This window comes from Erythrobacter sp. S259 (assembly GCF_057364965.1).
On record NZ_CP200286.1, the window covers coordinates 3281039 to 3373002 of the forward strand.

General features: G+C 58.3%; 93 protein-coding genes, 2 tRNA genes and 3 pseudogenes (1 of these 98 cut by a window edge). 35 read left to right on the forward strand and 63 right to left on the reverse strand.

Annotated elements, in window-relative coordinates:
* Window positions 1-2266, reverse strand: the 5' portion of a protein-coding gene (locus tag AC0V60_RS15480; RefSeq protein WP_486179317.1) for a strawberry notch-like NTP hydrolase domain-containing protein. 1982 nt of this gene lie to the left of the window's left edge; 2266 of the gene's 4248 nt are visible here — the first part of the coding sequence; its start codon is at window positions 2264-2266; the stop codon falls past the left edge of the window.
* 75 nt (window positions 2267-2341) lie between these two features.
* A complete protein-coding gene (locus tag AC0V60_RS15485) occupies window positions 2342-3256 on the reverse strand; it encodes a DUF7146 domain-containing protein (RefSeq protein WP_486179318.1) in 915 nt (304 codons plus the stop codon).
* Between the two features lie 138 nt (window positions 3257-3394).
* Here AC0V60_RS15485 and AC0V60_RS15490 point away from each other — a divergent pair, with 138 nt between their 5' ends.
* The 3 genes from AC0V60_RS15490 (at window position 3395) to AC0V60_RS15500 (ending at window position 4723) form a co-directional block, all read left to right on the forward strand.
* Window positions 3395-3985 (forward strand): lytic transglycosylase domain-containing protein, encoded by a 591-nt coding sequence (locus tag AC0V60_RS15490; protein WP_486179517.1) that lies wholly within the window; start codon window positions 3395-3397, stop codon window positions 3983-3985.
* A gap of 187 nt (window positions 3986-4172) precedes the next feature.
* Window positions 4173-4601 (forward strand): thermonuclease family protein, encoded by a 429-nt coding sequence (locus AC0V60_RS15495; RefSeq protein WP_486179518.1) that lies wholly within the window; start codon window positions 4173-4175, stop codon window positions 4599-4601.
* A complete protein-coding gene (locus AC0V60_RS15500; protein ID WP_486179319.1) occupies window positions 4592-4723 on the forward strand; it encodes a DUF6961 family protein in 132 nt (43 codons plus the stop codon). The genes AC0V60_RS15495 and AC0V60_RS15500 overlap by 10 nt, the downstream gene beginning before the upstream one ends.
* A gap of 536 nt (window positions 4724-5259) precedes the next feature.
* On the opposite strand, the gene AC0V60_RS15505 is transcribed toward AC0V60_RS15500, so the two are convergent.
* Together AC0V60_RS15505 and AC0V60_RS15510 are read right to left on the reverse strand one after the other, a co-directional pair.
* Window positions 5260-5335, reverse strand: a tRNA-Lys gene (locus tag AC0V60_RS15505).
* Window positions 5336-5487: 152 nt separating this feature from the next.
* On the reverse strand, window positions 5488-7038 hold the full coding sequence (locus AC0V60_RS15510) for a tetratricopeptide repeat protein (RefSeq protein ID WP_486179320.1): 1551 nt from the start codon (window positions 7036-7038) through the stop codon (window positions 5488-5490).
* Between the two features lie 232 nt (window positions 7039-7270).
* On the opposite strand from AC0V60_RS15510, the gene AC0V60_RS15515 reads away from it, so the two are divergent.
* Complete coding sequence (locus tag AC0V60_RS15515) at window positions 7271-7792, forward strand: PEP-CTERM sorting domain-containing protein (RefSeq protein ID WP_486179321.1); 522 nt, start codon at window positions 7271-7273, stop codon at window positions 7790-7792.
* Between the two features lie 93 nt (window positions 7793-7885).
* Here AC0V60_RS15515 and folK read toward each other — a convergent pair whose 3' ends face one another.
* Genes folK through AC0V60_RS15530 form a run of 3 tightly spaced genes read right to left on the reverse strand, consistent with a single transcriptional unit; the run spans window position 7886 to window position 10110 of the window.
* Window positions 7886-8350, reverse strand: a complete 465-nt coding sequence (folK, locus tag AC0V60_RS15520) for a 2-amino-4-hydroxy-6-hydroxymethyldihydropteridine diphosphokinase (RefSeq protein WP_486179322.1) — start codon at window positions 8348-8350, stop codon at window positions 7886-7888.
* A 9-nt stretch (window positions 8351-8359) separates the two neighbouring features.
* Window positions 8360-9226 carry an N-carbamoylputrescine amidase gene (gene aguB / locus AC0V60_RS15525; RefSeq protein ID WP_486179323.1) on the reverse strand — a complete coding sequence of 289 codons (867 nt, stop codon included), beginning with the start codon at window positions 9224-9226 and terminating at the stop codon, window positions 8360-8362.
* A gap of 17 nt (window positions 9227-9243) precedes the next feature.
* Window positions 9244-10110, reverse strand: coding sequence for a class I SAM-dependent methyltransferase (locus tag AC0V60_RS15530; RefSeq protein WP_486179324.1), 867 nt, complete (start codon window positions 10108-10110; stop codon window positions 9244-9246).
* A 134-nt stretch (window positions 10111-10244) separates the two neighbouring features.
* Here AC0V60_RS15530 and msrA point away from each other — a divergent pair, with 134 nt between their 5' ends.
* On the forward strand, window positions 10245-10790 hold the full coding sequence (gene msrA, locus AC0V60_RS15535; protein WP_486179325.1) for a peptide-methionine (S)-S-oxide reductase MsrA: 546 nt from the start codon (window positions 10245-10247) through the stop codon (window positions 10788-10790).
* 14 nt (window positions 10791-10804) lie between these two features.
* Complete coding sequence (locus AC0V60_RS15540; RefSeq protein ID WP_486179326.1) at window positions 10805-11635, forward strand: hypothetical protein; 831 nt, start codon at window positions 10805-10807, stop codon at window positions 11633-11635.
* Here AC0V60_RS15540 and AC0V60_RS15545 read toward each other — a convergent pair.
* The gene (locus tag AC0V60_RS15545; RefSeq protein WP_486179327.1) at window positions 11619-12860 is read right to left on the reverse strand and encodes an RsmB/NOP family class I SAM-dependent RNA methyltransferase; all 1242 of its coding nucleotides are present in this window, start codon (window positions 12858-12860) and stop codon (window positions 11619-11621) included. The genes AC0V60_RS15540 and AC0V60_RS15545 overlap by 17 nt on opposite strands.
* Before the next feature lie 58 nt (window positions 12861-12918).
* Here AC0V60_RS15545 and AC0V60_RS15550 point away from each other — a divergent pair, with 58 nt between their 5' ends.
* Window positions 12919-13089: a DUF1674 domain-containing protein gene (locus tag AC0V60_RS15550; RefSeq protein ID WP_486179328.1), complete on the forward strand. Its 171-nt coding sequence runs from the start codon at window positions 12919-12921 to the stop codon at window positions 13087-13089.
* A gap of 119 nt (window positions 13090-13208) precedes the next feature.
* On the opposite strand, the gene AC0V60_RS15555 is transcribed toward AC0V60_RS15550, so the two are convergent.
* From AC0V60_RS15555 to AC0V60_RS15570, 4 genes are all read right to left on the reverse strand, one after another.
* The gene (locus tag AC0V60_RS15555; protein ID WP_486179329.1) at window positions 13209-14618 is read right to left on the reverse strand and encodes a cytochrome P450; all 1410 of its coding nucleotides are present in this window, start codon (window positions 14616-14618) and stop codon (window positions 13209-13211) included.
* 163 nt (window positions 14619-14781) lie between these two features.
* Window positions 14782-15816 carry a ferrochelatase gene (gene hemH / locus AC0V60_RS15560; protein ID WP_486179330.1) on the reverse strand — a complete coding sequence of 345 codons (1035 nt, stop codon included), beginning with the start codon at window positions 15814-15816 and terminating at the stop codon, window positions 14782-14784.
* A 101-nt stretch (window positions 15817-15917) separates the two neighbouring features.
* Window positions 15918-18194 carry a molybdopterin cofactor-binding domain-containing protein gene (locus tag AC0V60_RS15565; RefSeq protein WP_486179331.1) on the reverse strand — a complete coding sequence of 759 codons (2277 nt, stop codon included), beginning with the start codon at window positions 18192-18194 and terminating at the stop codon, window positions 15918-15920.
* A gap of 3 nt (window positions 18195-18197) precedes the next feature.
* Window positions 18198-19211: an Mrp/NBP35 family ATP-binding protein gene (locus tag AC0V60_RS15570; protein WP_486179332.1), complete on the reverse strand. Its 1014-nt coding sequence runs from the start codon at window positions 19209-19211 to the stop codon at window positions 18198-18200.
* A gap of 75 nt (window positions 19212-19286) precedes the next feature.
* Here AC0V60_RS15570 and hflK point away from each other — a divergent pair, with 75 nt between their 5' ends.
* The 3 genes from hflK to AC0V60_RS15585 all read left to right on the forward strand — a co-directional run bounded on the left by hflK (window position 19287) and on the right by AC0V60_RS15585 (window position 22998).
* Window positions 19287-20447: a protease modulator HflK gene (gene hflK / locus AC0V60_RS15575; RefSeq protein WP_486179333.1), complete on the forward strand. Its 1161-nt coding sequence runs from the start codon at window positions 19287-19289 to the stop codon at window positions 20445-20447.
* 1 nt (window position 20448) lies between these two features.
* Window positions 20449-21291 (forward strand): protease modulator HflC, encoded by an 843-nt coding sequence (gene hflC, locus AC0V60_RS15580; protein WP_486179334.1) that lies wholly within the window; start codon window positions 20449-20451, stop codon window positions 21289-21291.
* Between the two features lie 174 nt (window positions 21292-21465).
* Entirely contained in the window at window positions 21466-22998 is a 1533-nt protein-coding gene (locus AC0V60_RS15585) for a Do family serine endopeptidase (RefSeq protein ID WP_486179335.1), read from the forward strand.
* 67 nt (window positions 22999-23065) lie between these two features.
* Here the strand turns inward: AC0V60_RS15585 and AC0V60_RS15590 are convergent, their stop codons facing one another.
* The 4 genes from AC0V60_RS15590 to AC0V60_RS15605 form a co-directional block, all read right to left on the reverse strand.
* Complete coding sequence (locus AC0V60_RS15590; RefSeq protein WP_486179336.1) at window positions 23066-25294, reverse strand: transglycosylase domain-containing protein; 2229 nt, start codon at window positions 25292-25294, stop codon at window positions 23066-23068.
* A gap of 143 nt (window positions 25295-25437) precedes the next feature.
* On the reverse strand, window positions 25438-25842 hold the full coding sequence (gene msrB, locus AC0V60_RS15595; protein ID WP_486179337.1) for a peptide-methionine (R)-S-oxide reductase MsrB: 405 nt from the start codon (window positions 25840-25842) through the stop codon (window positions 25438-25440).
* A gap of 15 nt (window positions 25843-25857) precedes the next feature.
* Window positions 25858-26529 (reverse strand): glutathione S-transferase family protein, encoded by a 672-nt coding sequence (locus tag AC0V60_RS15600; protein ID WP_486179338.1) that lies wholly within the window; start codon window positions 26527-26529, stop codon window positions 25858-25860.
* A 66-nt stretch (window positions 26530-26595) separates the two neighbouring features.
* On the reverse strand, window positions 26596-27000 hold the full coding sequence (locus AC0V60_RS15605) for a hypothetical protein (RefSeq protein WP_486179339.1): 405 nt from the start codon (window positions 26998-27000) through the stop codon (window positions 26596-26598).
* Window positions 27001-27116: 116 nt separating this feature from the next.
* Between AC0V60_RS15605 and AC0V60_RS15610 the strand changes: the two genes are divergently transcribed.
* Window positions 27117-27509 carry a VOC family protein gene (locus AC0V60_RS15610; protein ID WP_486179340.1) on the forward strand — a complete coding sequence of 131 codons (393 nt, stop codon included), beginning with the start codon at window positions 27117-27119 and terminating at the stop codon, window positions 27507-27509.
* A 3-nt stretch (window positions 27510-27512) separates the two neighbouring features.
* On the opposite strand, the gene metW is transcribed toward AC0V60_RS15610, so the two are convergent.
* Window positions 27513-28112 carry a methionine biosynthesis protein MetW gene (metW, locus tag AC0V60_RS15615; protein WP_486179341.1) on the reverse strand — a complete coding sequence of 200 codons (600 nt, stop codon included), beginning with the start codon at window positions 28110-28112 and terminating at the stop codon, window positions 27513-27515.
* Entirely contained in the window at window positions 28109-29206 is a 1098-nt protein-coding gene (gene metX / locus AC0V60_RS15620) for a homoserine O-acetyltransferase MetX (protein WP_486179342.1), read from the reverse strand. Before metX ends, metW begins: the two co-directional genes overlap by 4 nt.
* Window positions 29207-29302: 96 nt before the next feature.
* Between metX and hisC the strand changes: the two genes are divergently transcribed.
* Window positions 29303-30415 carry a histidinol-phosphate transaminase gene (gene hisC, locus AC0V60_RS15625; RefSeq protein WP_486179343.1) on the forward strand — a complete coding sequence of 371 codons (1113 nt, stop codon included), beginning with the start codon at window positions 29303-29305 and terminating at the stop codon, window positions 30413-30415.
* The gene (locus AC0V60_RS15630) at window positions 30412-31332 is read left to right on the forward strand and encodes a prephenate/arogenate dehydrogenase family protein (protein ID WP_486179344.1); all 921 of its coding nucleotides are present in this window, start codon (window positions 30412-30414) and stop codon (window positions 31330-31332) included. Before hisC ends, AC0V60_RS15630 begins: the two co-directional genes overlap by 4 nt.
* Here the strand turns inward: AC0V60_RS15630 and AC0V60_RS15635 are convergent.
* From AC0V60_RS15635 to ftsE, 4 genes are all read right to left on the reverse strand, one after another.
* Window positions 31329-31988, reverse strand: coding sequence for a lysophospholipid acyltransferase family protein (locus AC0V60_RS15635; RefSeq protein ID WP_486179345.1), 660 nt, complete (start codon window positions 31986-31988; stop codon window positions 31329-31331). The two genes, AC0V60_RS15630 and AC0V60_RS15635, sit on opposite strands and share 4 nt — an antisense overlap.
* Window positions 31989-32059: 71 nt before the next feature.
* Entirely contained in the window at window positions 32060-32596 is a 537-nt protein-coding gene (locus AC0V60_RS15640) for a YdcF family protein (protein ID WP_486179346.1), read from the reverse strand.
* Between the two features lie 7 nt (window positions 32597-32603).
* Window positions 32604-33434, reverse strand: a complete 831-nt coding sequence (locus AC0V60_RS15645) for a cell division protein FtsX (RefSeq protein WP_486179347.1) — start codon at window positions 33432-33434, stop codon at window positions 32604-32606.
* Window positions 33435-33549: 115 nt separating this feature from the next.
* Window positions 33550-34302: a cell division ATP-binding protein FtsE gene (gene ftsE, locus AC0V60_RS15650; protein ID WP_486179348.1), complete on the reverse strand. Its 753-nt coding sequence runs from the start codon at window positions 34300-34302 to the stop codon at window positions 33550-33552.
* 165 nt (window positions 34303-34467) lie between these two features.
* Here ftsE and AC0V60_RS15655 point away from each other — a divergent pair, with 165 nt between their 5' ends.
* Entirely contained in the window at window positions 34468-35487 is a 1020-nt protein-coding gene (locus tag AC0V60_RS15655; RefSeq protein ID WP_486179349.1) for a zinc-ribbon domain-containing protein, read from the forward strand.
* On the opposite strand, the gene AC0V60_RS15660 is transcribed toward AC0V60_RS15655, so the two are convergent.
* A complete protein-coding gene (locus AC0V60_RS15660) occupies window positions 35480-35734 on the reverse strand; it encodes a hypothetical protein (RefSeq protein ID WP_486179350.1) in 255 nt (84 codons plus the stop codon). The two genes, AC0V60_RS15655 and AC0V60_RS15660, sit on opposite strands and share 8 nt — an antisense overlap.
* Window positions 35735-35941: 207 nt before the next feature.
* On the opposite strand from AC0V60_RS15660, the gene AC0V60_RS15665 reads away from it, so the two are divergent.
* From AC0V60_RS15665 to AC0V60_RS15675, 3 genes and pseudogenes are all read left to right on the forward strand, one after another.
* Window positions 35942-36028 (forward strand) — tRNA-Leu (locus AC0V60_RS15665).
* A gap of 130 nt (window positions 36029-36158) precedes the next feature.
* Window positions 36159-36338: pseudogene (locus AC0V60_RS15670) on the forward strand (DUF6538 domain-containing protein); the annotation flags it as partial.
* 93 nt (window positions 36339-36431) lie between these two features.
* Window positions 36432-36644: pseudogene (locus AC0V60_RS15675) on the forward strand (integrase core domain-containing protein); the annotation flags it as partial.
* A gap of 150 nt (window positions 36645-36794) precedes the next feature.
* On the opposite strand, the gene AC0V60_RS15680 reads toward AC0V60_RS15675, so the two are convergent.
* The gene (locus AC0V60_RS15680; protein ID WP_486179351.1) at window positions 36795-37214 is read right to left on the reverse strand and encodes a VOC family protein; all 420 of its coding nucleotides are present in this window, start codon (window positions 37212-37214) and stop codon (window positions 36795-36797) included.
* A gap of 114 nt (window positions 37215-37328) precedes the next feature.
* On the opposite strand from AC0V60_RS15680, the gene AC0V60_RS15685 reads away from it, so the two are divergent.
* The gene (locus AC0V60_RS15685; RefSeq protein ID WP_486179352.1) at window positions 37329-37985 is read left to right on the forward strand and encodes a glutathione S-transferase family protein; all 657 of its coding nucleotides are present in this window, start codon (window positions 37329-37331) and stop codon (window positions 37983-37985) included.
* 4 nt (window positions 37986-37989) lie between these two features.
* Here the strand turns inward: AC0V60_RS15685 and AC0V60_RS15690 are convergent, their stop codons facing one another.
* A complete protein-coding gene (locus AC0V60_RS15690) occupies window positions 37990-38457 on the reverse strand; it encodes a cupin domain-containing protein (protein WP_486179353.1) in 468 nt (155 codons plus the stop codon).
* 29 nt (window positions 38458-38486) lie between these two features.
* Between AC0V60_RS15690 and dapE the strand changes: the two genes are divergently transcribed.
* Genes dapE through AC0V60_RS15705 form a run of 3 tightly spaced genes read left to right on the forward strand, consistent with a single transcriptional unit; the run spans window position 38487 to window position 41332 of the window.
* The gene (gene dapE / locus AC0V60_RS15695) at window positions 38487-39644 is read left to right on the forward strand and encodes a succinyl-diaminopimelate desuccinylase (RefSeq protein ID WP_486179354.1); all 1158 of its coding nucleotides are present in this window, start codon (window positions 38487-38489) and stop codon (window positions 39642-39644) included.
* A 6-nt stretch (window positions 39645-39650) separates the two neighbouring features.
* Window positions 39651-40886 (forward strand): dicarboxylate/amino acid:cation symporter, encoded by a 1236-nt coding sequence (locus AC0V60_RS15700; protein WP_486179355.1) that lies wholly within the window; start codon window positions 39651-39653, stop codon window positions 40884-40886.
* Between the two features lie 17 nt (window positions 40887-40903).
* Window positions 40904-41332: a GNAT family N-acetyltransferase gene (locus tag AC0V60_RS15705; RefSeq protein WP_486179356.1), complete on the forward strand. Its 429-nt coding sequence runs from the start codon at window positions 40904-40906 to the stop codon at window positions 41330-41332.
* Here AC0V60_RS15705 and AC0V60_RS15710 read toward each other — a convergent pair.
* The 5 genes from AC0V60_RS15710 to dapB form a co-directional block, all read right to left on the reverse strand.
* A complete protein-coding gene (locus AC0V60_RS15710) occupies window positions 41321-41737 on the reverse strand; it encodes a hypothetical protein (RefSeq protein WP_486179357.1) in 417 nt (138 codons plus the stop codon). The genes AC0V60_RS15705 and AC0V60_RS15710 overlap by 12 nt on opposite strands.
* A 66-nt stretch (window positions 41738-41803) precedes the next feature.
* Entirely contained in the window at window positions 41804-42292 is a 489-nt protein-coding gene (locus AC0V60_RS15715) for a GNAT family N-acetyltransferase (protein WP_486179358.1), read from the reverse strand.
* Between the two features lie 133 nt (window positions 42293-42425).
* The gene (nth, locus tag AC0V60_RS15720) at window positions 42426-43079 is read right to left on the reverse strand and encodes an endonuclease III (protein ID WP_486179359.1); all 654 of its coding nucleotides are present in this window, start codon (window positions 43077-43079) and stop codon (window positions 42426-42428) included.
* Window positions 43080-43089: 10 nt separating this feature from the next.
* Window positions 43090-43953, reverse strand: coding sequence for an ion transporter (locus AC0V60_RS15725; RefSeq protein ID WP_486179360.1), 864 nt, complete (start codon window positions 43951-43953; stop codon window positions 43090-43092).
* Between the two features lie 58 nt (window positions 43954-44011).
* On the reverse strand, window positions 44012-44740 hold the full coding sequence (gene dapB / locus AC0V60_RS15730; protein ID WP_486179361.1) for a 4-hydroxy-tetrahydrodipicolinate reductase: 729 nt from the start codon (window positions 44738-44740) through the stop codon (window positions 44012-44014).
* 35 nt (window positions 44741-44775) lie between these two features.
* Between dapB and AC0V60_RS15735 the strand changes: the two genes are divergently transcribed.
* A complete protein-coding gene (locus tag AC0V60_RS15735; RefSeq protein ID WP_486179362.1) occupies window positions 44776-45477 on the forward strand; it encodes an NAD-dependent deacylase in 702 nt (233 codons plus the stop codon).
* Between the two features lie 7 nt (window positions 45478-45484).
* Here the strand turns inward: AC0V60_RS15735 and AC0V60_RS15740 are convergent, their stop codons facing one another.
* The 6 genes from AC0V60_RS15740 to mutM all read right to left on the reverse strand — a co-directional run bounded on the left by AC0V60_RS15740 (window position 45485) and on the right by mutM (window position 51114).
* Window positions 45485-45883, reverse strand: coding sequence for a YidH family protein (locus tag AC0V60_RS15740; protein WP_486179363.1), 399 nt, complete (start codon window positions 45881-45883; stop codon window positions 45485-45487).
* A gap of 4 nt (window positions 45884-45887) precedes the next feature.
* Window positions 45888-46676 (reverse strand): peroxide stress protein YaaA, encoded by a 789-nt coding sequence (yaaA, locus tag AC0V60_RS15745; RefSeq protein WP_486179364.1) that lies wholly within the window; start codon window positions 46674-46676, stop codon window positions 45888-45890.
* A 320-nt stretch (window positions 46677-46996) separates the two neighbouring features.
* Window positions 46997-47770: a HesA/MoeB/ThiF family protein gene (locus AC0V60_RS15750; RefSeq protein ID WP_486179365.1), complete on the reverse strand. Its 774-nt coding sequence runs from the start codon at window positions 47768-47770 to the stop codon at window positions 46997-46999.
* A 177-nt stretch (window positions 47771-47947) separates the two neighbouring features.
* Complete coding sequence (gene dnaA / locus AC0V60_RS15755) at window positions 47948-49408, reverse strand: chromosomal replication initiator protein DnaA (protein WP_486179366.1); 1461 nt, start codon at window positions 49406-49408, stop codon at window positions 47948-47950.
* Between the two features lie 455 nt (window positions 49409-49863).
* Window positions 49864-50124 carry a 30S ribosomal protein S20 gene (gene rpsT / locus AC0V60_RS15760; RefSeq protein WP_486156902.1) on the reverse strand — a complete coding sequence of 87 codons (261 nt, stop codon included), beginning with the start codon at window positions 50122-50124 and terminating at the stop codon, window positions 49864-49866.
* A 174-nt stretch (window positions 50125-50298) separates the two neighbouring features.
* On the reverse strand, window positions 50299-51114 hold the full coding sequence (gene mutM / locus AC0V60_RS15765) for a bifunctional DNA-formamidopyrimidine glycosylase/DNA-(apurinic or apyrimidinic site) lyase (protein ID WP_486179367.1): 816 nt from the start codon (window positions 51112-51114) through the stop codon (window positions 50299-50301).
* Window positions 51115-51168: 54 nt separating this feature from the next.
* Here mutM and AC0V60_RS15770 point away from each other — a divergent pair, with 54 nt between their 5' ends.
* Window positions 51169-51924, forward strand: a complete 756-nt coding sequence (locus AC0V60_RS15770; RefSeq protein WP_486179368.1) for a class I SAM-dependent methyltransferase — start codon at window positions 51169-51171, stop codon at window positions 51922-51924.
* Window positions 51925-52047: 123 nt separating this feature from the next.
* Window positions 52048-53628, forward strand: coding sequence for a 2-polyprenylphenol 6-hydroxylase (gene ubiB, locus AC0V60_RS15775; RefSeq protein ID WP_486179369.1), 1581 nt, complete (start codon window positions 52048-52050; stop codon window positions 53626-53628).
* A gap of 2 nt (window positions 53629-53630) precedes the next feature.
* Here ubiB and AC0V60_RS15780 read toward each other — a convergent pair whose 3' ends face one another.
* Window positions 53631-54020 (reverse strand): hypothetical protein, encoded by a 390-nt coding sequence (locus AC0V60_RS15780; protein WP_486179370.1) that lies wholly within the window; start codon window positions 54018-54020, stop codon window positions 53631-53633.
* A gap of 123 nt (window positions 54021-54143) precedes the next feature.
* On the opposite strand from AC0V60_RS15780, the gene AC0V60_RS15785 reads away from it, so the two are divergent.
* Both AC0V60_RS15785 and dut read left to right on the forward strand, forming a co-directional pair.
* On the forward strand, window positions 54144-55928 hold the full coding sequence (locus tag AC0V60_RS15785; RefSeq protein WP_486179371.1) for a bifunctional phosphopantothenoylcysteine decarboxylase/phosphopantothenate synthase: 1785 nt from the start codon (window positions 54144-54146) through the stop codon (window positions 55926-55928).
* A 14-nt stretch (window positions 55929-55942) separates the two neighbouring features.
* Complete coding sequence (gene dut / locus AC0V60_RS15790; RefSeq protein WP_486179372.1) at window positions 55943-56401, forward strand: dUTP diphosphatase; 459 nt, start codon at window positions 55943-55945, stop codon at window positions 56399-56401.
* A gap of 4 nt (window positions 56402-56405) precedes the next feature.
* Here dut and AC0V60_RS15795 read toward each other — a convergent pair whose 3' ends face one another.
* The 5 genes from AC0V60_RS15795 to secB form a co-directional block, all read right to left on the reverse strand.
* Window positions 56406-57392: a TonB family protein gene (locus tag AC0V60_RS15795; RefSeq protein WP_486179373.1), complete on the reverse strand. Its 987-nt coding sequence runs from the start codon at window positions 57390-57392 to the stop codon at window positions 56406-56408.
* Window positions 57393-57517: 125 nt separating this feature from the next.
* On the reverse strand, window positions 57518-58240 hold the full coding sequence (locus AC0V60_RS15800; RefSeq protein WP_486179374.1) for a DUF4136 domain-containing protein: 723 nt from the start codon (window positions 58238-58240) through the stop codon (window positions 57518-57520).
* Window positions 58241-58470: 230 nt separating this feature from the next.
* Window positions 58471-59487 carry a tryptophan--tRNA ligase gene (trpS, locus tag AC0V60_RS15805; protein ID WP_486179375.1) on the reverse strand — a complete coding sequence of 339 codons (1017 nt, stop codon included), beginning with the start codon at window positions 59485-59487 and terminating at the stop codon, window positions 58471-58473.
* Between the two features lie 175 nt (window positions 59488-59662).
* Complete coding sequence (gene murJ / locus AC0V60_RS15810; protein WP_486179376.1) at window positions 59663-61240, reverse strand: murein biosynthesis integral membrane protein MurJ; 1578 nt, start codon at window positions 61238-61240, stop codon at window positions 59663-59665.
* Window positions 61241-61286: 46 nt separating this feature from the next.
* Window positions 61287-61817 carry a protein-export chaperone SecB gene (secB, locus tag AC0V60_RS15815; RefSeq protein WP_486179377.1) on the reverse strand — a complete coding sequence of 177 codons (531 nt, stop codon included), beginning with the start codon at window positions 61815-61817 and terminating at the stop codon, window positions 61287-61289.
* A gap of 389 nt (window positions 61818-62206) precedes the next feature.
* Between secB and AC0V60_RS15820 the strand changes: the two are divergent.
* From AC0V60_RS15820 to AC0V60_RS15830, 3 genes and pseudogenes are all read left to right on the forward strand, one after another.
* Window positions 62207-62876 (forward strand): annotated as a pseudogene (locus AC0V60_RS15820) (Tim44/TimA family putative adaptor protein).
* Window positions 62877-63018: 142 nt separating this feature from the next.
* The gene (mltA, locus tag AC0V60_RS15825; RefSeq protein WP_486179519.1) at window positions 63019-64188 is read left to right on the forward strand and encodes a murein transglycosylase A; all 1170 of its coding nucleotides are present in this window, start codon (window positions 63019-63021) and stop codon (window positions 64186-64188) included.
* Window positions 64189-64212: 24 nt separating this feature from the next.
* Complete coding sequence (locus AC0V60_RS15830) at window positions 64213-64785, forward strand: Smr/MutS family protein (protein WP_486179378.1); 573 nt, start codon at window positions 64213-64215, stop codon at window positions 64783-64785.
* 10 nt (window positions 64786-64795) lie between these two features.
* Here the strand turns inward: AC0V60_RS15830 and AC0V60_RS15835 are convergent, their stop codons facing one another.
* Window positions 64796-65347, reverse strand: coding sequence for a DUF2306 domain-containing protein (locus tag AC0V60_RS15835; RefSeq protein ID WP_486179379.1), 552 nt, complete (start codon window positions 65345-65347; stop codon window positions 64796-64798).
* Between the two features lie 177 nt (window positions 65348-65524).
* On the opposite strand from AC0V60_RS15835, the gene AC0V60_RS15840 reads away from it, so the two are divergent.
* Entirely contained in the window at window positions 65525-66400 is an 876-nt protein-coding gene (locus AC0V60_RS15840) for a LytTR family DNA-binding domain-containing protein (RefSeq protein ID WP_486179380.1), read from the forward strand.
* On the opposite strand, the gene AC0V60_RS15845 is transcribed toward AC0V60_RS15840, so the two are convergent.
* From AC0V60_RS15845 to aroC, 6 genes are all read right to left on the reverse strand, one after another.
* A complete protein-coding gene (locus tag AC0V60_RS15845; RefSeq protein ID WP_486179381.1) occupies window positions 66377-67027 on the reverse strand; it encodes a Pr6Pr family membrane protein in 651 nt (216 codons plus the stop codon). The two genes, AC0V60_RS15840 and AC0V60_RS15845, sit on opposite strands and share 24 nt — an antisense overlap.
* A gap of 121 nt (window positions 67028-67148) precedes the next feature.
* Entirely contained in the window at window positions 67149-69323 is a 2175-nt protein-coding gene (gene katG / locus AC0V60_RS15850; RefSeq protein ID WP_486179382.1) for a catalase/peroxidase HPI, read from the reverse strand.
* A 546-nt stretch (window positions 69324-69869) separates the two neighbouring features.
* On the reverse strand, window positions 69870-70760 hold the full coding sequence (locus AC0V60_RS15855) for an NAD-dependent epimerase/dehydratase family protein (RefSeq protein ID WP_486179383.1): 891 nt from the start codon (window positions 70758-70760) through the stop codon (window positions 69870-69872).
* Between the two features lie 27 nt (window positions 70761-70787).
* Window positions 70788-71825 (reverse strand): fatty acid desaturase, encoded by a 1038-nt coding sequence (locus AC0V60_RS15860; RefSeq protein WP_486179384.1) that lies wholly within the window; start codon window positions 71823-71825, stop codon window positions 70788-70790.
* Between the two features lie 56 nt (window positions 71826-71881).
* Complete coding sequence (locus AC0V60_RS15865; protein WP_486179385.1) at window positions 71882-72457, reverse strand: hypothetical protein; 576 nt, start codon at window positions 72455-72457, stop codon at window positions 71882-71884.
* A gap of 176 nt (window positions 72458-72633) precedes the next feature.
* The gene (gene aroC / locus AC0V60_RS15870) at window positions 72634-73731 is read right to left on the reverse strand and encodes a chorismate synthase (RefSeq protein WP_486179386.1); all 1098 of its coding nucleotides are present in this window, start codon (window positions 73729-73731) and stop codon (window positions 72634-72636) included.
* 219 nt (window positions 73732-73950) lie between these two features.
* On the opposite strand from aroC, the gene ruvA reads away from it, so the two are divergent.
* On the forward strand, window positions 73951-74559 hold the full coding sequence (ruvA, locus tag AC0V60_RS15875; protein WP_486179520.1) for a Holliday junction branch migration protein RuvA: 609 nt from the start codon (window positions 73951-73953) through the stop codon (window positions 74557-74559).
* 38 nt (window positions 74560-74597) lie between these two features.
* Here ruvA and AC0V60_RS15880 read toward each other — a convergent pair whose 3' ends face one another.
* The gene (locus AC0V60_RS15880) at window positions 74598-74876 is read right to left on the reverse strand and encodes a GIY-YIG nuclease family protein (protein WP_486179521.1); all 279 of its coding nucleotides are present in this window, start codon (window positions 74874-74876) and stop codon (window positions 74598-74600) included.
* 178 nt (window positions 74877-75054) lie between these two features.
* Between AC0V60_RS15880 and AC0V60_RS15885 the strand changes: the two genes are divergently transcribed.
* Window positions 75055-75258: a hypothetical protein gene (locus tag AC0V60_RS15885; RefSeq protein ID WP_486179387.1), complete on the forward strand. Its 204-nt coding sequence runs from the start codon at window positions 75055-75057 to the stop codon at window positions 75256-75258.
* 68 nt (window positions 75259-75326) lie between these two features.
* Here the strand turns inward: AC0V60_RS15885 and AC0V60_RS15890 are convergent, their stop codons facing one another.
* Complete coding sequence (locus AC0V60_RS15890) at window positions 75327-75662, reverse strand: GIY-YIG nuclease family protein (protein WP_486179388.1); 336 nt, start codon at window positions 75660-75662, stop codon at window positions 75327-75329.
* Between the two features lie 62 nt (window positions 75663-75724).
* Here AC0V60_RS15890 and ruvB point away from each other — a divergent pair, with 62 nt between their 5' ends.
* A complete protein-coding gene (gene ruvB, locus AC0V60_RS15895; RefSeq protein WP_486179389.1) occupies window positions 75725-76771 on the forward strand; it encodes a Holliday junction branch migration DNA helicase RuvB in 1047 nt (348 codons plus the stop codon).
* Window positions 76772-77413: 642 nt separating this feature from the next.
* On the opposite strand, the gene AC0V60_RS15900 is transcribed toward ruvB, so the two are convergent.
* The 6 genes from AC0V60_RS15900 to AC0V60_RS15925 all read right to left on the reverse strand — a co-directional run bounded on the left by AC0V60_RS15900 (window position 77414) and on the right by AC0V60_RS15925 (window position 84121).
* Window positions 77414-79114 (reverse strand): hypothetical protein, encoded by a 1701-nt coding sequence (locus AC0V60_RS15900; RefSeq protein ID WP_486179390.1) that lies wholly within the window; start codon window positions 79112-79114, stop codon window positions 77414-77416.
* A 150-nt stretch (window positions 79115-79264) separates the two neighbouring features.
* Complete coding sequence (locus AC0V60_RS15905) at window positions 79265-79576, reverse strand: hypothetical protein (RefSeq protein WP_486179391.1); 312 nt, start codon at window positions 79574-79576, stop codon at window positions 79265-79267.
* A 155-nt stretch (window positions 79577-79731) separates the two neighbouring features.
* Window positions 79732-80034: a hypothetical protein gene (locus tag AC0V60_RS15910; protein WP_486179392.1), complete on the reverse strand. Its 303-nt coding sequence runs from the start codon at window positions 80032-80034 to the stop codon at window positions 79732-79734.
* 279 nt (window positions 80035-80313) lie between these two features.
* Complete coding sequence (locus tag AC0V60_RS15915; protein ID WP_486179393.1) at window positions 80314-80466, reverse strand: hypothetical protein; 153 nt, start codon at window positions 80464-80466, stop codon at window positions 80314-80316.
* Window positions 80467-80484: 18 nt separating this feature from the next.
* Complete coding sequence (gene acnA, locus AC0V60_RS15920; RefSeq protein WP_486179394.1) at window positions 80485-83157, reverse strand: aconitate hydratase AcnA; 2673 nt, start codon at window positions 83155-83157, stop codon at window positions 80485-80487.
* Between the two features lie 55 nt (window positions 83158-83212).
* Window positions 83213-84121 carry a DMT family transporter gene (locus AC0V60_RS15925; protein ID WP_486179395.1) on the reverse strand — a complete coding sequence of 303 codons (909 nt, stop codon included), beginning with the start codon at window positions 84119-84121 and terminating at the stop codon, window positions 83213-83215.
* Window positions 84122-84273: 152 nt separating this feature from the next.
* Between AC0V60_RS15925 and AC0V60_RS15930 the strand changes: the two genes are divergently transcribed.
* On the forward strand, window positions 84274-85716 hold the full coding sequence (locus AC0V60_RS15930; RefSeq protein WP_486179396.1) for a L,D-transpeptidase family protein: 1443 nt from the start codon (window positions 84274-84276) through the stop codon (window positions 85714-85716).
* A gap of 9 nt (window positions 85717-85725) precedes the next feature.
* Here the strand turns inward: AC0V60_RS15930 and AC0V60_RS15935 are convergent, their stop codons facing one another.
* Complete coding sequence (locus AC0V60_RS15935) at window positions 85726-86487, reverse strand: murein L,D-transpeptidase catalytic domain-containing protein (RefSeq protein ID WP_486179397.1); 762 nt, start codon at window positions 86485-86487, stop codon at window positions 85726-85728.
* Between the two features lie 57 nt (window positions 86488-86544).
* Window positions 86545-87993, reverse strand: a complete 1449-nt coding sequence (locus AC0V60_RS15940; protein WP_486179398.1) for an NAD(P)-binding protein — start codon at window positions 87991-87993, stop codon at window positions 86545-86547.
* A gap of 67 nt (window positions 87994-88060) precedes the next feature.
* Between AC0V60_RS15940 and AC0V60_RS15945 the strand changes: the two genes are divergently transcribed.
* On the forward strand, window positions 88061-88717 hold the full coding sequence (locus AC0V60_RS15945) for a hypothetical protein (protein ID WP_486179399.1): 657 nt from the start codon (window positions 88061-88063) through the stop codon (window positions 88715-88717).
* 6 nt (window positions 88718-88723) lie between these two features.
* Here the strand turns inward: AC0V60_RS15945 and AC0V60_RS15950 are convergent, their stop codons facing one another.
* From AC0V60_RS15950 to ispG, 4 genes are read right to left on the reverse strand one after another with little or no spacing between them, the layout of a single operon-like run.
* Window positions 88724-89251 carry a retropepsin-like aspartic protease family protein gene (locus AC0V60_RS15950; protein WP_486179400.1) on the reverse strand — a complete coding sequence of 176 codons (528 nt, stop codon included), beginning with the start codon at window positions 89249-89251 and terminating at the stop codon, window positions 88724-88726.
* 25 nt (window positions 89252-89276) lie between these two features.
* Complete coding sequence (locus tag AC0V60_RS15955) at window positions 89277-90158, reverse strand: histone deacetylase family protein (protein ID WP_486179401.1); 882 nt, start codon at window positions 90156-90158, stop codon at window positions 89277-89279.
* A 33-nt stretch (window positions 90159-90191) separates the two neighbouring features.
* A complete protein-coding gene (locus tag AC0V60_RS15960; RefSeq protein WP_486179402.1) occupies window positions 90192-90698 on the reverse strand; it encodes a thioredoxin family protein in 507 nt (168 codons plus the stop codon).
* Window positions 90695-91837 (reverse strand): flavodoxin-dependent (E)-4-hydroxy-3-methylbut-2-enyl-diphosphate synthase, encoded by a 1143-nt coding sequence (ispG, locus tag AC0V60_RS15965; protein WP_486179522.1) that lies wholly within the window; start codon window positions 91835-91837, stop codon window positions 90695-90697. Before ispG ends, AC0V60_RS15960 begins: the two co-directional genes overlap by 4 nt.
* Between the last annotated feature and the right edge of the window lie 127 nt (window positions 91838-91964).

Consider the following 91964-nt stretch of genomic DNA (forward strand, 5'->3'; position numbering starts at 1 on the left):
AGATCGAGAGCGCTGCAGCCTTGGCGTTCCGATTGAGCGTATCGCCGCTGTCCTCGTCGACCACGCGGGTTGCTTCGAGCGCTGCTTCGAGGTTGCGGTGAATGATCGCCCAGGCATCGGCATAAGCGTCATAGATTTTCACCTGCGCTTCGGTCAGGTTGTGTTCGAGAATCTCGTACTCGACCCCGGCGAAGGACAGCGCACGGGCAAGGTAAAGTCCCCGGGCCTTGAGGTCGCGGGCAACGAGCTCCATCGCCGCGACGCCGCCAGCGCGGATCTCGGTCATGAACGCCTCGTGGGTCGGAAATGCGGTCTCGGGTCCCCAGAGACCAAGCCGAGAGGTGTAACCAAGGTTGGCGATATCCGAAGCGCCAGTGGCGGACGCGTAGAGCACGCGAGCGCGCGGGAGATGGTTCTGCAGCCTGAGGCCCGCCATCCCTTGCTCGGAGCCCTTGATCTTGCCGCGGGTTGAGGAGCCCCCGAGCGCATTGGCCATGGCATGGGCTTCGTCGAAAGCGATCACGCCATCGAAATCCTCGCCCGCCCAGGCAAGGATCTGGTCAAGCCGCGTATCCTCGGCGCGCCCCGAGCGCAGCGTCGGGTAGGTGACGAAGAGGATGCCTTCGGACATCGTTGCAGGGTGGCCGAGTTTCCATCGTGAGAGTGGCTGGATGTCGAGCGGCAGCCCGCCGAGCGCTTCCCAGTCGCGGCGTGCATCTTCGAGCAGGGCCTCGTTTTTGGTGATCCAGACATGACGCCGCTCGCCTGCGAGCCAGCGGTCCATGATGACCGCTGCGATCTGCCGTCCCTTGCCGGCTCCGGTTCCGTCGCCGAGGAAGAAGCCTTGCCGGTAGAAGTGACCATCTTCCGCCAGTTCCAGCGAGGTGCCTTCCTGGCTGACCTTGAAGCACCCCGGGAGATCACGGGCGAATGCCTGAGCCGCGTAGACCAGTGTCTCACATTGCGCTTCTGACAGAAGGCCATCGGCCTGCCAACCTGCAGGAAGGCGTGGGCGAACATCCGGCTGTGGCGCTGCGACCGAGCCCATCGCGACCGATTCCACGAGCGGCGTGGGATGAACCGGCGCATCTTCGAAGGGGATGCGACTAGGCCGGTAAGGCAGGTAAATGCCTGTCTGTTCAGGCACCGGAGCGGGGTCGGCGAGGACCGAATAGGCAAGATCGATCGCATTCGCTTTGGGTGCTGGTGTCGCGGCGAACGGTGCCAACGGCCGGACCGGCATACGTTGGGTCGAAATCTTGCCAACGAGGCGGACTGGCTTTCCGACTGGCAGGCGATGGAAGCTGGCGGGTGTTTGCGCGCGGCGCGGAAGCGCGGTGACAAGCTCGTGAAGCTCGACCAGGTCGCAGGTGTCTCCGGTGATCGCGGGCGAAGACGCAGTCTGCGTCTTGTCGATCACGACCAGGCGAACGGCAATCCCGGTCCCTGTCCGGCGAAACATCTGCTGCAGGCGGACATCGAGCATTAGCGACGCTTCATCCAGTGCCTTGGCGAAGGTGCAAGCATCGAAGCCTTCGGGCATGATTGCGACGATCCTCGATCCAGCAGCAGCGGCCCGGATCGCGCTGCGCAGGTGGCGCTGCGCCGTCTCGCCGTCCTTGCCGCGTTCCTGGCTGCGGGCGAATGGTGGGTTCATCAAAACGACCGACGGAACAGGACCGCGGAGCAGGTCGGCGATCAGTTCCCCGTCATGCGAAGTGATCCTGGCTGCGGGGAAGATGTGGCCGAGGGCGTCTCGTCTTCCCGGATCGATCTCATTGAGGACCAATGAGGCCTTCCGGATGCTGCCCCATAGGGCAAGCGCACCATTGCCGGCGGATGGTTCGAGGAGTGTGTCTTGCGCGCAGACAGCTGCGGCCTTTGCCATCAGCCAAGTCAGCATTAACGGGGTCGAGAACTGCTGGAGCTCGACCTGTGATTCGCTGCGTACATGCCTGGGCGCCAAGGCTGCTTCGAGCCAGTCGAACCGCGCGTCGGCTTCGTGCACGCTTGTTGCCAGATCGATGCATGAGGACCCCCGAAGCCAGAGCAGTGCGCCGATCTCGACCGCGTTGTTGTAATCGTCGATCGTCCAGGCGCCTCCCCAGTCCAGAACGCCGGTCTTGTCGGCGAACAGCCCGGAAATGTCGGCACGGGTAAGATGGCGTCCCGAAGCGAGTAGTTCGGCAACTAGGGTGCCGATAGCGTAGGCCAAAGGCATGGACGGCGACTGCTCGCCGGCGGGAAACAGGTCTGATTGAAACATAGCAATTCGTCCTCCTGATGAAGGCATCGGGACACGCCCTCTGCCGGATCAGGAATTCGAGAAGCCCTCTCTCCTCTATGTCGCCGCCTTGCGGCGCAGCCATGTCGTGAGTTCGTCGTTCCAGTCTGTGTCGCGTGATGACGGTTTGCGGACCTGGATCGTCCGTCCATCGCGGGCATAAGCTGCTTCGCCACGCGACGCAGCCAGCACACCGCCAGCATCGTGATCGACGAAAAGGTGAAGCTCGGTCACGCTATCGGGGATGCTTACGAGACCGAAACGCTCATTGCCCAGGGTCGCCCAGGCGGGGACACCGGTGAGAGCATAGGCCGACATTGCGCTTTCAATGCCTTCAGCAAGGCCGAGCTTGCCGGAAACCGGAGCAAAGAGACGAACAGCAGCTTCACCGAGCGAGCCAAGCGCACGCTTTGGCTTGTCGAAGGTGGCCTTGGTTGAAGCCTCGGTGGACAAAAACGTTCGGTGGATCGCAATCGGCCCCTCGTCGAGGCTGACCGCCGCAATCATAGCGGGAAGAAAGCGGGCCTGTCCTTTCGGCCCGAGCGGCGTCTGCGGATGAAAGCGAAGAGCTGAAGATGCGGCCAGGATGCCGCGGTTCTCAAGGTAGGCCTTCGCCGGACTGCCACCCAATGGTTCCGCTTTGCGCCAGATCCTCAACGCTGCTGCCGAGGGTTTGCGCACCCCGGTTGGCTCAAGCTGATCCTCGGCCGAAGAACCCGAGAAAAACCTAGCCGCCTCGAAACCTTCGCGGGCCAGAGCGGAAAGCACGCTCTGCTGATCGCAGCCCGCAAAACAATGGAAGAGGATCGCCTTCCGGCCGAGCGTCACGCCAAGTGAAGGTGTGCGGTCTTCATGTGCGGGGCAGCAAGCCATCCCCTTTGTGCCTGACCATTTGCCGCCCCTGGATTCGCAAATGCGGCGAGCAGTTTCGGCAAGGGACGGGTTGGGAAGAGTGTTGGCAGACAGGGACATGCGAGCTCCTCAGCTTGCGAAGTGGCCCCCTCGACAGGCTTCCTCTCCTCTCCCGAAGGCCAGCAAATGCCGCTTTCCTACAGGCGCATGTTCTATTTATGTTCTTTTTCGATTCGAAGCAATGGAGCAAAGAACGAGATGACCGGCCCCAATCGTTTTGTGAGAACAACGTTCGCCTTTGCGGGCTTGATCGTGGCTTCGTTTCACCCTGTCAGTGCCCAGGAGTTCACCCTCTTCGAACACGCGGTCCACCAACCGGAAATCGAGAGCCAGGCTGAGACCGTCAGGCCGTACCTTCCGGCGGTCCATACCCGAGGGAAGACGAGTATTTCCTACAGGGAAGGACTGTATATGGAGGCGATCGCCAAGGCTGAGCGCCGGTATGGCCTTCCACCAAACTTGCTTCGCGCCCTGATCTGGGCCGAGTCCCGCTTCAATCCAATGGCGGTAAGTCCGGCCGGCGCCGCCGGACTTACCCAACTGATGCCAGCCACCGCGCGCGAACTGGGAGTTCGAAACCGGCATGATCCTATCGCCTCGATCGACGGCGGCGCGCGCTACCTGCGCGATATGTTGAAACGCTTCGAAGCGGTCCATCTCGCATTGGCTGCCTATAATGCTGGTCCTGGTGCGGTATCCCGCGCCCGCGGCATCCCAAGAAATGGGGAGACACCGCAATACGTCCGGACGGTGTTATCCAGATGGTCTGCAATCGAGGCACATCATTGACGAAATCGTACGATTTCTGACTATTATCTGCTGGTGCATACCGTAATGAAATCGGACTCCGCCAATGCGTGATGGAGCGAGGGACCCGCTCGACTTTCACAAAGCGTTGAAGGCAAGGAAACGCAGGAAGCTGGGTAAGGAGATAATGTTGGGCTTAGGGGCATTCTCGATAGTGGTTGCGGCCGGGATGCTGGCGCTCAACTGGCCGGCAGGGGACGCGAGACCCGCAAGCGTTGGACAGCAGCCCCAAGGTCTGTTCCAACAAGCGAGCTCCCCGCAGTTCGCTATATGTGGCAGAGTCAGAAGGACATGTGTCGTCGATGGGGATACTTTCTGGCTTGATGGAACCAAGATCCGTATCGCTGATATCGACACTCCAGAAATTGGCCAGCTTCGGTGCGACTACGAGTACGAGCTTGGAATGCGGGCGACACGCCGATTGGTCGATTTACTCAATGCCGGCCCTTTTGAGCTTCTAACCATCGGAAATCGGGATGAGGACCAATACGGTCGCAAATTGCGTGTCGTGACCCGCAACGGTCGGTCACTTAGCGATCAGCTGGTTCGCGAAGGGCTGGCCCGAACCTGGACCGGGAGACGTGAACCATGGTGCTGAACCGCGATCAGGAATTGTGGGCGGTCGCGCTTTGGGTCGAAAAGAACCATGGCGAAGAGGGAACAGCGTATATCGCGCAGCAAGTCCAGCGGCTATCCAACGAAGGGGCGAGGCAGGCATAGCAACGTGGAAGACTGTTGCTGAGCGCCTTGATCAGCTTAGCGGCCAAAGCTCTACGAACTGAGGCTCGGCATGATGCGGAATTGGCTTAAAGCCTGGGGCATCAGAATTGATTTCGCCTTGCTCGCGTCAGCGTCTCTGCTCAGTCTAATTCTGAGCCTTCAATCCTATTTGGGGTGACGGTCGATGAGATTGGTAGCTTAGATTGCAAGATGAGTTCGGTCCAGATCTCTGCCTCATCGGCAGCGAAGTGCTGGCCGAAGACATTGTAAATGGCTTCGATGGGCTAAAAGCAGATTGGATCGGCTCGGCATCCGACTAGCCCAGCTCAGCCGCACTAGGTGTTCCACCGATCAAGCGGTGGAACATTCCGTCAGCCATAACATTCATGTCGGAAGGTGACCCGCTCCCAAATTTGAGGGTTCATGGGCCGAAATGCGGGCCTCAAGCAACGATACGATGAATCCTCTGTGAATCCTTTAAGGATGAAATACTGCATGAGTGGGCTGTTATCAATCAATAACTCATTGATAAATAGTGGTGAGCCCTGCTGGGTTCGAACCAGCGACCTACTGATTAAAAGTCAGTTGCTCTACCGACTGAGCTAAGGGCCCCCAAAATCGAGGAAACTCGGTAAAGCGAGAATCTTCGTCTCGCTTGCAGAAGCGCCCCACTAGGCAGGCAAAGGCCCTCGGTCAAGCCACCTATCGCATGGTTGCGTGCGATTGTTGCGGTTTCCGTTGCACCGCACAGTTTACTGCGCCGCTTATTCGGCGTTCACAATCGCCCAGTGCTCAGCAATCTCGCGGTTGCCGGGAGCGCCTTCTCGCGCCTTCTGGAGGAGCTTTCGCGCTTCAGATTTGTCGCCTTTGCCCTGCCATAAAGCCCAGCCCAGAGTATCGTGTATTTCGGGACTTGTAGGTGCCGCCGCCAAAGCTCGCCGTGCAAGGGCGACCGCTTCCTCATGCTTGCCAAGTTTCGTCTTCACCGCTGCTGCATTGTTCAAAAGCGCAGGGTCCGATTTACCCTGACCTTGGAGAAGCGGCGCGTAGATGGCCTCAGCGGTTTCCCAATCGCTTGACCGTATTGCTGCTGCTGCCTCGCGCATTTCCGCCTCAATCGAAGGGGCGTTCTTGCGCGCTTCTATCTTTGCGCGGATGGAAGAGGGATCGCCGCTCCCAGTTTTTTCGGCGAGAGCCAAAGCGATAACCAAAGCCTTTTCATCGGCCTGAGGGTGATCAATGACCGGAGCAATCGCTGCCCAAGCCTCAGGGAACTTGCCTTCTTCCGCAAGGCTGCTTGCAAGCACCTGGCGAGCAAACGGGTCGCCGCCTGTTGCTTTAACATAATCGCCAAGCGCAAGCGCTGCCATCGCATTTTGTCCGCGCCCTGCATCAATCATCCCGCGAAGACGAGCGAATTCCGGTTCGTTGACAAAGGACGAGGGAGCCCTTTCGATGAGTTCGAAAGCCCTGATCATATCGCCTGCATCATAAGCCATCTGAGCTGCGAAAAGCAGGCCTACCGGGTGGGCAGGACCTGCATCATTGGCCTTGTTGATCCAATTGCCTGCTTCTTGAATGTCGCCGGCATCACGCGCAATGGCTGCCATAGCGAGCATAGCGGTTTGGTGCATTGGGCGAACGCTCAGCACGTTTTGAAAATGCTGCTCCGCTTGTTTTGCATCGCGCATGCCCAGCCGCAATTGTCCTGCGAACAAATGGGCCTGACTAACCGCTGGCTTTACGGCGAGCACGGGTGCGAGGCGCTTGAGGGTGGCGTCAGCTTTGCCTTGAGCCCAAAGCCGTTCTGCATCAGTCGTAACGAGGCGGGGGTCCTTCGGAAACTTGGCCAGTCCGGCATCAAGGGAATCATAGCCCTCGAGCGTTTCACCGCGCGCCAAATGGAAGGCGATCGTCGCGGTATAGGAAAGCGGGTTGTCCATTGTGAGACTTTCAACCGTCTCGCCTGCGGCCTCGAGATAATTTCCCATGACCTGCGCTTCGGCCAATTTGGCCCGGGCAAGAGAATATTCTGCTGCTTCTTCAGGGACGCGCTGGAATTCGGCGATTGCCCTGTCGGGATTATCCAATGCCATCGCCGCATCACCTGCGAGCATCCGCACAGCAGGGTTATCGGGCTGAGCATCAATTGCCTTTCCGATAAGATCAAGCGCAGTTCGCGGTTGCCCAGAGGCAAACGCTTCTTGCGCTGCGGCAAACGGATCTGATGGACCGGTTTCGCATCCTCCAAGCATAGGGGTGAAGGCAAGGGCGGCTGCACCGCCAAGATGAAGAAGGTTGAAGCGTAGACTCATAATGAGTGCTTTAGACGATAGGTGTTAACGGCTTCTTGTGACGTCACACGGCGTCGGAAAAATTGACAAAGCCCGCTTGGGACGATTCCCTGTTAACCAAAGGAATGGCAGAAAACCGGGCTTGCAGCGGGTTTGGCACGCTGATTGCTTGGTAAGCGCTAACCAATGAATACGCGTTGGTCGAGGCGGTGATTGCCTCACTTCCATCGACCCCACATCCGAGGGATTAAGTATGAAAACTGCAATTAAAACTGCCGCAATCGCGATGGCTGCTACAGCTACAGTCGCTGCTGCTCCTGCAACTGCTGCGATCTTCGAATATGAAATGAGCGACGGTGACATCCTCACAGTCGATACAGACGCTGGAACCGGCACCTGGATCGGCGACGACATCAACGTTTCATTCGAAGGCGACGAACTCAAGTCATTCCAAGGCGGCGATAACCCAAGCTTTGCGTTCACGCTTACCAACATGACTGGCACACGCACGATCAACGGCACCGACTTCACGCCAACCCGTGAGAACGGCAATCGCTTCCACCCATGGATGCTCAAGAGCGCATCTGGCGGCCGCATCAACCTGTGGTCATGGTGGGGTAACCCAGTTGTTGCAGGCGACTATGTGCGCGGCATTTCGGACTTCCGCATCGTGGATGTTCCTGCACCAGGCGTTCTTGGTCTCTTTGGTCTCGCTCTTGTAGCACTTGGCCTTGGTCGCCGCCGCCGCCGTGTAAAGGCTGCTGTTGCTGCCTAAAACTTAGAAAATGGCATCGCAGAAATTGGTCCTTCTGCAATTCAAAGGGCGTTTCGCCGGGAAACCGGCGGGGCGCCCTTACTTATGGGGCGTTCAAACCCGCGCAAACAAATGACGAATGGTAAGTCCGGTCACGGGGTCGCGCCAATCAGCGGCAATGTGGCGGGCAGGGCCAAGCACAAAATCGCGGGTTCGAAACTCTTTGTGCGGTATGGTGAGAGACCGGCTCTCAAAGGCGCCGCCGCTCCATAAAGCGATATCAAGGTCGAGGACGCGGTTGCCCCAGCGCTGACCGCCTCGCCTGCCGAACTCTCGTTCCATATGCTTTAGACCGGCGAGCAGGCTGGGCGGGTCGTATTCGCTTTCGATCAGACAGGCCGCATTAGCGAACCGGCGCTGTGCAGGGCCGATTGGCGCTGTGTCTATGATTTTGGACCTTCGTGTGACTGTCCCAAGTGCAGCCAATTCCTCCATCGCCGTGCGCACCACATCTTTGGGTTTTCCAAAGGCGTGATGCCGCTGGTTTGAACCCAGCGCGATGAGGTAAGAACTGCTCATGATAATCGCTCAGATATCTTCCGCGATCCGGCCATAAAGCTGGGGGCGGCGGTCGCGAAAGAAGCCCATGCCTGCGCGGTGCTTAGCCGCTCTTGTAAGGTCGAGCGCCGTGACCAGAACGCCCGTCTCCTCAGCGCCGAATTCTTCGGCCAAATCTCCCCATTCGTCGGTAATGAAGGAGTGGCCGTAGAAGCTCTGATCGCCTTCTTTACCGATCCGGTTGGCGGCAATCACCGGCATGCAATTGGACACCGCGTGCCCGGCCATTGCGCGGCGCCACATGCGGCTGGTGTCCAGATCCTCGTCGTAAGGCTCTGACCCAATCGCGGTCGGATAAAACAACACCTCCGCGCCTTGGAGAGCCATCACCCGCGCTGCTTCAGGATACCATTGATCCCAGCAAATCCCGACGCCAATGCGCACACTCGCTCCGTCATCCGCCGGGATATCCCAGATTTTGAACCCTTGGTTCCCCGGGCGGAAATAGAATTTCTCTTCATACCCTGGACCATCGGGAATATGGCTTTTGCGGTATGTCCCCATGATCTCGCCATCAGGGCCAATCATCGCGAGCGTGTTGTAATAATGGTGACCATCACGCTCAAAGAAACTGGTGGGGATGGCCACTTTAAGCTTTGAAGCAAGCTCTTGCATCGCGGTCACGCTGGGGTGCTCAGCAGTGGGCCGAGCGAGCGCAAACAGCGCCTCGTCCTCTTGCGCGCAGAAGTATGCGCCTGAAAACAGCTCGGGAGGCAATATCACCTTAGCTCCGCGCGCCGCAGCCTCTTCGACCAAAGCGCCAACAGCGGCGATGTTCTCGCCCTCATCATCGCGGCAAAGCGCAAGTTGAAGGGCGGCAACAGTAAGAATGCTCATGATGCCGCCCTGATTCCTTAGTCCGCTTTTTTGAACAGCAGGGTCATACGGTCGCTTTCACCGATAGCACGGTGCTTGGCCATTTCTTCTTCGCTTTGGCGGCCAAAGCTAAACGATGGAGGAAGCGTCCACACACCGCCTTCATAGTCTGCAGTGTCTTTAGGGTTGGCGTTGACTTCGCTGCTGGAGACAAGCTCAAAACCGTTGACCTCAAACATCTTCACAACAACGTCCACCGGCAGATAGCCTTTTTGCTGGCCGACATAATTGTCCCATGATGCACCTTCGGGCGCGCGGTGCTGTACCACACCGATCATGCCATCATCTTTGAGCATCATGCGCGCGCCGCGGATGATGTCATGGGCCGTATTGCCGATGTTAAGCCCGTGCATTGAGCGGAAGATCACCACGCGGTCGACCGTGCCAGCGAGCTCTTCTGGCATTTCGTCGATTTCAAAAGCGGTGACGTCTTGCGCTTCGACTTCCATCATTTCGGCCACGCTCGATTGGAAACTCTCAGTCCAACCTTTGGCGCGTGCCTCTTGAGCGCGGCTGCGATACGTCCGGCCATCGCTGTCACCATTGAAGGCAATATATTTGCCCGCGGGCATAATATACGGCGCAAGGACGCGGGTGTACCAACCGCCGCCTGGGCCATATTCTGCAACCGTCATCGTCGGCTCGACACCAAAGAACGCGAGCGTTTCTGCTGGATTGCGATATTGGTCGCGTGCGCCATCATCGCCGCGGCGTTCATGAGCGAGCACATCGGCAAGGGCTGGGGCAGCTTCATCATGATCGTCGGCTGCAACAGGAGCAGCAAGCGTGATCATGGCAGAGCTTGCAGCAAAAAGGGCAAGCGGGGCAAAAGACTTGAATTTCATGAGTAGGGATCCTCTCTCAGTCAGACTGCCCCTAATTCTAGGGCGTGATCAGCACATGACAAGAGAACCTGAGGGGTCTTTCGCAAATAACCTTCACCACCTATGTCCTGGCGAAACGAGTGATCGGAGAATATATGGAACAGGCAATTGTCGCAGGCGGATGCTTTTGGTGCACCGAAGCGGTGTTCCGCGATGTGATTGGCGTGAGTGAAGTGGAAAGCGGATATATCGGCGGCACGGTCGCTAACCCCACGTACAAACAAGTGTGCACCGGGTCGACCGGCCATGCTGAGGGCGTCCGCGTGACCTATGATCCCAATGCCATCAGCCTTGCCGAGATTTACGACGTGTTCCTTGGCACGCATGATCCCGCCCAGCTGAACCGGCAGGGCAATGACATCGGCACCCAGTACCGCAGCGCGATCTTCCCGCTGAATGCTGCTCAAGGCGAGGAAGCCAAGGCTGCGATTGACCGGTGGAATGCGGACAATGGCAAAGCGGCTGTCACCACTGTCGAGGGTCTGGAAGGCGATGCGCAAACTGCCATTTGGTATCCTGCAGAAGACTATCATCAGGAATATTGGGACGGCGAAGGCCAGCGCAATCCTTACTGCCTCGCGGTCATTCCCCCCAAGATCATGAAACTGCGCAAGAGTTTTCAGAAATATGTGAAGAGCTAGGCGCGGGAACGCCGATGGCTCCTCAACATCCGTCCAACAGCTATTCGTCCAGCCATGAAGTTCGCGGCGATGGATCAGTGGCCTTCGTCTGTTCTTTGGATGCAAAGGCCAACCCTTGGCTAGCCCTGCCGCCCCATCATCCTGTGGTCGTTCAGACGCAGAGCTTTTGGACCGCTGTTGGCGCATCAACGGCTTTGAATGGATGGGACGAGACCAAGTGGACAGCGCTCACCTGGATTGATTGGGAGCTTGGCGATGCCAGCGGCGGCCATGCGATACGCGGTGTCTACGAGCGCGGCGAGCAGGATGGGGAGCTTGGATATTCGCTGGTTCTCTTCAATAAAAGCGGCGCGCCGGTGGTCACCATTCGCGGACGCGGCGTGGTCTTTCGCAATCGAAATTTTGAAGAATGGCGCGCGAGCGCGAAGAAAGAGGCCCAGAGAAAGGGACAGCAAAATGCGGTTTCTGCTGCGTTTCCTTATGCCGACCCCCGCACGCTTGGCCTTACCGAAGGGGAGCGCGTGTTTGTTGCGCCATTTGATAAAGCCAAGGGTTATATCGAGGCCTTGGTAACGGATGAAAACGGATTTCCTCCGGGCAATGCCTTTATCGGCGGGTCAGGCGACCATGTGAACTCAACCCATTTGCACGAACTTGCGCGTCAGGCTCTGTTTCTTTTCAAGGGGCGAACCGGTATTGATACCAGCGGTGAGATGACGATGAAACGCTATGTCGAATTGGGCGCGCCGGTGAGGTTCAATGTCGCGAGTGTTGGCGAAAACAGCGTCACATTTGAAGTGGAGCAAATAGGAAAACCCTGCGCCTCAGTCACCCTGCGCTTTTAATCCACCGGCCCACGAAAAATCCGTCCAGCCCGCCTTGCTCGCGCAGCATTCCCGGATGGGTGCGCAGCCTGCCTTCCGGGTTCGGCTCAAGGTTGGCGGGTAGATCATTCGCCGTGATGGGGGCGGGCGTCAGGCCAAGATTGGCGTCGATCCACGCTGCTTGGCTCTCGCCTTCTTCGGGCTCGAGCGAACACACCGCATAAACCATCATTCCGCCCGGTTTGAGCCAATGCGCAGCCTTTTCAATCAGAGCGCGCTGTATCTCGGCCATCTCCGCAATCTGGCGCGGGCCAATGCGGTGGAGCACATCGGGGTGGCGGCGGCAGGTGCCTGTTGCGGTGCACGGCGCGTCTAATAGGACGGCGTCAAACGCATGCTTGGGCTCCCACGTCAGGGCATCAGCGCGCAAAGGTGAGGCCTTTAGGCCGGTGCGTTTGAGGTTTTCTTTTAGGACAGCCAAACGCCGCTTTGAAATGTCGAGGGCTGTGACCTTCCATCCGTTCGCAGCCAAAGCCATGGTTTTGCCGCCGGGCGCTGCGCACAGGTCTAAGGCGTGCTGACCTTCACCTTTGCCAAGAAGGCGCGCCGGCAATTGTGCCGCCAAGTCCTGGACCCACCACGCGCCCTCATTATATCCCTCGACTTTCTCAATCGGGGTGCCGCGCGGCATGCGAATGTGACCGGGGGCAAAACTCTCCCCGCCAAGTTTGGCCTGCCACTGATCCGTTTGGCTCTCATCCTTTAAATGGAGGTCAACTTCGGGTGGCCGGATCAGGCCCTCGGCCATCCCTTCCCACCGCTGCGCAAACCGCTCAGGCAATGTTGGCATTGCGGGCAATTGAGCTTCCCGCTTCATGAGGGCCGAGAAAACCCCGTGCGCCAGCCGCCTTGGACCGCCGGACAGCAGCGGCAGACCGGTTGCGATCACCGCATGAGGCGGCGTCTCCAACCTTAAAGCCTGTGCGAGCATCAACCGCAACACGCTGCGCGGTTTCGCATCTTCGGGAAGCGGTTTCTTAGTCGCGCTGTCGATCAAAGCGTCGAGATCGGCCAACCACCGCAGCGTTTCGCCTACGATTGCCCGTGCCAAGGCTTGGTCGGGGGCTTTTCGAACATCCCTTAAGGCACCGGGCGCGGCCTGTTCCAAGGTCTCCCCCCGGCGTAAGACGGCATCGAGCATCTTGAGCGCGGCGCGGCGCGCGTGAATTCCGGAAGGCTGTACCATAGGGCGGGTGCTTACTCTTCCTTGAAACTAAGCGCCACTTTGCGCATTGGATAAAGTGATGACCCAGAAAAAATCACCCGCTGCACTAACTTTCACAAAACCCAAGCATTGGACCAACGATCCAGCGCCCGAGCCAAGAGCGGTCGATCCCAACAAGGATGAGCCCCGCGATCTTTCCCCGACCCGCTACGGCGATTGGGAGAAAGACGGCATCGCCTGGGACTTTTGAGGATTGTTTGTTTTTCGCCCCCGCATCCGCGGGTGCATCCTCGGTGCTAATCCCTCCATTTCATTCCGGGGCACCTGCGGGCGCCCGGTCGGGCTTGCGACGCCTTTGGCGCCGTTAGGTCACAACTTCTTTAACTCGATCTTGAGCCCATCTTTGGGCTGCGGGATCGGCCATGGTTGCCAATCGGGCGCATAGCCTTCTTCGGCCTCAATCCGGTAGCGTTGCAGCAGCTGCGACAGCAAAATCTTCACCTGCATATACGCAAAGTGCAGCCCAATACACATATGCGCGCCTCCGCCAAAGGGCACCCAAGCGTATTTGTGCCGCGCCTTCACCTTGTCAGGCGTGAAACGCATCGGATCAAAGGTCATGGGATCGTCCCAATATTCCTCTGAATGGTGGGTCCAGTGGATGTTGATGCCAACCGATTGGCCCGCTGGAATGCGGTATCCCTCGAACTCAAATTCTTTGAGCGCGCGGCGCGGCATCGACGGCACTGGCGGCATCATGCGCATGGTTTCCTTAAACGCCATCTCAAGCAGTTCGAGCCTGCCTAAGTCTTCATATGCAAGCGGGCGCGGGTTGCCATTCGCATCGGGACCGCCGGTCACCGTGAACATCTCACCGCGAAGTTTCTCCTGCCATTCCGGCTGGGCCGCGAGGTAATACATGAACGATGTGGCCGACGAGGTGATCGTGTCGTGCGCAGCCATCATCAGGAAGCTCATGTGATCAACCACGGCATCGACAGGCAAAAGCTCGCCGTCTTCGGTCGTCGCCGTCGCAAACTGGCTGAACATGTCTTGCCCGCCGCCTTCTGCTCTGCGCCGGATAACTTCGCGGGTGAGAAACTCGACCATATAGGCGCGGCCCTCAACGCCCTTTTTCATCTTGGTGAAGGGGAGCGGTTTTCTGACAGGGGCAACGCTCGCCTGTACCATATCGACAAAAGCTGTGTTGATCTTGTCGGCTTCCGGGCCCCATGGAATGCCAAGGAAGCTGTCCGCAGCAAGGTCCAGCGTCAGGCTTTTGATCGCTGGATTAAACTGCATGGGGCCTTCCCAACCATCAACTTCGCGCGCAATTCCTGAATTCAGCGCCCCGCAATAATGCTTCATCGGCTGAGGTTTGAACGCGATAGAAAGCGCACGGCGGTCAATCCGGTGGTGGTCAAAATCCATCAACATCAGCCCGCGTGGAAACAGCTGATCGAGAACCGGCCCCCAGCCTTGCTCACTTGAGAAAATCTTGTCTTTGTTGAACAAAACCAGCTCGTTCGCATCTGCCCCAATGAGCGATACATTCCAGCCGCCGAAAGCTTTGACTTTGTACACCTTGCCGTAGGTTTCCACCATGCGCTTGGTAAACCCGTGGGGATCATTGAGCTGCGTGAAGGTATGGCCCACCAACGGCATTCCTGCCTCACCCGGAATATGCGCGATATCCGCCTCATCCGGTTTCCCTTCGCTCCAGTGCGAAAAGCTTGCAGGATTTGACCCCATGGTCTGCGGCTCGGCTAAACTTGCCATCGTAATCTCTGCTCCAAAAACCTGAGAAATCGGTATGCGACCTGCAACTTACAAAAATGTAAGGGGCCCGCCAAGCCCTACATGCCATCGCCGGCGCTCGGCGGGCAAGAGTGGCGGTGCGGTGCCTATTCGCTCCAAAAATGGCGCAGCACCGCTGTGACCATTACGCCCAGCCGCTAAGCTCACGGCCAATCATCGCTTTAAGCATCTGTATGCCAGAACCAGAGACGTTGAGGCATTCAAGCACGGCAAATTCCTCGCCGCCCGCCTCAAAGAATTCATTGCGGCCTTCCAGCGCCAATTCTTCCAAAGTCTCCACGCAGTCAGCCGAAAATCCAGGGGCAGCCACCACAAGGCGTTTCGTGCCCTTCTCGCCTTCTGCCTCCAGAGTGTCATCGGTCGCAGGCTCCAGCCATTGCGCCGGGCCAAAACGAGATTGGAAGGTGGTTTCGAACCGCACCCCTTCCCATTCGGGCCTGCCTTGCAACCGCTCCCGCAAGAGGCGCGAGGTTTTCTGACAATGGCAGTGATAAGGGTCACCCTTTTCAAGCGTGCGCTGCGGCATACCGTGAAAGCTTAAAAGCATAACCTCTGGCTTAAAGCTGAGAGCGCTCACCTGCCGCGTCAGATCATCGGCGAGCGCATTCAGATAGAGCTCTTCATCGTGATAGGGCGGGAGAAAGCGCAGCGCAGGCTGCCAGCGCATACCCCCCAGCACGCGCGCGACCTCATCAAAAACGGTCGCCGTGGTGGCTGCGGAATATTGCGGGTACATGGGCGCGATCAAAATGCGGTCGCAGCCATTGTCCATCAACTTGGTCAACTGCGTTTCAAGGGACGGCTTGCCATAACGCATGGCGTAATCAACGACCACGTTCTCGCCAAACTGACCCGCAATCGCCTCTGCTTGACGCGAGGTGATATCAGCGAGCGGCGAGCCGCGATCGGTCCAAATTTTGGAATAGGCCTTTGCGCTTTTGGCAGGGCGGGTGTTCAAAATAATCCCGCGAAGGATCGGCTGCCAGGCAAACGCAGGGATTTCAATAACGCGCCGGTCTGACAAAAACTGCTTGAGATAGCGCTTCACTGACCCTGGATCAGGCGCATCAGGCGTTCCCAAATTGACGAGAAGCACACCCACCGACCCGCTCAAAACGGCTGGGTGATCATTGGGTAGATGTTGTTTTTGCCAAGTCATGAGTGGGGAAAACGCTTCACAATTGAATTTGGGTCCAAGCCCAGAAATAAACATGCGTGACAATGAAATCCCATAGGATTCCGGCGTGATCCCTCACACTTCTACAGCCCTCCAGGAAGGAGAGGCAGTCGTCTTAACCGCAAGCCTGTAGCGGAAAACAGCGCATTCGCAATAGCAGGCGGTACAACAGTGGCGCCCAATTCGCCCGGGTCAGCGTAAGGTGCAGCGCTAGGCAGCACATCAACAATAACCTCCGGGCAGTCGGCAAGCTTGGGAAGGCCAAGGGAGCCGTAGTCGAAGCTTTCAGGCAGCCCGCCGCGCATTTGCGGTGAATTGCCAAGCGCCACGCCAAGGCCGAAAAGCAGGCCCCCTTCGATCTGCTGGCGCACGATATCGAGGTTGATTGGATTGCCGATATCCACCGCTGCGGTAAGCTGCGTCACACGCAGCCCGCCCTCGCCGCGCCGGGCGGTGGCAACGCAGGCAATGCGCCCGCCGGTCTCGGCATCGCCAATACGGTAGCAGGCAAGCCCTTGCCCGCTCTGATCAAGCCCTCCGCCCCATTCCGCTAGCGATGCAGCGCGTTGCAGGCAGGCTGCGAGGCGAACATCCGATCCCAGCATCGACATGCGATATGACAGAGGCTCTCGGTTGGTCTCTCGCGCGACCTCGTCAACAAAACTCTCAATCCCAAAGGCGCTGGCGATATGAGCATTGCCGCGCACGCGCCCTGCTGGATAACCGGTTTCAACCGGAATGTGGCGCACAGTAACGCTGGGTAGCTCATAAGATGGGACCATGCCTTGCACCGCGAGCGTATCCTTCTGCCCAGTGGTCTCGCGGATCGCGGCCCAGGGGGTGAGATTGCCAAACAGACGGCGACCGAATTCGTGAGAGGAGGGAGGTGTCGCAACGCGCAGTTTGAGCGCGTCGATGCTTCCACCTGACGGAGCAGGCCCATCTCCGCCTGCCAATTGCGCACCGATAAGGGCGTAGACAGGCGCATGAGGCCTTGCGTTGACGATCTCCTCTCGCCGTGACCACGTAAGCTGGACCGGGCGGCCCAATTCCTGTGCGATTTGCGCCACTTCGATGGCGTGATCATGCTCCAGCCGCGCATCGAAACTGCCTCCTGCGGACATAGGATAGAGCGCGACGTCCTCTATATTAAGACCCACGGCCTTGGCAGCGGCGGCGCGGGCTTGTTCTGGGGCCTGGGATGCTATCCAAAGTTCAAGTCGGCCTTGCGTGAGGTTCGCAGCCGCGCTTGCGGTTTCTACAGGAGCGGCGTGGAACGGCTCCACCTCGTATCGCCGCGCTATATCGACGCGGGTCATTGCCTCTTCGCCAAAGCCCGTCTCAGACACTTTGAAACTGTCACCTGAGGTTAAAAGCGTATCGAGCCTTGCAGCGATATCTTCGCTGCTAACGGGAAAGTCGGTGGTGAATTGCGGGCGCATCTTGACCAGTGCGCGCTCGGCAGCCCAGCTTGTGGTGGCAGCAACAGCCAGCCAGCGCTTGGTGCGCACTGCTCCCACAACACCGCTGATACCGTTTGCGCCGTCTGCATCAAAATCGGTAAGCTCGCTGCCATTGTTGGGCCCGTGCCGGATGGCGGCAAAGACCATGCCGGGAAGCCGCACGTCGCCTGCAAAACGGTGTGAACCATCAACTTTGGATGGAAGGTCGATGCGAGGGAGTGCGTCGCCTTCGGTTTGCGCGCGTTCAGCGCTTGTCTCTGGCCGAAGCGGCGGCGGATCAGGCGGCGATTGCTCAGCAGCGCCAGCGGCAAGCTCTCCAAAACTTGCTTGGTTGTCGCCCCATGTGACGACACCGTTTTCGACCTCGCACTCTTCCCAGGATGTTCCCCAGCGATCCGCCGCTTCCATCGCCAGCATTGCGCGCGCGGCAGCGGCCGCTTCGCGCGCAGGCGTTTCATAGGCTGCCAAAGAGCTGCCATCAGCCGTCGCGGTGAAAGCGTTTGATGTCGCAAAACGCTCCGCCAGATATTCGTCGCCCCCATCTGAAAGCCCCGCGGTCAGCGGGTCCCAAAGCTCGATCCAGCGCTGCGCCAAAACCGTGTTGGGATAGGCGGCTGCGGCTGCCGCCGGTTCCACTGCAATCTGCCGCCAATCCGCGCCCAATTCCTCAGCAACAACTTGCGGCAGGAGCGTTGTAATCCCCTGTCCCATCTCCAATTGCGGGACAGCGACAGAGACAACTCCATCTTCGGCAACTTTGAGCCAAGCGCCCATCACATGCTCGCCGCGCGCCGGGGTCAGCGGGTTGGGATAAGTCCGGGGCAAGGCCCACCATGCAACAAGAAGCCCGCCGCCAATCGCAGCGCCTCCTATCACTCCTCTGCGTGTGACTTGCATACGCTAGACTTTGCCGTTTGTGATCCAGCGATCAAGGGCCGCTGCCACCTCTATAAACGGCTGCGCGCCTGCATCATCGCTTAGAGCTGGGGGCATGCCCGCATCGCCAGCAAGCCGCGTCTCCATCGTGAGCGGTATCTTGCCGAGGAATGGGATCTCTAAAGCGCCTGCAAATTTCTCCACGCCGCCTTCACCAAAAGGGTTGGAGACATGCCCGCATTCGGGGCAAGCATAGCCCGACATATTCTCAACGAGGCCGATAATCGGCACATCGCCGTCTTCGAAAAGTTGGCCTGCACGCGCTGCATCCATGAGGGCCAAATCCTGCGGCGTGGACACCAGCACCGCGCCATCGGGTTTGTTGTCGGCCAGCATCGAAATCTGCACATCACCTGTGCCCGGCGGCAGGTCGATGAGGAGAAGCTCGGTGTCGCCCCATTGCGCATCGACGATCTGATTGAGCGCTTTACCCGCCATTGGCCCCCGCCATGCGAGCGCTTTTCCTTGCGCGACCAAATTGCCCATCGAGAGCATTTTGACCCCATGCGGGCTTTCAATCGGGACCAGCTTGTCGCCGTCGGCTTCCGCCTTTGATTTCTCGGTGGCTAGCAGGCGCGCTTGGCTTGGCCCGTAGATATCGCCGTCGATAACGCCAACTTTGCGGCCCATCTTTGCCAGAGCCACCGCCAAATTGGTGGTAAGGGTCGATTTGCCAACACCGCCTTTGCCCGACCCCACCGCGATAATCATCCGCTTGCGCCGGTCCGCGATCAAAGCGGTTCGCACATCCTTGACTTCAGGCAGAGCGCCCAGCGCCTCTTCCACCAATTTCTCCAGCTCTTCGCGGGCCTTCGCCCCCAAGTCGCCGGCTTCTGCGACGATAATAGCGCGCCCATCTTTGAGCCTTGCAGATCGGACTCGCCCCTGAATTTCGACCGGCAAAGCGCCCCGCAAAAGAGCTTCGTCATTCTCAAGGTTTGCGCCACGGTGGGGGTCTGATGGAGTGTCATTGCTCATAGCAAAGGGCCTCTAACATCAAAATCCGTGTTTCAACCCCTGTTTTTCCTGCAAACGCATACCTATAGAAGGGGAATGCGAATTTTTGATGGTTTGAGAAAACAGTTTGGCCTCGCGATGGCCGGTAAGAAAAACCCCTGGGGTAAGTCCTCGGGCGGTGGCTCAGAATCGGGAGGAGAGGGACCTTCGGGCGGTAGTTCTGATGGACCCGGTAAACCAGGTCCGGGTAAAGAAGGGCCGCGCAACCCTTGGCTTCCCGGCGGTGGTGGCTCGGATGACGGCAAACGCCGCTCGGCCAGCATTGAGGACATCTTCAAGAACAAAGGCCCCGAAGGCCCGCGCCGCGCAGGCGGCGGGGGCGGCGGTCCCTCGTTTCGTTTTCCGGACCGTCCCGGCGGCGGGAGCTGGCTCCCGATTGCGCTGGTTGCGATTGGCGCGGTCTGGCTGATTTTTTCGAGCGTGCATTTTATCCAGCCGGGTGAACAGGCAACCGTCACTCGGTTCGGCGGCAAGTTTGTGGGTACGTTTGAACAAGGCACCAATTGGTCGCTTCCGTACCCGGCCTCCGTTGTACAGGTGGAAAACGTCGAAGCAGCGCGGATCGAAGAGGTCCCCAGCAAGCTCATCCTGACGGGCGACCAGAACCTCGTTGACCTCAGCTATTCGGTGCGTTGGAACATCAATGACCTCTCGCTTTTCCAGTTCCAGCTGCAAGACCCCATTGAAACCGTTCGCGAGGCCGCTGAAACAGCGATGCGTTCGTCGGTTGCAGAAAAAACGCTCGACACCGTGATCTCGGGTGAAGGTCGCGCTGACATACAAGGCAATGTGCAAACCCGCATGCAAGGCATCCTCGACAGTTACGGCGCAGGCATTACGGTGCTTGGTATCGAAGTCGACAAAACCGATCCGCCTGAAAGTGTGGTCGAGGCCTTTAATGATGTGCTCGCTGCCCAGCAGGATGCCGAGCGCGAATTGAACGGTGCACGCCGATATTCACAGCGCCTTCTTGCCCGTGCAGAAGGTGATGCAGAGCAGTTCAACCAAATTTACGGCCAATATCGTCTCGCTCCGCAGGTGACACGCCGCAGGATGTATTACGAGACAATGGAAGCTGTTCTTAGCCGCACTGACAAAACCGTGATTGATGCCAATGGCGTGACCCCGTACTTGCCGCTTCGTGAAGTCGAAAGACGCCAAGCCCAACCCGCGGCGCCAGCGGCAGGGGGACAGTAACATGGAAAATATCTGGAACCGTTTCCGCTTTCCGATCATCGCCGTAGGCGTTTTGATAGCGGTGGCTGCATCAACCTTGTTCGTGACGCCTGAGACCAAACAGGCCGTCATCATCCGAACAGGTGAGCCGCAAGACATCGTCAATATGTACAATCCTGATGACCCCTATGGTCAGACAGGGGCTGGCTTCTGGTGGCGCATTCCGTTCGTTGACCGCGTGCAAATGGTCGAACGCCGCGTGCTCGACCTTGATATGGACAATGAGCAGGTGCTCACCAGCGATCAGCAGCGCCTCAGGGTGAATGCATATGCGCGCTACCGGATCATCCAGCCGGTAAACATGATTGAGCGTGCCGGTGATGAGACGCGCCTCAACGCTCAGCTTGCGCGGATCTTGCGCTCTGCATTGCGTCAGGAACTGGGCCGCCGGACATTTGCGAGCCTTCTGACTGCAGAGCGCGGTAATGCGATGAGCCGGATTCGCGAAACACTCGATACGCAGTCGCGCGAATATGGTGCGCAGATTATTGATGTGCGGATCAAAGCGGCTGACCTGCCTGAAGGAACGCCTCTGGAAGCCGCCTTCACCAGGATGATTTCCGAACGCCAAGAGCAGGCCGAGACCATCCGTGCGCAAGGCCGCAAAAATGCGCAGATCATCCGCGCCGAAGCCGACGCAGAGGCAGCAGCAACCTATGCTAGCGCCTATGGCAAAGACCCTGAATTTTACGATTTCTACCGCGCCATGGAGAGCTATCGCCAGACCTTCATCAATGGAGAAGGCGACAGCACAATGGTGCTTGATGCAGACAATGAGTATTTCAATCAGTTCAACGGACAGTAGTTAGGCTTTATCGGCGTCAACGGTAACCGATCAACAGCAGACTGCGAACTACCGACTACATCCGTGTTCAATTGCGGTTAAGTGCGTCTAAGGCCTAACAGTAGACGTAACTTAAAGTATCTTGGAAGGCTCCGTTCCGTCGGACGCCCGAATGCAAGGAAGGAATGAGAGGACGTGAGCAACGTGCGGTATGTTTATGGACTGACGAGCGCGCTTTTGGTGGGCGGTGCAGCGGTTTCGCTGATGACCGGTATCCCAGCAGGGGCGCAAGTGGCGCAAAACGATTCGAGCGTGATGAGCGATATGGTGCCTCAGGCAGGCGCTCCAGCGAGTTTCGCCGATTTGACGCAGCAATTGCAGCCCGCGGTGGTCAATATCGCAACGCGCCAATCGGTTGAGGTCAACCGCAACCCGTTTGCTGGCACGCCTTTCGCAGAACTCTTTAATCGCCGCGGCGGCAATCAACCACAGCGCCGCGAAGCGCAGTCGCTCGGCTCGGGCTTCATCATTAGCGCCGATGGTTTCGTGGTCACCAACAATCACGTGGTTGCCCCTGATAACCGGGCACGATTGGAAGAGATCACTGTCACATTCCCTGACGGCACAGAATATGAAGCGGAGTTGGTTGGCGCAGATGCGGCATCCGACCTGGCTGTGCTCAAGATCAAATCAGACAAAGCCTTCCCATTCGTGAGATTCGGCAACAGCGCCGAGGCGCGTGTGGGCGAATGGGTCGTAGCCATCGGCAATCCCTTTGGCCTTGGCGGTACGGTGACTTCTGGCATCATCTCAGCAGTTTACCGCAACACCGGACAAGGCGGCGCCTATGACCGCTTTATTCAGACCGACGCCAGTATCAACCGGGGCAACTCGGGCGGTCCGCTGTTTGACATGCGCGGCAATGTGATCGGTATCAACAATGCGATCTTCTCGCCTTCTGGCGGCAGTGTCGGCATCGGTTTTGCCATTCCCAGCGAGATCGCGGCACCAATCGTCGACCAATTGAAGCAAGGTCAGGAGATCGAGCGCGGCTATCTTGGCGTTAGCCTTGAGCCGATCAACGATGATTTGGCCGATTCGCTCGGCCTTGATCGCAATCGCGGTGAGCTTGTCCAGCTTGTGACCGATGACAGCCCCGCTGAAAAAGCCGGCATGCAAGCGGGCGACATCATCGTTGAAGTCAATGGCCGCGAGGTTTCTTCCGATCAGACGGTCTCCTTCCTGGTCGCCAATATCAATCCGGGTGAAACCGTTCCTGTGAAGATTCTTCGCGAGGGCCGTGAGATTGAATTTAACACGACGCTTGCGAAACGGCCCAGCCCCGAGGAATTGGCGGAGCAGCAGCAGACTTTTGACCCCGATTCAGATGAACCGATGAACCCGGATCAGATGGACGACCAGATCGCGGAGAAACTCGGCCTGCAAGTGCTCGAATTGACCCCGCAAATCGCGCGCAGCCTTGGCGTTGATGCTGGGACAGTAGGTCTTGTCGTGGGAGCGGTGGATCCAAACTCAGACGCTGGCCGCAAAGGTCTTCGCCGCGGTGATGTGATCCTTTCCGCAAACTACAACGCAACGGGCACGGTCGAAGCTCTGCGCGAGCAAATCACCGCCGCCGAAGATGCAGGACGCGACGCTGTTCTGCTGCGCATCCAGCGCAGAGGCCAACCGCCGCGCTTCTTACCGGTTCGGCTTAGAGCGAACTAAGCACTGAATAGCGACGAATACGAAAAGCCCCCGGAGCAGCAACGCTTCGGGGGCTTTTTCTTTGCCGCTAACGCCGTTCGAACTCTAGCGGAGGATCATCCTCCAGAAATGCCGGATCAATTGCCGAGGGCGGCGGTGTGGGAGGAGGCCCTCGGGGTGAGCGCGGTGCGCCGCCAATGGCTTGTTCCAAAAAGTCATCGCTCACCGCTTGTGGGGGCTCCTCTACGCGCGGAGCCCCGCGCTCGCCCTCAACGTCGAACGCCGGGCTTTCACTCTCGCGGCGTCCAGGCTCCACCAGATTGCCCTGTTCATCAATGAAGTAATAATCATCCGGATCGCCAAACAGCGCCTCTTCATCAGGCTCCAATTGCCATTCGGGCAGGTTCAGTTCGGTGTCGAATTTCTCTTCGGGCCGGTCTTTGACAGCATAGCGCATATAGGCGGCAAAAGCGCGGGCAGGCGCGCGGCCCCCTTGAAGGCCGGCAACCTTTTTGGCGTCATCACGGCCCATCCAAACGCCCGTGGTTATCCCGCTGGAGAAGCCCACAAACCACCCGTCCTTATTGGAGCTCGTAGTGCCGGTCTTGCCAGCAACAGGCCGCCCGATTTGGGCCGCGCGGCCTGTGCCGGTCTGCACTGCGGCTTGCAGCAGATCGGTGATGCCAGCGGCCACATAATCAGGTACCAGCTTGCTCTCTCGCGCTTTCTTGTGCTCGAAGATTGTCTCCCCATCGGCGGTCACAACCTTTGTGATGCCATAAGGCTCCACCGCCATGCCGCGCGCTGAAATCCCGGCAAAGGCCTGTGTCATCTCTAGCAGTCGCACTTCGGAAGCGCCGAGCACCATTGAGGGGAAAGTCGACACAGGCGAACTCACCCCGAACCGCCGCGCCATGGAGGCGACAGTGCCAAAGCCCACCTCGTTGCCGAGCTGGGCCGCGACCGTGTTGATCGAATATGCGAAGGAGGTGCGAAGGCTCGTCTCCCCCACGTTGCGGCCATTGGAATTGCGCGGGCTCCACCCGTCAATGGTGACCGGCACATCCTTGACCTTGTCATCGGGCGTGTATCCCGCTTCCAAAGCGGCGAGATAGACGAACAATTTCCAAGAGGAGCCCGGTTGGCGCATGGCGTCAGTGGCGCGGTTAAAATTGCTCTCAACGTAATCGGTGCCCCCCACCAAAGCGAGGATTGCGCCGTCGCGGTCAAGGCTTACAAGAGCGCCTTGTGCACCATCAGGTGAATTGGCCTTTACCGCAGCGGTTGCTGCGCGCTGCATGCCGACATCCAGAGTGGTGTGCACCTCCAATGGAGCATTGGTCTCTGGCAGGATCAGGTCGAGTTGAGGCAGCACATAGTCAGTGAAATAGCGCACCGAATTCTGGCCCGACTGCTGCTTGAGCTCCACAGTGTCCACATCCACCGAAGCTTGATCCGCCGTGATATAGCCCTGTTCGCGCATCAGCCGCAGCACAACAGCGGCGCGGTCAACAGCGGCTTGCACATCGGCAGTGGGGGAATAGCGGCTCGGCGCTTTCACTAGGCCAGCGATGATCGAGGCTTCGGCGACGCTTAAGTTTTTACCCGGGTGACTGAAAAATTTGCGGCTTGCAGAGTCCACGCCGTACGCGCCGCCGCCAAAGTAGACCTTATTGAGGTAAAGCTCGAGGATCTGCTCCTTGGAAAACTTCCATTCCAGCGCCATCGCGAGTATCGCCTCGCGCGCTTTGCGATCAAAGGTCCGGTTGGAGGACAGGAACAAATTGCGCGCCAACTGCTGAGAGATGGTCGATGTGCCGCCGACCCGAGAGCGCGCTCCTGTAAATCCTTCGACAACCGCGCCTGTGGTTCGGATCGGGTCGATGCCGTAGTGCGAGTAAAACCGCTTGTCCTCGACCGCAACCATGGCGTTGCGCATGTTTTCCGGAATGTCTTCAAAGGCGAGCCATTCACCAAAGCTTGGCCCGATTTCGACAATCTCACTGCCATCGCGTGACAGAACCCGGATGGTCTGTCCCGCCTGGCTCGATTGCAATTGGTAAAAACTTGGAAGCGAGCGGGCGGCAAATCCAACCGCAAAGGCAAGAAATACAGCGCCCAAAAGAGCGGCAAGCCCGCCAAACAGCGCAGCCCGCTTGGTCCATTTCCACAAGGGGCGGGGAGCGCCTTCGCGCTTCAGCTTGGCCTTTTTAGAAGAGGAGGGGCTCTTTTTCGTGCCCACTGACGCGCGTTCAGACGCCGCGCGGCGAGAGCCACGCTTGCTCTTGTTCGAGATGTTATCACCTCGCTTCGACATCTAGCGTTTCTGCACTCTCTCGGCTTCCACTTGCCCAATTTCCGACACAACATGCCTGAGCAAGTTGTAACGAGCGGTGAACGCTAGGGACAGGCTCAACCCCATAGATGAGCAAAATTATACGCCAAATTATGCGGAAACGCTCATTTCTCGGGCGCAAATTCGAGCGCTGCTGAGTTGATGCAATAGCGAAGTCCGCCTTGTTCCGGCGGTCCATCGGGAAAGACGTGCCCCAAATGGCCGTTGCATTTCCCGCAGCGCACCTCGGTTCGGATCATGCCGAAAGAGACATCGCGGTGTTCATCAATAACATCTTCATCGGCAGGCTTAGTGAAAGCAGGCCAGCCGCATCCCGAATTGTATTTGGCAGCCGCGACAAACAGGCGCGTGCCGCATGCTGCGCACATATATTCGCCGTTCTCATAGAATTTGTCGTATTTGCCAGTGAAGGCCCGCTCGGTCCCTGCCTCGCGCAGGATGTGAAACTGTTCAGCCGAGAGGCGTGTCCGCCATTCTTCTTCGGTAACGGTTTTGGGATCGTCAGTCATTGCGTGCTCCTAACCTTACCCATCCACGAGTGCATAGTGCGCAGGCGGTTTGATCACGTCCATACGCTCAGACAACAGCGGGCGAAAGCTTGGGCGGCTTTTGAATACTGAATACCAGCCGCGCGTTTGTTCATGACCTTTCCAATCTATCCCGCCAAGATAATCGGCAACGCTGATCTGCGCGGCTGCTGCGAGGTCTGCCAAGCTCATGGTGGAGCCTGCAAGCCAAGGCCGGTTATCGATAAGCCAATCCATATAATCCAGATGCCCGTGCGCATTCTTCATCGCATCGCGCAGAACGGCGGAATTGGGGGGCTGTTTATAGACAAGCCGCTTTTTCATCCGCTCCATCAACAATGGCCCGGTCACATCGGCGTAGAAATTTTCATCGAACAAAGCGATGAGCCGCCGGATTTCCGCGCGGCCCGCAGCTGTCCCATTGATCATGGGCGAGATATCGACAGTCTCTTCGAAATACTCACTGATCGCGCGGCTGTCGGCAAGTGTGACCTTCTTCTCCTCATTCACCACCACCGGCGTTGTACCCGCAGCGTTGAGGTTGGGGAACATTTCAGAAGGGGCCCAAGGGTCTTCGCGCACCAGTTCATAGGCAATGCCCTTCTCCCCCATGAGAAGACGGATTTTTCGCGAAAACGGACAGAGAGGAAATTGGTAGACTTGCCACATTGCAAGACCGCTTATGCCTCAAGCGAACGGCAAAAGCCACAAGGCGCGCCGGAAATTGGTCGCCCTTTACCCACCTCTTGCCGAGCTTGCCTCAAGCAGCGCCAAACACGCAGGCATCATAGCTTCAACGCCTGCAAAATTGTCGCTCTCGTGACGGGCTTTTTCGGCCGTGACCAGGCGCGTTACGTCGCTGCGCTCCAGCTCATATCTGTCAATCAGGCGGACCATGGCGCGAAGGAAAAATTCCCGCGCATTTGCCTCTTTCAGACTTGGCCAGGCAGACCCGCGATCAACGCCAGCGTCCTGCCACCCCTGCACAATGGCAAACGCCATCCCGCAGCGCGGCGCGGTCGCTTCCTCGATGGAAAGGTCAGCAAACGTGGCAGGTTTATCAGCAGCAGGCGCCGCAGAAGGGGCCGCTGCCTGAAGCGCTAGGGGCGCGATCAGCGCGGCGATGATTGAAGTTGTCATGGTCTCTCTCTTATCCTGCGCCGTCTGAACGTGCGACTACAAATGAAAGAGCTTGCCGCGTCCCTTTTTGCAACCTACCTCCATTGCTGTTCAATGCATGAGAGGAGAGATATTCCATGCTCAACCATACAATGATCGGCTCCAACGATATTGAGAAGTCCAAGGCGTTCTACAATGCAGCGCTTGGCGTTCTTGGTGCAAGCGAGCCTATGGTGCACGTCGCTGACACCGGGCACACCCGTCTGTTTTACATGCACAATGGCTCTACTTTCGCGGTGAGCGAGCCGATCAATGATAAGCCTGCTGAACCCTCAAACGGTTTTACCATCGGTTTTGTGTGCGATTCTCCTGAGCAGATTCAGGAATTTCACGATGTAGCGGTCGCCAATGGCGGCACCACTTGCGAAGACCCTCCCGGCCTTCGTGAAGGTTCAATGGGCCCGATGTATCTGTGCTATTTCACTGATCCCGATGGCCACAAAATCTGCGGTATTCACCGTCCGGGCTAAGCCTCACCGGCTTAACTGAAATACAGCAATCTCAGCGCGCCAATTGGCTCCCAGTGGGCCGATGGCGCGCTCGTTTGCAAAGTTCCATTCAGCGGTGATTTTGGCGCCTTTTTTGGCCGCCAGCGCGCGGAAATCCTCCACTGTTACATGGTGGATATTCTCGGTCTCATACCAGCTTACCGGCAAGGCATTGGTGACCGGCATTTTGCCCCCGAACATCAGCGCGGCCCGCGTGCCCCAATGGGCAAAATTGGGGAAGCTTACGAAAGCAACGTCAGCCACGCGCAGCAGCTCTTCGAGCACCAGATCAGGGCGATTGGCCGTCTGAAGCGTGCGGCTGAGCACGGCGAAATCAAAGCTCTTGTCGGGATAGTTGGCAAGGTCGGTGTTGGCATCGCCTTGAATCACTGACAGCCCTCTGGAAACGCAGCGTTCCACTTTCACTGGATCAAGCTCAACCCCGCGCACATCTGCGCCGTGCTCTGCCTCTAACGCAGCCATCAAAGCGCCGTCACCGCAGCCCACATCAAGGACGCGCGCACCGGGTTTTTCGCGGCCAATCTGGTCGGCGATGGCTGCAAGGTCGAAGCGTAATGCGCTCATTCGACAAACCCCCTGACAACGCGGTCCAATTGGTCATGGGGAAGCAGGAAGCTATCATGGCCAGCGTTTGCCGAAAGCTCGACAAAGCTCACCTTGGCAGAGGTCGCGTTCAGGGCGTGCACCACATGGCGGCTTTCCGCGGTGGGATACAGCCAATCGGTGTCGAAGCTCACAAGACAAAAGCGCGCGGACGTGCCCGCGAAAGCGTCCGCAAGTTTGCCGCCATGCTCCTCGGCGAGGTCGAAATAATCCATTGCGCGGGTGATGTAGAGGTAGGAGTTCGCATCAAAGCGCTGGGTAAACCCGCTGCCCTGATAGCGCAGATAACTCTCCACCTGAAAATCAGCCTCAAACCCGAAGCTCTTAGAATCGCGGTCTTGCAAACGGCGGCCGAACTTTTCGGTCAGGCCTTCTTCGGAGAGATAAGTGATATGCGCTGCCATGCGGGCCACGGCCAAGCCATTATCGGGTTTCGTATCCCCGTCATAATACGCCCCTTCTGCCCAATTGGGATCGGCCATGATCGCTTGGCGGCCTAGCTCATGGAAGGCGATGTTTTGGGCCGAATGGCGAGCGGTGGAGGCAAGCACAAGCACGCGCTCCGCTCGCTCCGGCCAATTGGCAGCAAGGCTGAGCGCTTGCATGCCTCCCATGGAACCTCCGATGACGGCGTGAAGCTTTTCAATCTCCAGTCCATCGAGCAGCGCGGCAAGCCCCCTCACCATATCGCGAATGGTGATGACCGGAAAGCGCATTGCGTAAGGAGCGCCATCGGGAGCCAGCGATGCAGGGCCGGTTGAGCCCATGCACGATCCAATCACATTGGCGCAGATCACATGGAAACGGTCTGTGTCGATTGGTTTTCCCGGCCCGACCATACGCTCCCACCAACCAGCCTTGCCAGTGATCGGATTTTTGCTTGCCACATATTGATCGAGGGTAAGCGCGTGACAAATGACGACCGCGTTCGATTTGTCTGCATTGAGCACGCCGTAGGTCTCGTAAGCGATCTCTGCGCCTAAAAGCACCTGCCCGCTATCCAGAGGCAAAGCGTCAGGCAGCGCGTAGATTTTCGAGGCAGATGAGGGCGTCATAACGGCTCAGCGACTTGGGGGAGCGGGCCCCTTGTGTCAATTAGGGCTTGTCAATTGGGCTATTCTTGCACGCCGTTAGCCGTTATCGCCCGCGCTATGACCAAGCGCCCCGAGCCCAAGCCCTATATAATGGGTATACACGCCTATGTGCCCGGCAAATCCGCTGGCGCAGATGGCAAGCCTTTGGTGAAGCTGTCCGCTAATGAGAACCCGCTGGGTTCATCCATTGCCGCGTTGGAGCAGCTTGAAGCGCCCCGCGGTTTCAGCACGGGCGCGGCCCCCTATCCTGACCCCGATTCCAAGGATGTGCGGGAGGCTCTGGGTCAACTGCATGTGCTCGATCCAGCGCGCATTGTGTGCGGCACGGGTTCGGATGAGCTGCTTAACCTTGCAGTTCAGGCATTCGCAGGCGCGGGCGATGAGGTGGTGTTTTCGCGCCATTCTTTTGCGGTTTACGACATCGCTGCGCGCCGCTGCGGAGCGGCACCTGTAGAGGTTGCTGATGTAGACTTTACTGCCGATGTGGACGCGCTTTTGGCGGCCGTGACCGAGCGCACTCGGGTGATGTTCCTCGCCAATCCCAACAATCCCACAGGCACATGGATTGCGCCTGCCGAGGTGAAGCGACTGCACGCTGGCCTTCCAAGCGACGTGCTTCTGGTCGTGGATGAAGCATATGCCGAGTATCTTGCCCCCGCGTTCCAACAGGTCGGATTTGATCTGGCAAAGGCCCACGACAATGTGCTCGTGACGCGCACGTTCTCTAAGATTTACGGCCTTGCGGCTGAACGCATTGGCTGGGCGACAGGAGCCTCCCATTTGATCGGCGCCCTTAATCGCATTCGCGGACCTTTTAATGTTACCACCAGCGGCCAAAGGGCAGCTCTCGCAGCCGTGGGGGATCAGGGTTTCGTGCGCGCCAGCCGAGAGCACAACACCATCGAGCGCTCCAAATTTGTCGAGGCCGTCACCGCTCTCGGCAATCATGGCCTTAGTGCTGTGCCGAGCGAGGCGAATTTCGTTCTTGTGCGCTTTGAGGGCGAAGTGACTGCTGAAAGCGCTCTTACGGCCCTTGCCAAAACAGGGTACGCCGTGCGCCACTTGCCTTCCCAAGGGCTGCCTGACGCGTTGCGGATCACTATCGGCAAATCTGAGGATATGGAGCAGGTGACGGCGTGTCTGCGAGAATTGTGCGGAGAGGCTTCATGACCATTCCCAAGAGCATTGAGAGCGTTGCGATTATCGGGCTCGGCTTGCTGGGCGGCTCAGTAGGCCTTGCGATCAAAGAGTATGCGGGGGAGATCACCACCAGGGGCTATGACCGTGACGACGATGTGCGCGCCCGTGCAGCTGAGCGAGGCCTATCGGACGAAGTCTGCGACAATCCCGCTGACGCGGTGCATGATGCCGATCTGGTCATCCTATGCGTGCCTGTAGGCGCGATGGAAGCCGCCGCCGCTGAGCTTACGGCGCATCTCAAGCCCGGCGCAATCATTTCAGATGTGGGCTCTTCCAAAGAGAGTGTAGCGAAAGCTCTCGCCAAGGCGTTGCCCGGCCACACCATTATCCCTGCCCACCCTGTGGCAGGCACAGAGCAAAGCGGACCAGAGGCAGGGTTCGCCGAGCTTTTTGCCAATCGGTGGTGCATTCTGACCCCGCCTGACGGTGCAGATGAAACGGCTGTTGCCGCGCTCTGCGGCTTCTGGACCAAGCTGGGCGCGAAGGTCGAATTGATGGATGCGGGCCATCACGATCTGGTCCTCGCCGTTACCAGTCACATCCCGCACCTCATCGCTTATACGATTGTGGGCACTGCGAGCGATTTGGAAGAAGTCACCCGGTCAGAAGTGATCAAATATTCCGCCGGGGGTTTTCGCGATTTCACCCGGATCGCAGCGTCTGATCCGGTGATGTGGCGCGATGTGTTCCTCAACAATAAAGGCGCAGTGCTTGAGGTGCTGGGCCGCTTCACCGAGGACCTCACCGCGCTCCAACGCGCGATCCGTTCAGGCGACGGCGATACACTGCATGACCTGTTCACCCGCACCCGCGCAATCAGGCGCGAGGTGATTGATCAAGGTCAGGATGATGAACGCCCAGACTTTGGACGCAAGGATCATAGCTAAGCGCTTGCGGGCAGAGAGCCTGACGGCACGCTTTCACCAGTATTGAGCGCATTGATGGCGCGATGAACGCGGGCCTCCATCTCAGCGCGCGGAAGGCCTGCGGGGATTGTCTCGCCCACTTTGTAAGTGATCGTTCCAGGCTGCTTTATCATTGGGTGATAAAACGGACCGCTGTTCACTGCGACCGGCACCACGGGCAGGCCTATAAGCTTATAAATCCCGGCAAATCCTGATTGCAGCGGCGGCTCTTTTCCGTGTGGCACGCGGGTGCCTTCGGGAAAGATCACCAGAGGCCGGCCTTCGCCAACCCGAACTTTCGCCAGAGAAATCATCTCGCGCAAAGCCCGCGCGCCCTTGTCGCGGGCGACCGGGACCAGACCATAGACTTTCGCCGAAAAACCCCAGCCCGGTATCCAAAACAGCTCTCGTTTTGCAAAGACCGTGGGGAAGCTGAACAAACGGGGCATATCAATCGCTTCAAAGAAGCTCTCATGCTTGACCGCGATCAGCACTGGCTCATCCGGGATCACGCCTTCCTGCACGATTTTGATGCCCAGAATGTTCTCAACGCACCAAATATGCCAAGCGCCCCAACGCGCGACCACGCCTTTAAGCGCCACCTGTCCCATCGGCACAGCGAGCACTGAGGCGACCACCAAAAGCGCACTGACCCCGTAAAAGAGGGGGTAAAAGAAAAGGCTGCGAATAAAGGGCAAGAGGTGCGTACTCAATAACCGAAAAGGCCAGCTATAAAACTGGCGATCAGCTTGTGATATTCAAGGAAGAGGCTGGCAAGACTTGGAGCAGACGGAACCGCATCACGAACCAGCGTGACGCCTTCGGGCAGCGTTCGCGACACTTCGCCCGCCGCTCTTCGCATATGCCAATCGGTCGTCACCAGACGGATGGAGCGAATGTTTTGCTGTTTTACCCATGCCGCAGTCTCAGTCGCATTGCCCCGGGTGTCCACCGCCATAAATCCAAGCGTGACGCAGCAATCCATCTGTTCTGGAGAAACGCCGAATTCCGCCGCAAACTCGCCGGGTTTAACCTCCGGATCAACGCCCGTGACGAGCATGCGCGGGGCAAAACCAGCATCCAGCACCGTAAGCCCCTGTGCAATCCGTCCAGCGCCGCCAGTGGCGACAATCACAGCCTCTGTTTTCTCATTGCCCGCAGGCTGAGGCAATGCGACCGTGAACCACAAAAAGCCAAGCGCCCAGACCATGAGCACGGTGGCAGCAATATTGCGAGCAGTCTTCATCCCTCTTCTACAACATAGACCTGAGGGCATGGCCAATTGTTAATCGACCAGTGACGAGCGCCAAAAGCACCCCGCCTACGGGAATAGCAGCAATGATCAGCCAGTCGGTCATACCAAGCCCGCCGCCGCCCACCATGCCGCTATCAAGGCTTGCGAATTGCTGACCCAAAAGCCAGACGGCGGCAAGGCCGATAAGAAGGCCGATCACCGCTCCAAACGCAGCCTCGCGGATAACGGGCCGCTCGAATATGCGGGTGACCTGAGTGTCGGTGCCGCCCAGCAGGTGGATGATCTCCACGGTCTCACGGTGATTGATAAAGGCATTGCGCGAGGCGAGCCAAACGGCTGCCGCGGTCGCGATGGAAACAAGCGCAATTAGTCCAAGCGCCAGATATTGAAGCGCGGACAGCGCATCATAAACGGGCCGGAGCCATTGCGATTGCGCATCCACTCTTGCGCCGCCTCCAAGGGGCGCAAGCGCGCTATCAAGAGACGTTTGAAGCTCGGCCAACTCACCCGATGAGGCCCGCCTCGACAGTTCTACATCAATCAGCGCCGGGATCGGCACGCTGTCGCTGGCAGATCCGGCACCAAGCCATGGCTCCAAAAGCTCTTGAAGCTCATCATCTGGCACCACTCGCACTGATGTGACCAGCGGATTGTTGCCAAGCGCTGCGGCTGCTGCCTCGGCCTGAACGGTGCGCGCCTCAACATCGGCTTCGATAATTTGCACCGTAACCGCGTCCGCGAGGTCTGCGCGCGCATTGTTGGCAAGGTTGCGCAAGGACAGGCCGCCAGCGGCCGCAATCACCACAAGCGCGATCAGGATCGCAATCACCCAAGGGATCGGTCCGCTCAGGCGGGAAGGGGGGAAAGGCTGGAGGCTACATCGCCGGTTGTAGAAAGGTCATCGCCCGGCGCAGCCAATGACCCATCAGGCACAGGAGGCGTGCTCATTTGAGCGCTCCCATAGTGTCAGAGGAGGGCTTTACCTTTGGCGCAGGCGGATAGCGCAGGGCCCCTGTAGGATCGGACAAACGCCCCTTGTTGAGGCGCATGATCAGAGATTCGGGCACTTTCTTCAGTAGGTGCACATCGTGAGTGGCAACAATAACGGTCGTCCCCACCCGGTGATTGAGCGCTTCGAACAAGCGGAGCAATTTGAGCGCCATTTCAGGATCGACGTTGCCAGTGGGCTCGTCCGCGATAAGAATTTGCGGACGTGCGATAACCGCGCGCGCAATTGCCACGCGTTGTTGCTCACCGCCTGACATGGTCTCTGGAATAGCGTGCATTCGGTGCGAAAGTCCGACCCATTCGAGCATATCTGTGACAGAGCGCATGACTTTGCCTTCATCCGTTCCTGCGAGCCGGAGCGGAAGTGCGACATTGTCGAAAGCGGAAAGATGCTGAACCAGACGAAAATTCTGAAACACCACGCCCAAACGCCTGCGAAAATCAGGCAGCCGGCCGCGGTCCAGTGTGATCATGTCCTTGCCGAACATGCTGATAGAGCCGCGCGATGGCCGCTGCGAGAGATAGAGGAGCTTTAACAGGCTGGTCTTACCCGCGCCGCTTGCCCCTGTGAGGAAGTAGAAACTGCCGGGGAATAAAGTAAAGGACACATCCGATAGCACTTCAGGATCGGTGCCATAGCGAAGGCCCACATTGTCGAATTTCACGATTTCGGACGGCCTGTCGTTCATAGGAACCGGATTTATCAGCGGACCTGCATTTGGGGAAGCCCAAGAAGGGGATCAAACCCCGGCAATTCGCCCGTAAACTGCCTGAAACGTGCTTCCATGTGGAAAAGAAGCGCGTTTTGGCCTGTGCACCGGTTAAAGCCCTTGCGGGCAGGCGGCGGCTGATTCATGCAAATTGTCGCAATGATCATCTCCTGCCCCGCTTGCGGAACACGCTACGCCGTACCCGAGACCGCCATCGGGCCAGAAGGCCGCACTGTGCGCTGCGCAAAATGCAAGCATTCCTGGTTCCAAGACCCGCAGCCGCTCGAGGGCGCGCCCGATGTGCCGCTGCACGTTGATGAAGGTCCGGTAGAACGCGTTGCCGCCGCTCCGTCTCCGCCGCAGGCAGACGCCGAGCAAGAGGCACCGGGGCCTTCTATTGATCATTGGGGAACAAAAGACACCTCCGACGCCGCAAGCAGCCCGCCTGCCCAGCCTATATCTCCTGCCCAGCCAGATACTCCTGCTCAGGCGGAGCCCTCGGCGCAGACAGAGGCGCCTGCTGAGACCAAATTGCATGGTGCTGGGCTTGCAGGCGGACAGGATGGCGAGGCAGCAGAACAATTTGCGCCTTCATCCGATCCATTGTCAGGCGCGCGGGATGATGATCCCTATTTGGATGACGCCGACAGCGTTTTTGCTGATGAGGATCATTACGACGACACGTCCAACTTTGATTACCGTCCGCCTTTCACGCGGCGGCGCAACAGCCTCAAAATGTGGACGATTGCCGCCGGGGTCTTTGCGGTTCTGGCGACAGGCACCGTTTTTGCTGCCACTTTCTATGGCCTGCCTGAGTGGCTTCCCATCGAAAGGCCCACTTGGGGACTGGAGACGCCGGGCATAAATCTCGATTTTCCGAAAGAGCAACAGCGCAAAGAGGTGCTGGAAAGCGGGGAAGAGATTTTTCAGGTGCGCGGCTCTATCAACAATGTCGGGCAAGAGAGCATGACGGTCCCTAGCCTCTTGGTCGTGTTCCGTGATGCCCGTGAAAAGAACGTGTATTCCTGGGTGATTGTCCCATCGAAGCGAGAGCTTGCGCCGGGCGAAAGTCTGAATGTAACCGAAGCGATCACCGATATTCCGCCCACCGCGCAAGCGGCTGAAATTGGTTGGGCCCTGGCTGATCCGCGCAATTTTAGCTGAATTCGATCCAAAGCGTGCCCGCAGCATCGCGGCTGCGCTGAGTTTCACGGGCCTCCACGGCGGTTAAAGCGCTTTTCGCATCGTCGAACTTTGAAAAGTCGATCCGAGCAGGACGGATGATCCGGGCACTCGCGCGCGCCTGAACCGCCACCGGAGGGCTCTTTGTTGGCGGAGCGACTGCCGCTTGCCCAGCGGCATTTGGCGCTGCGCTTTGTGCTAGGATCATGAGGGTTGCAGCGAAGCTCATGCGCCGTGGTTACCGGCGTGTTTACTATTCTCGCAAGTACGCCCTAAACCTCATCCCGATGCGGGACAGGGGGCTGCGAAATATTAATTGGTAGGCCCGAGGTGCCCCCCAAGCATCAAAGCTCTTGCGCACGCGCAAACCCCTTGCTAGTGGCGCGCTCCTACCAAGGGCAGTGAGCCGGTCTTGCCGTCCTTTACCAGAAAGAGTGCGGTCGTGGCGGAACTGGTAGACGCGCAACGTTGAGGTCGTTGTGGGCTAACGCCCGTGGAAGTTCGAGTCTTCTCGACCGCACCAAATCTAACTCACAAAAATCGTTATTGCACAGGGGCTTAATTGCTCAAAAGCCCCTGTTGCGCTATCACCGCGAGGAATTTGTGGACCAAAATGTGTACCATTTTGTGGACCAAAACCCGTGTTGGAGCGCATGCAAGCAGGCAATCGCCATCTGGAATTCAGAGCAGGCCATTGGCACTACAATCGCCGAGTGCCTGCGCGTTATGCAGCCTATGATGATCGTGGGCGCATCCGCGTTTCACTAAAAACGACATCTCTGGACACCGCACGAGAGCGCCGGGACGCGCTCAAAGAAGCCGGCGATCTGTTTTGGGCATCACTTTGCGGGCTTGATGATGGAGAGCCGGACAAGCCCGGCGCAAAGGCGCTTCAGAACGTTGCCCAGTGTCGCGCTCGTCCATCCCAGACGCAGGGCAAGATCGAGCGCCAAAGTCCTATGGGGCATCAGACGCTCAAAAACCGCATCTTGCTGGAGAACTACTTCTTACCCGGCGATCTCGAGGTCCAAATCGAAACGTTCGTCGAGCATTACAACCATCACCGTTAACACGAGAGCCTGAGTAATGTGACCCCTGCCGGCGCCTACTTTGGTAGAGCTGAAGCCATCATCAAACGATGAGCACGGATCAAACGCTCCGCTATTCCAAACTCAAACTTGTGCCAAATGTTCTGACGACGGACAGTCCCACCGGATTGAATTGTGCTCGCCGAACGGGCCAAAAGGAAGCCGGGCCAAGGGACAGCGGCTGAGCGGGTATTGCCAAGCTCACTTCGCAAACAATTGGCCTTGATCTGCGAAGGCCTTAAACTCCAGAGCATTGCCCGCCGGATCGCGCAGGAACATGGTGGCTTGCTCACCCGTTTCCCCTTTGAAACGCACAGTGGGTTCCATCACAAATTCGGCGCCCGCGCCGCGCAATTTGCCGGCCAGTTCCTCCCAGTCCTCCATGGTCAATACCAGTCCGAAGTGCGGGACGGGGACGCCGTGTCCATCTACGTGATTGGTCACGGCATCTGCGCTGGTGCCATGCGAAAGGTGGGCGACGATTTGATGGCCATGGAAGTTAAAGTCGATCCACTCGTCACAAGAGCGTCCCTCTTTGCAGCCCAAAAGCTCCCCGTAAAACGCGCGCGCTTTGGCAAGGTCATCGACGGGAAAAGCGAGGTGGAATGGGGGAAGGGCCATGAAGTGTTTCCAAAAGGATTGGGTGTCCCTTGTAACCCGTTCAGGCTCGACAGCGAAAGCCTGAATACCTAAGCGTAATCAAACAGAGCCCAGCAAGGCAGAGTAGGCGCGAATATGAAACTGATCATTGGAAATAAGAACTACTCTAGCTGGTCCTTGCGCGGCTGGCTCGCGGCCAAACAGTCGGGTCTGCATTTTGAAGAGATTACGGTGCCAATCCTTGGCGAACACTGGCAAGCGCAAAAGCGGGGCGAGGAGTTTCAGCCTTCTTCAGGCAAAGTCCCGATCCTTTGGGACGGAGACACTGTCATTTGGGACAGCCTCGCGATCATGGAATATCTCTCTGATAAAGTGGGCCGCGACCGGTATTGGCCCAAGGACGACACGGCGCGCGGTATGGCGCGGGCAATGGTGGCTGAAATGCACTCCTCCTACGGCTCATTGCGCTCCGAAATGCCGATGAATGTGCGCAGCCGCGTGCCGCTTCAAAGCCTGACAGAGAAGACCAAATCAGAGATAGTGCGTGTCCTTCAATTATGGGCAGAGGCGCGCGCGCGCCATGGGTCATCGGGGCCGTTCCTGTTTGGCACTTTTGGAGCAGCTGACATTTTTTACGCGCCCATAGTCTCACGCTTCGCCACTTACGGCATTGGCATCCCTGGCTTTGCACAAAGCTATATGGATGCGATGCTGGAACACGATTGGATGACCCATTGGATCGAAGCCTCAGAGGATGAGGAATGGGTGATTGAGCAGTTCGAGACGGTTTAGTTTCTTACGAAATACGGTCGGTTTCGTACCGTGTCCCGTCGCGGCGGTAATATCCGTCCGGTTCGAACACCATGTCGATATCCGGATATTCACCCCCGTCTGTCTCGTAATCACCCGCTGTAGCGACCAAGAAGACGCAGGCGCTTTCCCCCCGGTTCTGCAAGTGGTGACCGTTAGCAGCGCCTGCTGGCCATGCGATGATGTCGCCTGGCCGGACCACACTCTCGCCCTCATCCTCCACCAGCACCGCCTCGCCCGACAGCATCACCAAAAGCTCATCAATGTCGCGGTGCCAATGCCGCTGAGACGACCACGCCCCCGGTTCAAGAACCACGTGGCTTGCCCGCAGTTTTTGTAAGCCTGCAGCAGGCGCCAAGCGGCGGTATTTGCGCCCCTTCACCGGCTCATCAAATGGGGCAGGGTATCCGGTCGCATTGGTTTGCGCGATTGCGCTCAAATCAAGCTTGGGCATTGGGCTCATCTCCTGCTAGCTAACGCGTCATGAGTATTGCCCTAGATTATGCCAAGCGCCTAATTTCGCACGCCTCGGTGACCCCTGCGACGGGGGGCGTGTTTGATGAGATGGAAGCGATGCTGAGGCCGCTGGGCTTTGCCTGCCACCGCTTCACGCGCGGCGATGGCGAAGAAGGCTCAGATGAGGCTCCGGTGGAGAACCTATTCGCGATCCGCAAGGGGCCTGAGGGATCAAAACACTTCGCCTTTGCAGGGCACCTTGATGTGGTCCCTCCGGGCGATGGCTGGGAGAGCGATCCCTTTGTGCCCACGCAAGAGGGCGAGCTTCTCTACGGGCGCGGCGCGGTTGATATGAAAAGCGCGGTCGCCTGTTTCGCCGCCGCTGTTCACGATATTCCAGCGGAGGCTGGCACGCTCAGCTTGATTATCACCGGCGATGAGGAGGGGCCCGCGCTTCACGGCACCCGCGCGTTGATCGACCATATGCGCCAAGAAGGCATTCAGCCTGACCTGTGCCTGGTGGGTGAACCCACATCTGTCAATCGCCTGGGAGATATGATGAAAATCGGCCGTAGGGGCTCAGTGAACATCTTTCTCACGGTCGAAGGGACGCAGGGCCATGTCGCCTACCCGCATCTTGCCGATAACCCGCTGCCAAAACTGGTGGCGATGCTCAAAGAGCTGGACGAGCTGGTGCTCGACACGGGCACCGATTGGTTCCAACCTTCAAACCTAGAGATCACCGAAATTGAAGTGGGCAATAAGGCGCACAATGTGATTCCGGCTGAGGCGCGCGGGCGGATTTCGATCCGGTTCAACGACCTTCATTCGGGTGCATCGCTGTCTGAGCGGGTCTCAGCGATTGCGGAGAAACACGGCGGGCGCGCATTGCCGATCATCTCGGGCGAGCCGTTTCTGACCGCTCCGGGAGAATTTTCCGATATGCTGGCACAGGCGGTTGAGGAGGAAACGGGAGTTAAGCCAGAGGCGTCCACCACTGGCGGCACGTCCGATGCGCGGTTTCTTCGCGCGGTGTGTCCGGTGATTGAATTTGGCCTGTGCAATGCAACCATGCATAAGCGCAATGAAGCGGTGGCTATTCCTGATCTGGATGCGCTAGCCAGAATTTACACACGCGCAGCGCTGGGGGCGCTTGCTTTGAAAACCACACAAGAAGAGGCGTAAACGCTCATGAAGACCTGGTTCGCAATTCCGCTGTGGCAGCGGGTCATCGGTGCGCTGATCCTTGGGGTCATCACGGGCTATCTTTGGGGACCGGGGGCGGCGTCGATCAAGATTATTGGCGATATTTTCATCGCCTTTATCAAAATGCTGGTGGTGCCGCTGATCTTCTTCAGCCTCGTTGCGGGCGTTGCCAGTATCGGCGATCTTCGCAAACTTGGCAGTGTCGGCTGGCGCGCGCTTTTGCTGTTTGTGGTGACGGGCCAGATGGCGGTGTGGCTGGGTCTTGGGATCGGGACTGTTGTGCAGCCCGGCGCAGGCGTCGATATCTCCACAATCGAAATGGGCGCAACGCCTCCGCCAAGTGAGACCACGTTCCGCGATATGATCATGGGAATGATCCCGCAAAGTCCGGTGCAAGTTATGGCGGATGCGAACGTCCTGCCGCTTATTGTCTTTGCGCTGCTCATCGGCATCGGCATTCTTATGGCGAAAGAGGAGGGCGAGCCGGTTCTCAAAATCTTCGACAGCGGCGCGGTCGTTATGCAGAAAGTGACCATGATCATCATGGAGCTGACGCCCTTTGGTGTTTTTGCATTGATGGCATGGGTGGCAGGCACCCTCGGTCTGGATGCACTCCGAGCGCTGGGTATCGTGGTAATCCTGAACTACGTCGGGTGCTTGCTGATCATCGGCCTCATTTATGGCGGCATGATCAAGTTTATCGCCAAACTGCCGGTGATCGACTTCTTCCGGGGGATTATTGACGCCATCGCGGTCAGCTATTCCACGGCGAGCTCAAATGCGACCTTGCCTGTCACCTTGCGCTGTGCCCGGCGGAACCTTGGTGTTTCGAACTCGGTTGCAAGCTTCGTCATCAGCCTTGGCGCGACGATCAATATGAACGGCACAGCGATGTATCTGGGACTTGCGACTTTGTTCGGGGCGCAGGTCTTTGGCGTTCAGCTCGATATGGGTGACTACGTCCTCATCTCGGTCCTTGGCACTTTGGGAGCCATTGGTGCAGCGGGCATTCCGGGCGCGGGGCTTATCATGATGGCGCTGGTGTTTGGCGCGGTTGGGGTGCCGCTTGAAACCATTGCTTTGGTGGCCGGGATCGACCGGATCATGGACATGATGCGCACGACCACTAACGTCTCTGGCGATGCAGCGGTCGCGACCACCGTGGCAGCGCTAACGGGCGAGATTGACAAGGCCGAGATGATCTCAGCCGACGATGTTTAAGCGAGACAGAGGGGCTAATGCCCATTACCGCCACGCAAGAAGCAGCCCCTGAGGATGCAGCGGCGCTTAGCGAGGGTATTGTCGCCTTTAACAAAGCCCATGTGCCCGGTCTCGAAGTGGTCACGGAAGAGGTCAAATTCTTCGTATTGGCGCACGGCGATGATGGCGCCCTACAAGGCGGTATCAGAGCGGTGTGCTATTGGAACACGCTCCATATCGAACTCGTATGGCTGGACGAAAGCGCTCGCGGTTCTGGAATCGGCGCAAAGCTGATGACCGAGGCGGAAGGCTACGCGCGCCAGCACAATTGCGAACAGGCCTTGGTCGAAACGACCAGCTGGCAGGCAAAGCCCTTCTACGAGAAACTTGGCTATTCGTTAATGGCGACGCTGCCGAACCGGCCCAAGGGCCACGCCTCGCATTATCTCACTAAGTCACTCGTCTGAGGTGACATATTCCACCGGCACAAATTCGCCCAAGCTGCATGATGCGCCCACATCAAGCTGGCCAGCAATCGGCGAAATCACCCGGATAATCGTCTGCTTGCACAGCTGATTTATCGAAGTCGAGTAAGTGAAGGCCTCTTCAAAGCCCAGCCGGGGGCAACGATTTGTCAGGGTTGAGCGATAGACTGTGCCTCCGCGCATCTCGAAATCAATGACCTGATCGCTGCGTACACGCGATTGCCGAATGGCCTGGGTGCGGATGCAGGTCTCAGCCTCGCCTACAACCTTGACCGCTGGGCCTGCAAGGGCCGGGTCTGGCCGGGATGAGCCCTCTACGGGCGCACAGGCGCTAAGGCCGACAAAGGTGAGGATCGCAGGGGCAAACAGGCCAAGTGAACGGTTCATACGCTTTCTCCTCTTAGCCCCTAGGGGCGGACCATGGGCTCTCCAAGCTAAACCCGCAATGAGCCTTTACAGTTCCTGATACATGACAAGTGCATCAACAAGCCCGTGGATGGGGTGCTCGAACGCGCGGGGCAGGCGGCCCGCGACATGAAACCCCAAACGCTCCCACAAGGCGATAGCGCGCGTGTTGGTTGAGACGACAAAATTGAATTGCATAGCGCGGTATCCAAGGCACCGGGCGGTTTCCAAAGCGTGCTCGCACATGGCCCCCGCAACCCCTTTGCCCGAAGCCTCAGGGCTCACCATAAACCCGCAATTGCAAACATGCGCGCCGCCGCCTGCCTGATTGGCGGTCAGGTAGTAGGTGCCGACAATTTGATGATCGCTGATCGCGACGAATGAGCGTTTGGACGGCGCAGTCCAATACTCCAGCGCGTCATCAGCGCTCATCTGCGGGTCAAGCGCATATGTCTCGCCAGCGCGGATGATGGGCAGGATAATGCCAAGGATGGCCGCGTTGTCGGCGGATGAGGCTTCACGAATGTCTAATTTCACACAGCCCTTTCTCCAAGCAGGCTCTTACACAAGTAAAGCAGTTCATTCCTAAGGGCGGTAAGAGAATCACGCTGGCTCGCCCTTGCCGCAAATTTGCGCACAGCTTCTTTGTCATCTGGGTCTGAAAGCTCCATCACGCGCGCCCTTTCGGCTTTTCCAGCACCTTTTTGCGGAAGCTGCACAAGTCCACCTGACCGCACCGCCAGCATTCGGGTGTCCTGGCTTTGCACACATATCGCCCATGCAGGATCAGCCAATGGTGCGCATGAAGGCGAAAGGGCCCCGGCACGCGTTTCTCAAGCTTCGCCTCAACGCTCTCAGGCGTCTTTCCTTTGGCAAGGCCTGTGCGGTTGCCCACCCTCAGGATATGGGTATCAACCGCAAAGGTCTCTTGTTTGAACCAGCAATTGAGAACCACATTGGCCGTCTTGCGCCCCACTCCGGGCAGCCGCACCAGATCATCGCGGGTGTCCGGCACCTCTCCGCCATATTCGTCGATCAGAAGCTGCGACAATGCGATCACATTTTTCGCTTTGGAGTTGAACAGGCCAATCGTCTTGATGTGGCGGATCAACCCCTCAAGGCCCAAGTCAAGCATTTCCTGCGGCGTCTTCACCGTTGCAAACAGCGCGCGGGTCGCTTTGTTCACCCCCACATCGGTCGCCTGCGCCGACAAGGCCACGGCCACCACCAGCTGATAGGCATTGCCATATTCAAGCTCGGTCTCAGGCTCAGGATTGTCCTCGGCAAGCCGCCGGAAAAACTCGAATATCTGATCTTTAGTCATGACTTATATCTCATGAGGGCGGCGTCTGGCTTGCCCGCTCGAGTTTCTCAAGTTTTGCCACCACATTCTCGTCGATTTCATCCAGCCGCTCCAAATGCTCGCGCATTTCCTGGATCTTTTGATCGCGGCGCGCTTGCATGGCATCTGAGAAGGCGGCGGCGATAATGCCCGTTGGCATCGCGACAAAGGCCACGCCCGACAAAGCAAGCGTCCCGCCGATGATCTTGCCCATGATCGTGACCGGGTAGGCATCGCCGTAACCGACCGTGGTCAAAGTGATCACCGACCACCACAAAGCCCTTGGGATAGAGCCAAAGGCATCGGGCTGAATGTCTCCTTCCACGATGTGCAGCAGGGTTGCCCCGGTCAGCACGAAAATGAACGCCAGCGCGACCGTTACGATCAGGTCATCGCCCCTGTCTGCGATCGCTCTCCACACCGATTGGATCGCCGCGTTAAAGCGCCCAAATTTCATCACCGCAATGACGCGGAAGAGCCTGAGCACCCTTAGAACCGCCGCATCGCCTGCAATCAGCGGGGCGAGGGTCGCCACCACCACAATGAGGTCAACAATCCCGATCCAGCTTCGCATGAAGGCCCAGCGTTTGGCCCAGGCTGACCCTTCCCCCGGGGTCTCTGCTGCGGCGTAGACCCGTGCAATGTATTCGGCCAGAAAGATCGTGCCAAAGACCAGTTCACCGACCTTAAGCGCGCTGTGCATTTCGGCTGAAAGCTTGGGTTCTGTGCCCAGAGCCGCGCCGATAACCGCCAGAATAATCGTGACGATCAGCACGCGGTTAAGGACTGTCAGGCGCCCGTCCGGATGCGCGCCGACAAAAAGCTGCTCGTAGAGTTTGCCCCTCAAACTTGCCATCTTGGTCCCCCGACCCGGCTGTCCTCAAAGGTCCAGCATATTCTCCCCTAGGCGGGACCTAAAGGTCCAGCACATGCTCCATATTGTAGCGCCCATGGGGTTTTCCAATCAACCATTGCGCCCCGCGCACCGCGCCGCGCGCAAAAATCGACCTGTTTTCCGCCGAATGCGAGAGGGTGAGGCGTTCTTGTTCGCCTGCAAAAATCACCGAGTGATCGCCCGCAACACTGCCGCCGCGCAAGGTGGCAAAGCCGATGTCGCCCGCCTTTCGCGCGCCGGTTTGGCCGTGCCGCCCGCTGTCCATCGTCTCTGCGAGATCGACGCAGCGTCCGTCTGCTGCCGCCTCGCCCAGCAGTTTTGCCGTGCCTGAGGGCGCATCGACCTTATGGCGGTGGTGCATCTCGAGCACCTCGATATCCCAATCATCGCCCAGACGCTGAGCTGCCTGTTTGACCAATGCGCTCAGCAAAGTAACGCCTAGCGAGGTGTTGCCGGTTTGCAGGACGGGAATAGCCTTGGCAGCCTCTTCAATCGCGGCGAAATCTGCCTCTTCCAACCCAGTCGTCCCGATAAGTATCGGAATGCCTGCAACCCGCGCCGCTTTGAGGTTCGCCTCCAGCGCTGAGGGTGCAGAAAAGTCGATCAGCGCATCCGATTCCAGCGCCAATGGCCCCGGCAATTCGCCTGCATCAACGCCGCCAGCAAGGCTGTGACCTGCAGCTTCAATGGCGGCCGCCAGTGCCTGACCCATGCGGCCTTTGCTGCCGATAATTCCAAACGATGCCATTGCTTCCCTCAAGCTTTGCGTGTTTCAATAAGTCCATGACACAGGTTAAGCGCATCGTCATCCTAACAGGGGCCGGAATTTCCGCAGAAAGCGGCATCGACACCTTTCGAGACGGCGGCGGCTTGTGGGAAAAACACGCGATCGAGGACGTTGCCACGCCCCAATGTTTTGCCCGCGATCCTGATCTTGTGTTGGGTTTTTATGATGCGCGCCGGGCGGCTTTGGCTAAGGTTGAGCCCAATGCAGCGCACACCGCTCTGGCAAAATTGGAGTGCGAATTTTCTGGCGATTTTCTCCTTGTTACTCAAAACGTCGATGATTTGCATGAGCGCGGCGGCTCTTCCAATGTGTGCCATATGCACGGAGAGCTGAAGTCTGCTCTGTGCACCTCGTGCGGGACGCGTTCGCGCTGGGACGCGCCGATGTCGGACCGTCCGCCGTGCCCCGTATGCCAAGCGCCCACTTTGCGCCCGGACGTCGTGTGGTTCGGCGAAATTCCGTACCAAATGCGCCGGATCGAAGAGGCGGTGACGCGCTGCGATCTGTTCGTCTCCATCGGCACCAGCGGGGCGGTGTACCCGGCGGCTGGTTTTGTGGAGCAAGCCAAGCGCCTTGGCGCGAAGACCCTGGAACTCAACCTTGAGGCAAGCGAGGGAACGCCAATTTTCCATGAGGCCCGCCATGGAGCTGCAACGCAGGTCGTGCCGCAGTGGGTGGAAGAAGTTCTGGCCGGTTGAGCCTCCTTCAAAACGTCATAAACCAAATTCCAAACACAAGGCCGACGCTGCCAAGCGCCATGAACGCAGCGATCAGGCGCATGTTTATCGTGTCCAGCGGATCGGCCTTATGCGCCTCAAGCCGGCTTGTCACCGCGCAGGCATTGCGCTGCGCCGCGTAGAAGATGAAGACGCCGATCAGGATGAAAACGGTCGCAATCGCTTTAGGAACGTAGGCGGGCTCCATCTTACTAAACAAAGCGTTGAAGCCGAGCCCGATCCCAACCGCCGCAAGTCCCGTTCGCATCCAGCCAGCAAAGGTCCGCTCGTTGGCCATAAGCGTGCGGTCCTCGGCCCAATCGGTCCGGTCTTCGGCAAGATCGGTGCGATCTTCTGCAAGATCATTGGAGGATTTATTGTCGCTCATCGGATCACTTTTTCTTTACCGGTGGTTGCGGACGGGTAAACACCAGCTCGGTCTCGCTCGAGGCCTTCGCATCCAGAGTGTACCCTTCCGCATCAAAGCCGCGCAGGTCGTCTGCCTTCTCGATCCGGTTCTCCATGATCCATCGCGCCATCAGGCCGCGGCCAAACTTCACGTGATACATCAACCGCCGAGCCTCGCCGTCCTTCACATTGAGGAACGTCGCCTCGATCACTTTGCCGGGAAGCGCGGCGGTGTCGACTGCCTTGAAATACTCGTTGCTAGCCAAGTTCACGACCGTGTTGTCGCTGTGGCCTTCGAGGTCGCCCGCCAATTGCTCGCCAATGCGGCTCCCCCAAAAGTCATAGAGCGATTTGCCCCGCTTGTTCTTCATCTTGGTGCCCATCTCAAGACGGTACGGCTGGATCGCATCCATCGGCCGCAGCACGCCGTAAAGCCCTGATAGAATGCGAAGATGATCCTGCGCGTATTGAAGGCTCTCATCACCCAAGGACTTCGCCTCAAGCCCCCAATAGACATCGCCGTCAAAGGTGAGGCCTGCTGGCTTTGCCGAATTGCTGCGGCCTTCAAGGTCAAACGCCTTAAAGCGCTCGTGGTTCAATTCAGCCAAATTGTCCGAGATATGCATCAGCTTGGCGAGCGATTTCGCCGATTGTTTTTTCGCAACTTCGGCGATTTCGCGGGTGTCTTCTTCGAGCCGGGGCCGCGTTATCTCAAGCGCGGTTTGCGGCTCATCAAAATTGAGCTTTTTGGCAGGCGAGAGAAGGGTGATCATTTGCGGTCGATCCTGAGTTGGTGGTCGTCTTCAAACTGGCATAAGTGCTCTGGTGGTCTGTTGTAAACGCTTGGCCGCGCAGCAGGGTCCCAAACACGCTTGAGATGGTGAGCCGAGCGGCGCCTGGGAGAGACTTAAGGGACACCGCTGTTCCTTAGCGCAGGAACGACAATCTTGAATTGTCCATTTTTTCAGTGGCTTGATGGTTTCTAGTTATGGAACACTTTGCCAACAAATTTTCAGCCGCACGATTTTTTTCGGTAGCTGCATTCATCAATACCCAATGCCATAGTCCAGGCATGTAGGAAAAAGTGAGGCGTTTACTCGCCGTGTCCGCAGCCCCCGCATGCTGGGTCCTTGGCGATCGTCAGCGTGCGCATTCCCGGTGTCATCCCGTCGAGGATATGCAGCTTGCCCCACATCGGCTGGCCAAAACGGCTGACCCCGGCGAGCAGGATACGCACCGCTTGCATCGCGGCAAAGCTCCCGGTCCAGCCGGCCATCGCGCCCAGCATGCCGTCCTCGGCGCAGGTGTCGCAGTCCTCCGCATCGAACGCATCGCCGACAAAACAGCGATAGCACGCATTGCCCACAAGGTGCCCGGCGAAGGCTCCAACCTGGCCTTGGAACCGGCCCACTGCGGCAGAGAGCAAGGGCACACGCTCGGCAACACAGGCGTCGGAGACGGCGAGCCTTGTGGCGAAATTGTCCGTGCCATCAAGCACGAGGTCAGCGCCCGCAATCAGGTCGCCGACGTTTTCGGTGGTGATGCGGCTGTCCGAAATGTCCACCTTGAGCGCATCGTCGAAATTGGCGAGCCAGCGCCGCGCGCTGGTGGCCTTGCCGTGGCCAATATCGCGCGCAGTGAATATGGTCTGGCGTTGGAGGTTCGATGCATCCACCACATCGTCATCGACGAGGGTGAAGCGGCCAATCCCGGCCCCTGCGAGATATTGCAGAGCGGGCGAGCCGATGCCGCCAAGGCCGATTACCGCGATATGCTTGCCGCTGAGCGCGACCTGCCCAGCGCCGCCGATTTCGGGCAGCACAATGTGGCGGGCGAAGCGGTCGAGGCGGGCTGGTGATAAGGCCATGGATAACGTGTTGGCAGGATGTGCAAAGGCTGTCGACAGGGCTGTGGGTAGCCCAGTGAATAAGGCGTCGATTAGCTGTTGGTCAAAGGTGTAAACACTGGGGAGCGCAGCTGTGGACCAGCCTGCGCATACCCTGTGCAAATTGTGTGCGAATTAACCTTTTGCCCAATAAAAAGATTAGCTTTCCAACTGGCGCAAAAGGCTCCTTACATCGCCGTCCATATCAGCATCGCGGGTGCGCAAGTCTTCGATCAGGCGAACGGCGTGGATAACCGTTGAGTGATCGCGCCCGCCGAACTTGCGGCCAATCTCAGGATAGGACCGCGGGGTCAAAACCTTGGAGAGATACATCGCCACCTGACGCGGACGCACCACCGCGCGCGCGCGGCGTTTGGAGGACATTTCCGACCGATCGATCCGGTAGAACTGGCACACGGTGCGCTGGATCTCGTCAATCGTGATCCGGCGGCGGTTGGCGCTAAGGATATCGGTGAGCTGCTCCTCGGCAAGCTGCAAAGACACCTCTTGGCCGGTGAGCTGGGCGTAGGCGATGAGCTTGTTCAACCCGCCGATCAGTTCACGAACATTGCGCGTAATGGTGCGCGCGAGGAATTCGATCACGTCCTCTGGCACGCTAAGCGGCGCAAAGCGCGCAAGCTTGGAGTGCAGCACCTTTTTGCGCAGCTCAATGTCAGCGGCCTGAATGTCCGCCACAAGACCCATCGAAAGACGGCTAAGCAGGCGCGGTTCGACCCCGTCCAATGCTTGCGGCGCACGGTCGGCGGCAAACACGAGGCGTTTGCCTTCGGCGAGAAGCGCATCAATCGTGTAAAGCAGCTCTTCTTGAGCAGAGGCTTTGCCGATGATGAACTGGATATCGTCCACCAGAAGAAGGTCAAAGCTGCGAAGGCGCGCTTTGAACTCGATCATCTGATTGGCTTTCAGCGCTTGCACAAATTCCACCATAAAGCGCTCGGCTGAGCAGTAGAAAATGCGTGCACGTGGGTGCGAGGCGAGGAAACCGTGACCGATTGCGTGCAGGAGGTGGGTTTTGCCCTGACCCGTCGCCGCTTTCAGATAGAGCGGCGAGAATTGCGGCTGTTCGGTCGCGGCCATGCGCTGCGCCGCGTTGCAGGCAAGCACATTGGCCTCGCCAGTGATGAAGGCTTGGAAGGTCAGCGATGGGTCCAGACCGACGCTCGATGTAAAACCGGCGTCCGAAATCGTGCCAGCAGCCACTGCGATAGCGCTTGCGCCATCATTGGCAGGGCGTCTGCCATCATCAAGCCGCAGTTCGGGCAGTTGGCGGCGGCCCGGGTGCACCTGAATATTTACAGTGCGAACATCGCTGCGCATGATTTTCCATGCGAGTTGAAGGCGGTCGTGAAACCGGTCCTTGACCCAGTTGGCCGAAAATTCGGTCGGCAAGAACAGGTCAAGCACGCCTGTCTCTTTGGTGATGCCGCCAACCTGAATCGGTTTGATCCATTGGCTGTGAAGCTGATGCCCCAAATCTTTCTTGAGGCCTTGGCTAATATCAGCCCAATCGGCGGCCAGGTTCACTGCTTCTGCATCTTCCATTAAATCGTCATCTGATTTGCGACGCGTAGACCGCGCCTTGTCTATATTGTAGCCCATTGCTTCCCCACTACTGATCGCCCTCGGAAGCACCTCTCCAAGGTGGTTTTTACCATTATACGACTGGGTAAAGGTTCCCCTATCCTGCGAGGCACACCCCACAGACTAACCTGCCGTCCATCATTATTCGGTACCCGGACTGTCCCGCGCCGGATGGCTGTAATAAGCCTATTCGGGGGCCTCAGCGCAAGCATTCAATTGCAACAAATCTTAAATATTTGTGTTGACTCGGCCCTACCCCGCAGGGGTGCGTTTAACATATTGTTTTCAAACAATTTGAATAATTTTGCGCCGCGAATCGTAGGATTTCTGGGGGTTCTTCAGTGACTCAGTTGTTTTATTGGGCGCAAAACAAAAGGGCCGTGTCATCAGACACGACCCTTAGTATCTTTGCGCAAGGCCAATCAGGTAAAATCACGTAGCGTGAAACCACCCAGACGACCCGAATATGCGAATCAGAGCGAAGCGACTCGCTTCGACAGGCGCGACATTTTGCGCGCCACTGTGTTCTTGTGCATCACACCGCGTGCAACGCCGCGAGCGAGTTCTGGCTGAGCTGCTTTGAGAGCGGCAGCCGCTTCATCCTTATTGCCAGCTTCGCAAGCCGTCTCGACTTTTTTGACGAAGCTGCGGATGCGGCTCATGCGCGCTGTGTTTACTTCAGCGCGGCGGTTGTTGCGACGGATGCGCTTACGGGCTTGAGGCGTGTTGGCCATAGGTCTGTTCTGTCTCGCGTCTTGTGTGGGCCGCCAAAAGAGCAGCCTGAAATCTGAATCGGATATACGAAAGGCGGCGATTCCTCGCCGGAAAGCAGGCCGCCTAGTGCGAATTCACACGAAAGGCAAGGAAACTTTGTCCTTTCGCAGCTCGCACACCCACCTTCTGGCACGTCACTTTTGACATGCCGGGCAATACCATGTGCTGCGCCCACCTTGGACGATCCGCTTGATAGCCCCGCCGTCCTCGTGATGACACGCCTCGCCCTCGCGGCCATAGACGTCGAAGCGCGTTGCGAAATAGCCGAGTTCACCATCGGGCGCGGCGTAATCGCGCAAAGAGCTGCCCCCATCGCGGATGGATGCGGCAAGCACCTCTTTGATGGCAGGCACAAGCCGCTCCAGCTGGGGGCCGGTCACTTTGCCCCCTTGTTTGGTGGGACGGATGCCAGAGCGCCACAGCGCCTCGCACACATATATATTGCCAAGCCCGGCGATGATCCGTTGGTCGAGAAGGCACAGTTTGATGGTCTGCACCTTCCCTTTGAGCGCGGCTTTCAAATAGCCGGGCGTCAATTCCGGGCCCAAAGGTTCCGGGCCAAGGCTTGCAAACGGTCCCCACGCATCAAGCCCAGCGGTCGCGACCATATCGACGGATCCAAATCGCCGTGGGTCACACAGGGCAAAGCGGTTGTCCGCCGTCTCCACCACCATATGGTCGTGTTTGTCGGGTTCTTCGGGATCAATCCGCCATCGTCCGCTCATCCCAAGGTGAAAGATCACCGATTGCTCGCGGTCGAGATGAAACAGGCCATATTTCGCGCGGCGAGAGAGGCTGGTGATGGTTGCGCCCGTCATCACCTGCACGAGATCTTCTGGGAACGGGCGGCGCAGATCGGGGCGGTTGAGCACCACCCGCTCAATGCGCGCGCCATCGAGGAACTTTGCAAGTCCTCGAACCGTTGTCTCAACTTCAGGAAGCTCTGGCATTTCCGACCCCTAATCACCCTTTGCGCAGGGCACAATTCCTTCTAAGGCACCGGCATGAGTGAAAGCACTAACGACACCGTCTCCTTTGGCTATGAAAACGTAAGCCCAGAGGAAAAGACCCGCCGCGTGGGTCAGGTCTTTTCATCCGTTGCCAAGAAATACGACATTATGAACGATGCGATGTCATTCGGCATGCACCGGGGCTGGAAAGATCGCTTTGTAAAGCGGGTAAAACCGCAAGCAGGCGAAAACATCCTCGATATGGCAGGCGGCACGGGCGACATTGCGTTTCGGATGGCTGATCGCGGCGCGAATGTGACGGTTGCCGATATCAATCAGGAAATGCTCGATGTTGGCGCAGAGCGCGCGATGGAGCGTGATGAGGCGGCGGATGCTGGCAGCCTCGTCTTCTCACAGCAGAACGCGGAAAAAGTATCCTTCGCCTCGAACACATTCGATGCCTACACCATCGTTTTTGGCATTCGGAACGTCACCCATAAGGAGGAAGCGCTCAAAGAGGCGCTGCGCGTGCTTCGCCCGGGCGGACGGTTTTACTGCATGGAATTTTCGGTCACGGATTGGTCGGGCTTTCGCGAGGTGTATGACCTTTATTCCCACCATATCATGCCGCGCATGGGACAGGTGATTGCGGGCGATATAGAAAGCTATCGCTATCTGGCTGAGAGCATCCGCAAATTCCCCCGCGCACCTCAATTCGAGAGCATGATCCGCGATGCTGGTTTTGTGAACACCAAGGCCGAGATCATCCTCGGCGGCGCGGTTGCGATCCACTCGGGGTGGAAGGTGTGATGGTTCTTCTTACTTCTCCCCTCCCGCCTGGGGGAGGGGCCGGGGTGGGCCCACCCCGCTGCGACTAACAAGCAAGCTTGCAAGTCTCGCTGCCCCTCCCGCAGGCGGGAGGGGATGGGTTCCGTGACCCGGCCTGCAACGCATCTCTTCCGTCTTGCCAGGTGGGGCGTGACCCTTGCCCGCCGCCGCGCGCTTGTCGGGATTGAGGAAGACCCCAATGCGCCTACGCCAGTAAAGACCCTCGCGAAAGTGGCGCGTCTGGTGACCTTCACTGGCAAAAAGGGGACACGCGATTATGCAGGGGCTTTCCGCGCGATTGGCCCTGCTGCGATTAAGCTTGGCCAATCTCTCGCAACGCGCCCTGACCTTGTGGGCGAAGAGGCTGCTCACAATCTGCTTGAGCTGCAAGACAATCTGCCGCCGGTCGATTATGCGCTCATCAAACAGTCAATCGAGATCAGCTTTGATCAGCCCTTGGAGGCGCTCTTTTCTGAAGTCGATCCAGAACCTGTTGGCGCTGCATCCATCGCTCAGGTGCATAAAGGTGTGACGACCGATGGGCGCAGTGTGGCGATCAAAGTGCTGCGTCCCGGTATCAAAGAGAAGTTTGAACAAGACATCGCAACCTACGAATGGGCCGCGGCCCATGTAGAGGCGATGGGCGGCGAATTTGGACGGCTTCGTCCGCGCGCGACCATCGCCAATTTTAAACGCTGGTCCTATTCCGAACTCGACCTTCGCCGCGAGGCTGCCTCAGCCAGTGAATTGGCCGAAGATATGAGCGGTGTGGATGGTTACCGCATACCCGAGATTGACTGGGACCGCACCAATGGGCGCGTGCTTACGATCGAATGGGTCGACGGGGTCAAAATCTCGCGCCGCGATGAATTGGTGGCAGCGGGCCATGACCTTCACAAACTTTCCGAGAAACTCGTGATCAGCTTTCTTACGCAAGCGATCAGCGCCGGATTTTTCCATGCTGATATGCATCAGGGCAATTTGTTCGTGCAGGCCGATGGCACTATCGTGGCTATCGACTTTGGGATCATGGGCCGGATCGACCGGCGGGCGCGTCAATGGCTGGCGGAAATCCTCTACGGTCTGACCACTGGCAATTACAAACGCGTCGCAGAGATTCATTTTGAGGCGCAATATGTGCCCAGCTATCATTCTGTGGGCGAGTTTGCGACGGCGCTGCGGGCTGTGGGTGAGCCGATGCGCGGTAAGCCCGTGAAGGAGCTTAGCGTTGGCCAAATGCTCGACGGATTGTTTGCGATCACCCGAGATTTTGACATGCAGACACAGCCGCATCTGCTGCTGCTTCAAAAAACCATGGTGATGGTCGAAGGCATCGCGACGCAGCTTAATCCCGATATCAATATGTGGGACACCGCCGCGCCTTATGTGCGTGAGTGGATCCGCGATGAGCTGGGACCAGAGGCAGCGGTGGCAGAGCGGCTTAAAGAAGACGCGCAAACCTTCATGCGCCTGCCCGACCTTATTCGCCGCGTGGAAGAACGCTTCCCTCCCAAAGGCGGCGCGCCTGAACAAGCGCCTCTGCCCGATATCAAGCTAATGACGGACTTTGGGCAGGTTGATGGTGCGCCCAAACCCGCAGGCGGTGGCGGATGGTTTGGCTATTTCCTCGCCGGTCTTGTTGGCGCAGGCGCAGTTTTGGGCGCAGGTTTTGCCGGAATAATCTGAGCTTAATCGCCGCCGGGCAAAATCCGCGCTGCGGCAAGTGCCAGCACAACGGTCAACAGTTCCACTCCCATAGGCATGAGCCAGCCTTCGAATGTGCCGTCGATAACCGCGCTGATGCCGCGCACGACAAGCACGATGCCAGCGAGAGCCGCGCCCACATTAAGAAGGCTTGTGTTGGCCTTCCAGGCGCCGATGATGAGGCTTCCTGCCAGCACCCAGAAGAATGAGGTGAAATCGCCCCTAATCGTGGCGAGACCTTGTGTGCCCGTTTCAGCAAGCGGCGCGATCCCGAAATCCGCACCCGAACCCACAGGATCGGTGACAAAGCCAAAGCCGATGACGATGTACAACACTCCCATCAGGAACAGCGATACGCGCAAGATAACTGACAATCTGGATCCCCTCATTTGCCCCGCACCCCATCTGAGCATTGGGGTTGCTGCGCATAAGTGCAATCTTAACCAACACAGCGCAAGGGTTTCAGCACACTTGGCGCGGAGGGTGAAGCCGGTTAGATGGGTATCGAACACCTGCAATTTGAAAGCGATGGACGTAACGTGAGCAGCACCGGACCCAAAATCTTGCTGGTGGTAGGCGGCGGTATCGCTGCTTACAAATCGCTCGAACTGGTGCGCCTGATCCGCAAAGCTGGCGGCTCCGTGACCCCGGTTGTCACCAAAGGGGGGCAGCAATTTGTGACCCCCATGTCTTTGGCAGCCTTGTCCGAAAACCAAGTCTACACCTCGCTGTTCGATCTCAAAAATGAGGTTGAGATGGGGCATATCGAGCTTTCGCGGGAGGCCGACCTTGTGGTTGTGTGTCCTGCGACCGCTGACCTGATGGCCAAGATGGCAGCAGGGGTTGCCGATGATTTGGCGACGACTTTGCTGCTGGCGACCAACAAGCCTGTGATGGCGGTCCCTGCGATGAATGTGAAAATGTGGGAGCATGCCTCCACGGTCCGCAATGTCGAAACCTTGCGCGAAAACGGCGTGCGCGTCCTCCATCCCGATGAAGGGATGATGGCCTGCGGCGAGTTTGGCTATGGCCGCCTGCCCGAACCGCCAGCGATCTGGCGCGCGATTGCAGGCCATTTTGGTATCGAGGTTGAAGAGGAGGCACCTGCCGCTGCCCCCACTTTGCCCGCTGCCGAAGTCGAAGCGATCGAGCCTGAGGACGACAGTGAGGCCGCCTCCACCGGCGGTTTGGGCGGATTGCTTTCACGCATTATCCCGCGCTCCACCGAAAAACGCAGCGCAGAAGAGATCGACGCAGAGCTCGACGCAGAGCTCGACGTTGCGGGTCTTGAGGAAGTGCCTGAGGAATTCCTTGAGGAAATGCCCGAGGATAACATCGAATTTAACCCTGATCTTGATGGCTCGCCTCTGGCCAAGAAGGGCGCTGGTAAGGCGGCGCCTCCGGTTAATCAGGACGCGATCAATCACGAGGTGGACGAGCGCCGCCTTGCCCCTGATGCGAGCGAGGAGGGGCTTAACGAAAAAGCCTCTGCTCTGGCCGAGGAGGCCAAAGCGCCGCCCGCTCCAGAAAAATCCAAAGTCGCCGCCAAAAGCGCTGCGCCTATCAAGGTTGAAGCCATCGAAGCGGATGAACAGGAAATCGCCGGGATCACCGCCGATGCCGCGCATCAACCGCTCAATGGCCGCCATGTGCTGATCACGGCGGGACCGACCTGGGAATCGATTGATCCGGTCCGCTACATCGCCAACCGTTCGAGCGGAAAGCAAGGTTTTGCCATTGCTGCGGCGGCAGCGGCACTGGGCGCGGATGTGACCCTGGTTGCGGGCCCCGTGTACCTCAAAACTCCTGCGGGCGTTACCCGCGTGGACGTTGAGAGCGCTGAGGAAATGGCCTCTGCGGTCAAGCGCGCGCTTCCGTGTGACGCCGCGATCATGGTGGCAGCTGTCGCGGATTGGCGACCCAAAGAATACCGCGATGAAAAGATCAAGAAGCGCGGCAGCGCCCCGCCTGCTTTGATGCTGACCGAAAACCCCGATATTTTGACCAATCTTGCAGGCGGCAAAAACCGCCCGGCATTGGTGGTGGGCTTTGCTGCTGAAACAGAGGCCGTGATCGACCACGCCAAGCAAAAGCGCAAACGCAAGACCGCCGATTGGATTATCGCCAACGATGTGTCAGGCGATGTCATGGGCGGTGATGAAAACGCGGTTCACATTATCACCGCCGACGGCGTGGAGAGCCTCGATGAAATGCCCAAAGGTGAGGTGGCGATGGCCATCATGAGCCGCATCGCTGATACCTTGCTAACGAAAGCCGGTTAGGCGAAAGCGGCCCAATGACGAACACAGTAAATGTTGAAGTGAAGCGCCTGCCCCATGGCAAGGGCCTACCCTTGCCAGCCTATGCCACTGGCGGCGCAGCGGGCATGGATGTGGTGGCGGCCGAAGATGTGAGCATAGCTCCAGGAAGCCGCCATGCAGTCGCCACTGGCCTATCGGTCGCGATCCCGCAGGGGTACGAAATTCAGGTGCGCCCGCGCTCAGGCCTTGCGTTCAAACACGGCATCACTGTGCCCAACACTCCGGGCACCATCGATTCAGACTATCGCGGTGAACTTAAAGTGCTGCTGATCAACCACGGCAATGGCCATTTCAAAGTGGAACGCGGTGACCGCGTGGCGCAGCTTGTGGTGTCGCCCGTGACACAGGGCGTTTGGCAGGAAGTCGATGAACTGGACGCCACCGAGCGGGGCGAAGGCGGCTTTGGATCAACCGGCGGCCACGCGAAGCTCTAACGCGTCACTCCCCCGCAAATCGCACACTTGCTGAATAGCGGCCCTCGACCACTCTTCCATCGCTGCCTCTTGCTGGCTGAAACCGGGCGCGGTCCTCTAGTAGGCGGCAGGCTTGCTTATCGAAGCGGCGCGAACCGGTGCTGCTGTTGACTTCGCAATCTTGCGCGCGGCCCTGTGCGTCGACAATCAAGGTGTAGCGCAAGACCCCTTGCCCCGAACGAAAGCCCCGTGATGGCCAAGGGAGCGCGTCATCGCTGCTGATCCATGATGCAGGATTGATCGGGCGCGGATTTAACGCGGTGGTCAGCGTTGGTTGCGTCAAGGGCGGAGCAACCGCGCTATCTCTTTGTGCGGGATTGCCTTGTGCGGGATTTCCTTGTGCGGGGTTTCTTGTCACCGGCGGTGAGGTGGTGGAGGCAGGGGGAATGGCCCTTCTGCTTAGCGCTTCGGGCTCGCGGTAATTTGCGCTTGCAAGGCGGCGATACCACGGGACGTAGCGCCATTGCTGGGCGCACTGTTTGAGCAGGCGGAAACCGGCCGAACTGGTCTTGAGATCAATTTGCGCCACCTGCTGACCGCCATGGGTGATGCGCAGCGTCCTGGCGGAGCGAAACCCTGCTTCGACACCGCGCGCGCCTGCTGCGAGGGAATATCCATTGTTTGATTGATTGCCTGCAAAGCGGGCATCGTCAAAAGACCATTCAACAGTGCCGACCATCCCGGTGAAGAACCCGCCCGTGCGGCGCTGCAAGGCCAGGACCCCTGCGCGTCCATCTGACAGACGGTATCGCAGGGTGTAGCGCGGATCGTTGCTGAGGCGCAGTTCGCAGGCGCGCTCTGCTTCAATTTGTACGATCACCCACCGGCCTAAATCCACAAACGTCTCTTCGCTGCTCCGTTGCACCGCGCCAGCAGGGGCGCTGGTTCCAAATAGGGTGGCGGCGGCTGCGGCGGCGGTGCTTGTGATAAACGCGGTGCGAAGTGTGCTCATGGGGCTGATTGTGTACTCGTGGAATTTGCCTGAGTTCAGTGGGGCAGCGGCTTACGAATCAAAAAGGCGGCGCTGATCCCTTCCGCCGCCTTTCCGTCCCGTCCAAGGGTAGGTGTCTTGTTTGTCTAATTGCTGACCGGCTTTACGCTCTTTCCGTCTTCGCGAATAGTAATGCGCAGCACTTCGCCTGAATTTCCGGGGAAATCGGTGAAGAGGGCATCGACGAGATTGGGCACCAGACCTTGCAAGCGGTTGGAGCGCGAAGCGGCCTGTGCCTGACCTTCGAACAGACGCTCACCTGTGGCGGTGTTGTCGATTTTCAGGTCAATTTCGCTCGTGTACACAGTGTAACTGCGCACATCAGGGCCTGCGAGCCATGGGTCATAAAATCCGAAGGCATAATTGCGGCGGAAGCCAAAGCCGCCAAACCCGCCAAATCCACCAAAGCGGCCGAAATGCCCGAACCGGCCAAAACCGCCGCCGATATGGGTGGTGCGGACCCGCTCACGCCCATTGTCGACATCGTAGTCAAACCGAACCAGCAGATTGGCATTTTCCGGCGCAGCCGATTGGACATAGCCAAGCTCAGCCATTTCAGCTGCGACAAGGTCTGCGTAAAGCGAAAATTCGAGACCGCCTGCAAGCGCCGGATCCTCCGCCACAACCGCAAAGGTTTGACCCTGAGGGGCGGGCAGTGACGCTTGAAAGCGCGAGACATCGGCTTTGAAAGACGGCGCGCACGCCGAAAGCCCCAGAGCCACCGCGCCTGCAAGACCCATTTTAAAGGGCGCCGAGCGCGTGATGCTTTTCATATTTGGTGAATGCGAGGTCATATCAGAGGTGTTCATGGCATATCCTTCACAAAATCGCCAGCGCGGAGTTCAAAAGAGGGGCCGCGCGGCACATCCCTTGCGAACAGCGGGTTCGTTTTGCCCTCGCATATCTGCCGGTTACTGCCCGAACAGCCACACCCTTTCGAAGCCCTGTTGTTTGCGCGCACACATTAGCATTGGGGGCTGAACTGAATTTGAACGCCGTGCGTGTGCCGTTTTGATGCAGGAGATTGCCAGGATCTGCGCTATCTCACCAGCCCGAGCGCTTTGTAGGCCGCATCCAAAGTCGGAACGCCGCGTTCGCGCGCCTGCGATGCGCCGCGCGCCAGGATACTATCGAGCGCTTCCTGATCGTCTTTAAGCTCGAGAAAGCGCGCGTTGATCGGAGCCAGCGTTTCGACAAGCACCTCTCCCAATGCCGGTTTGAACGCGCCGAACCCTTGGCCGCCATGCTGAGCAAGCACCTCAGCAGTGCTCTGGCCGGTCAAAGCGCCGTAAATGCCCACGAGGTTCTTTGCCTCAGCGCGGGTTTCCAGACCCGCTTCCTCAGAAGGGAGGGGTTCTGGATCGGTTTTCGCCTTCTTGATCTTCTTCATCACCATATCCGCATCATCGGTCAGCGAGATGCGGCTCATCTCCGACGGGTCGGATTTGCTCATCTTGGAGGAGCCATCACGAAGGCTCATGATCCGCGCAGCGGCCGGGGGGATATAAGGTTCAGGCAATGTGAAGAGCGGCGCGTCTTCTGGGCAGAAGTCATTGTTGAACTTTTGCGCAATATCGCGCGCGAGTTCGAGGTGCTGTTTCTGATCCTCGCCCACCGGCACATGGGTCGCCTGATAGAGCAGCACATCGGCGGCTTGCAGCACAGGGTATGTGAAGAGCGCGATGGATTGCCCCTCGCGGTTTTTGCCCGCTTTGTCCTTCCACTGCGTCATCCGGTTCAGCCATCCCATGCGCGCCGTGCCGTTAAGCAGCCATTGCAGCTCTGCGTGGGCGGGGACTTGGGCCTGGTTGAACAGCACTGTCTTTGCAGGGTCCACTCCGCAGGCGACCAATGTGGCGACCATTTCGCGGGTGTTTTGTGTGAGTTCAGCCGGGTCATGCGGCTGCGACAATGCGTGAAGGTCGGCAAGGAAGATGAAACATTCGCCGCCAGCTGCGTGCGCTTCTTCTTGCAGTTTCACGTAGTTGACGATCGCGCCAAGGTAATTGCCAAGGTGCGGCTTTCCGGTGGGCTGGATGCCCGAAACAACTCTCATTGTGGGTACTCTTTCTTCTATTCTGTATGGCTAAGGCTGCGCTGTGAAAGCGTCAAAGCCATCGCCAGGCCGCCCGCCCGCGCAATACGAAACGCAGCGGGGCTGAACCGGTAGAGAAGAGGGTGTGTGTCATCGCATCCGCCAATAGCAGAACGCTAGCGCCGTGCAAGAACGCCTATTGTTTGCGTGTCAGCGCAATCACCCGTCCCTTGTCGATGGCCCCGATCAGAAAAGCGAGCCCGAAATAGACGATCACGGCAGCGCCCGCGAGCACGCCCAGCGCGCCAAGCCGCGCAAACAATCCGGCGGAATACCAATCGGTCAGCATCCCGTTCGCGTAATAAAGCGCTGCGCCCATGGCTGCGGCTGCGACAACTTGCTTCGCGAGGCGAAAAATCAGCCGTCCCGGCATCCGGTAATGCCCGCGCGCAGCCAATACGATGAGCAAAAACGCCACATTGATCCATGCGCCCACAACGCTTGCGAACGCCACACCGATCACGCCGTAAGTATCGAGAAAGAAAATCGTCGCCGTGATAAAGACGCCCAGGGAGATGAACGCCGCGATCACAGGAGTGCGTGTATCGGCGCGGGCGTAGAAATTGGGCACGAGCACTTTCACCAGCACATAAGCGGGAAGGCCCAATACAAGCGTCGCCAGCACCTCACCGGTCACCGCCGCATCGGCCAAATCAAAGCGACCGCCCTGGAAAATCATGATCACAAACGCTTCGGCACAAATCGAGAGAGCCACCGCCGCAGGAATGGTGAGCAGCATCGCCAGCTCAATCGCATCGGACTGCAGCCGCCCAGCGCGCTTTTCATCCTTGCCACCGATAAATTTCGACAAGTTGGGCAAAATCGCCGTCGCCAGTGCAATTCCGATAATTCCCAGCGGCAATTGGTTGAGCCGGTCGGCATAGTTCATATAACTGACCGCCCCATCCTCAAGCTGGTTGAGAAAATAGAGCTGGACCAAAGTGTTGATCTGATACGCGCCGCCGCCAATCGCTGCGGGCAGGGCGATTATGGAGAGCCGCTTTACCTCAGGCGTTATGCGCGGCCATAAAAGCTTCGGGCGAAACCCTTCAGCCTGCGTCCAATAATACAGCCACGCGAGCTGCATCACCCCTGCACCCGTCACCGCCCAAGCAATGCCATAAGCGATCTGTTCGATGCTCGCACCCGTGCCTTGCGCAAACCACTCGCCGGTTAGCAGGGCTGCGATCAGGACTATGTTCAATATAATCGGAAAACTTGCGCCGGGCGCAAAGCGCGAGACCGAATTGAGCATGCCAGTGAACAGCGTCACGAGGGAAACAAGGATAATGTAGGGGAACATGATCCGCGCAAAATCGACGGCGAGAGGATAGGTCTCATCATCAATCGGCTTTTCGGAAAGCAGCCAGATGACGCCCGGCATCGCAATCTCAAACACTGCGACCAGTGCGATCAGCACGGGCAGGAAGACGCTCAGCACATCATTGCTAAAGCTCTTGGCTTCGTCGAGGCCCTTGTCCGGATCGTCTTTCCCATGCAACCGCTTGGAAAACATCGGCACAAAGGCCGCTGAAAACGCGCCCTCTGCGAACAAACGCCGGAACACATTGGGAATGATAAACGCCTGAAACCATGCATCGGTCACGCCATTTGCACCCAGAACGCGCGCGAAAATCATCTCGCGCGCCATCCCGGCAATCCGGCTGACGAGGGTAAGAGACCCGATGGTCCCTACATTTTTGAGCAGGCTCATGCGGTCAGGTTATCCCGCGCGCCAAGCTGAAAGCAAGGTTTACGCCTTATGCCGCCGGCGTGGGCGTGGTCACAGCGCCGTCTTGCGCGCGGCGGGCCTGAAGCTGCTGAATGTAGAGGCCGTTGAAATCAATCGGCTCAATCATCAGAGGCGGGAAGCCTGCATCGCGCACCGCATCGGCAATCACACGGCGGGCAAACGGGAAAATGATGCGCGGCGCTTCAGCGTAAAGAAAGGCATGCGCCTGTTCTTCCGGGATGTTGCGAAGGCCAACAAGCGCGCAATAGGACAGCTCGATGATGTAGGCCGGACCCTGCTCACCGGCCGCGTTGATGTTGATTTTAAGTTCAACCTCATGGACCTCATCGCCCTTGGGGTCTGCGCCAATGTTAAACTGCACATCCACCTTTGGCTGATCAGGCCACTGATACACATCCGGCGCGCTTGGGTTTTCTACCGAGAGGTCTTTTACATATTGCGTGATGATGCCTGCGGCTGGCTGAGTATCAGCGCCTGCTGCGTCTTGATTGTCGAGGTTTGTAAGAACGTCGCCTGAATTCGGGCTTTCTTCGGCCATAATGATAGTATCTTTCGCTTAAACGGGTGGGGTCTCTTGGTCGTTTGAGAGTACAGTATTGCCCCCCTTGATCCCAAGGACATGAATCTGGTGAGCGCGCCTAGCAGGGGGTAGGCCTTTGGGCAATATTTCCCTGTTCCGTCTACCAACCCGGTGCCAATGAGACAAAAACCCGTCTTTCCGGTCCAATATTGCGGCATTCTGCTTCAAAAGGGGCGTTGGCGAATTGAAATTTGTACCTATCTATGGGAGTGAAGTTAGCGGCTCTTTTGCAACCGGTGCGAATCCGGGCCGTATCTTGTGTCGGTATACACTTTCAATTCAGCCCTTTCGGCTATGATTGGAAAATTAGGCCGGTGCATTTGAGGCCAAATCAAGGAAGTAATGTGATTTTAGAAATCGTTATCCTCGCCATGATCGCAGCGTTTTTGGGCTTGCGCCTCTATTCGGTGCTGGGCCGCCGCGCAGAGCATGAAGAGGAATCCATTCCTCAGCGTTTTGAACCCAATGATAATGCGCCCGCGCAAACCCCTGCTGCTGCGCAGGGCGGCCAAAACACACAGCCCCGCCCCGCAGAGCTCGAAGGCGTGCTTCCAGCGGTTGAGCGCGGCATTCGCGATATCTCCAATGCAGATCGCAACTTTGATTTTCTCTCCTTTGTCGAGGGCGCACGCGGCGCTTACGAAATGGTGCTTGAGGCGTTCTGGGAAGGCGACAAGAACACTCTTCGCGAGCTTTGCGATGATGATGTATACGCCGGATTCTGCCGCTGCAATTGATGCGCGCGAGGCGGAAGGCCACTCTCTGCAAAACAAGCTGATCCGCATCGAGGAAACCCGCGTGCACTCAGCGACTTTGGAGACTTCCAAGTTCAGCAAAGTCGCGCGTATTGCGGTGCTGTTTGTCGCCGACATCGCAGCGGTGACGCGCGATAAGGACGGCAATGTTGTTGCAGGCAGCCTCGATGATGCGGTGGAAAGCCGCGATATCTGGACCTTCAGCCGCGACATTTCCTCGCGCGATCCAAACTGGATCCTCGACGAAACCGACCAGGGCTAAGGCCCGCTTGCTCGTGTTGGGGGCGCTCGTGTTTGGGCTGAGCAGGCACTCTTTAACCGACCACGCGATCCGGCTTGAGGGACCGCAAACCCGCAGACATGCACCGCGCTCGATTGGCGCGGGTATAGCAGCGCTTGCCTCGATGGTCCTTTTGAGCGGTTGCCTGCGCCTTGTGCCCGAAGCCAATACGCCGCGCGCCGATTTGCCAACACCGCCGCCTGTCACCGCCGCTGCAAGCGCGGCGCTTTCCGGCGTCGTGCGCGGCCCCAGCGTCGGCGCACTTGGGATCGGCCAGGATGATGCGGGCACGGCTCTTGCCGGATTTATCGAAAGCTGTCCGCAGCTCCTTCGCCGCGACGACAAAAGCGGCCTTTCGTACAACACCGATTGGCGCCCCGCATGCGAGGCAGCCGCAAACTGGCCTTTGCGCGACGCCCCGCGCTTTTTTCAAACCCATTTTGAAACCGCCCGCATCGGCAATGGTGAGGCATTCGCCACCGGATATTTCGAGCCTGAAATCGCTGGATCACGCAGCAGGCGTCCCGGCTTTGACGTGCCGGTATACGCCATGCCTGATGATTTGAAGCGCGGCTGGCCGCAGAGCACGCCCGAAGCCGAACGCACCGGGCGAGCGCCATTGGGCCGCGAACTGCCCAATGGCGACTTTGTGCCCTATTACGAACGTGCCGAAATCGAAGAGGGGGCATTGGAAGGCCGCGTTCCTGTGATTGCTTATGCAGCCGATCCGGTGGAGTTTTTCTTCCTGCAAATTCAGGGCTCGGGCCGCCTTCGTACCCCGGAAGGTGATGTGATCCGCATCGGATACGCCGGGCAAAACGGGCGCGGCTACACCGGCATTGGCGGGGTTATGCGCGAACGCGGGCTTTTGGGCGATGGCCCCGGTCAGTATCCCGGCTCCATGCAAGGGATTATGGCGTACATCCGGGAAAACCCGAGCGATGGGCGCGACCTGATGCGTCTCAACAAGAGCTGGATTTTCTTTCGCGAGCTGACCGGTGATGGCCCCTTGGGCGCGCTGGGCGTTCCGGTGAGGAGCGAGACGTCTGTTGCCGCCGACCCCGCCTTTGTGCCGCTGGGCGCGCCGGTGTGGCTTGACCTTGACCGCAATGAGGCCGACGGGCTCTGGATCGCGCAGGATACAGGCGGCGCAATCAAAGGCGCCAACCGGTTCGACACGTTCTGGGGCGCTGGCGAGGAGGCACGCCGGATTGCAGGCGGGATGAGCGGGCGCGGCTCTGCGCTCCTACTGCTGCCCAAAGGGACAGTTGCACGCCTCAACCAGCGGCGATGAGCCTACATTCATGAGCCTGCACCCATGAGATATCCCGGCGGTCTTTCCGAGCCCGAGCAGCGCGCTTGGGCGCGGCTTGCATCAAGTGTGACGCCGATGCCCGGCAAGAAAGCGCCTTTGTTAAAGGAAGCTTTGGAGGCTCCTGCAAAGCGCCCACCCAAAGCTGTGTCCAAAACTGCGCCCAAACCGCAGCCTGTCGCCAAACGCCCCCTGATGCGCGCCAATTCACCGCCTCCGCCAAAACGGCCCATGGGCGGCAATCAGCTTGATGGCAGCTGGAACCGCAAGCTCAAATCGGGGCAAATTACACCGGACTACACGCTCGACCTCCATGATCATAACCTCGACAGCGCCTATGACCGTATCATGAGCGGCCTTGATCAAGCGCGCATGATGGGCGCGCGGGTGGTGCTGGTGATTGCGGGGCGGGAGCGTCCAGTGGACCCCGCTGACCGTGGTTCAAAACGCGGCGCTATCCGGGCAAAGCTTCTCGACTGGCTCGCGGTAAGCCGCCATGCGGACGCCATAGCAGCCGTGCGGCGCGCCCACATCCGGCATGGCGGAGAGGGCGCGCTTTATCTCGTGCTCAAGCGTTAGCGGCGCGGCCTTACCCAAACAGCATCACATTCATCAGGCGGCCCGGAAGGATGATCGCAAAGATGCCGGGGATCATGAGAGCGCCAAGGAAGAGGCTCACGATCTCAGCCTTGTGCCGCTTGATATCGCCTTTGCGTGCGCTGCTGATGATAATCCAAGCGGCGCGGTAAGTCATAGGCACAAAGATATGGATCCAGGACAGCGCCATGCCTTCATGGATGAACAGCGTTGAGGTCGCGGTGATCACCATCAGAGCAATCCAAAGCTTGCCCAGCGCCTTGTGCATCGCAGTGCCTTTCGGGGCGAGCAGGAGATAGAGACCCAGCGGCACACATGGGATGACGGTCGCAACATGGAAGGCGACGGCGGCGTTACCCAAATGCGGCAGGTCAGGGGCGAACCCAAGCAGCGCTCGCATGATGGCAAGGATGCACACTGCGCTCATGGTGGTGCCCGCAAACAGGACTGCTGCCCGCGTGATCAAACCCAATTGCATCACGCCTTTGGGCTTGTTGAGCTGACTGAATGCAGCGAGAGGATTGGGAAGAGTGGCAGTTGTCATAGCGGGCCTTTCCAGTGGGTGTGCTTTCGTTGAGACCCACAATGACCCGTGCCCGTTCGCCAGCAAGAAGCCATGCGCTAGAGGCTCAGACCTTACGCCAGATGTACATACAGAGCCCGGATTTCTGCGCTTTGCCACTTTACGAAGCGCGATTGGGCAGGCAGTTTGATGCATAGGATGACTGAAACTTCAGGCGAAATGGCAGGCACATCGCAGCTTTCCGGCAAAGCCGCCTTTTGGCGCGGGATTTTGAGCGACCTTGCGATCATGACCGGGATCGGGCTGTTTCTCGGCGTGCTGGGGCCGTTTGGTACGATCAATATGCCGCTGGCCTATCGCCTCTCCAGCTGGCTGCTTTTCGCTTATATTGGCTATGCCTGCTATCGTCCGATGGAGCCGCTGGTCGCTTGGGGGGAGCGTACGCTCCATCTGCCGCGTATCGGCCTTTGGCTCGCAGCAGCGATGATTTCATCGGTGCCGATGACATGGGCCGTGCTTAGCATCGGGAATGTGCGGGGGCCGTTTTTCTGGCCGGGTCTGGATGTGGCGCTCACCAGCTATTTTTACGTCTTTGTCGTAGGCGGCGCGGTGACACTTTTGTTCAATGTCCTTAGCCTGCGCAAAAAAGCGCCAATAGCCGCGCCGGTGGTGCCCGAGGCGGCTGAGCTGGAATCGGCTGCGCCCCCAGCGCCTCAACCTGTTCCTGCGTCAACGCCTGTTCCCGCGTCAACATTGGCCAAGTCCAACCCGCTTCTCGATCAGCTTCCCCCGGCTTTGGGCAGCGATGTGATCGCTTTGGAGATGGAGGACCACTATGTCCGCGTGCACACGTCGCTGGGATCAGAGATGGTCCTGATGCGCCTGCGCGATGCAATGGTTCACGTTGCCGATATCGAAGGGCGCCAAGTTCACCGCAGCTGGTGGGTGGCGCGCCTCGCTGTTGAGGACATTAGGCGTGAGGGCCGCAATGTGCGCTTGGTGCTGCCTGGCGGTTTGGAGGCACCGGTGTCGCGCGCTCAGGTTGCTGAGCTAAAGGCCGCTGGCTGGCTCTAGCTTTTCGCTTAGCACCGACTGAAGCCAGTTCTTGATCGTCACCAAAGCTGCGCCAAACGCTGCAAAAAAGACCGAAAGGACCGCGTTGTTGATGAGGTATTGGGTCCATCCCAATTGGCTGAGGTCTGTAAAAAAATAGGCGTAGAAACCGGTGATCTGACCCAAGATCAAGGCGAAGGCTCCATAGGCGAGCGGCGGCACCATGATGCCCGGGATCAGTTTTATGGTCGAGGCCGCACGCGGTGTGTAGCGCAGCCAGAACAGTACAAAGGCGATGGGCACAAAGGTATGGTGCGACTGGTTTGTGATCCGGTCGAGGCCAACCGGGTGATGGAGGTGGGCAAGCGCTGCCCAATAGACCGCACCGATCACCGTGAGCATCGTCGCCAGGGCCGCCATGGCGCTTTTGGAAGGAGTTTTGCCCAGTGCAATCGCGGCGAGCACGGTGCAGGCACCGATGTTTCCCCAAATCGTGAAGAAGCGCAGCAGAAAGCCGGTGTTTTCAAGATAGCCATATTCGCCAAGGAATGGCTGCACGCACAGTGCCGTAAAAGCGACGGCGGCGACCGCCCCTGCAACCTTGCGGGCTTGGGGAGAGTATGAGTTCAATTCTGATACAGCGTCCATAAGAGCCTTCTGGCTGCAAACCCAAAAAAACGCCACCTTCATGAAAAACCCCCGGCGAGTTTCCTCACCGGGGGTTTTCAATTCTTACCGCTCGCCGGGGCGAGCCGGGTTTTAGCCAGGCTTAGAAGCGGCCTGCATTCATCACCTTGGTGAAGGCGGCTACGAAGTCGTTCACGAACTTCTCTTCGTTTCCGCTTTCGGCATAGACTTCGGCTTGTGCGCGAAGCTGTGAGTTGGAGCCGAAGATGAGGTCTGTTCGGCTTGCGCGGTACTTTTCTTCGCCAGTTGCCCGGCTTGTGGCCACATATTCTTCATCGCCTGAACCTTCGACCGGAGCCCATTTGTTGCCCATGTCGAGAAGGTTGGTGAAAAAGTCAGGGGTGAGCTGTCCGACGCGGTCGGTCAAAACACCATGCGGACGGTTGCCGCTATTCGCGCCGAGCACCCGCAAACCGCCGACCAAAACGGTAAGCTCCGGCAGGGAAAGGCCCAGAAGGTGCGCCTTGTCGATCAACAAATCCTCAGTTTTCACATTCGCTTTGGTCTTGAGATAGTTGCGGAAACCATCGGCAAATGGCTCGAGCGGTTCAAAGCTCTCGGCATCGGTCATCTCATCGGTCGCATCGCCGCGCCCGCCGGTGAACGGTACGCTCACAGAGAAGCCAGCATCGCTTGCCGCCTTTTCGACTGCAGCGTTACCAGCCAGCACAATTGCATCAGCCACCGAGATGTCGCCGCGCAGTTCGTCGATCTTGGCGAGAACTTTGCTCAATTCTTCCGGATCATTCGCCGCCCAATCCTTTTGCGGGGCCAGACGCACACGCGCGCCATCTGTACCACCACGGTGGTCCGAATTGCGGTAGGTTCCGCCGCTCGCCCAGGCTGCTTTAACAAGCTCGCTAACTGAAAGGCCGCTGCCCAAGATGGCCGATTTGAACGCGCTCGCATCACCGTCTGATGGCGCGGTGCCAGAAGGCACAGGGTCCTGCCAGATCAGGTCTTCGGAAGGCACCTCCGGCCCTTGATAGCGGACCTTTGGACCCATATCGCGGTGGCACAGTTTGAACCATGCGCGCGCGAATGCGTCATCAAGAGCTTGAGGGTTCTCAAGAAAACGCTCAGAGATTTTGCGATAATCCGGGTCCATTTTGAGCGCCATATCGGCGGTCGTCATCATGGTTGGAACCTTCTTCGAGGGATCACGCGCGTCAGGTGCCAGATCCTCCGGATCAGGGTTGATCGGGGTCCATTGCTGTGCGCCAGCCGGGCTGTGTGTCAGTTCAAAATCATATTTGAACAGAAGGCGGAAATAATCGTGGCTCCACGATGTGGGGTTGTTCGACCACGAACCCTCAATGCCCGAGGTTGTGATGTGCCCTTTTCCGATTTCCTCTTCATCGTTCAGCCAGCCAAAGCCTTGAAGATGCAAAGCTTCGCTTTCAGGAGCGCCGCCGAAGGTGTCGGATGGCTGCGCGCCGTGCGCTTTACCAAAGGCATGACCACCAGCGGTAAGGGCGACGGTTTCCTCGTCATTCATCGCCATGCGGGCGAAGGTTTCGCGCATGTCGCGCGCCGATTCCAGCGGATCAGGATTGCCGCCAGGGCCTTCTGGATTGACATAGATCAGGCCCATCTGAATCGCAGCAAGCGGGTTCTCGAGCGCTTTGCCTTCATCGGGAATGATCCGGGTTTCTGCGCCGTCATCCACCCATTGTTCCTCTGTGCCCCAGTACACCATCTCCGGCTCGAACACGTCCGCGCGTCCGCCAGCGAAGCCAAAAACAGGTCCGCCCATGCTTTCAATCGCGACATTGCCAGCAAGAATGTAAAGATCAGCCCAGCTGATGCCTTTGCCGTACTTCTGCTTGATCGGCCACAGAAGACGGCGCGCCTTGTCGAGGTTGCCGTTGTCCGGCCAGCTGTTGAGCGGAGCGAAACGCTGTTGCCCTGAACCGGCGCCGCCGCGGCCATCGCCTGTCCGGTAGGTGCCTGCTGCGTGCCATGCCATGCGGATAAAAAACGGGCCGTAGTGCCCATAATCCGCTGGCCACCAGTCCTGATCGTCGGTCATCAAAGCGGTGAGATCCGCTTTCAGAGCGCTGTAATCAATCGCGTTGAACGCTGCGACATAGTCGAAATCTTCGCCATAAGGGTTGGCGGATTTGCCTTGCTCGGTCAGCAGGCCGAGATCGGTCGCCTCTGGCCACCAATCCTTGTTCTGGCGGCCAAGCAGTGTGCGGGTGCCACCGTCGCCGTTAAAAGGGCAGCCGCTGATATCTCCGGTCTTCGCATCCATTGTCGTGTTCTCCTCGAAAAAATTGTCTCCTGCCAGAATCGCGGGGAAGCAGCAGGGTCTCGCACTTGATGATCGACATGCCTCTGCCGGTCCAATCGAATAATCTGGCGAGATTGATTGCAAAATCCGATCTCAATTGATTGTGCTTGGGAAACGCGGATCAAGACGCTGTCAGATAGGCCCAAATACTAGCAGAGCGGCGAACCGGCCATCTGAGCCAATATTTCAAAAAAGGGAACCGGAAGCCGCGGGCCCCGCTAGGGGGGAGGGGGAGGCGAAGCTCGCTGGCCTCCGGTTCTATACGATGCAATTTTTGGCTTGCATCAGGCTTTCGAAACATGCCGGCGAGAGAGGGTGGGGCTGCCGGATGTCTCTAAACGGGTAAAGGGACCCGCTGAGACTTAGATAGCGTAATTTTTTCTGGATAAAAGTTGAGACTTCCGATCATGGCAATCGAAAAAAGCATTGTAACCTTTTTGAATTTTCGTGTTTTTACGATTTTTCTAGGTCGGTCGGTCAGCGAAGCACATTTGGCAGCCGGTCGGTTCACTCCGCCTTGGCAGCGGTATTGATCCCGGGGCCAAGCACTTCGAGATCGCAGCGATCAGCCTGCGCCAAAACCTCTTCCCATCCCCAGCGGCTCTGCCAGCCGAGTTTGGCCTGAGCCGCGCCTGCATCATAGACCCGGTCTATCGTGCGCGGCAAGTCCCAGCCGCGCTTTGCAAAGCTGTCGGCCAACAAGGGCGCCCGCTCGCAGATGACGGCGGGTGCATCGCTCGCAAGGCCGTCGCAATCCTCGCGGGTGAAAGGCACAGCGCCAGACAGGATGAAGCGCTCAAATACAGAGCCATCATAGGCGAGAGCGCAGGCGTGCCCCTCTCCCACATCGCGCGCGTCAATGCCCCGGTGCAAACGGTAACCGGCCATCAGCTTAGCGCTCTCAGGAAAGCACCGTGACATGCGAAGCACGCGCACAGGCAAAGCGGAAGTCGCCAGCTCTTCCAACCGTTCTTCGCCTGCAAGCTTTGAACGGTGGTAGATGCTTTTTGGGGACGGGGCGGTCTCTTCGTCCACCCATGTGCAGACGCCTTTTGCGATGGCGTTTCCATAAAGGGCGGTGGTGGAGGTGTAGAGGAACCGAGAGGCCCCGGCGGCCAAAGCCCATTTGTAGAGCTCGGCAGTGCCCTGGGTATTGACGCGGGTGAATTCCTCATCCGGTGTCTCACCCACATGAGGCGCATGCGGACCGCCTGTATGGATCACCGCATCAGCCCCTTCGAGAAGCGGCCGGATAAGCGCCCCATCGGTGCAATCGCCTGTCACCTGCGTTGTGGCGAAGACGCGGGTGTCGACCCCGATAACCTCATGCCCGCCCGCAAGCGCTCCAAAGATCGCCCGGCCAATACGGCCCGAGGAACCGGTGAGGATGATCTTCATTGCGCCTTCGTGCTCCCCTGATCGCGCTTAAGCAATGGAGCGTTTCGCCTCGCGGAAAGTCACGAGCTTGCGAGCATCTTCGTCCCATAGCGCGAGCCACATCGTGCCAAAGGCATCGCGTATGCCGACGCGGTTGTACTCGGCAAGTTCAGGGTGCGCCTTTAGTGCAGCGGGGAGGCGGTAGAAGGGAATACGGCTCACCAGATGGTGAATATGGTGGATCGCAATATTGCCGGTGAACCAGTTCATGACCGCAGGCAGATGGAGGTAGGAGCTGCTCTCCAATGCCGAGGCATGATAAGACCAATCCTCGCGTCTGTCCCAGGATGTGTCTTCAAACTGGTGCTGCACATAAAACAGCCACACTCCGACCGACGCCGCAGTGAGCAGAACGGGCAAGAACACCATCGCGGTGACCGATGCACCAAATAGCAGGCCCAGCACCACCAAAAGCCCGCCCGTCACGGCATTGGTCAAAAGCGCGCTGATCCAATAAATCCAGCCCGCCTTCATCAGGCCGATGGGCAAACGGTGGCGCAAAAGGAAAAGGTAGGCAGGCCCAAGGCCCATCAGGAAAAGCGGATGGCGATAGAGCCGGTACCATGCTCGCCCCATGCGCCCCTTGGCGCGGTATTCGCGCACCGTCAAAGTGTCCACATCGCCAAATCCGCGCGCGTCCAGATTGCCCGTGCTCGCATGGTGCAGCTCGTGACTGCGCTGCCAACAATCGTAAGGCGTAAGCGTCAAAATGCCCAGCGTCCGGCCCAGCCATTTGTTGGTTGCCTTGCTTTTGAAGAAGGATCCGTGGCTGCAATCGTGCTGGATGATAAACAGGCGCAGCAACAGCATCCCGGCAAGCGGCGTCAGCACGAAAGCGGCGTAATACCCCGCCTCGACCGCGAACAGCATGATGGTCATAAGCCCGGCAAATGGCAGAAAAGTGGAGACCACTTCCCAAATGCTGCGGCTGATGCGCGGCGTACGGAACCGCGCCAGCTTTCGCGCGAGATCGCGGGGGTTGTCTGGGTCGATCCGCTTTTTTTCGGTAACTTGAGAGGTGTTCATGTCTCCCCATGCTCTCACCGAAAATGGGACGCAGCGCAAGGGGCTAAGTGGCTCGTCTATGGCCAAGGGCCGGATGCAAAGACTTTCGCGCTTAACTCCTGGAGTTCTTCCGCATACTTGAGGCCCTCAAGTATCTCCCCACTCATCTGGTCGGGCGAATCTGCGCGCACTCCCCCTGTGTGCACTTCCAACAGATTTCCGTCCTCCAACGGAAGGTTGATTCGGCAGACTGTGAGGAACGGGTTTTCTTGATCATCGTCCGGGTTCGGTGACGGCAAGCAGTGCACTGACCCCTCAATCACATTACCATCTTTCAACCTAAAATTGATGGGTAGACGAAACCGATGCTTAACTCGTTCGCCCTTGGCATAAGTGATTGACTCAAGTGTATCGGAGCGAACGGTCGGCCATTTCGGTACCAATTCATCAATCAACCCATGGGTTGAGAGAATTTTGAGAAGAAGACCATTCGGGCCACCCAACTGAACCGCAAAATCTTGAACATATACCGGACCTTTGCCCATGCGCTTTGAACGACAATAGTTAGGCTGCTCATAACCCTGTGGCTTCAGGATCGATTTTGGTTGAATCTGGTTCCAAAAACCGATGTTCACGAGATTGTCGTCAGCCACATGATACGTGTTCGAGCCAACAATTAGGTTGAGCCTACCAGTCCCATCGCAGGTGTCAGTTTCTCGGATCTCACAACCAGACAGGGCGACTGTAATCAAAAACAAGCTTAGCAGACGACGCGTCCACGCGGGCGCAATAGTTCTCCACTGATGATCCATCACCATACTTCCGCGGTTTACCCCACCTGCGCCCGGTGAAGCAGCTTTTGATCCGCCAGCACCAGCGCCATCATCGCCTCGACCACCGGAGCGCCCCTGATGCCGACGCAGGGGTCGTGGCGGCCTTTTGTGCGGACTTGAGTTGCCTCACCGTCAGACGTGATCGAATTCACCGGGGTGAGGATTGATGAGGTGGGCTTGAACGCCACGCGGCACACCACAGGCTGTCCGGTTGAGATGCCTCCGGCGGTGCCGCCTGCGTGGTTGCTTTCGTAAACCGGGCCTTTGTTGTTTGAGCCCTCCGGCGCGGGCCGCATCGCATCGGCGTTCTGCTCACCGGTGAGGCGCGCCGCCTCAAAGCCGTCTCCGATCTCCACGCCCTTGGTCGCGTTGATCGTCATCATCGCAGCTGCAAGCTCGCTGTCCAATTTGGCGTAAATCGGTGCGCCCCATCCGGCGGGAACCCCGTCGGCCACGCATTCGACAACCGAGCCCAAAGACGAGCCCGATTTGCGTGCATTATCGACCAATTCTTCCCAGCGCTCTGCGGCCCAGGTGTCGGGGCAGAAGAAGGGGTTCTTGTCGATGTTGTCCATCATGATCGCATCGCGGTCGATTTTGTCGCCGCCGATTTCGCACACGAAGGCCTTGATCGTAACCTCGGGAATGACCTTACGCGCCACCGCGCCCGCCGCGACCCGCGCCGCAGTCTCGCGCGCGCTGGAGCGGCCACCGCCGCGATAATCGCGAATGCCGTATTTGGCGTCATAGGTGTAGTCGGCGTGCCCCGGGCGATAGCTCTTGGCGATCTCTGAATAGTCTTTGGAGCGTTGATCGGTGTTCTCGATCATCAGATGGATCGGGGTGCCGGTGGTAACCTGTACGCCCTCATCATTGGTGAATACGCCGGAAAGAATGCGCACCTGATCGGCCTCTTGGCGCTGGGTGGTATACTTGCTCTGGCCCGGACGGCGCGCGTCGAGAAAGGGCTGTATGTCAGCTTCGGTGAGCGCAATACCCGGCGGGCACCCATCAATCACCGCGCCAAGTGCCGGCCCGTGGCTTTCGCCCCAAGTGGTAAAGCGGAAGACCCGCCCGAAGGTGTTGTAACTCATGGGCAAGCGCTTTTGCGCAAAGTTTGGAGTTTGTCCATTGGGAGTGCGCCCGCGCGACTCAATAGGAAGATGAACGGCAGACTTTTTCGTCATTGCGAGGAGCCGCAGGCGACGCGGCAATCCACATGGCGCTGGACTGGATTGCTTCGCTGCGCTCGCAATGACGATATCTCCAATTGCGGGCTGGTATCTGTCGCACGTTTCCTTCAAGAACAAACCATGATTGCAAAGCTATCGGGCAGGCTGGACTCCGCAGGGGAAGATTGGGCCATCGTTGATGTTCAGGGTGTGGGCTATCTCGTCCATTGCTCAGCGCGCACGCTGTCGGCTTTGGGAGAGGTGGGCGAGGGCTGCACTATCCACACCGATATGCAGGTCTCCGAGAACGATATGCGCCTGCTTGGCTTTGCCGAAAGTGCAGAGCGCGATTGGTTCCGCCTCTTGACACAGGTTCAAGGCGTAGGCTCCAAAGTGGGCCTAGCAATCCTATCCGCGCTCTCCACCGGCGAACTGCGCGATGCGTGTGCGGCGGGTGATGCGGCGAGCGTGGCGCGGGCCAATGGCGTGGGGCCAAAGCTTGCCGGGCGGATCGTCAATGAGCTTAAGGATAAAGCAGGCGCGCTTCCGGGCGGCGGCGTTGCCGGGGCGGCGATGTCAGGCGCGGCTCCTAAAGGCGGGGCGAGCGCCGATGCGATAAGCGCGTTGGAGAACCTTGGGTTTAAACCTGCGATTGCAGCGCAAGCGGTGGCGCGGGCGCTGGAGGAATTGGGCGAGGGCGCGTCAGAGGGCGATCTTATTCGCGTGGCGCTCAAGAAGGCGGCTGGGTGATGGGAGTGACCTCTACCACCCGTCATCCTGAACTTGTTTCAGGATCCATCCTGCCTCCCACTCAGTTCCAGCGCAGGCAAACCGAGCCTGACGGCTACGTCATGCCAATCGGGGTTCTCGCTCTCGATCAAATTGATCTTCCATTGTCGCCGCCAGTTTTTGATCTGCTTCTCGCGGGTGATCGCGGAGGGCATGTCGCCAAACATCTCATATCGAACGAGACGGTAGACTTTGTGTCTCGAAGTGAAGCCCTCGACGGCGCCCTCACGGTGCTGGCAAAGCCGTTTGATGAGGTCGCTGGTGACGCCGACATACAGCGTCCCATAAGGCTAGCTCGCGAGGATGTAGGCGCATGGGTTTCGCTCAATGGGCATGGCTCGGAGCGTGACGCGAAATGCACCCTGAAACAAGTTCAGGGTGACGAGCCTGAGTTAAAACCTCGTCATGCTGAACTCGTTTCAGCATCCATTTGTCAGCTTGATGGGGTTGTTTGATATGCAGATTGATCCCGAAGAAGAAAGCAACGGTCCGAGCGCTCCAATGCTCTGGCTGATTGGTACGATCGTTTTTGTGATCATCGGTTCGTTGGGCATTCTGTCCAATTCTGACCGGCAGAAAGCGTGCGAGGAGCAAGGCGGAGTTTTTGTGACAAGTTATCGTGGTCCGACGGAATGCATCGCCAAGGACGAGGGTCAATGACCGACACTGACCCACCCATCCACTCAGGCGAGACCACGGCATTTAAACCTCGTCATCCTGAACTTGTTTCAGGATCCATCACCAGCGCTACTCCGCGACAAAGGCGCAAAGCCCAATTCACAAGCCAAGTCCCGCCATCTAGGGTTCGCTTCTTCGATCAAATTGATCTTCCATTGTCGCCGCCAGTTTTTGATCTGCTTTTCACGGGTGATCGCTTGGTCCATTGTGCCAAACATCTCGAAATGGACGAGCACTTTGGCGTTATAGCGCTTGGTGAAGCCCTCGAACGTGCCACTCCTGTGCTGCGCAATCCGTGCCATCAGGTCAGAGGTCACGCCTGTGTAGATCGTTCCGCGAAAACCGCTTGCCATGAGGTAGGTGCAAGGTTCGATGACGCGCTTCATATTCCGCAGTGTGCCGTGCGATGGACCCTGAAACAAGTTCAGGGTGACGAGAGAGTTTTGGCATGACCGACACTGACCCACCCATCCATTCAGGTGAAAACCAGCCCGGCGATCCGGACACGGCTCTGCGCCCCAAACGCCTCGCCGAATTCATCGGTCAGGAGGGGGCCAAGGACAACCTCTCGGTGTTTATCGCCAGCGCAAAGGCCCGCGGGGAGGCGATGGATCATACGCTGTTCCATGGGCCGCCGGGGCTGGGAAAAACCACCCTTGCTCAAATTGTCGCGGGCGAACTGGGTGTAGGTTTCAGAGCCACGTCCGGACCTGTTATCGCCAAGGCAGGCGACCTTGCAGCGCTCCTCACAAACCTTGAACCGCATGATGTCCTGTTTATCGACGAAATCCACCGTTTGAGCCCAGTGGTGGAGGAAGTTCTCTATCCCGCGATGGAGGACCGCGCGCTCGATATCATCATTGGCGAAGGCCCTAGCGCGCGCAGTGTTCGCATCGACTTGCCGCCGTTTACGCTCATCGGCGCGACAACCCGCCAAGGCCTGCTCACAACGCCTTTGAGGGACCGTTTCGGCATTCCCATACGGCTTCAGTTTTACAGCCATGATGAGCTTGATCTGGTGGTTACCCGGGCGGCTAACTTGCTTGGTCTGAACATCGACCCCGAAGGCGCGCGTGAGATCGCTCGGCGCTCGCGCGGGACGCCCCGGGTGGCAGGCCGGCTGCTCAGGCGGGTGCGCGACTTTGCGCAGGTCGCTGGCCAAGACACCGTGACACGCCCAATCGCTGACAATGCGCTCACCCGGCTTGAGATCGACCGGCTGGGGCTTGATGCGATGGACAGGCGCTATCTCACCATGATTGCAACGACTTACAAGGGCGGACCCGTGGGCGCATCAGCCCTTACCGCAGGGCTCGCGGAACAACGCGATACGGTCGAGGAAGTGATCGAACCCTACCTCATCCAATTGGGGCTGATAGCGCGAACAGAACGCGGACGGATGCTTAATGATGCGGGATGGAATCACTTGGAAATGGCCAAACCGATTCTGACTAACAACGCCAAACAATCCGGTCTGTTCGACGAAAATAGCTAACCAAACGGCTCGTTTTGGTCTCAAAACGGGACAGAGGACCTGAAATCACCCGATTCTGCCGTCTTTGAGCCGCCGAATGCGCTTTGAACATGGTTAACCCCATTGCGGTCAACCCGATTTCAATCCCATCACAGCATAGGAATTGGTGAAAGTGCGGACCGGCCGTGCTCAGCCATTACATGCAAGGTTCGAATTTATGTCGATCAAAATGGTATCAGCTAAGCTCGCGGCAACGGCCGCTGGAGTTGCGCTTCTGCAAGGTGGGGCGGTTCGGATGGCCGAGCCTATGAACACCGACCAGCCGCGCTTCGCGTCAGACGCGAAAGGTCAGCTGGTGGACACAAAAGCGCTCCCGATCGCTCAGCCCATCGGTGAGCCGCGTTACGTCAAGACACAGCGCGTGGGCGAACCGCGCTATGTGAAAACAGACCGTGCCCGCGAGCTTCCTCCGCTTCCACAAGTGGAGCCTGATCGCCGCCGGCGTATTGTTGAGCGTACGATTGAGTGTGAGCCGGTGCCTGGTCCTTACGGTCCATTTGGCGCAGGTCGTCGCGATGCGGTTGCCGGAACCGCCCCGCTTCCTGCTGGCGCAGTTGAAGCCTATTTTGACGATGCAGAATGTGCACCGATCGCGCAGGTCGCTTATGCACCTGCGCCGCTCCCACCACTTCCGCCGATCCGCGGCGGCGGCGGCTTTGCTGGCCCGATCTCCGTTGGCGGCGGCGTTGGATTTGGCGGCGGCTTTGGGGGAGGCTTCTTCGGCGGCTTCTTTGGCGGCGGCGGCGGTGGAGGAGGCATCTCCTCTGGCAATGTGACCACGACAACGACCACTTCAGGCGGATCTGGCGGTTCATCAGGCGATGTATCCTCCAGCACGAGCGGCGGCAGCACGTCTACCGGCGGCACCACCAGCGATGGCAGCACCAGCGGCGGCACTACCAGCGGTGGCAGCACGAGCACCTCTACAGGTGGCAGCAGCACGGGCGGCTCCAGCTCATCGGGCGATGTGTCGAGCACCGGCGGTTCCTCTGGTGCGGGCACAAGTGGCAGCACGACCACAACGACGACCACGACCACTACATCGGGCAACGTCTCAAGCAGCACGTCGGGCAACGTTTCCAGCACCTCGGGCGATGTGTCGTCTGGCAACTTCACCAGCAGCACTTCGGGCAATGTTTCCAGCACGTCGGGCGATGTGTCGTCTGGCAACTTTACCAGCAGCACTTCGGGCAACTTCTCTTCGAGTACCTCTGGCAACGTCTCTTCGAGCACGTCCGGTAATGTCTCAAGCAGTACCTCGGGCAATGTGGCTTCGAGCACGTCAGGCAACGTCTCTTCAAGCACCTCAGGCAACGTCTCTTCAAGCACGACGTCTGGAAACGTATCTTCGAGCACGAGTTCGGGTAATGTTTCTTCGAGCACGACCTCGGGCAATGTATCGAGCACAAGTTCGACCTCTGGCAATGTGTCCAGCACCTCGACCACTTCGGGCAAGGTATCGAGCACATCGACGTCTACCTCGGGCAACATCTCCAGCACGTCTGGCAATGTTTCGAGCACCAGCACGGGCGGCGGTTCGTCTTCATCAAGCTCATCTTCCAGTAGCAGCTCCAGCTCATCTTCGAGCTCATCAGGTGGAGCCAGTTCTGGCGGCGCCACTTCAGGCGGTGCAAGCTCAGGCGGATCGGGCAGCTCAAGCTCCTCGTCCTCATCAAGCTCATCTTCCAGCAGCTCATCGTCATCAGGCGGTGCAAGTTCTGGCGGGGCGACAAGCGGCGGCAGCTCTGGCAATTTCAGCAGCTCAACCAGCTCATCGTCATCGAGCTCATCATCGAGTTCGTCCTCGTCTTCTTCAGGCGGTGCAAGCTCAGGCGGCTCAAGCAGCTTTGGCGGCAGTTCATCGTCCTCAAGCTCAGGCTCGTCTTCCAGCAGCAGCTCTTCATCGGGCGGCGATAATGGCAGTTCCGGCGGCGGCTCCGGTGGAAGCTCTTCCTCCTCAAGCTCGGGTTCGTCTTCTTCGAGCAGCAGCACCTCAGGCGGCTCAAGCAGCTTTGGCGGAAGCTCTTCGTCCTCAAGCTCAGGTTCGTCTTCCTCGAGCAGCAGCACATCGGGCGGCGCAACAAGCACCTCTTCAGGCGGTTCGACTGGCTCCTCGACCTCGACCAGCACAGGCGGCAGCACCACCTCGACTTCGACTTCCGGGTCTTCGTCGACCAGCACAAGCTCCAGCACCTCAACATCAAGTTCGAGCGGCGGAAGCGGCGATGGCACCAGCGGCGGAAACGACGTTCCGGCACCGCCAATGATGATCCTGTTTGGCCTTGCAGCCGGTGCGATCCTCACTCGCAGGGCCTTTGGCACCAAGGCGGCCAAAGGCGATGAGGGAGCAGAAGTTTAAGGCTTCAAACCCCAAGCGGGGCGGCAAAAAAAAGGGCGGCTTCCTAAGCGGGAGCCGCCCTTTTTCTTTGGGCAATGGATTGTTTGTGGAGCCATTCAATGCCGGGCCCCAAAAATGCTGGGCCCTAAGTGCCGGGGGATCTCGCCCGGGACTTGTCCGCGGCGCTGTAGCTCTGCTGCTTTATAGCGCGATTCCTCGGCCAATGTTCGCCATTCGCCGCGTGTTGCGCAGACCTTTTTCTTCATGCGAGAGCCAATTACGGCAACTCGCTTGCAGACGCGCTGATTGTCGCCACCTGCCGCTTCCGCTTCTACCGGAGCAACATTGGTCGCAACCGGCGCGGCCTGGACTGAAAGCAGCAAAGCGCCGGCGAGTGTCGCAGATACGATTGTCCCAGATACGATCATTTGGCTATTCCCCCTTGATGTCGGTATATTGAGGTTAGGCTCACGCCGAGCCATGCGCCACCGCCAGTCGATCAAATGCAGGTCAGTCAAGCTGAACGCAATGCGCAAACGAAAAGAGCGGCCTCCTGAACTGGAAAAGCCGTCCTAGCTCAAAGTCAAATGGGCCAAGGCGCATTTAGGCCTGGCTTAGCCGCCAATCCCGCTTCCTGGCGCCTGACCGCGGCGCTGCATGTCTTCAGTCGTCTTGCGCGATTCCCGCGCCATTTCGCGCCATTCTTTGCGCGTTGCACAAACTTTTTCTTCATGCGTGTGCCGATTAGAGCAACGCGGCGGCATTCGCGCTTGTTGTCGTCTTCGGCGGATGTGCTTTGTGTTTCAGGCGATTCACCGCTGGTTTCCACTGGCGAAGACTGAACCGCGAAAAACAAGGTAGCGGCCATCGTTGTGGTGATAAGCATTGTAAAAGTTCCCCCTGATTGAACTTGTGGATGTATAGTACGCTACAGTGTTGCAAGCGCACAATCCATACAGGATCGTCCAAATGCGCACCGGACGCTATGAGTGAAGTCTCGGCTTTGATGCATATCGGCACTGCTTCCTTGTGTATGAACCTTGTGTCTGAACTCAGCCGCTAAAACCCTTTCACAAGACGCGGCGCCAGTGCTTTATGTGCGGCGAGGAGTATGCGTAAGTTTCGGGCAACCTCATTCGGCGGCGTCCAACAGCACGGTGCCGATTTAGCCGCCTTTGGGCGGATGCTTCTGATCCGATTGGGCAAACTCATAACCAAATGGCGCGTTGGAGGGGCTGTCTTCGCCATCACCGCCACCAGGCGCGCAAGCTGTGATTGCCAGCGCGGCCAATGCGGCGAAGGTGACGCTTTTCAGCATGGGTTGAGCCTGTTTCCTTTACGCAGCGAGCTTTCTCAAAACATAATGAAGAATGCCGCCGTGGCGGTAATACTCCATCTCGTTCTCTGTATCTATACGGCAAAGTGCGGTGAATGTGAAGGTTGAACCATCACCGCGGCGCGCTTTGACTTCGACATCTTGTCCCGGCCCCAAGTCAGCAAGGCCCGAAATCGAAAATGTGCAATCAGCATTAAGGCTCAGTGACAAACGCGTGTCGCCCTCTTTGAATTGCAGCGGAAGGACGCCCATGCCGACAAGATTGGAGCGGTGTATGCGCTCATAACTTTCGACTATAACCGCCCGTACGCCCAGCAAAATGGTGCCCTTGGCCGCCCAGTCGCGGCTGGAGCCGGTGCCGTATTCCTTCCCGCCCACTACGATAAGCTGCGTGCCGTCCTCTTTGTGACGCATGGCAGCATCATAGATCGGCATGCGCTCGCCATTGTATGTGGTCTCGCCGCCTTCAACGCCGGGGACCATCTCGTTTTTGATACGGATATTGGCAAAGGTGCCGCGCATCATCACATCGTGATTGCCCCGGCGTGAACCATAGGAATTGAAGTCCTTCTTCGCGATCTGGTTGCCCTTGAGATAGGCGCCTGCGGGACTGTCTTCCTTGATCGCGCCCGCAGGGGAGATGTGATCGGTGGTCACTGAATCCCCAAGGATCGCGAGCGTTTTGGCATCCACGATATCGGTGATGGGCGAAGGCGTCATCTCCATGCCTTCAAAGTAAGGCGGATTGGCTATGTAGGTGGAGCCTGCGCGCCATTGGTAAGTGTCGGAAGGCTCAACCGTTATCGCCTGCCAGTGCTCATCGCCATCAAAGACGTTGGCATAACGGTCCACGAACATGGAGCGGTCGATATTGGCCGCCCTGTGCTCAGCGATTTCGGCATTGGAGGGCCATAGGTCAGCAAGCATCACATCGTTCCCGTCTTGGTCTTGGCCAAGCGGGGTTTCGGTGATGTCTTCGGTTACGGTTCCTTTGAGCGCATAGGCGACCACTAAGGGAGGGCTCGCCAAGAAATTGGCGCGCACATCGGGGCTCACTCGGCCTTCGAAATTGCGGTTTCCGGAAAGGACCGATGCAGCGACAATATCATTGCCATTGATCGCTTGGCTGATCGGCGGTGCAAGCGGGCCAGAATTGCCGATACAGGTGGTGCAGCCATAGCCGACGAGGTCAAAGCCCACCGCGTCCAGATCATCCTGAAGCCCGGATTTTACGAGGTAATCGGTCACCACCTGGCTGCCCGGCGCAAGCGAAGTTTTCACCCAGGGTTTTGGCCGCATGCCGCGTTCATTGGCTTTCCTCGCGACCAGCCCCGCTGCGATAAGAACATCGGGGTTGGAGGTGTTGGTGCAGCTGGTAATCGCCGCAATCACGACATCGCCGTCGCCAATATCGTGCTCGGTATCGGCCACATCCACGCGGGCAGGCTCCGTTTTCTTGTACACTTTCGCCAAGTCTTCGTTGAACAGCTCATCGACCATCGGCAGGGTCACGCGGTCTTGCGGGCGTTTTGGTCCTGCTAAGCTTGGCACAACGCTGCCCACATCCAATTCAAGCGTGTTTGAGAACACCGGCTCATTTGCGGGATCAAACCACATGCCCTGCTGCTTGGCATAGGCTTCGACCAAAGCGATTTGCTCCTCCGGGCGTCCGGTCAAACGCATGTAGTCGGTGGTCTTGTGGTCGATCCCGAAAAAGCCGCAGGTCGCGCCGTATTCTGGCGCCATATTGGCAATCGTTGCGCGGTCGGCGAGGGTGAGACCCGCAACGCCCTCTCCGTAAAACTCGACGAAACTCCCCACCACGCCCACTTCGCGCAGCATCTGGACGCAGGTGAGCACGAGATCTGTTGCTGTCACGCCTTCTGCCATTGTGCCCGTCAGCTTAAAGCCGACCACTTCAGGCACCAGCATGGAAATCGGCTGGCCGAGCATGGCGGCCTCCGCCTCAATCCCGCCAACGCCCCAGCCAAGAACGCCGAGCCCGTTGATCATGGTGGTGTGGCTGTCAGTGCCAACGCAGGTGTCGGGGTAAGCGACCAGTTCGCCATTCGCATCCTCGCTCGACCACACGCCGCGCCCGATATATTCAAGGTTCACCTGATGGCAGATGCCAGTGCCGGGAGGGACGGCGGAGAAATTCTCGAAGCTTTCCGCGCCCCATTTGAGAAAATCATACCGCTCTGCATTGCGCTCATACTCGAGCGCCATATTGGCTTCCATCGCTTTGGGGTGGCCAAATTCATCCACCATGACGGAGTGGTCAATCACAAGGTCAACCGGCACCTGCGGATTGATTTTGGCTGTGTCGCCTCCCAGTTTCTTGATCGCATCGCGCATCGCCGCCAAATCCACCACGCAAGGGACGCCGGTGAAATCTTGCAGCAGCACGCGCGCCGGGCGGTATTGAATCTCCTCGCCAGTGACAGGGTTGTTTTGCCAGTCGATGATGCCCTGGATATCTTCGCGCCCTACGGTGAAGCCGCCATCTTCAAAGCGCAGCATATTCTCCAAGAGCACTTTCATCGAAATTGGCAATTTCGACACATCGCCCAGCTGCTCAGCCGCTTTCGCCAGCGAATAATAGGCGTAGGACTTGCCGCCGACGTCGAGGGTGGAGCGGGCGGAGAGGCTGTCTTTACCGGTGGCGGTCATGGCGTGTAATCCCTTGATTGTTAGGAACCTGATCTGGGCAGAGGGACGCGTCAGGTCAAGGTTGAGGCTGCATTGGCACAGCTTTGGCAGTTTTCCCTTTGCGCGCCGCCAACCAGCATCCGGTCACAATTAGTCCCGTCCCCGCCAATGTCGGCACTGTCACCTCCTCTTGGAAGAACAGCCACCCCAGAACGCTCGCCCACAAAAATCCGGAATATTCAATCGGCACCAGCGCCTGTGCTTCGGCGCGCGCATAGGCCCATGCAAGCGCCATCGCGCCCACTACGGTCAACCCGCCCGCAGCAATCAGCGGCATGATAGCCTCGCCCGCCAAGGGGCCTGCAAAGAACGGTGCAAACACACCAAGGATCACCGCGCCCACCCCGCTGTGAAAAGTGGCGATTTCGATGGGCCCGGCGGCCTGGGATTGCTTGCGGATGACGATGAAATTGTAGGCGTACAGAACGGCGGAGAACAAAACTGCCGCAATGCCCAGCATCGCATCCTCGTCAAAATCGCCCTGACCCATTTTACCGCTGACGATGACAATAGTGCCTGCAAAGCCCAGAATACTGGCGAAAATCGCAGCGGGCTGTATCACCTCGCCCAGCAAAGCCCTCGCCAGGTACAGCGCGATGAGCGGCGCGATAAAGCTGATTGCAATGGCTTCGGCCAAAGGCAATTTGGTGATCGAATAAAAGAAGGAGAGCGCCATAAACATGCTAATCACGCCGCGCTCCAGATGCAGCTTTAGGGCTGTGCGCGAAGGCCAACCCTGCCATTTCCACAGCCAAAACGGGGCAATGATCGCAAAGCCAATGCATGAGCGCAAAACGGTCGCCGTGTAGGTGCCGGTTGCAAGCGCGGCCTCTTTCATAAAGGCGTCCATGATCGACAGGAAACCCACGCCCGCAAGCGCTGCGAGGACGGGAAGCAGCGGAGATGAGGGGGCGGGCCGGTTCATGATAATGCGCCCTACTGCCCCTGTGCCTCTGCGTCACCCATGATCATGCACAAGTTTTACAAGCCAATTCAGCCCTGAGAAAACTCTTATGGTTGATAGCGACACGGAAAAAACGGTATATTTACCTTTGAAGGGCAATTTTAGGGCTGACCTTGCAGGCATTTGACGAGATTTCGGCGAGCAAGCGGTATTGGGTGGACGACATGCACAAACGGTTTGGTATTTTTGCAAGTTTCTTGGTCGGCGCGGGAGCCCTGGCCACGAGCGCTTTGGCGCAGGACAGCGGATCTGAGGATGCACAAGGCTCTGCTGATGCGCAGGTCGAACGCGGTGCGAATTTCGATGAAGCCTTCCCCGCGATGGTTTCAGAGCCGCTGGTGCAGGGTGCGGAAGGGGCCGACCTCGCTGCTCCGGGACCGTTGGTGCGAAACTGGCTGCCGGATAATCTGAACGCGCTTGTTGAAGTTATTGAGGGGATCGGCGCGGAAGGCCTTGATCCTGCTGATTACAACTTGGCCGCGATTAAAGAGCTACAGGCGCAGGGCCCCTCCGAGACGCTCGACAAGCTGGCATCGCAAAGCTTTGTTTGGCTCGTCGAAGATCTTCGCGATGGGCGCACGCCGATGGATGCACGGGTTCAGTGGTTTGTGGTCGACCCAGACCGCGACCTCTTTCGCACCCGCGACCTGTTGACCGAGGCGCTGCAAACGGGCGATGTCAAAGGCACGCTGGCAAGCCTCAATCCGGCCCACCCCGATTATGCGGCTCTGCGTGCAGAACTGGCGGAAATCCCGCTGGAGGAAACCTCCAAGCGCAAGCTCATCCGCGCAAATATGGACCGCTGGCGCTGGCTCGCCCGTGATTTGGGTAAGCAATATCTGATCACCAATGTGCCAGAATTTCAGCTGCGTCTGACGGTCGCTGACAAGATCATCAGCACGTACCGCACAGTGGTCGGGAAGCCGGGCCGCACCGCGACCCCGCAATTGGCCGAGGTGGTTTCAGGCGTTGTCTTTAACCCCACTTGGACCGTCCCCCAATCCATCGTCAAAGGCGAAGGTTTGGGCGAGCGTGTATTGAACAATCCCGCTTGGGCGCGGTCAAAGGGCTATAAGGCGACCCGGCACGACAGCGGCTGGATCAGCGTTGTCCAGCAACCGGGCCCGACCAATTCGCTGGGCCGGATGAAGCTAGAGATGCCCAACCGCCACGCGATCTTCTTCCACGACACGCCATCGCGCCACCTGTTCAACAACAATATGCGTGCGCTTTCGCATGGCTGTATCCGCACAGAGCGGGCACTTGAGCTGGCGATCACCATGGCGATCCTTGGCAAAGGCGCAACCAAGGATGAAGCCGTCGCCATCGCGACTAGCGGTGAATACACCAAGGTGATGATCGAGAATAAGATGAATGCCTACATCACCTATTTCACGATGGGTGTGGATATTGACGGCAATCTTCGCGAGTTCAAGGACATCTACGGCCGCGATAAGCCAGTGCTGGCGAGCCTCGACAAACCGCGCGTGCAAAACCGTTCGGGTGAAAGCGATGACGAAGTTATCGTGATCGAGAACAACCCGCTGGCGGGGTGATTGCAAACGCTAAAACGCCCCCGGGACGCGCCTTTGCATGGCGCTGGGATTGTCGGGGGTTAGCATTTGCATATTGGGCTCGTTTTGCGCCAATTGCTGTTCGCGGGTGAGCATAGCGCCGTTGTCTTGCAGCCCCAGGCTGTCGGTGTAGAGCAAGCGCCCTCCCGATAGGTTCAGCAAAATCTGCTGAAAATCGGCTGTGCCGAAGACAAAGCATCCTTGCGAGCGGCCCATTTTGCCCCAGCGCCGCAAATGCGATGGTTCTGCATAGGCCGCGCGGTGCATCACGATATACCGGCGAAGCGCGGCCTCATTGGAGGGTTCCAAGCCGCCGAGACGCACCGATGTGCCGTATTTGCCCTGATACCACTCCCAAGTGACATAGGCGCCGCGGCTTGATGCGTGGGAACCTTCGCGGTTGGAATAGCTTTCCAGCCAACCATCATGATTGCGGTCCGAGCCCGAACCATGGCTGACGTGGAACGCGGTCACTTCTTCGAGCCGCATGTTCACCAGGTAAAAGCGTGGCCGCGCCGAGTGCACGCCGTAATCGCAAATGCCGACAATATCCTTGCGCCAGATCGCATCGCCTGCGCGGGCGAGTTGCTTGGCGGCGATATCGAAAAGGGCCCGGTCGCGCGGTGTTCCGGCGCGGACCTGACCCGGAAGGGGCTGTGCTGCGAGTTTGGCCGGAAGCACTGGAAGCGCAGCCGAGCCGACCAGCGCAGCGCCGGTGGCAATAGAGCCCTTCAAGAGATCGCGGCGGTTCATGACTAAAATACTACCTAAAGCAAAATGACCTTGGCGTGAATCCCCTAATAGGGCTGATCAGCCCTGTTCGTGAATGGCCTTGGCCGCCATGCCCAATTTTATGACACCGGGCATATTGGCTTGGATCTTCGGACCGATTTCGGACAGCGCGGCGAGCCTTGGATCACCCTTCGCCATCATCTCTGCGACCGCTGGCCCTGTTGGGTGAAGGCGGCTTTTTGCGTTGAAAGCATTGGTCTTTGGGTTGCCCGACAGGATCGCAGTGCTCATTAAATTGGCCATCATCGCATAAGGATAGGTGTCGGTTGTGTCGGTGAGCGGGGCAGGCGGGACGAGGTTGTTTTTCTCTTCATCGGTGTCAAAATTGACCTCAATGAAAGCCGCGAGAGCCGCGCTGTAGGGCACGAAAGGTGACTGCACTAGTTGGAGCGTGATTGTGTCGCCTTCAAAAAACGGCCGACCTTTGTCACGTTGTTCGAAGGGAACAGCGCTGGCGGTGCAGTCGATGAACAGCGTGCCTTCGGGCATATCCGCGCGTTCCTCGCCAAAAATCATAGCGGCTGGCTCCAGCGCGGTAACCCGTTTGTCCCGGTGCACTTTTGTAATTTGCTGTAAAAGCGCGACCTCAGCCTCCGAGATGACCGCAAAGTGGAACATTTTAGGCACGACGCTTTCATCAATGCGAAGCATCGTGCCGCGTTCGCCCAATTTGGCAAACATCTCATCACCCGTCTCAGAACCATTGGCGCATTCGACCAGATCAATCTGAAACTGCACCAATTCTTCGATGTGGTGTTTGGCGGGCTGCAAAAGCTTGCGGTTGAACATCCAGCTGTCACGCGGGCGCACCCAGTCGATTTTGCCTGCTGGAACGCCCGCTTCGAGCAGCCACACGGCGGTGTCCATCGCGGTCTTACCTCCGCCGATAACGCAGTAGTGCTGCGGAAGTTTATCGGTGTCCATCCAAAGGCGGGGCAAGTCTCCAGGGATCGCAAAGCGCGTGCCCTCAGCGATGTCGAACGCGGGCTTGTGAGTGGAAGGCACGCTGGTCTTGAACCACGTCCCGTCGACCAGCTTGCGGCGCACTTTTATCGTGTGTTCTTCGCCCGAAAGGATGCTGCGCGCTGTATGCTCACCATCGCCGCCCCCTTTGTACTCGGTAAGAGGCAGGTAATTGACCCGCCTGCTCGGTACAAAACGCTCGGTCATAAGCTTGCTGTAATAGGAGAGAATGTCCGCATGTTTCGCCAGTGGATACATGCCCTTATTGTGGCCGTGTTCGTCCACCCGGTCGGGGCACATTTCCATCGAGTTCACACCGTAAGTTGCGCTTGGCTGGTGCAGCGCCACAAATGAATAGGCATCGTTCCAGTGGCCGCCAGGACGCGCGTGCTTGTCGAGGATGGTAACGTGACAATCGGGGTCTTCATCGAGCAGCGTATCGACAAAGGCCATGCCCACTGCACCTGCGCCAATGACCAAATAATCAGTTTGGTGATTGCTCATGCGGGTTTAATCCTTCGGGGCTCAAGGGTTTGCTATGTTGCCTCTCGAATCGGAAAAGAGACTTCTTATGCGCCATCTATCACGCCTCTTTGGGCTTTTTGCCAGTTTTTGGATTTTGGGAGCGGCGCAAGGAGTGCTCGCCCATGAAGCGACCGCCCAAGAAACATTCGCTCAGGCTCAACCTGTTGAAGGTCCCCCTATCGGAAGCCCGCCTGTCGACACCGGAAGCACGCACAGCGAGCTGCCCCCATTAACCAAGCTTAGAGTTGTGAACAGCAGCCGCAGCGATGTTCCCGATACAATCACCGTTGAAGCGTCTGAAGTTCCTGCCGATGCCACGCGCGTTCTTGATCTGAAGGGCGCCGAGCGGCTTTTGCGCAACGAAGGGGTGAGCCTGCAATGGATCAGCGTGGATGAGCGTGGGCCCATTTGGGTTGGCGTAACGCGAAGGGGGCATTGGTTCCTCCTGGGCGGGCAGAACGCGGGCACGGGCGGCGTGTTGGATCTGGAAGGCTTCATTATTGAAATCGGCGAGGACTATTTCATTTACGAAGGCACGATCAAAATGTTCGGAGCCCCCGATGAAGACCGCATGTGTACGGATACAAAAAAGTGGCGTTTTGAAGTAACCCAAAACCGTTCGTACTATCGTCTTCGGGAATTTGAATGGTGCGACGGCCTTACCGATTACATCGACATCTACTTCCCACCTTCGCTCAGATAGGATGCCTCAACCGCCAGAGAGAACCATCTGATTGCCCTCGATATTTACCGAGCTGATTTGGCCGAGATAGGATTGGCCGAGAAGCGAAATATCGAGGCCTTCGGGCACAATCATCGCGCGCACATTGCGGCGTGAGAAACCGCCCACATCAACCACATCAAGCTGGCGCACGACACCGTACACCGTACCGCTCGCCCCGCGCGCGACAGGGCGCACTTCACTTTGGTCCCAGTAAAGCCCAGCTGCGCGCGCATCTGATCCGGTGAGCGCAATCACGCTCGCGCCGGTGTCGACCATCATGCGCAAGGACGCACCGTTCACATTGGTGTTGGCGTAAAAATGCCCATCATACTCGCGGGCAAGCGTGTGGGTGCCGGAATACCAATCGCTGTCAGCCGATGATCCGGCGGATTGATTGGCAGCGCCTTTTGGAACCCAGTCCCCGCCATTATCGGAGCCCGCATCGGAACCCCCAGCAACAAGGGCTGCGAACACACAGACTCCAGCGGTCAGGGCGAGATAGCGTCCAATCATAGAAGGCAGGCTTAGTGCGAAAGCCTTAAGGCGCTCTAAATGCCGCGTTCTCATGTGCCATGGCGATCATGGACCGGGCATGGCGCGCGGCGACTGCGCGCTGATCGCTGCCATATCCCCCGCCCAGAGCCGACGCGATTGCGATCCCGCGTTTGCGGGCTTCGGAGATGACAAAGCGGTCGCGCCGGATCAGCCCTTCATCGGTGAGCGCAAGGCGTCCGAGTTTGTCGTCCTTGTGAGGATCGACGCCGGCTTGGTAGAAGACAAAATCAGGATTGAAGCCGTCCAGAAACGCGGGGATGTGGTCTTCAAGCACCGTGATATAGGCGTCGTCCGTGGTTGCATCGGGCAAGCCAATATCGACGTTCGACCGAGCCTTGCGCACCGGGAAATTCTTCTCCGCATGGACGGAGAATGTTGCAATATCTTCGCGGGCGGCGGTCAGCGAGGCGGTCCCGTCGCCTTGGTGCACATCGAGGTCGATGATGGCGATGCGTCGCGCATCTCCCTCGGCAATCAAGCGGTTGGATGCAACGGCGAGGTCATTGAAGACGCAGTATCCCGCGCCTGTATCGGCAAGCGCATGATGGCTGCCCGCCGCGCTATTGGCGGCATATCCGTGCTGCATGGCGAGCTGCGCGGCAAGCCACGTCCCGCCATTGGTGTGGCGCACGCGGTCGCGGATCGCCTCAGTCACCGAAAAGCCGATCCGGCGCTCTTTGGCGTAGGGGACGTCTGCGCGGAAGACCTCGTCGACATATTCGGGATCGTGCACCGCCTCTAGCCAAGTCCGCGGGCAGGGTTCGGGGGCGTGCTGCGTGATGGCAGCGCCGGAGCTGCGCAGTTCCTCCATCACAAGGTAGTATTTGTCGAACTTGAACGTGCCCCGTTCAGGGCGAGGGGCCATGTAGTCAGGGTGATGGACGACGTGGAGCAGGGCTCAAGCAGCCTTGTCAGCCAGCATCAGCAATTCGTCGAAAATCTCATCTTCGCTGCGGCTCGCGGTGTTGCGCCAGCTTTGGGCGGTGTCCGCGTTGAGGGTCTTGCCCTCGGCCGTAAGCACCAGGACAAGCGGAGTGCCTTCCTGATTTTCAATGCCGAACCGGCTCAGAACGTGGCTGTTATGGCCATCGCCCGATTGCGGCTTGCCGACATTGACGAATACCAGTTCATAGCGCTCTTCGATCAAACCGCCGATGCGCTCACTTTCGGTCCAGCCGGCAAAAGCGCGGCTGTCGTGGCACCAGTTTGCGCCGAAAGCGATGAGCACGCGGGTGTTGTTTTCAGCGGCTCTGGCAAGGGCAGCGTCCACGTCTGCCATTGCATCTTCGCTGACATCATAGAGGCGCGCTTCAGGGTAATCGTGCTCGCTGCCACCTTTCGCAAAGGCGGCACCGCCGATCACCACAAGCGCGGCGAGGATGCCTGACAATATTGCCTTGATCATTCGGCAGCCACAACTGCATGCGGATCGAACGCCACTGCATCGCCTGCCTCAATCGCGGCAGCTTTGTCTTCGACCAGCTTCACGATGTGGCTGAGCATGTCCTCATCCTCAATCGCGTGCGCCTTTATGCCGGAGAGGTAGACCATGTGCTTGCCCGCGCCGCCGCCGGTAAGGCCAATGTCGGTCTCGCGCGCTTCGCCGGGGCCATTGACCACGCAGCCGAGCACGGAAAGGCTCATCGGCGTCTTGATATGCTCAAGGCGTTTTTCGAGGGTCTCAACCGTGCGGATCACGTCAAAGCCCTGACGCGAGCAGGAGGGACACGAAACCACCCGAACACCGCGGGTGCGCAGACCCAATGACTTGAGCATTTCATAGCCGACTTTGACCTCTTCCTCGGGCTCTGCGGAAAGCGAGACGCGGATCGTATCGCCAATGCCCGCCCACAGGAGCGAACCCATGCCGATGCTGGATTTGACTGTCCCGCCAATCAGCCCGCCTGCCTCGGTAATGCCAAGGTGCAGCGGACAATCCACCGCCTCGGCAAGCCCTTGATAGGCCGCCACTGCGAGGAACACGTCGCTAGCCTTTACCGCAACCTTAAATTCGTGAAAATCGTGATCTTGCAGGAGCTTGATATGATCCAGCGCACTTTCGATGAGCGCTTCGGGACAAGGCTCGCCGTATTTTTCGAGCAGGTCTTTTTCCAAAGATCCAGCGTTTACGCCGATCCGGATCGCGCAGCCATTGGCTTTCGCGGCGCGGACCACTTCGGCAACGCGCTGCGAAGAACCGATATTGCCCGGATTGATGCGAAGGCACGCAGCGCCCGCATCGGCGGCTTCGAGGGCGCGTTTGTAGTGGAAGTGAATGTCGGCCACGATCGGAATGCGCGCGGCCTTGGTGATCTTGGCGAAGCTTGTGGTCGACTCCTCGGTCGGGCACGAGACGCGAATGATATCGCATCCCACCTCCTCGCACCGCCTGATCTGATCAAGCGTTGCCACCGCATCTTCGGTTGGGGTGTTTGTCATGGTTTGTACGGTGATCGGAGCCCCGCCACCCACGGGCACATCGCCCACCATAATCTGACGGCATTCCCGTCTATCGATATCGCGCCAAGGTCTCACAGACATAATGGCCGTATAAGCCCGGAATCAAGAAGGGGCAATGACAGTAAAAAGGGGCGATATCGCATCGCCCCTTTTGAGTAATCAGAGTTGCTCTTGTCTACCAGCGGATCAATGGAGGAGCCGCATAGCGCCA

What these genes read in the sequence shown, in the direction of transcription:
- AC0V60_RS15485 (WP_486179318.1), bottom strand. Translation starts at nt 3,256, where the DNA reads ATGTCCCTGTCTGCCAACACTCTTCCCAACCCGTCCCTTGCCGAAACT.
- AC0V60_RS15490 (WP_486179517.1), top strand. Translation starts at nt 3,395, where the DNA reads ATGACCGGCCCCAATCGTTTTGTGAGAACAACGTTCGCCTTTGCGGGC.
- AC0V60_RS15495 (WP_486179518.1), top strand. Translation starts at nt 4,173, where the DNA reads ATGCTGGCGCTCAACTGGCCGGCAGGGGACGCGAGACCCGCAAGCGTT.
- AC0V60_RS15500 (WP_486179319.1), top strand. Translation starts at nt 4,592, where the DNA reads ATGGTGCTGAACCGCGATCAGGAATTGTGGGCGGTCGCGCTTTGGGTC.
- AC0V60_RS15510 (WP_486179320.1), bottom strand. Translation starts at nt 7,038, where the DNA reads ATGAGTCTACGCTTCAACCTTCTTCATCTTGGCGGTGCAGCCGCCCTT.
- AC0V60_RS15515 (WP_486179321.1), top strand. Translation starts at nt 7,271, where the DNA reads ATGAAAACTGCAATTAAAACTGCCGCAATCGCGATGGCTGCTACAGCT.
- folK (WP_486179322.1), bottom strand. Translation starts at nt 8,350, where the DNA reads ATGAGCAGTTCTTACCTCATCGCGCTGGGTTCAAACCAGCGGCATCAC.
- aguB (WP_486179323.1), bottom strand. Translation starts at nt 9,226, where the DNA reads ATGAGCATTCTTACTGTTGCCGCCCTTCAACTTGCGCTTTGCCGCGAT.
- AC0V60_RS15530 (WP_486179324.1), bottom strand. Translation starts at nt 10,110, where the DNA reads ATGAAATTCAAGTCTTTTGCCCCGCTTGCCCTTTTTGCTGCAAGCTCT.
- msrA (WP_486179325.1), top strand. Translation starts at nt 10,245, where the DNA reads ATGGAACAGGCAATTGTCGCAGGCGGATGCTTTTGGTGCACCGAAGCG.
- AC0V60_RS15540 (WP_486179326.1), top strand. Translation starts at nt 10,805, where the DNA reads ATGGCTCCTCAACATCCGTCCAACAGCTATTCGTCCAGCCATGAAGTT.
- AC0V60_RS15545 (WP_486179327.1), bottom strand. Translation starts at nt 12,860, where the DNA reads ATGGTACAGCCTTCCGGAATTCACGCGCGCCGCGCCGCGCTCAAGATG.
- AC0V60_RS15550 (WP_486179328.1), top strand. Translation starts at nt 12,919, where the DNA reads ATGACCCAGAAAAAATCACCCGCTGCACTAACTTTCACAAAACCCAAG.
- AC0V60_RS15555 (WP_486179329.1), bottom strand. Translation starts at nt 14,618, where the DNA reads ATGGCAAGTTTAGCCGAGCCGCAGACCATGGGGTCAAATCCTGCAAGC.
- hemH (WP_486179330.1), bottom strand. Translation starts at nt 15,816, where the DNA reads ATGACTTGGCAAAAACAACATCTACCCAATGATCACCCAGCCGTTTTG.
- AC0V60_RS15565 (WP_486179331.1), bottom strand. Translation starts at nt 18,194, where the DNA reads ATGCAAGTCACACGCAGAGGAGTGATAGGAGGCGCTGCGATTGGCGGC.
- AC0V60_RS15570 (WP_486179332.1), bottom strand. Translation starts at nt 19,211, where the DNA reads ATGAGCAATGACACTCCATCAGACCCCCACCGTGGCGCAAACCTTGAG.
- hflK (WP_486179333.1), top strand. Translation starts at nt 19,287, where the DNA reads ATGCGAATTTTTGATGGTTTGAGAAAACAGTTTGGCCTCGCGATGGCC.
- hflC (WP_486179334.1), top strand. Translation starts at nt 20,449, where the DNA reads ATGGAAAATATCTGGAACCGTTTCCGCTTTCCGATCATCGCCGTAGGC.
- AC0V60_RS15590 (WP_486179336.1), bottom strand. Translation starts at nt 25,294, where the DNA reads ATGTCGAAGCGAGGTGATAACATCTCGAACAAGAGCAAGCGTGGCTCT.
- msrB (WP_486179337.1), bottom strand. Translation starts at nt 25,842, where the DNA reads ATGACTGACGATCCCAAAACCGTTACCGAAGAAGAATGGCGGACACGC.
- AC0V60_RS15600 (WP_486179338.1), bottom strand. Translation starts at nt 26,529, where the DNA reads ATGTGGCAAGTCTACCAATTTCCTCTCTGTCCGTTTTCGCGAAAAATC.
- AC0V60_RS15605 (WP_486179339.1), bottom strand. Translation starts at nt 27,000, where the DNA reads ATGACAACTTCAATCATCGCCGCGCTGATCGCGCCCCTAGCGCTTCAG.
- AC0V60_RS15610 (WP_486179340.1), top strand. Translation starts at nt 27,117, where the DNA reads ATGCTCAACCATACAATGATCGGCTCCAACGATATTGAGAAGTCCAAG.
- metW (WP_486179341.1), bottom strand. Translation starts at nt 28,112, where the DNA reads ATGAGCGCATTACGCTTCGACCTTGCAGCCATCGCCGACCAGATTGGC.
- metX (WP_486179342.1), bottom strand. Translation starts at nt 29,206, where the DNA reads ATGACGCCCTCATCTGCCTCGAAAATCTACGCGCTGCCTGACGCTTTG.
- hisC (WP_486179343.1), top strand. Translation starts at nt 29,303, where the DNA reads ATGACCAAGCGCCCCGAGCCCAAGCCCTATATAATGGGTATACACGCC.
- AC0V60_RS15630 (WP_486179344.1), top strand. Translation starts at nt 30,412, where the DNA reads ATGACCATTCCCAAGAGCATTGAGAGCGTTGCGATTATCGGGCTCGGC.
- AC0V60_RS15640 (WP_486179346.1), bottom strand. Translation starts at nt 32,596, where the DNA reads ATGAAGACTGCTCGCAATATTGCTGCCACCGTGCTCATGGTCTGGGCG.
- ftsE (WP_486179348.1), bottom strand. Translation starts at nt 34,302, where the DNA reads ATGAACGACAGGCCGTCCGAAATCGTGAAATTCGACAATGTGGGCCTT.
- AC0V60_RS15655 (WP_486179349.1), top strand. Translation starts at nt 34,468, where the DNA reads ATGCAAATTGTCGCAATGATCATCTCCTGCCCCGCTTGCGGAACACGC.
- AC0V60_RS15660 (WP_486179350.1), bottom strand. Translation starts at nt 35,734, where the DNA reads ATGAGCTTCGCTGCAACCCTCATGATCCTAGCACAAAGCGCAGCGCCA.
- AC0V60_RS15680 (WP_486179351.1), bottom strand. Translation starts at nt 37,214, where the DNA reads ATGGCCCTTCCCCCATTCCACCTCGCTTTTCCCGTCGATGACCTTGCC.
- AC0V60_RS15685 (WP_486179352.1), top strand. Translation starts at nt 37,329, where the DNA reads ATGAAACTGATCATTGGAAATAAGAACTACTCTAGCTGGTCCTTGCGC.
- AC0V60_RS15690 (WP_486179353.1), bottom strand. Translation starts at nt 38,457, where the DNA reads ATGCCCAAGCTTGATTTGAGCGCAATCGCGCAAACCAATGCGACCGGA.
- dapE (WP_486179354.1), top strand. Translation starts at nt 38,487, where the DNA reads ATGAGTATTGCCCTAGATTATGCCAAGCGCCTAATTTCGCACGCCTCG.
- AC0V60_RS15700 (WP_486179355.1), top strand. Translation starts at nt 39,651, where the DNA reads ATGAAGACCTGGTTCGCAATTCCGCTGTGGCAGCGGGTCATCGGTGCG.
- AC0V60_RS15705 (WP_486179356.1), top strand. Translation starts at nt 40,904, where the DNA reads ATGCCCATTACCGCCACGCAAGAAGCAGCCCCTGAGGATGCAGCGGCG.
- AC0V60_RS15710 (WP_486179357.1), bottom strand. Translation starts at nt 41,737, where the DNA reads ATGAACCGTTCACTTGGCCTGTTTGCCCCTGCGATCCTCACCTTTGTC.
- nth (WP_486179359.1), bottom strand. Translation starts at nt 43,079, where the DNA reads ATGACTAAAGATCAGATATTCGAGTTTTTCCGGCGGCTTGCCGAGGAC.
- AC0V60_RS15725 (WP_486179360.1), bottom strand. Translation starts at nt 43,953, where the DNA reads ATGGCAAGTTTGAGGGGCAAACTCTACGAGCAGCTTTTTGTCGGCGCG.
- dapB (WP_486179361.1), bottom strand. Translation starts at nt 44,740, where the DNA reads ATGGCATCGTTTGGAATTATCGGCAGCAAAGGCCGCATGGGTCAGGCA.
- AC0V60_RS15735 (WP_486179362.1), top strand. Translation starts at nt 44,776, where the DNA reads ATGACACAGGTTAAGCGCATCGTCATCCTAACAGGGGCCGGAATTTCC.
- AC0V60_RS15740 (WP_486179363.1), bottom strand. Translation starts at nt 45,883, where the DNA reads ATGAGCGACAATAAATCCTCCAATGATCTTGCAGAAGATCGCACCGAT.
- yaaA (WP_486179364.1), bottom strand. Translation starts at nt 46,676, where the DNA reads ATGATCACCCTTCTCTCGCCTGCCAAAAAGCTCAATTTTGATGAGCCG.
- AC0V60_RS15750 (WP_486179365.1), bottom strand. Translation starts at nt 47,770, where the DNA reads ATGGCCTTATCACCAGCCCGCCTCGACCGCTTCGCCCGCCACATTGTG.
- dnaA (WP_486179366.1), bottom strand. Translation starts at nt 49,408, where the DNA reads ATGGGCTACAATATAGACAAGGCGCGGTCTACGCGTCGCAAATCAGAT.
- rpsT (WP_486156902.1), bottom strand. Translation starts at nt 50,124, where the DNA reads ATGGCCAACACGCCTCAAGCCCGTAAGCGCATCCGTCGCAACAACCGC.
- mutM (WP_486179367.1), bottom strand. Translation starts at nt 51,114, where the DNA reads ATGCCAGAGCTTCCTGAAGTTGAGACAACGGTTCGAGGACTTGCAAAG.
- AC0V60_RS15770 (WP_486179368.1), top strand. Translation starts at nt 51,169, where the DNA reads ATGAGTGAAAGCACTAACGACACCGTCTCCTTTGGCTATGAAAACGTA.
- AC0V60_RS15785 (WP_486179371.1), top strand. Translation starts at nt 54,144, where the DNA reads ATGGGTATCGAACACCTGCAATTTGAAAGCGATGGACGTAACGTGAGC.
- dut (WP_486179372.1), top strand. Translation starts at nt 55,943, where the DNA reads ATGACGAACACAGTAAATGTTGAAGTGAAGCGCCTGCCCCATGGCAAG.
- AC0V60_RS15795 (WP_486179373.1), bottom strand. Translation starts at nt 57,392, where the DNA reads ATGAGCACACTTCGCACCGCGTTTATCACAAGCACCGCCGCCGCAGCC.
- AC0V60_RS15800 (WP_486179374.1), bottom strand. Translation starts at nt 58,240, where the DNA reads ATGAACACCTCTGATATGACCTCGCATTCACCAAATATGAAAAGCATC.
- trpS (WP_486179375.1), bottom strand. Translation starts at nt 59,487, where the DNA reads ATGAGAGTTGTTTCGGGCATCCAGCCCACCGGAAAGCCGCACCTTGGC.
- murJ (WP_486179376.1), bottom strand. Translation starts at nt 61,240, where the DNA reads ATGAGCCTGCTCAAAAATGTAGGGACCATCGGGTCTCTTACCCTCGTC.
- secB (WP_486179377.1), bottom strand. Translation starts at nt 61,817, where the DNA reads ATGGCCGAAGAAAGCCCGAATTCAGGCGACGTTCTTACAAACCTCGAC.
- mltA (WP_486179519.1), top strand. Translation starts at nt 63,019, where the DNA reads ATGGTCCTTTTGAGCGGTTGCCTGCGCCTTGTGCCCGAAGCCAATACG.
- AC0V60_RS15830 (WP_486179378.1), top strand. Translation starts at nt 64,213, where the DNA reads ATGAGATATCCCGGCGGTCTTTCCGAGCCCGAGCAGCGCGCTTGGGCG.
- AC0V60_RS15835 (WP_486179379.1), bottom strand. Translation starts at nt 65,347, where the DNA reads ATGACAACTGCCACTCTTCCCAATCCTCTCGCTGCATTCAGTCAGCTC.
- AC0V60_RS15840 (WP_486179380.1), top strand. Translation starts at nt 65,525, where the DNA reads ATGACTGAAACTTCAGGCGAAATGGCAGGCACATCGCAGCTTTCCGGC.
- AC0V60_RS15845 (WP_486179381.1), bottom strand. Translation starts at nt 67,027, where the DNA reads ATGGACGCTGTATCAGAATTGAACTCATACTCTCCCCAAGCCCGCAAG.
- katG (WP_486179382.1), bottom strand. Translation starts at nt 69,323, where the DNA reads ATGGATGCGAAGACCGGAGATATCAGCGGCTGCCCTTTTAACGGCGAC.
- AC0V60_RS15855 (WP_486179383.1), bottom strand. Translation starts at nt 70,760, where the DNA reads ATGAAGATCATCCTCACCGGTTCCTCGGGCCGTATTGGCCGGGCGATC.
- AC0V60_RS15860 (WP_486179384.1), bottom strand. Translation starts at nt 71,825, where the DNA reads ATGAACACCTCTCAAGTTACCGAAAAAAAGCGGATCGACCCAGACAAC.
- aroC (WP_486179386.1), bottom strand. Translation starts at nt 73,731, where the DNA reads ATGAGTTACAACACCTTCGGGCGGGTCTTCCGCTTTACCACTTGGGGC.
- ruvA (WP_486179520.1), top strand. Translation starts at nt 73,951, where the DNA reads ATGATTGCAAAGCTATCGGGCAGGCTGGACTCCGCAGGGGAAGATTGG.
- AC0V60_RS15885 (WP_486179387.1), top strand. Translation starts at nt 75,055, where the DNA reads ATGCAGATTGATCCCGAAGAAGAAAGCAACGGTCCGAGCGCTCCAATG.
- AC0V60_RS15890 (WP_486179388.1), bottom strand. Translation starts at nt 75,662, where the DNA reads ATGAAGCGCGTCATCGAACCTTGCACCTACCTCATGGCAAGCGGTTTT.
- ruvB (WP_486179389.1), top strand. Translation starts at nt 75,725, where the DNA reads ATGACCGACACTGACCCACCCATCCATTCAGGTGAAAACCAGCCCGGC.
- AC0V60_RS15905 (WP_486179391.1), bottom strand. Translation starts at nt 79,576, where the DNA reads ATGATCGTATCTGGGACAATCGTATCTGCGACACTCGCCGGCGCTTTG.
- AC0V60_RS15910 (WP_486179392.1), bottom strand. Translation starts at nt 80,034, where the DNA reads ATGCTTATCACCACAACGATGGCCGCTACCTTGTTTTTCGCGGTTCAG.
- AC0V60_RS15915 (WP_486179393.1), bottom strand. Translation starts at nt 80,466, where the DNA reads ATGCTGAAAAGCGTCACCTTCGCCGCATTGGCCGCGCTGGCAATCACA.
- acnA (WP_486179394.1), bottom strand. Translation starts at nt 83,157, where the DNA reads ATGACCGCCACCGGTAAAGACAGCCTCTCCGCCCGCTCCACCCTCGAC.
- AC0V60_RS15925 (WP_486179395.1), bottom strand. Translation starts at nt 84,121, where the DNA reads ATGAACCGGCCCGCCCCCTCATCTCCGCTGCTTCCCGTCCTCGCAGCG.
- AC0V60_RS15935 (WP_486179397.1), bottom strand. Translation starts at nt 86,487, where the DNA reads ATGAACCGCCGCGATCTCTTGAAGGGCTCTATTGCCACCGGCGCTGCG.
- AC0V60_RS15940 (WP_486179398.1), bottom strand. Translation starts at nt 87,993, where the DNA reads ATGAGCAATCACCAAACTGATTATTTGGTCATTGGCGCAGGTGCAGTG.
- AC0V60_RS15945 (WP_486179399.1), top strand. Translation starts at nt 88,061, where the DNA reads ATGCGCCATCTATCACGCCTCTTTGGGCTTTTTGCCAGTTTTTGGATT.
- AC0V60_RS15950 (WP_486179400.1), bottom strand. Translation starts at nt 89,251, where the DNA reads ATGATTGGACGCTATCTCGCCCTGACCGCTGGAGTCTGTGTGTTCGCA.
- AC0V60_RS15955 (WP_486179401.1), bottom strand. Translation starts at nt 90,158, where the DNA reads ATGGCCCCTCGCCCTGAACGGGGCACGTTCAAGTTCGACAAATACTAC.
- AC0V60_RS15960 (WP_486179402.1), bottom strand. Translation starts at nt 90,698, where the DNA reads ATGATCAAGGCAATATTGTCAGGCATCCTCGCCGCGCTTGTGGTGATC.